We start from the raw sequence: 83,679 nt of genomic DNA, 5'->3' as shown, positions 1-83,679 counted from the left end.
CAGATGGCCGGCTGTCAGCTTTTAACGCAAAGCGCTGAAGCTGCCGGTATGGGGCACGCATTGGTCCTGATGGCAGCTGATCGCAAAGGTTGGCTGCATACGGGTTTGTTCGACGCGGTAGGCGGCAGTCCCGTAAAGCGCGCTGGCGATGGCGCACAGGCTGAAAATCATCAGGTACTTTCTGGTTTTAATGCTCATGGCACAGACCTCTGAGCGGATCTACACGGTGCTATCCAAAGCATAGGTCAACCAGGCCGAGTTGCCATTATCGGGCGACATTCAACAGGTTTATGTCGATCTAGAGACCGACGTCCCACGCGGGCTCTTCCGGGAACCTCAGCACCAGGAAATCCAACAGGCTGCGCAGCGCCGACGGCATGTGCTTGCGCGAAGCGTACACCGCATAAATGTTCATCTGCCGGGGCTCGGCCTCGGGCAGCAGGCGCACCAGTTCGCCACGCCGGATGTAATCGCCGGCCTGGTAGCTGGGCAGCATCGACACCCCGGCCCCGGCCAGCGTCACGCGCAACAAAGTGCTGGCTTCGTTGGAGGTGATGTTGCCGCTGATCGGCACCGAGACATGCTCGCCCCCCTCTTCGAAATGCCACAGGCTTTTGCCGAAATAGGAATGGGTCAGGCAGTTGTGCCCGGCCAGGTCTTCGACTTTCTGCGGGGCCGGGTGCGCCTGCAGATAGGCCTGCGAGGCACACACCACCGAGCGGCACACAGTCAGGCGTCGCGCAATGAGGTTGGGGTCCAAATCGTTGCTGGTGCGGATCGCCAGGTCGATGCGTTCATCCACCAGGTTCACCGTACGGTCGAGCATTTGCAGGTCGACCGTCACCAGCGGGTAGCGCTTGACGTACTCGGCGATAGCGTCGGCCAATTGCGCCTGGCCGAACGAGGTGCTGACACTCAGGCGCAGCAGGCCGCGGGGCGCTTCATCCGGTTCGCTGACGGCGGCTTGCATATCGCCGCACAACTCCAGCAATTGTCGACAACGTGGCAAGGTCTCCCCGCCCGCCGCCGTGAGGCTGAGCTTGCGCGTGGTGCGGTGCAGCAGGCGCGCACCGACCCAGTCTTCCAGCTCGGCCAGGTAGCGCGACACCACCGGGCGCGACAGGTCCAGATGATCGGCAGCGGCGGACTGACTGCCGAGGTCCACCACCGTGACAAACACGCGCATTGCTTGAAGACGATCCATGATTTGCCCGATTTCAGAAACAAACTATGTCCCAGCATCGCATTTTTAGTCTGGTTTTGTGCAACTAAGCTCTGTGCATCCTTTACCGATGCTGGAGCTGCCCGATGTTCTCAACCTTCAAGCGCCTGACCCTGGCGACCGCCGCCCTGGCCTTCGCCGCCCATGCGGCCGCGGCCGACCTGAGCCTGGATGTGTACAACCCCGGCGAAGCCGCGATCTTCCCGGTCAGTTCGGTGCTGGTCAGCGGCACCAAGGACGCGATCCTGGTGGACGCCCAATTCGGCAAAGGCCAGGCCGAGCAACTGGTGCAGAAGATTCGCGCCAGCGGCAAACACCTCACCACCATCTACATCAGCCATGGCGACCCGGACTACTACTTCGGCCTCGACACCCTCACGTCGGCCTTCCCCGACGCCAAGGTGCTGGCCCCGCAACCGGTGGTCGACCACATCAAGGCGACCGTGGCCGGCAAGCTTGAGTTCTGGGGCCCGAAAATGGGGGCCGACAAACCCGCCAGGACCATCGTGCCGCAGGTCCTTCAAGGCCATAGCCTGAGCCTCGAAGGCCAGCAACTGGACGTGATCGGCCTGGACGGCCCGCAGCCGGATCGCAGCTTTGTGTGGATCCCGTCGATCAAGGCCGTGGTCGGTGGCGTAGTCGTCGCTGAAAACATTCACGTGTGGATGGCCGACACCCAGAGCGCGCAGTCCCACAAGGATTGGCTGGCGACCCTGCAACGTATCGAAGCGCTGAAACCGCGCACCGTGATCCCAGGCCACTACCTGGGCACACCGTCGCTGAAATCCGCGGCCTTTACCGCCGACTACATCAAAGCCTTCGACGCCGAGACGGCCAAGGCCAAGGACTCCGCCGCCCTGATCGCGGCCATGAAAAAGCGTTACCCCACCCTCGCCGACGAAAGCTCGCTGGAACTGAGCGCCAAAGTCGCCAAGGGTGAAATGAAGTGGTGAATGGTTTTAAACCCTAACGTACTGGAGAACGTCATGAGCAAGATTGCAATCATTGGGGCCACCGGCCGTGCTGGTAGCCAACTGCTGGAAGAAGCATTGCGTCGCGGGCATAGCGTTGTGGCCATCGCACGTAACACCGACAAACTGGCGGCGCGCCCTGGCGTCACCGTCAAGCAAGTGGATGCACTGGATGCAGCCGCCCTGCAACACGCCGTGAGCGGCAGCGATGTGGTGATCAGCGCGGCGCATTTCGCCACCCTGCCCGCCAACGCCGTGATCGGGCCGGTGAAAAAAGCCGGAGTGAAACGCCTGCTGGTGGTGGGCGGTGCCGGCTCACTGCTGCTGCCGGGTGGCGGTCGAGTGATCGACAGCGAAGGTTTCCCGGCTGAGTACAAAGCCGAAGCCAGCGCAGGGGCTGCGTTTCTCGACACGCTGCGTCAGGAAAAAGAGCTGGATTGGACCTTCCTGTCGCCCTCGGCCGAATTCGTCGAAACCGAGCGCACCGGCACATTCCGTGTGGGCCAGGACGATCTGCTGGTGAGCAGTGAAGGCCGCAGCTGGATCAGCTTTGCCGACTACGCCATCGCCTTGATCGACGAAGTGGAAACACCCAAGCACTCGCGCCAACGCTTCACCGTCGGCTACTGACACCCCCATTTGTAGGGGCTCGGCTTGCCGGCGATGGCGATTTCAAGGTCGCCATCGCCGGCAAGCCGGGCTCCTACAAGGGGGATTTGGCGTTCATGACCAGCCAGTTCATCAGGGCCTCCAGCCCTGCCGAAGGTTCGGTACCCGGTGGATACACCAGGTAATACCCCATCCCCGTCGGCACCCTCAGTTCAAACGGCGTCGCCAACCGCCCTGCCTTCAAATCCTCGCCAATCAACGCACTGTCGCCAATCGCCACGCCGGAACCTTGGGACGCCACCGTCATCGCCAGGTCCAGCGTTTCAAAATGATGCCCCTGGCTCAAATTGCTCAGTCGCGTATTCGCCGCCTTCAGCCACAGCGCCCAATCGCGCTCATCCCGCGTGGGGTGCAGCAGCACCTGTTGCTGCAAGTCTGCCGGGGTGTGCAAGGCACTGAGCAATGCCGGGGTGCACACCGGGGTGAGCTGTTCATCGAACAGGTGCCGTGCCTCGGCCGACTGCTCGGCGATGGGCGCATAGATCACCGCCGCGTCGAATTGCTCACGGCGAAAGTCAACGGTGTAGGCCACGGTGGTGGTGAGTTCCACCGGCACGTCCGGGCGCTCCTTCTGCCATTGCATCAGGCGCGGCAGCAGCCAGCGCATCACACAGGTGGAGGCCTTGAGTTGCAGGGTCTGGCGGCGACTGCCGATCTGCTCCACAGCCTCGCCGATCAGGCCGAACACCTGTTGTGCGCGCAGAGACCATTCGCGGCCCTCTTCGGTCAGGCTCAAGCCCCGCGCCTGGCGCTGGAACAGCGCGTAGCCCAGATGGCTCTCCAGCCCGGCAATCTGTCGGCTCACCGCGCCCTGGGTGATGTGCAATTGCTCGGCGGCACGCGTGAAGTTGCAGCACTGGGCCGTGACCCAGAAGGTATGCAGCGCGGGCAGCGGCGGAAGGCGTTTCATAAGGGCTGAGCCATGACGTGAGGACATGGCTAGTATGACTTTTTATCGATTGTTGCCGCTACGGGCCAGCCGGTCCAATAACGCCTTACCTCAACAATAAGAGCGACATGTATGGCGACCTGCGGCGAAGTATTGGTCAACCTCCTGGAAGGCTACGGCGTGGACCAGGTGTTTGGCATCCCCGGCGTGCACACCGTGGAACTGTACCGCGGCCTGGCCCGCTCCAGCATCCGTCACGTCACCCCGCGCCACGAACAGGGCGCCGGCTTCATGGCCGACGGTTATGCGCGTACCAGCGGCAAGCCCGGCGTGTGCTTCATCATCACCGGCCCCGGCATGACCAATATCACCACCGCCATGGGCCAGGCTTATGCCGACTCGATTCCCATGCTGGTGATTTCCAGCGTGCAGTCACGCAGCCAATTGGGCGGCGGGCGCGGCAAGTTGCATGAGCTGCCGAACCAGGGCGCGATGATGGCCGGCGTGGCGGCGTTCTCCCATACCCTGATGTCAGCGGCGGAATTGCCGGCCGTGCTGGCGCGGGCGTTTGCGTTGTTCCAGGCCGGACGACCACGCCCGGTGCACATCGAAATCCCGCTGGATGTACTGGTGGAAAATGCCGATGCACTGCTGGGCAGTGAGCCGGTCAGCGTGGCCCGTGCCGGTGCGGCGCCGTCGGCGGTCAAGCAGATGAGCCAGTTGCTCGCCGCCGCCAAGCGGCCCTTGATTCTCGCCGGTGGCGGCGCCATCGACGCGGCCCCGGCACTCACGCAACTGGCCGAGGCACTCGGCGCGCCGGTGGCCCTGACCATCAACGCCAAAGGCATGCTGCCCGCCCGCCATCCGTTGCTGATCGGCTCGACCCAGACCCTGGTCGCCACCCGCGCGTTGGTCGCCGAGGCAGACGTGGTGCTGGCCATCGGCACCGAACTGGCGGAAACCGACTACGACGTCACCTTCGCCGGCGGCTTCGAGATTCCCGGAGCATTGCTGCGCATCGACATCGACCCGGACCAGACTGTGCGCAACTACCCGCCGCAGGTGGCGCTGGTGGCCGATGCACAAATCGCCGCCGAGGCGTTGTTGAGCGCGCTGAGCAACAAGCCACTGCCGCCACGCAGCAGTGCCTGGGGCGCTGACCGTGTCGCACGCCTGTGGGCCGAACTGAACCCTACCTGGGACGCCGCTACCCGTGCGCAAACCCTGTTCCTCAACACCGTCCTGGAGACATTGCCCAACGCTGTGCTGGTCGGTGATTCGACCCAACCGGTGTACAGCGGCAACCTGACCCTGAACCTCGACCAGCCGCGCCGCTGGTTCAACTCGTCCACCGGCTACGGCACCCTGGGCTACGCCCTGCCCGCCGCCATCGGCGCTTGGCTGGGGCGGGGCGACGAGCAACCGGTGGTGTGCCTGATCGGCGATGGCGGGCTGCAATTCAGCCTGCCGGAATTGGCCAGCGCCGTGGAGGCACGCACGCCGATCATCGTGCTGCTGTGGAATAACCACGGCTATGAAGAGATCAAGAAATACATGGTCAACCGCGCCATCGAGCCGGTCGGCGTGGACATCTACACCCCGGACTTCATCGGCGTGGCCAAGGCGCTGGGCTGTGCTGCCGAAAGCATCCAGGGCATCGAGCCGTTGCGCACTGCATTGCGTGCCGCCGCGGATCGTCCGGGGCCGACGCTGATTGAAATCAACCAGGGGGTGTGGATGAAGGAGGTGGCGGTATGAGCGCGGTGTTGAACGGCATCTACATCGACGGTTCGTGGCGTGCCGGTGATGACGTACTTGAGGTGATCAACCCGGCCACCGAAGCCGTCCTGGCCGAGGTCAGCGTCGGCGATGCGCACGCCGTGACCCAGGCAGTCGACGCCGCCAGCGCGGCCTTCGTCGGCTGGTCGAAAAGCACCGGTCGCGATCGCGGCGCCCTGCTGCGCAAGATCGCCCAAGGTGTGAGCGAGCAACGCGAACAGCTGATGCACCTGCAGTCGAGCAACAACGGCAAGCCGCTGTTTGAAGCCGCGATCGATGTGGACGACGTGATCGCCACCTTCGAGTATTACGCCGCGGTGGCCGAAGACATGGACGCCGGCCAGGACCGTCCGGTGGCGCTGCCCAGCGATGATTTCAGTGCACGCCTGCGCCGTGAACCGTGCGGCGTGGTGGGGCTGATCGTGCCGTGGAATTTCCCGATGGTGACCACCGCCTGGAAACTCGCCCCGGCCCTGGCGGCCGGTTGCTGCGTGGTGCTCAAGCCGTCGGAAGTCACGCCGTTGGCGGAGTTGCAATTGGCGCGGATTATCGCCGAAGCGGGCTTGCCAGCCGGGGTGTTCAACCTGGTGTGCGGCACGGGCCTGGACGTCGGCGCGCCGCTGGCGGCGGATCGTCGAGTGGCGAAGATTTCCTTCACCGGCAGTAACGCCGTCGGCGTGCAGGTAATGCAGCGCGCAGCCGAGACCATCAAAGGCGTAAGCCTGGAATTGGGCGGCAAATCTTCGTTGCTGGTACTGGCGGATGCCGACCTGGACCTGGCGGTGGAACTGGCCTGTGGCGGCGGATTTTTCAACGCCGGCCAGATGTGCTCCGCCACCAGCCGCGTACTGGTGGCTGACAGCCTGGCGGATGAATTCCTGCTGCGGCTGCAGGCACGGGCTGAAGCTATCCGCGTGGCCGACCCGTTCGCCGATGAGGTGCAGATGGGCGCGTTGATCAACCGCGTGCAGTATCAGCGGGTGCTGGGGCATATCCAGCGCGGTATCGAAGACGGCGCCCGTTTGCTCTGCGGTGGCGAGCGGCCGGCGGATCTGCCGAAGGGCTTTTTCATTCGGCCGACGGTGTTTACCGATGTGCCGTTGGACAGCGCGCTGTGGAACGAAGAGATCTTCGGACCAGTCCTGTGTGTACGTGGTTTTGCCTCTGAGGAGGAAGCTATCGCGTTGGCCAATGCCAGTGATTTCGGCCTGGTGGCGAGCGTGGTCAGCCGCGACATCGAGGCCACTGAGCGCGTGGCGAATGCGTTGCAGGCCGGGCTGGTGTGGATCAACGCGCCGCAAGTGATCTTCCCGCAAACCGCATGGGGCGGTTACAAGCAGAGCAGTATCGGCCGGGAGCTGGGGCCGTGGGGGTTGGCGGCGTTTCAGGAGATCAAGCATGTGATCAGCTCTAACTGACGGCGCAGGTCAACTGTGGGAGGGGGCTTGCCCCCGATTGCAGTGTGTCAGTCAAAGCTGTTTCAACTGAACCACCGCTATCGGGGGCAAGCCCCCTCCCACATTTTGATCAGCGCAATTTTTAGATAGCCCCTGCGACTTTCTGATTTGCCCCCCTCCTCCCACCCATGGCCTGATTCGCCCTTATTCACTCAAGGCCGTCCCATGGAAACCGTTCACACAAAACCCACCACCGCCCTGTGGCTGATGATCAGCGTGGTGCTGGTCGCTCTCAACCTGCGTCCGTCGATGGCGGCCGTGGGCCCGCTGCTGTCGTCGATTCGCAGCGATGTACCGTTGAGTTTCAGCAGCGCAGCCTTGTTGACCATGTTGCCGGTGATGGCCATGGGCGTGGCGATGTTCTTTGGCATGGGCCTGGCCAAACGCTTTGGCGAGCACCGCAGCATTGTGGTTTCACTGCTGGTGATTGGCGCGGCCACGCTGTCGCGATTGTTCCTGGATTCGGCGCTGGAGTTGATCGTCAGCGCCATCGCCGCCGGGGTGGGGATTGCGATGATCCAGGCGTTGATGCCGGCGCTGATCAAATCGCGGTTCAGCGAAAACGTCTCGCTGTTCATGGGGCTGTACGTCACCGCGATCATGGGCGGCGCGGCGCTGGCGGCGTCGTTTGCACCGTTCGTGCAGGTGCAGACTGGCAGTTGGCGTATCGGCCTGGCGATCTGGGCGTTGCTCGCCTTGCTGGCGTTGGTGTTCTGGTCTGCGCAGCGCTCGGTATTGCCGCCGCTGCCCCACGCCGGGAACGATCCTCAGGCGTCGTTTATCGGTAATGGCCGCGCCTGGTTGCTGGCGATCTTTTTCGGCCTCGGCACCGCGTCCTACACCTGCGTACTCGCCTGGCTGGCGCCTTACTATGTGGAGCAAGGCTGGAGCGAACAGAACGCCGGGTTGCTGCTGGGCTTCCTGACAGCCATGGAAGTGGTGTCCGGTTTGATCACACCTGCCATCGCCAACCGTCGGCAGGATAAACGCGCCGTGGTGGCCGTTCTGCTGGTGCTGATCATCCTCGGCTTCTGCGGCTTGATTCTCAGCCCTCAACACCTGAGCCTGCTGTGGCCTTGCCTGCTGGGCCTGGGCATCGGCGGCCTGTTCCCGATGAGCCTGATCCTGTCCCTGGACCACCTGGACAACCCGCGCCGCGCCGGTGGCCTCACTGCGTTTGTGCAAGGCATCGGCTACCTGATTGCCGGGCTGTCGCCGCTGATCGCCGGCATGATCCGCGACCAATTGGGCAGCTTCGAATGGGCTTGGTGGTCACTGACCGCGGTGATCGTGGTGATGCTGCTGATCGTCACGCGCTTCAACCCTCGGCATTACGCACGGCATATTCGCTGACGTCGTGTTGCAAACAGTATTTGTCTCACACCAAACATAGAAACGTCCTACAGCGCTTTCTAATGGTACGTTCGTTCCGTTAAGCTTTTGCCCTTGTCGCGCACTGCCTCAGTGCCAAGGCTTACCGGACGGAATGGATGCTAAACAGTAACTTGCTCAGAAAGCTCGACATGCAGGATTTGATGGTGTTTATCGCCGTCTACGACCAGAGCAGCGTTACCGAGGTGTCCGAAACGCTGTTTGTCAGCCAGTCCACCGTGAGCTACAGCCTGAAGAAGCTGCGCACCAGCTTTGAAGACGAGCTGTTCATCAACACCCGGGCGGGCATGCGGCCGACGTACAAGGCCACCACCATGTATGGCCATGTGCAGAAAATCCTCGAGAGCATCAACCTGTGCCACGCCGGTGGCCAGGCGTTCGATCCGACCCAGAAAGCCGTGACCTTCAATGTCTGCGCGCCGGAATACTTCGAACAGTTGATCCTGCCCCGCCTGTTGAAGAACTTCGACCGCGCCGACCTGCCGGTGATCGTCAATGTGCGCAAACTGGAAACCGACATCCCCGCCGATGACCTGCGTGACGGTCGCCTCGACCTGGTGATCTGCTTCGGCCCCAACTTCCATCGCGCCCACAAAGACTTCCGCACCCAGATGCTGCTGGAGGATGATCTGGTGTGCGTCTTCGACAAGCGTTCGGCACCGCGGGAGCCGGCCTTCAGCCTGCACGCCTTCGTCGAGCGGCGCCACGTGTTCCCCACGCCGTGGACCTCCGACACCAACATGATCGACGGCTGGCTGGCGCGCCAGGCCCACAAGCGTCAGGTGATCGCCCGCGCCAACAGCTACAGCGCGGCGCTGAAGATGATCACCGGCACCGACTTCATCGTCACCCTGCCGCGCCGCGTGCAAAAGCTGCTGGCGCCGGCGACGGTGTTCGGCCACTGCGAAGCGCCCAATGGTTTGCCGGGGTTCACCCTGGAGATGCAGTGGAATGAAACCAGTGAACAGGACAGTGCCAATACCTGGTTCAGGGAACAGGTGGTCAAAGTCTGTGCGGATCAGGGTTTACTCTGAAACACCGCGCGCCCTGCAGGAGCTTGCTCGCGAAAAGGCCTGGGAGCGCCGCGTCAAACCAGAAGCGCTGCGTGATCGTTGACGTTCTTCGCGAGCAAGCTCGCTCCTACAGGGGGCGGTGGGCCTTGGGTCAGCCGATGGCGACTTTGCTGTAGGACTCGCGATCCATGTCTACCAGTTGAACACTCAGTTGAACCTGCACATTCTCCGGCCAATCACCCAGGTCCTGCAGTGCCGCCAGCAGGCTTTGCGACAATTGCTGCTTGACCTGCGTTGACCGCCCACTGAGCAGCGACAGCTTCACCGCGATAAAGCCACGCGGGTTGAGGGACGTGCCGACCTGGAAGCTCTCTACCTTGACCGCACGGCTTTTGATATCGAACTCGGAAGCGAACTGCCCGGACACCATCAGCACGTTGTTGAGCCGCAACAAGACTTTCTCGATGGCGAGGCCCGTGAGGTTGGCGGTGTATTCCAGGTGCAGGTGTGGCATGGATGACTCCGAGGCTTTCGTAGGAAGATTCCTAGATATACCACGGATAAAAGCATCAGGCCTTGTTCGCCAACCCTCGATCACTCATAAACGCTTCCAGCCGCGAACGCACCCAGCGCTCGGCAGGATCGGTGTCCACATGGCTGAGCCAGACCATGGACAAATCCAGGGTCGGCGTCTCGAACGGGAACGGCTCACAGAACAGGTGGCCCGACACTGCCATGGCCTCGGCGGTGTAATCCGGCAGGCTGGCGATCAGGTCGGTGCCGGCAAGCAGGGCCGGCAACGCGCTGTATTGCGGCACCGACAGCACCACATGGCGTTTGCGGCCGATTTCCGCCAGCCACTCATCGGCAAACCCGGCCACGTTGGCGGTGTGGGACACCAGCACATGGGGGCGTGAGCAATATTCATCGAGGGTCAGCGGTGTTTCAGAGGCATCGGCGCGCAGGATGCGCGGACGGATGTGGCGCAGCAGTTTGCGCTTGGCATTCGCCGGCAGGCCACGGGTCTGGGTGATGCCGACAGTGATATCGCCGGAAGCCAACAGGTCGGGAATGCGCCAGTAGTCCACATGCTGCACCACGAACACCACCAGCGGCGCTTCCTGGCGCAAGGCTCGCAGCAACGGCGGCAGCAGGCCGAACTCGACATCATCGGACAGGCCGATGCGAAAGGTCATGGTGCTGATGGACGGGTCGAAATCGTGGGTCAGGCTCAGGGCCGACGATAATGAATCCAGGGCCGGCGACAGGTGCTGGATGATTTCCTCGGCCCGTGCCGTCGGCTCCATGCGGTGGCCGACGCGAATGAACAGCGGGTCGTTGAACAAGGTGCGCAAGCGGTTGAGGGCCGAACTGATAGTCGGCTGGCCGAGAAACAGCTTCTCCGCGACCCGTGTCACGTTACGCTCGAGCATCAGTGCTTCGAACACCACCATCAGGTTGATGTCGGCCTTGCGTAATTCATTGCGATTCATCGGCGCCTGCCCCTTTCCCCAAGACAAGCCGCAGTTTAGAAAGCGCGGGAGGCTGCGTCTATGTGCGCACTGTTCATCCCGCGGCTTTGGGACTATAAATCAGCTCTCAAAGGTCGCAGGAACACCGCCGTGCTGGTCATTCTTGCCCTGAGCCTCCTGCTCGGTGGGTGTTTGCTCTGGGCCATCAAGTTCATCGCTCACCCCACTGCCAGGACACTATTGCGCGTGTTTGTCGGGTTATGCCTGGCGGCGGTCGTGGCTTACCTGGTGCTGGCTTCCGGGTTTCCGACTTCGCTGCTGGTCTGAGTGGTGCGCGGGCAGTTTGCGGTTCAGGGGCGTGCACAAAAATAGCTGTGAGAGCGGGCTTGCTTGTGAAAGCGGTGGGTCAGTCCACGCATCAGTCGACTGCTACACCGCCATCGCGGGCAAGCCCGCTCCCACAGTTGGAACGGGTTCGCCTTGAAGTCACGGCTTCAGCGGACGTTCCTGGTCGCGCTCGGAAAGCTCCGTCCCATCATCGGGATGCTTCCAGGTCTGCGGTTTTTCTTCCTCCCGCCGCCGGGGTTGCTCGCGTTCCGGCTCATCCCGTCGTTTCTGTTGATCAGTCATTGCCACCTCCCATCCGTAAGAATTGGTCACTTCTCCAGCATAGAACAGCAAACGCATGTTTGGCTTATAGCTGATTGATAGCTAATGCACATTAATCTATCCAAATTTGTCACTTATCATTTCTAAATGTGTCAGCCACTATGCTAGGTCTTAGGCGAAACAAGCACTTCAAAAAGAACGCTGGAGACACAAAACCATGACTAGCCCTACCCGGCCCGACTCTGCCCGTTCGAAAGTTGGTGCGGTATTCCGCGTTACTTCGGGCAACTTCCTCGAACAGTTCGACTTCTTTCTGTTCGGTTTCTACGCCACCTACATCGCTGCCGCGTTCTTCCCTGCCGCTAATGAGTTTGCGTCATTAATGATGACCTTCGCCGTGTTCGGCGCAGGCTTCCTGATGCGTCCGCTGGGCGCGATTATTTTGGGTGCCTATATCGATGACGTCGGTCGCCGCAAAGGGCTGATCGTGACCCTGTCGATCATGGCCAGCGGCACGCTGCTGATCGTGCTGGTGCCCGGTTACCACACCATCGGCTTGTGGGCCCCGCTGCTGGTACTGCTGGGCCGTCTGTTGCAGGGCTTCTCGGCCGGTGCGGAATTGGGCGGTGTGTCGGTGTACCTGTCTGAAATGGCCACGCCCGGCCGCAAAGGCTTCTACACCAGCTGGCAATCGGGCAGCCAACAGATCTCCATCGTGGTCGCCGCTGCGCTGGGTTATGGCCTGAACGTGTGGATGGAACCCGCCGTGGTGGCCGATTGGGGCTGGCGCATTCCGTTTGCCATCGGCTGCGTGATCATCCCGTTCATCTTTATCCTGCGTCGCAACCTGCAGGAAACCGAAGAATTCGCCAACCGCAAGCATCGCCCGAGCATGCGCGAAGTGCTGGCGACCCTGGTGAAGAACTGGACCGTGGTCATCGGCGGCATGCTGATGGTGGCCATGACCACCACCGCGTTCTACCTGATCACCGTGTACGCGCCGACCTTCGGCAAGACCGTGCTGCAACTGAGCACTTCCGATGCCTTGCTGGTAACCCTGCTGGTGGCCGTGTCGAACTTTGTCTGGCTGCCGATCGGCGGTACGTTGAGTGACCGCTTCGGTCGCAAGCCGGTGCTGATCGCCATGACCGTGCTGACCGTGCTCACGGCTTATCCCGCGCTGTCCTACGTGGTGAATTCGCCGAGCTTCGGCCATATGCTGGAAACCCTGCTGTGGTTCTCCTTCCTCTATGGCATGTACAACGGTGCGATGATCCCGGCCCTGACCGAAATCATGCCGGTCGAAGTACGCGTGGCGGGCTTCTCGCTGGCCTACAGCCTGGCGACCGCGATCTTCGGCGGCTTCACCCCGGCGATCTCCACCTGGTTCATTCACATCACCGAAGACAAGGCGTCGCCGGCCTACTGGATGATGTTTGCCGCGCTGTGCGCCCTGTGCTCGACCCTCGCGCTGTATCGCCGCGCCAACGCTCGCGGGCAGGTGATGCAGGGGGCGGCGTGATGCAGGCTCTGTTCAAGACCCTGACGACCCTGGCCCTCGGCGCGCTGGCGCTGACGGCCCAGGCCGAAACGCTCAAGGTGATGACGTCTGGCGGCTTCACCGCCGCGTATAAATTGCTCGGCCCGCAGTACGCCAAGCAAAGCGGTGACAGCCTCGACACCCTCCTCGGTCCGTCCATGGGCAAGGCGCCGGAAGCGATTCCCAACCGCCTGGCCCGCGGCGAACACGCCGACGTGGTGATCATGGTCGGCTACGCCCTGGATGACCTGATCAAGCAGGGCAAGGTCGACCCGGCCTCCCGCGTGGAACTGGCCGACTCGCGCATCGGCCTGGTGGTGAAGGAAGGTGCGGCAACACCAGCCATCGGGACTGACGCCGAGCTGAAAGCCACGCTGAGCAAGGCCAAGTCCGTGGCGTACTCGGACAGCGCCAGCGGTGTGTACGTCGAGAAAGAGCTGTTCAAAAAGCTCGGCATGCCCGCCAAGGGCACCATGATCGAACGCCTTCCGGTGGCCGAACAGGTTGCCAAGGGTGACTACGAAGTGGGCTTGCAGCAGGTAGCGGAATTGTTGCCGGTGCCGGGTGTGACCTATGTCGGCAAGATCCCGGAAGATGTGCAGTCGGTGACGCGCTTTGCCGCTGGGATTCCGGTCAACGCCGAGCACCCGGCGCAGGCCAAGGCGCTGCTGCATTACCTGGCTTCGCCCGAGGCGCAACCCGTGGTGCAATCCACCGGCCTGGACTCGGTGTCACGCTGAGCGAAACGGCATCTCCCGCACTAACCGCTCCAACTCCAGCGCCGCCGGCGGCAATGTCCGCCCGCGGCGTTTGATCAAGCCCACATTGCGCATCACCTGCGGCTCCACCAACGGCACGCTCACCAGAATCGGGTGTTCCATGGCCGGCATCGCAATCGACGGCACCATCGCCACGCCCAACCCCGCTTCCACCAGCCCGATCATCGTGGTCACGTGGTGCGTCTCGCAGATACTCGGTTTTTTCACCCGCACGCCGCGCAAGGCCTGGTCCAGCAGGAAGCGGTTGCCGGAGGTTTTGTCCACGGTGATGTAGTCGTGCTCATAGGCCTCGGCCCAGGTCACGCTGTCGCGTTGGGCCAACGGGTGATCGCGACGACAAGCCAGTACATAGCGCTCCTGCAGCAGCAGCTCGAACTCCACTTCATCGGCCAGGCTGCCACTGAAACTCACGCCAAAATCCGCCTCGCCACTTTCCACCGCATTGCACACCTCACCGGCACTGGCATCCAGCACCCGCAGGCGAATCTTCGGGTACAGCTTGTGGAACTCAGAGATCACGTGGGGCATGAAGTAATACGCGGTCGACGGCACGCAGGCGATGGTGACATTGCCCATGCGCGTGGACGCCACATTGCTGATGCCCATCAGCGCCACGTCGAGGTCGTCGAGCATGCGTTCGACCTGTGGCAGGAACGCGCGACCGACCATGGTCAGGCTGACGCGCCGGGTCGTGCGTTCGAACAGCTTCACGTCGAGGGCGGTTTCGAGCTTTTCGATCCGCCGGCTCAGGGCCGGTTGCGAGATACGGATGGCCTCGGCGGCGCCGCGGAAACTGCCCTTGTCTACCACGGCGCGGAAGGCCTGGAGGTCGTTGAGGTCGAAGTTGATGATCACGGGAGGGAAGCCAAAGTGGTCGGGGTGGCAAGCATTATCGTATGGGAGCCGATGGGGCGCCATGCGTACCGCAACCAGACTGCCCCGATAACCCTGCTACACATAGGCTTGCAGGGCAGCCCCTTTGACAGGTGCCGGCGGATTAATGCTCCCAAGCCTGCGGACCACTGAAAAACGCCTGCGCATTACTGTCCAGCGTCTCCAGGTGATAGCCCCCTTCCTGCACGATCACACACGGCAATCCCAGCCCTCGGATACTCTCCCCCAGCCGCGCAAACCCTTCTCGCGTCACGGCGACTTTGCTCTGCGGGTCCAGTTCGTAGATATCGAAACCCAGCGACAGCACCAACACATCCGCCGAGAAGTCCTTCACCGCCGCCAGGGCCCGTTGCAGTTTTTCGAAGAACACCGCCTCGCTGGCACCGTGGGGCATCGGCAGGTTGAGGTTGAAGCCTTCACCCGCCGCACTTCCGCGCTCCTCGGCGAAGCCGGCCACACCGGGATAGAAGTTGGTCGGGTCGCCATGGATCGACACATACAGCACGTCGTCGCGATCGTAGAAAATCTCCTGGATGCCTTGCCCATGGTGCATGTCGGTGTCGAGCACGGCGACGCGCTGGAAGCCTTCGCGCAGGGTTTGCGCCGCAACGGCCGCGTTGTTGATGTAACAGAACCCACCCGCCGCCTCGTAACGGGCGTGATGACCTGGCGGTCGGCACAGCGCATAGGCGGCCGGGGCGCCGTCGAGAATAGCCTTGGCGGCCGCGACGGCGCTCTGGGCCGACCAGTAGGCCGAACGCCAGGTGAGCTCACCGACGGGGCAACTGCCATCCGCCAGGTAGCGCGCAGCCTGGGCGAGGATGCCGCGCAAGGCGTTGGGTTCACGTACAAAGATGTTGGACATGACTTCATCGCCCCAATCTTCGGGGACTTCTTTCCAGCGCTGATGGGCTTCCTGAAGGAAGGTCAGGTACGGCGCACCGTGTACGGCCAGCAATGGACCGAGGCCGAAGTCCTGCGGCTGCTGGATATCGAAGCCCAGGGTCTGTGCCGCCAGCAACAGGTTGCGGGCACGTTCGGGGACTTCCTGCGGCGTGCGCATCTGGCCACGAGAGTAGTAGCTGCGCGGATGGTGCAGGAGTTGTTCGGGGTGAAAAAACGTACGCATGAAAAATCTCCTTACTGAACCTGGCCGGCGCGTTTCAACACGGCGTTGAGCAATACATCGGTGCCCTGGCGCACGTCCTCGGGCAACACGTCTTCGGCTTCGTTGTGACTGAGCCCGCCGACGCAAGGGATGAAAATCATCGCGGTCGGGCAGTAGCGCGCCAGGTGGATGGCATCGTGGCCGGCGCCACTGACGATGCGTTGCTGGCTGTAGCCCAAGGCGTCCACCGCGGTTTGCACACAGGCAACGCACTCGCTGTCGAATGGCGTGGCAGGGCTGATCCAGTGCGGGCTGACCGTTACGCTCAGGCCACGTTGCTCAGCGATAATCTGCAATCGTTGACGCACCTGTTGCTCCATGGCGTCGATCTCGCTGTCACGGTGATGGCGCAGGTCGACGGTAAAATTCAGCAGGCCGGGAATGGTATTTCGCGACGATTTGGCGATGCTCAATTCACCGACGGTGGTCAGGCCTTCCGGGGCAAAGTCCGCTGCCAGCGTTTCCAGCGCCTGGATCATTTGCGCGGCGCCATACAACGCATCTTTACGCAGCGGCATCGGCGTCGTGCCGGCGTGGGCGGCCATGCCCTCGACACGCACGTCCAGCCAGCGAATCGCCTGGCCGCCGGTGACCACGCCGATGCTCCTGGCATTGTCCTCAAGGATCGGGCCCTGCTCGATATGCGCTTCGAAATACGCATCCACCGCGCCACCCAATGGGCGTGAACCGTTGTAGCCCGTGGCGCGCAACGCCTCGGCCACGCTGATGCCGTCGACGTCCGCCGTGGCCAGGGCCTTGTCCAGCGCCAGGGTGCCGGTGAACACCGCCGAGCCGAGCATGGCCGGGGTAAAACGGGCGCCCTCCTCGTTGGTCCATACGGCGATTTCCAACGGTTTACGTGTCTGGATACCGTGATCGTCGAGGCTGCGGATCACTTCCAGGCCCGCCAGTACACCGTAGACCCCATCAAAGCGCCCGCCTTCGGGTTGGGTGTCGAGGTGGCTGCCCATCATGACCGGCGCCGCGTCCTTATCCGTACCGGCACGCCGGGCGAACACATTGCCGATGGCATCCACGCTCAACGTCAGCCCGGCGGCTGTGCACCAGTGGCTGAACAGCGCTCGACCGGCTTGGTCTTCGGCACTCAAGGCCAGGCGGCAACTGCCGCCGCGTGCCGTGGCGCCAACCTCGGCCATGGCCATCAGGCTGGCCCACAGGCGCTCGCCATTGATCTTCAACATTACACACTCTCCATCAAACGCTATGGGCCATCTCATGACGGTGGGCGATGGCGTGGCGGCGCGACAACGCCAGTACACACACCAGCGAGACCGCCGCGATCAAGCTGTAAAACACTGCCATCGGCCACCATTGGCCTTGGTATTCATGGGCCAGCCAGGTGCCGATCAACGGCGTGAGACCACCGGCCAACGCACCGCACACCTGGTACGCCAGGGAGATCGCCGTGTAGCGCACGCGGGTTTCAAACAGGCCACTGACAAACCCGGCGATCACGGCATAGAACGAGGCCATGCACACCACCGCCAAGGCGATACCAAGGATGATCAACAGCGCCTGGCCACTGCTGACCAGCACGAACATCGGATAAGGCGAAGCCATCGCCAATACGGTCATCGCACACAGGAAGCGCGTGGCACCGACTTTCTCCGCCACCCACGCGGCCAGCGGCTGGACGCAGAACTGAATAATGGCCACGAAGAACAGACACTCCAGAATCAACGAGCGCGGCAGGCCCAGTTGCTGAGTGCTGTAGGCAATCATGAAGGTATTGGTGAAATACACGCCGGCGATGCCCAAGGTATTCGCGCCGATGCACAGCAACAGCGGGCGCCAGGCGGTTTTCAGCACTTCGATCACCGGGGCCTGGTCTTGCTTGATGGCCCGCGCTTTTTCCGCGAGGGCTTTGTCTTCGAGGAATTCAGGCGATTCATTCACTCCCAGGCGAATCGCCAGGCCGACCACCAACAGCAAGGCACTGGCGAGGAACGGCACGCGCCAGCCCCAACTGAGCAAATCTTCTTCCGGCAGACGGGTGACCGCACTGAAGGCAAGCAGCGACAGGATCAACCCCGCCGGGCTGCCCAACTGCGCGAAGGAGGCAAAGAAGTTACGCCGACCTTTCGGTGCATGCTCACCGGCCATTAACACCGCCCCGCCCCACTCGCCGCCGACGGCAATGCCTTGCACCACGCGCAGCAGGATCAGTAGCACCGGTGCCGCAGCGCCGATCTGGGCGTAGGTCGGCAACATACCAATGCACACGGTGACCACTCCCATCATCACCAGGGTGATCACCAGGGATTTCTTGCGCCCGATCCGGTCGCCGATATGCCCGAACACAATGCCACCCAACGGTCGCGCGAAGAAGCCCACGGCAAAGGTGCCGAACGCGGCCATGGTGCTGAACAGTTTGTCTTCGGAGGGGAAAAACAGTTGACCAAACACCAGCGCGGCGGCGGTGGCGTAGATGTAGAAGTCGTACCACTCGATCATGGTGCCGATAAAAGCGGCGGCCGCAGCACGGCGAGGCTGGGGCGAAGCGGAAGGCTTCATGGGGCTGGCTCCTTTGGTTATTTTTTTGGCAGGAGAAAGGTCAAACGCATGCGCTCTGAGGGCGCTTGTTAAAGAAGATTTATCGTCCCTGGGGCTATGATTAGTCAATTTTCTATTTATTATTCCGATTATAAATCCTGCTTATTATTGAGCTGCGCCATGTCCGACACCCGCCGCGATATTCATCCATTGCTCAACGACCGCCTGGATTGGAACCTGCTGCGCACCTTCCGCGTGATCGGCCAGGAGCTGAGCATCAGTCGTGCCGCTGCGCGCCTGCACCTGACTCAGCCAGCGATCAGCCAGGCGCTCAAACGCCTCGAGGAACAACTCGACTGCCAGCTCATCGCCCGTCGCGGCCCACGCTTTGTACTCACCGAAGCCGGCGAACAGATCTTCGCCATCGCCGGCGAGATGTACGGCCAGGTCTCACAGATGAGCAACGCCTTGCAAAAGCCCGGTGACGAAGTGCTCGGCAAGGTGCGTTTGCTGATGATCAGCCGCATCAATTCGGACATCTTCGATGAATTTCTCGCCGACTTTCACCGCGATCATCCCCGGGTAGACCTGGAGGTCGAGGTGATGCGCAGCTCGGACATCGTCGCCGCCCTCCTGGAAAAAACCGCGACCCTGGGCTTGAGCCTCAACCGCCGACCGCAGCCGCGCCTGGAGCAGCACCTGTTTTTGCGTCAACGCTATGCGTTTTTTTGCGGACGGCACCATCCGCTGTTCGGGCGCACCGGCTTGTCGGAGGGGGATCTGCAGTCGGAGAATTTCGTGAGTTTCACCAGCGACCAGATTGGCGGGATGCTGTCGCCCCTGACGATATTCCGGGATCAGCAGGGGTTCAGCGGGCGGATCGTGGCATCGTCCTCAAGCCTGGAAGAAGTGCGGCGGTTGGTGATTGCCGGATTCGGTCTGGGCTGTTTACCGATTCATGTCGTCGCGCAGGATGTGAAGAACGGGCTGCTGTGGCGCCTGCCGCCGGATGAAGGGATCGCGGACGTGGATATTCATCTGCTGTGGAATCGGGAGCAGAAGATGAGCCGGGCGGAGGGCGTGTTTATCGACAGCCTCGGAAGACGGTTAGCCCAGTAGGGTTTTCTCTGCGCTACGGGCCATGATTTGCAGGTCTTCGACCGGGTTCCTGCCAATCAGCATGAAGCCATGAGATACGCTGGACCAATACACGACATTCATCCCCCGCCGCTGCTCAGTCGCCAAGGTCGCCGGGCCTTTCTTGTTGGCGGTGATGCACAACGCCAATGGACCGTGGCGCGGGTCCAGATAGGTCAATTGGCCGATCAGCACACCGTCATAGTCGAGGATCTGCGCACGCCGGAACTCGGCACCAGGCAGGTCCACGGACTCAGGGGACAACGGCAAGCCCAATTGCGCGCCCACTGAACTCAGTTGCGCAAGGTGGGCGGCCTGATCGGTACTGAGATTTTCCAGGGTCTGCGGCGTATACAACGCCATGTATTGCGCCACCGAAGCGCGCCAGCCCTGGTCAGGCTCCGCGTGGGACAAGGCCATGAACAGGCGGTCGGCGGCTATGCCCGCTACCGCGAAACTGGCGGCAATGGCAAGGAAACGGCGCCGACTCAGGGCTGGAATTGCTGCCGGTGGCAAGGTGTTGAGCATCGCCTGCAGACGCTCGGTTGGCGCTTGCTCCAGAAGGCTGTCGAACGCGGCCTTGTAGGGCATATCAGCGCACTGCAATGCCTCCAGGCGCGCAGCGACCGCGGGCTGCGTGCGGACCTGCTCGGCGATCAACTGGCGTTGATCAGCGTCCAGCTCACCATCCAGATAAGCCACCAACAGCTCATCAGAGGGTAGGTGTGTGTCAGTCATCGCCGTTCTCCGCTGTTTTTTTCCGCCTGGGCTTTTGCAGGTGCCGTCTCGGCAAGCCTGGCGCGTGCAGCCGCAAGCCGGCTCATGACCGTACCCACCGGTATATGCAAAACGTCGGCAATTTCCTTGTACGAAAGCCCTTCGACATAGGCGAGAAAAACCGTTTCCCGCTGCGCCTCAGGCAGCCCGTTGACGCGTTTGATCACCTGCGCGGCCAGCACCTGGTCCTGGGCCAGGCTTTCGCCATCGAACGACAACGCCTGCTCCGCCTCCACGAAGCCCTGTCCCTGGCGAACCCGCTGCGAACGCAGCTCGTTAAGCCAGATCGAATGCATGATAGCCAGCAGCCAACGGTCCAAACGCGTGCCGGCGGCGAACTGCCCGGCACGCTCCAGCGCGCGTACGCAGGTAGCCTGCACCAGATCTTCGGCCACGTGCTTTTGCCGCGACAACACCCACCCATATCGCCATAGACGCGGCAACAGCAGGCCCAACTCGCGACGAAACTCAGCCTCTCTGTCGATGGCTGCCCCCTGCTGGCTCACGCATCGGTTTCAAGCCTGCGGGGCGGCGGCGATGGCTTCGGCCAAGTCTTCGTACTCTTCGCAGGTCGTGCTGCACAAGGCCTTGATCTTCAGCAATTGCTCTTGTGCCAAATCGACTCGGCCCTTGATCACGTAGGCCTCCCCCAAGTACTCGCGAACCTGGGCGTAGTTGGGGTCGAGCGCGACCGATTTCAGGTAATAACCGATGCCTTCATCGGTGCGCCCCAGTTTGCGCGTGGCGTAACCGCGATAATTGAGGGCCTTGGCGGTGTTCGGGTTTTGCAGGGTGTCGAGCAGGGTTAGGGCCTCGTCGTAGCGCCCGTCCTTGGCCAAGCGATAGGCGTAGTCGGTACGGTCGGCGTCCGAAGGGGCTTTGCTGGTTTGCAGCACGCATTTTCCGGTCTTGGTGTCCCAAACCTGGCCTTTGGGGCAGTTGGGCTTGGGCGGTGCTGACTCGTCACCGGATGCGTGGGCTTGACCGGCAAGTAACGCGGCAGCCAGGCACGCGCCGAAGAACCGCGCAGCACGGTAAGAGACGGAGTGTTCGTGGCGGTGACTCATGATTGTCATGCTCCGTAGCGATAGGTAGGAAACATCACTTTTGAAACACATTGCGTGAACCCGGCAGCATTCGGCGCAACGTGCTGTCGCCCATGACAAAGTGATGCCAGAGCGCAGCCATCGCATGCAGGCCTGCCAGCAGGATAATCGCCCAGGCCACAGTGTTATGCAGGCCGCCAAGGGTGCCCCGCCCGTCGTGATCGATCACAAAGGGCGCAGGAACAGGGAACAGCCCGAAAAAGGTAAAGGGTTCACCTTGAGCCCAGCGAAACAGGAAGCCCAACGCAATCTGCACCAGCAACAACAGGTACAGACAACCATGCGCCATTTTCGCCAGCAGGTTAAGCGCTGGGTGACTGTCGGCCTTCGGGCGATTGCCGCCGAACACACGCCACACAATCCGTACGACGATCAACAATGCCATGGCTATGCCAAGGGAAATATGCACCGATTGCAGGCCCTTGCGCAGCGGCGTGCCCTTCTCCAGGTTTTCCCAGATATGCGCACTGGCAAACATGAAGATCACCACGGCAGCGGTGAGCCAGTGAAAGAGGCGGGTCAGGCGGTCGTAGCGGTCGGCAGCGTGGTTCATGGGCGTTTCCTGGGTGGTCTGTGAGGTGAACACCGCAGTGCCGGAAATTATTCAGTAAGGCGCGAATAATTTATGCGCGACAGCCGTTGCAGACCGAACGCCCGGAAACGAAAAAGCCCTGCAGCGTGTTTCACTGCAGGGCTTTTCTATTTATTGGCGAAGCCTTGCCTCAGTTTCCCCGCTCTTTATTGGCTTGGGAGAGGACCGAGGCCGCGAGGGATTTCGTTTCCTGGCTGTATTTATCGCTCTGAAGCGCCTTCCCCGCTTTCTCTTCCATCTCTGCACTTGTCTGCTTATCCGTGCGGCTCTGAGCCAATGCGCAAGCCGCGAGGCTTTTGGCAATCGCTGAGGCATGGGGATTACTGAGGGTTTCAGCGGCCAGCGTTGCCATCGTGCTGGAGGTTTTTTTCGTGTTTTTACTCATGATGCAGTTCCTTTGCTGTGGGATTTCCTACCTGAAAATCGCTGAAACCAAGATAGTGAGTTACAGAAAAGGTCGCAACGCATTGCCTGTAGGCAAGGTTTGGGAAGTACGTGCGAAAGAGGCATCGGTCATGGAGTGCGGGCTAGAGCGTCGCATCGATTGCACTGATGATTACTATCGAACGGAGCGCCTGCTCGATTTTCACAACTGATTCCTATAATCGGCTCCAAATTCCCTCCCCTTCGCCTGGCTTCAGGCGACGTTCACCCTGGAACCCACCACTATGCCAAGTGCCAGCCAGGCCCCTCGCGGCCTTCCCGAACATAATCAACAGAGTGTCAAACAGCAGTGGCTGGCGATTCTCTCCGTCGCCGTAGGTGCTTTCGCCCTGGTGACCAGTGAGTTTCTCCCCGTCGGCGTACTCAACGACGTCGCCGGCGACCTCGGCATCAGCGCCGGCCACGCCGGCCTGATGGTGACCCTGCCCGGCATCATGGCCGCCCTCGCCGCGCCGTTGCTGTCTGTCAGCATCGGCGCCATGGACCGTCGCTACCTGCTGATCGGCCTGACACTGATCATGATCATCGCCAACTCGGTCGTGGCCTTCGCCAGCGACTTCAGCCTGCTGTTGTTTGGCCGCGTGCTGCTGGGTATCAGCATCGGTGGTTTCTGGGCCACGGCCATCGCCCTCAGCGGCCGCCTGGCACCCAAGGGTGTGGACGTCGCCAAGGCCACCTCGATCATCATGATGGGGGTGACGCTGGCCACCGTACTGGGCGTGCCCGTCGGCACCTGGCTCAGTGGCCTGATGGGCTGGCGCATGACGTTCCTGGTCACCGCGCTGGTGGGCGTACCGGTGCTGCTGGCGCAAATCTTCCTGCTACCCCGACTCGACCCGGAAAAGGCGATCCGCGTCAGTGACCTGCCAGCCCTGTTTATCAACCCACAAGCGCGGGTGGGCTTGATCGCTGTGTTGCTGATCGGCTTGGCACACTTCGCGGCGTACACCTATGTCGCGCCGTTCTTCAAATACAGCTCCGGTTTCGACGGGCCGACGATTGGCTCACTGTTGCTGCTCTTCGGCGTGGCCGGGGTGTTCGGTAATATCTTTGCCGGCTTCGCGGCCAACCGCAGCGTACGCCACACCTTGATGCTGGTTGCATTGATGATCGGCACCAGCACCGCGCTGTTCCCCTACTTCGCCACCGGCATGACCGGCGCAGCGATGCTGATCGGCTTGTGGGGCTTCGCCTTCGGCGCGTTCCCGGCCTGCGCCAGCATCTGGATGTTTGTGGTGGCGCCCAAGGACGTCGAACGCGGCATGCCGCTGTTTGTCGCCTTGTTCCAGGTGATTATTGCCCTGGGCTCATTCTTCGGCGGACGCATCGTCGACCAACTGGGCAGCTCGGTACTGTTGAGCCTCGCCACGGCGCTGGTGGGTGTAGGGTTCATGACCGTGCTGGTGCTGGGGCGCAAGGTGAGTAACAGCGTGGTGGCTCAGCCTGCCTGACCCGGACTGTCTCCACTAAAAAGCCTGCTGGACACTGAGTTCAGCAGGCTTTTTCAATTGAGCCGAGTCTCTGTGCCAGCGCCCGGTTAGCCCGCATCCTTGATCAGGATGAAAGAACTGAACGCCAGAAAATCACCTAAATGCTGAGTGATGATCGCAACGGTGATCGGCAGTTGAAGGGTTTGGTACTCATGCACTGCAAGGTCCAGATCGCTGTCGGCATGCACCTCCCCCCTTCGCTTGACTGCCAGATACATAGACAGCCATCAGATCAGGGAGACCCGCCAATAAATGCGCCAACACTTGTTCAAAGTTCATGCTGCGTCCTACGTGCCATCTGATGAATGACCGTAGCAGAACCCACCCGGAAATTTCTGCCTCAAACAAAAAACCCCAACAACAATTAAGTTATCGGGGTTTTTTATTTTTCAATAATGGCGGAGAGATAGGGATTCGAACCCTAGGTACCGGTGAAGGTACAACGGATTTCGAATCCGTCCCATTCGGCCACTCTGGCATCTCTCCAACGGCGCGCATCATAACAGCATGATTCGTGGATGCAAAGCGCCGAGGCGATTTTTTTCCGTGCTATCAGATGCTTGCGTCGATTAAAGCGGTACGCCGAGACGATTGGCGACTTCTTCGTAGGCTTCGATGACGTCACCGAGGCCCTGGCGGAAGCGGTCCTTGTCCATCTTCTTCTTGGTGTCCTTGTCCCACAGGCGGCAGCCGTCCGGGCTGAATTCGTCGCCCAGGACGATGGAGCCGTCGTGGAACACGCCGAATTCGAGTTTAAAGTCCACCAGCAGCAAGCCTGCGTCGTCGAACAGTTTGCTCAGTACGTCGTTGACCTTGAGGGACAGCTCCTTCATGCGAGCCAGTTGCTCAGCGGTGCCCCAGCCAAATGCCACGACGTGGGATTCGTTGATGAACGGGTCGCCCTTGGCGTCGTCCTTCAGGAACAGTTCGAAGGTGTAGGGATTGAGCTTGAGGCCCTCTTCCACGCCCAGACGCTTGACCAGGCTGCCGGCGGCGTAGTTACGCACGACACATTCAACCGGGATCATGTCGAGCTTCTTGACCAGGCACTCGTTGTCGCCCAGCAGCTTGTCGAATTGGGTCGGGATGCCGGCCGCTTCGAGCTTCTGCATGATGAAGGCGTTGAACTTGTTGTTCACCATGCCTTTGCGATCAAGTTGTTCGATGCGCTTGCCGTCGAACGCCGAGGTGTCGTTGCGAAACAGCAGGATCAGGCGGTTGGCGTCGTCGGTCTTGTACACCGACTTGGCTTTGCCGCGGTAGAGTTCTTCACGTTTTTCCATGATGGGCTCCGCTTGCTAAATGGTGGGCTAGGCGATGTGTCGCCAGTCGAGCCCTGAATCTTGATCGGCCAGTTGCAGCCAGTCCGGGTCGCACCCAAGGGTGTCGACAAAACATTGCCGGGCCAGCTGCGGCAGGTTGTTCTTGCTGCTCAGGTGGGCCAGGACCAGGTGTTGCAAGTCTTGCCAGCCCAACTCATACACCAGGTACGCCGCCTGGTGGTTGTTCAAGTGCCCCAGTTCGCCGCCCACCCGCTGCTTCAGGAAGTAGGGGTAATGACCGCGAGCCAGCAGGTCTCGGCAGTGGTTGGACTCGATCATCAAGGCATCGAGGTTCCGGTAGCCGTCCAGCACCTTGGCGCAGTACGAGCCCAGGTCGGTCAGTACGCCGAAACGCCGCTCACCGTCACTGAATACATACTGCGTCGGTTCCTGTGCATCATGCGCCACGGCAATCACATCGACGCTCAAGGCTCCGATCTGCAGCTGCTCGCCACCAGCCAGGAAACCTGCGGGTTCAATGGGTTTGCGCATCCCGCGCAAGGTACCGCGACTGAGGTACACCGGAAGATTGTAGCGCCGAGACAGCAAACCCACGCCATGCACGTGGTCGGCATGTTCGTGGGTCACCAGAATCGCGCTCAGCTGCGTGGGATGAACCCCCAGTCGCAGCAGGCGCCGCTCGGTTTCTTTCAAGGAGAAACCACAATCCACCAGCACGTACGTATCGTCGTGGGCGACCAGCGTACCGTTCCCTTGGCTACCGCTGCCGAGAACGGCAAAACGCACCGGATCAGCCCAGGTTGTCTTGAATCACGCCCAACACTTTGCGCGCTGTTTCAGCGGGCGCAACGGTATTGATGTTCTTCTCGACGGTCACCTGCACGCTTTCGCCAACCTTGCTCAGACGAACCTGGTAACGCTCGGCGCGGGTCTCGATTTCTTCCTTGGTCGGCTTGCTGCCGAACAGCTTGCCGAAGAAACCAGGCTCTTCATCTTTACGCTCGGCCTTCTCGGCCACGTTGATGTAGTACAGGCCCAGGCTGCGGTTGATGTCTTCAACACGCCAAGGACCCTGCTCCAGCGCGCGGCCGACACTGGCCCAGGCGCGGTCGAGGTCTTCACCCAGGTTCAGCACCACGTTGCCGCTGCCGTCTTCGGTGAGGCTGACGCGGCTCGGCGTGTCGTAATCACGTGCGGCGAGCAGGGAAACCGAACCGCCCTTCTCGGAGATACGGCTCATGCTGGCCAGCATCTCGTCGACCAGCGCCGAGTCGACGCCGGTATTGACCGAGCGGTTGGTGAAGTCGACATTGGCGGTGCTGCCGGCAGGACGCTCGGCGCTGACTACGTAGACTTCACTGGTATTACGCTGCACGCCTGGTTCGATGCGCACACGCACACGGGCTTCGCTGTCGGCGGCTACGCCACCGGCCTGCAGGCGCTTGGCCATGGTGGCGGACAGCTCGCTGCCCTGCTGCCATGCGGTGGTGAATTCACCGGTCTGCGGGCGCTGCTCGTCGATGCGGAAACCGTTGTCCTGGAAGAACTGCACAGCCACTGGCCAGACTTCGGCAGGTGGGCGCTGAGCCACGATCCAGCGGGAGTCGCCGCTCTTCTGCAGGCTGTAGTCGCTGGCATCCGCCACCGCCGAGATCGGCTGTGGACGGGGCACCACGTACTCACCCTTGGTGGTGTCGTCGGCGACGTTGCGCGGGATCGGCAACAACGGGTCAAGACGCTTGGCGACGTTGACACCCGGCGGCAATTCCATCGGTTTAGTGGGTTGTGCTTCCAGGTAATCGCTGCCGCGGTCACGGAAGTAGCCTTCCGGGCCCCAGATCCAACCGCAGCCACTGGTGCTGGAGATAATCAAGGCAAGTGCGGAAAGTCCGGCCAATCGCTTCATGCGTAGTGCTTCCTCAATTAAACCAGGACGCCGGACTGGCGCAGGGCCTGTCGCAGCGGTTCGTGACAGGCTTCGCTGAGACGGGTGAGCGGCAGACGGATACCGTCCGGCATCATGCCCATTTCAGTCAGTGCCCATTTCACGGGAATAGGGTTGGATTCGATAAACAGTGTCTTGTTGAGCGGCATCAGTTTCTCGTGGATCGCGCGGGCGGTCACGGCATCGCCGGCAATGGCGGCGGCGCACATTTCGCTCATGGCACGCGGGGCCACGTTGGCGGTCACGGAGATGTTGCCTTTACCGCCCAGCAGGATCAGCTCGACGGCGGTGGCGTCGTCACCGGAATACACCAGGAAATCGCTGCTCACGCCGACCAGGATGTCCTTGGCGCGCTGCAGGTCGCCGGTGGCTTCCTTGATACCGATGATGTTCGGCACGGTGGACAGGCGGATCACGGTCTCGGCCTTCATGTCGCACGCGGTACGACCCGGCACGTTATAGAGGATCTGCGGGATCTCGACGGCTTCGGCAATGGCGCGGAAATGCTGGTACAGGCCTTCCTGGGTCGGCTTGTTGTAGTACGGGGTCACCAGCAGGCAGGCGTCGGCGCCGGCCTTCTTGGCATTTTTGGTCAGCTCGATCGCTTCACGCGTCGAGTTGGCGCCCGTACCGGCGATCACGGCGATACGGCCCGCGACACGCTTGACCACGAATTCGATCACCTGGATGTGTTCTTCCACATCGAGGGTGGCCGATTCACCTGTAGTGCCGACCGCCACGATGGCATTGGTGCCTTCTTGCAGGTGGAAGTCCACCAGTTTGCCCAGGCTGTCCCAGTCGAGATGACCTTGTGCATCCATGGGTGTGACCAGTGCCACCATACTGCCCGCAATCATGCAACCGCTCCTGCCGGAAAAAGAGAGCCGTAATGGTACTGGCGCCAAGATGCTTGCACAAGCGAAGTACCGCCTGAGGAAGCGTTCTGGCGCAACTAAACGACGGGCAATGCCATCATTGGGCAAAAGCCTGCCCTGAAGCACGATGAAATCAGACCGATGACGCAATGAAAACGCCACCTCCTATCCCTTGGCGACGGTTTTCGCTACCCTTCATCCTTTGATCGATACAGCTCTTACAGTATCGACCGCTCATCGTTTTAGGAAGGCTGCATGTCCACCCCCACAGTTCGCGAACAATTCCTTGTTATCAGTGCCCTCGGCGCCAACCCCATGGAGCTGACCAACGTCCTGTGCCGCGCCAGCCATGAAAACCGCTGCGCCGTCGTGACCTCCCGCCTGACCCGCCATGGCGAGTGCAGCGCGCTGGTGCTGCAGATCTCCGGCACCTGGGATGCCCTGGCGCGCCTGGAGACCGGCCTGCCGGGCCTGGCCAAGAAACATGACTTCACCGTCAATGTGGTGCGCAGTGCTGCCCTGGAGAATCGCCCCCAGGCCCTGCCTTATGTGGCGTATGTCAGTTCGGCCTATCGCTCGGACATCGTCAACGAGCTGTGCCAGTTCTTCATCGACCACAACGTCGAGCTGGAAAACCTGACTTGCGACACCTACCAGGCCCCGCAAACCGGCGGGACCATGCTGAACGCCACGTTCACCGTGACCTTGCCGGCTGGCGTGCAGATCAGCTGGCTGCGCGACCAGTTCCTGGATTTCGCCGATGCCCTGAACCTCGACGCCTTGATCGAGCCATGGCGCCCACAGAACCCAATGTAAGGAAGTTTTCATGGCGGTAGTCATCGACAAACCCGTAGCCGATTTCGAAGCCCAGGCCACCAGCGGCCAGACCTTCAGCCTCGCAGCCCTCAAGGGCAAGCAAGTGGTGATCTACTTCTATCCGAAGGACAGCACGCCGGGCTGCACCACCGAAGGCCAGGGTTTTCGCGACCAATATGCAGCGTTCAAGGCGGCCAACACCGAAGTGTTCGGCGTGTCGCGAGACAGCGTGAAGTCCCATGAGAACTTCAAGGGCAAGCAGGAATTTCCCTTCGAGCTGATCAGCGACAAGGATGAAGCAGTTTGCCAGCTGTTTGATGTGATCAAGTTGAAGAAGCTGTACGGCAAGGAATACCTGGGCGTGGACCGCAGCACTTTCCTGATCGACAGCGAAGGTGTGCTGCGCCAGGAATGGCGCGGTGTGAAAGTGCCGGGCCATGTGGATGCCGTTCTGGCGGCGGCGCAGGCGTTGAACAAGGCTTGATCGCTGCGGCGACCTTTGGATTGTCATCGCCGGCAAGCCGGCTCCTGCATTTGTAACGCATCCCCTTGTAGGAGCCGGCTTGCCGGCGATGACGCCCTCAACCCCACCGCAACGTTCAAAGCAACGGCGCAACCACCGGTTCCTGCCGCGGCCACGCATCCAGCACCGCCTTGAACAGCGTCGCCAGCGGGATCGCGAAGAACACACCCCAGAATCCCCACAGCCCGCCAAACAGCAGCACCGCGCAGATGATCGCCACCGGATGCAGGTTGACCGCCTCCGAGAACAGCAGCGGCACCAGCACGTTGCCATCCAGGGTCTGGATGATCCCGTATACCGCCATCAGGTAGATGAACTGGTCGCTCCACCCCCACTGGAACAACGCGATCAAGGTCACGGGCACGGTCACCACCACGGCGCCGACATAGGGCACCACCACCGAAATACCCACCAGCAAAGCCAGCAAGGCTGCGTAGTTCAGGTCCAGGGCGATAAAGGCGATATAGGTCACGCCCCCACAGATAATGATCTCGATGACTTTGCCACGGATGTAGTTGGCGATCTGCCGGTTCATCTCTTCGGCCACGCGTGTGATCAGCGCCCGCTCGCGCGGCAGATAGCCACGCACCCAACGACCGATCATGGCGCGGTCCTTGAGGAAGAAGAAGACCAGGATCGGCACCAGCACCAGGTAGATCATGATGTTGACCAGCAGCGGCAGGCTGGACAGGGAAAAGGTCAGCGCCCACTGGCCGAACTTTCCGATCTCGCCGCGCGCCACTTCGATGGCTTGCAGCACCTGCTCGTCCGACACAAGGTGCGGATAACGCTCAGGCAACAGCAGCAACAGCGACTGCCACTTGGCAAGCATGCCCGGCAACTCATTGAACAGCGTGATCAGTTGGTGCCATAGCAATGGCAATACCACCACGATAAACAGCACCAACAGGCCCATGAACAAGGCAAATACCAGCCCTACCGCGGCCCCGCCCGGCAAGCGCAAGCGTTCCAGCGTGGTCACCAGACCCTGCATCAGATAAGCCAGCACCATCCCCGCCAACACCGGCGCCAGCATGCCGCCCAAGGTGAGCACGGCCGTAAAGGCCAGAAACAGCAGGACCGCCAGCACCACGGCCTCCTCATCGGAGAAGTAGCGCTGAATCCAGTCTCGTAACACTTTGAACATCAATCAACCTCGGGTGGTGGGGCAAACGGTTCAGGCCTTGCGCAACCAGTAACGGTACACACCGGCGGCGTCTTCTTCATGCAACAGGGTGTGGCCGGCCAGCTTGGCAAACGTGCGAAAATCACGCTGGGAGCCCGCATCCGTGGCGATAACCTTGAGCACTGCGCCACTGGCCAAACGATTGAGTTCCAGCTTGGCCTTGAGCAAGGGCAACGGGCAGTTGAGGCCGCTGGCATCGAGTTCGGCATCAAAGGCTACAGCGTCGGTCATGGTTTTACTCCGGACACGCATTTGGGTTGCTTAGAATATCTGGTCCGAAGCTCAGTGTCCGGCTACAGTAAGCTCTTTGTCGAAAGGCTTTGTGCATGACTTTTTTGCGCCCTACCCTGCTGACGCTGGCTTGCCTGCTGGCCTCCCCAGGCTTCGCTGACGACCTGCCGTCACTTGGCGACGCCAGTTCTGCCATTGTCTCGCCACAACAGGAATACCAGCTGGGCCGCGCGTGGCTGGCCTACCTGCGGGGGCAGGTCTCGCAACTCAACGATCCGCAGCTCAAGGACTACGTCGAAACCAGTGTGTACAAACTGGTGGAGACCAGCCAGGTCAACGACCGGCGCCTGGAGTTCATCCTGATCAACAGCCCGCAACTGAACGCCTTTGCCGCGCCCGGCGGTATCGTCGGCGTCAACGGTGGCCTGTTCCTCAATGCCCAGACCGAAGGGGAATATGCCTCGGTACTGGCGCACGAATTGGCGCACTTGTCCCAACGCCACTTCGCCCGTGGCGTTGAAGCGCAACAGCGCATGCAGATACCGATGATGGCCGCCCTGCTGGGCGGCATCATTGCAGCCGCCGCCGGCGCAGGCGATGCCGGCATTGCCGCCATTGCCGGCACCCAGGCCGCCGCGATCCAGGAGCAACGCCGGTTCTCACGCCAGAACGAACAGGAAGCAGACCGTATCGGCATCCTCAATCTGGAAAAAGCCGGCTACGACCCGCGTTCCATGCCGACCATGTTCGAACGCCTGATGCGCCAGTACCGCTTCGATGCCAAGCCACCGGAATTCCTGTTGACGCACCCGGTCACCGAATCGCGGATCGCCGATACCCGCAACCGAGCAGAACAAGCCAAGCCCGGCGGCAAGGAAGACAGCCTGCGCTATCAACTGATTCGCGCACGCGTGCAACTGCAATACGAAGACACCTCAGGCCTCGCCGCCAAGCGCTTCCAGGCGCAGCTCGACGAGAATCCGAAGAACGATGTGGCGCGCTATGGACTGGCTATCGCCCAGATCAAAGGCTCTCAGTTCAAACAGGCACGCGACAACCTGGCGCCGCTGCTGGCTAAAGCGCCCAACGACATCACCTACAACCTGGCCCAGATCCAGTTGGACATCGACAACAGCCGCCTGCCGGATGCCCAGCAGCGCACGGATCGGATGCTGACCCAATACCCGGGCAACTATCCGCTGAATCAGGTGCGTGTGGATCTGCTGCTCAAGCAGAACCGCACGGCGGATGCGGAAAAGGCGCTGGACAGCCTGCTCAAGTCTCGCCCGGATGACCCGGACGTCTGGTACCAGGTCGCCGAGACGCGCGGCTTATCCGGCAACATCATCGGCCTGCATCAGGCCCGCGCCGAGTACTTTGCGCTGGTGGGTGACTTCCAGCAGGCCATCCAGCAATTGGATTTCGCCAAGCGTCGCGCTGGCAACAACTTCCCGCTGTCTTCACGTATCGATGCGCGCCAGCGTGAGCTGATCGAACAGGAACGCCTGGTCAAAGGGATGATGAGCTAAACCCCTTTGTCCACAAAAAAGCCCCGCCTTCGTTAAACGAAGGCGGGGCTTTTTGTTTTACCGACTTACTCAGCCAGTTTGAAGGTGATGAAGCTCGCACGCCCTTGACGCAGCACACGCATCGACACCGAGCGGTTCTTCGGCAACGCCTTGGCGATGTCGGTGAATTGCTTGGTGGTATCGATCGCCTGGTTGTTCAGGTGGGTAATAACGTCACCCGGCTGCAAGCCGATCAGAGAGGCAGGGCCGTCCTGTACTTCCTTGATCACGACGCCGCTCTTGAGGTCGAAGGTCTTCTTCTGCTCATCGGTCAGCTCGGCCACGGCGATACCCAGGCGATTGCTGCTGCGCTCGGCACCAGGCTTGGCGTTGCCCAGGGCATCCAGTGTCGCGCCTTCTTCAGGGATTGCGCCCACCGTCAGCTCAACAGTCTGGCGCTTGCCTTCACGGATCACTTCCAGCTTGGCCTTGCTGCCAGCCTTGAGTGCGCCCACCAGATGCGGCAGGTCGGCCGACATGATGATCGGCTGGCCGTTCATGCTCAGGATCACGTCACCCACTTGCAAGCCACCTTTGGCAGCCGGGCCGTCGTCCTGGATTTGCGCGACCAGGGCACCAGCCGGCTTGTCGAGGCCGAAGGATTCAGCCAGGTCTTTGTTCACTTCCTGGATCACCACGCCCAACCAGCCGCGGCTGACCTTGCCGCCGCTTTTCAGTTGGTTGGAAACATCCATGGCCACGTCGATCGGGATGGCGAACGAAACGCCCATGAAGCCACCGGAACGGGTGTAGATCTGGGAGTTGATACCGACTACTTCGCCCGCCAGGTTGAACAGCGGACCACCGGAGTTACCCGGATTGATCGGCACGTCGGTCTGGATGAACGGTACGTAGTTTTCGTTCGGCAGGCTGCGGCCAATGGCGCTGACGATGCCTTGGGTAACGGTGTGGTCAAAACCAAACGGCGAACCAATGGCGACTACCCATTGCCCGGCTTTCAGGTCCTGGGATTTGCCCAACTTGAGCACAGGCAGGTCTTTACCTTCGATCTTCAGCAACGCCACGTCGGAGCGTGGGTCGGTGCCCACCAGCTTGGCTTTCAGCTCACTGCGATCGGCCAGGCGCACGAGGATCTCATCGGCGTCGGCAATCACATGATTGTTGGTGAGGATATAGCCATCCGGCGAGATGATGAAGCCAGAGCCCAGGGACTGAGCCTCACGCTGACCACCACCGCCACCACGGGGAGCGCGTTGTTGCGGCATGCCGCGCTCGAAGAACTCACGCAGCATCGGCGGCAGGCCTTCCAGGTCTGGCATCTGCTGGTTGGAGACTTTGCGATCCGGCAGTTTTTGCGTGGTACTGATGTTCACCACGGCAGGCGAGGCCTGCTCAACCAATTGGGTGAAGTCAGGCAGCTCCGCTGCTTGCGCAGGTAAGGCCTGGCCCAGCACCAACACCGTGGCGACTATGGATAGGTAAGACTTCAAACGTGGTATCGACATACAGCTCCCGTTACGACGAGCAGGGTTGAGCGACAGGGTTCAAGAAACGCCGGAAACTGCGACCGACATCTTTGTTCCGCGAACAAAACAAGGCCAGAGCCGACAAGCCCTGACCTATAAAAAACATGAGAGTTTTTTGCAAGTGAAAATACTGATCCAGACATTTCATGCTCTCGGCAGCCAACCTGGCATGCAAATACAGTGAAACGTCAGGATGAACATAGGATTAACGACTCACGGCTGGGTGGCTGGCTTTTTTTCACCGCGCACCGACAACGCGATACGTTCTGCGGTGCCGATCGGAATCTCACCCACCACCGTCACCATCATCTCGCCGTCCACCGTGTTGAGGCGCCGGGATACCGCAACCGTTGGGCCAAGCTGAGTACGGGTTTCGGTGACGCTCGCATCACTGATCGGCTCAAGGAACACCGAGAAACGTGCCAGGCCATCTTCATACATCAGGCTGTCGACTGTCGCTTTGGTCTGGGTGTCCCTGCGGGCGCTGGTATTGGTCAGCTGAAAGCCCGGCGGCAGCCATTCCATATGCCACGTCTCGGTAGACTGCACTTCTGGCGCTTTGCTATTGGTGGCGGCAATAGGCGTGCATTCACTGCTGGGCTGTAGATCGCGATCATCAGGTATCTGCGAAGTATCCAACCGTGTGAACTGGAAACGCTCCAGCAATTGCCCTTGATCGTTCAGCAGCAGGGATTTGAGCGGCAGCGCGGTCTCTCGATCCAGATGCAGCTCAAAACCATAACGGTACTGGTCGCGCGGCGTGATCGATACGATGACGGCATTTCTACCGGCCACGCGCGATTTGCCGATGACGGCCAGTTCGTAGAATTGATTGAGTTTTTGCGGATCAAGCGCACGTGATGGTGCATCACGCGAATTGCCAAGGCCTGCGACGAGGGTGCCGCTGACACATTGCGTCCGGCCATCCAGCCGCACGACTTCCTGGGCAGAACCATCAAGCTGCAAGAGCCGCTCACGGACCTGACCATCCTGGACACGATGCCAGATATCATGGGTGGAAAAACTGCCGTTACGTTCATAGACGAACGTACCTTGAAAGCTTTGCTGCTGCTCTGCACGCCCAAGTCGAGTCAGCCAGTCTTGGGCTTCATCGGCATGGGCGGGGAGTGCAAACCAACCACTGAGCAAAAGCGTAAGGAGCGGTATGGCTCGCATAGAGCTCCTTACGGATTAGCGGTTTTCCAGGCTTGCCGCACGAGCGTATGGCAGAGCGCTTTCAGTGCCTTTCAGGGCCGATTCCTGTGCGTGTTGGCGCAGGTAGCCTGGAAGACGCTGGTCTTGCCAGCCGGATTGCCCTTGCAACACACCGTTGGCCATAGGGCCGGTGGTGTCAGAGCTTTCCTTGTAGCCGGCCAATACCGCAGGGCCTTTTACTTGTGGACCAGCCATGACCGGCTGCTGAGTCTGTTGAGCCAGTTCGGCACCAGCGATTTCGTCCTGGTTGTACAGGCGAACACCGGCCAACACTGCAACGGTCACCGAGGCAGCGACAGCCAGACGGCCCAGGCTACGCCATGGACCACGAGCAGCTTTTGCCGGAACGGCTTCATCAGCCAGCGCAGCAGAAACGGCCGCAGCAATATCCAGACGAGGGATTAGAAGATCCTTGTGCATCACCGCCCGAGCGACTTGGTAACGAGACCAGGTATCACGGGTTTCGGCATCGTCAAATGCGTTGAGCACTCGACGAAGTTCCAGTTCATCCGCTTCGTTATCCATCACTGCGGACAGCGATTCCTGCAGGGCATCACGACTCATGGCGGTTCCTCTCTTGGCTGTCGCCGCTGTCTTTAGTTTTCTTGCAACAACGGTTGCAAGGCTTTATCGATGGCTTCCCGGGCCCGGAAAATCCGTGACCTTACAGTCCCCACCGGACACTGCATGACGCTCGCAATGTCTTCGTAACTCAGACCATCGAATTCACGTAAAGTTAACGCCGTACGTAAATCTTCTGGCAGCTGTTGAATTGTGCGATGAACGGTGCCTTCGATCTCGTCGCGCAGCAATGCACGCTCCGGCGACTCGAGATCTTTGAGGCCGTGATCACCATCGTAAAATTCTGCATCTTCCGAACTAACATCACTATCTGGTGGGCGGCGTCCGCGAGACACCAGATAGTTCTTCGCCGTGTTGATGGCGATGCGGTACAACCACGTGTAGAACGCACTGTCACCGCGAAAGTTACCAAGTGCACGATAAGCCTTGATAAAGGCTTCCTGTGCAACGTCCTGCGCTTCATGGGTGTCGTGCACAAACCGCACGATCAACCCGAGAATTTTGTGCTGGTATTTCAGCACTAGCAGATCAAAAGCTCGCTTGTCGCCGCGTTGAACGCGCTCGACCAGCTGCTGATCCTCTTCCTGGGTTAGCATGAACACTCCTCGTTGTGCTTGAAGGAGGCTTGCATAACTAAACGATCAGGCTTGCAAACATAGACTCGGTCTTTTCGCAAAAGTTCTCCCCCTCCAAGCAAGTTTCCGGCACGCACTGATTTGGCACACACGAAAAACGCAGTACGGCCAACGCCGACTGCGCGAATAATCTTGTCGCCGGTTTTCTGACGCGTCCAATGCTCCCGACGGGCCAATAAACTCAACGTTTTCCCAGCTTTCGGGCAACCTGCTATTGAGTCGGGGCTTATGCAAAAAGTTCCGTTTCAATAACCCGTCGATTTTACCCAAGCCGTGCACCGTAATCTCACATTGCCACGAATGCCCGGCTATTGTGCCGCTCCACCCCTCTATATACTAGTAGCCCGTGTGACCCTTTGATTCGCCGATCCAGGCGTCCTGTTAGCGCCACCTCTTCGGATCGCTTTTTGCGGAATCCTTCCAATGAGCCAACAGTTTCAACACGATGTCCTGGTGATCGGTAGCGGCGCGGCCGGATTGAGCCTTGCGCTGACCCTCCCCAGCCACCTGCGCATTGCGGTACTGAGCAAAGGCGATCTGGCCAATGGCTCGACGTTCTGGGCCCAGGGCGGTGTCGCTGCCGTGCTGGACGACACCGACACGGTGCAATCCCACGTCGAAGACACCCTCAACGCCGGTGGCGGCCTGTGCAATGAAGAGGCGGTGCGCTTCACCGTCGAGCACAGCCGCGAGGCGATCCAGTGGCTGATCGACCAGGGCGTGCCGTTCACCCGTGACGAACACGCAGGCAGCGATGATGGCGGTTTCGAGTTCCACCTGACTCGCGAAGGCGGCCACAGTCACCGTCGTATCATCCACGCCGCCGACGCCACCGGCGCCGCGATCTTCAAGACGCTACTCGAACAAGCCCGTCAACGCCCCAACATCGAACTGCTGGAGCAACGCGTCGCCGTCGACCTGATCACCGAAAAACGCCTGGGCCTCGACGGCGAGCGCTGCCTTGGCGCCTACGTACTCAACCGTGGCAGCGGCGAAGTCGACACCTACGGTGCGCGCTTCACCATCCTCGCCTCCGGTGGCGCGGCCAAGGTTTACCTCTACACCAGCAACCCCGACGGCGCCTGTGGTGACGGCATCGCCATGGCCTGGCGTTCCGGCTGCCGGGTGGCGAACCTGGAGTTCAACCAGTTCCACCCCACCTGCCTGTACCACCCTCAGGCCAAGAGTTTCCTGATCACCGAAGCCCTGCGTGGCGAAGGCGCCCACCTGAAGCTGCCCAACGGCGAACGCTTCATGCAGCGCTTCGACCCACGCGCCGAACTGGCCCCACGCGATATCGTCGCCCGCGCCATCGACCATGAAATGAAGCGCCTGGGCATCGATTGCGTCTATCTGGACATCAGCCACAAGCCCGAAGCCTTCATCAAGACCCACTTCCCCACCGTCTACGAGCGCTGCCTGGCGTTCAACATCGACATCACCAAAGGCCCGATCCCGGTGGTACCCGCAGCGCACTACACCTGCGGCGGCGTGATGGTCGACCAGCATGGCCGCACCGACGTCCCGGGCCTGTATGCGATTGGCGAAACCAGCTTTACCGGCCTGCACGGCGCCAACCGCATGGCCAGCAACTCGCTGCTCGAATGCTTCGTCTATGCGCGCTCTGCGGCGGCGCACATTCTCGAAAAACTGCCACGCACGCCCGTGCCCGCCGCCCTGCCCCGCTGGGATGCGAGCCAGGTCACCGATTCGGACGAAGACGTGATCATCGCGCACAACTGGGACGAACTGCGCCGCTTCATGTGGGACTACGTAGGGATCGTGCGCACCAACAAGCGCCTGCAACGCGCGCAACATCGCGTACGGCTGCTGCTGGATGAGATCGACGAGTTCTACAGCAACTACAAAGTCAGCCGCGACCTGATCGAGTTGCGCAACCTGGCGCAGGTGGCCGAGCTGATGATCCGTTCGGCGATGGAGCGCAAGGAAAGCCGTGGCCTGCACTACACCCTCGACTACCCGCAGATGCTGCCCGAGGCCCGCGACACTATTCTGGTGCCAACCACCTACGGCGGCTGAACTTCAGGCGTACCCGCAGGCGCCGATGCACATCGGCGACCTGCGAATCCCTGGGCACACACACCGAACGCACCCGCCATTCGCCCTGCACCCGATAACGCAGCACGACAATCAACGGCAGGGCGAGACTATCGGGACGCAACTGCACGCTGTGCCAGCCTTGTTCGGCATTGAATAACTGCCAGCCATCCGCGTCGCGACGCAGGCCACTAATCGACGAACGGTGAGTCAACAGGACAGAACGCGGCAAAACCCAAGCGGCGTGCGCCAGGCACAGCAACAGGCCAAGGTTTGAATAAGGCAAATCCATCAATAACAGCGCACCCAGCGCAAACAGCTGGGCAAGGAGATACGCCGCCAGCAACAGCCGTGAGGCCTGCCAGCGGCATTCGAAGCTATTACTTGGGCTGGACACGATCCAGGATCATCCGAACCATGCGCTGAAGCTCCGGATCTTCAGATTCGGCGCGCTCCATGAACCAGCCGAACATGTCCTGATCCTCGCAAGTCAGCAACCTGACGTAGAGGTCGCGATCCACCTGATTGAGCGTCGCGTACACTTCTTTGGTGAAAGGCACCAACAACACATCCAACTCCAGCATGCCACGACGGCTGTGCCAGTAGAGGCGATTGATTTCTACTTCTTCGACCATGGAGCGCTCCTCAAATAGGCGGCAAGTATACAGGCCCGACGACACCGGAACAGTCGGCTTTGGTCGCCCCCTACGGAAACTATCCATTTGCCGGGCGCCCCTCTATGATGCACTCATGACTTTTTGACCTGCGATGACCCATGGCTGACTCTGCTTTCTTCTGCTCCCTGTCCCACGAAGGCGTTCTCGCCGTCCGCGGCGCCGACGCTGCCAAATTCCTTCAGGGCCAACTGACCTGCAACCTCAACTACCTGAGCGACACCCAGGCGAGCCTTGGCGCGCGCTGCACGCAAAAAGGGCGCATGCAATCGAGCTTTCGCATCCTGCTGCAAGGTGACGGCGTGTTGCTGGCCATGGCCACCGAGTTGCTGGAGCCACAACTGGCAGACTTGAAGAAGTACGCCGTGTTCTCCAAATCCAAACTCACCGACGAGAGCGCCGCCTGGGTGCGTTTCGGCCTGGTGAATGCGGACGAGGCCCTGACCCGCCTTGGCCTGCAACTATCGGCCGACACCGACAGCGTCGCCCGCACCGATGCCTTGATCGCCGTTCGCGTTTCCCCTGGCCGCGCCGAACTCTGGGCGCCTGCCGAGCAAGGCGACACTCTACGCAGCCAACTGGCCGAGCATCTGCAACAAGCCGGCCTGAATGAATGGCTGCTGGGTCAGATCCGCGCCGGCATTGGCCAGGTCATGCCGCAGACGCGTGAACTGTTCATCCCACAGATGCTCAACCTGCAGGCCGTGGGCGGCGTGAGCTTCAAGAAAGGCTGCTACACCGGCCAGGAAATCGTCGCGCGCATGCAGTACCTGGGCAAACTCAAACGCCGCCTGTATCGCTTGAGCCTCGATGCGCCTGAAATGCCCGAACCAGGCACTCCGCTGTTTTCACCCAGCCACAACAGCGCGATCGGTGAAGTGGTCATGGCCGCAAAAGCTGACCAGACCGTTGAACTTCTGGCCGTGCTGCAAGCCGAAGCTGCCGATAGTGGCGATGTGCGCTTAGGCACACTCGAAGGCCCCGGTTTGCAACTGCTCGACCTGCCTTACACGCTCGACCGCGATCGAGAGATCCAGCGTTAATCGCCGTACCTTTTTGCAACACCCTAGAGAGCATGAATGAACAAGCTGGCGGAAAAAGTCCAACAGGCTTTGGTAACGGCCATCGATAATGATGACCTGGTTCTGCCGACATTGCCGGAAGTGGCCCTGAACATTCGTCAGGCCGCCGAAGACCCGGAAATCAGCATCAGCCACTTGAGCAAAGTGATCGGTCGCGACACCGCGCTGTCGGCGCGCCTGATCAAAGTGGTCAACAGCCCGTTGTTGCGTGCGACCCAGGAAGTCACCGACCTGCACACTGCCATCACCCGGCTGGGCACCAATTACAGCAGCAACCTGGCGATCGGCCTGGTGATGGAGCAGATCTTCCACGCACGCTCCGACGTGGTCGAACAAAAGATGCGTGAAGTATGGCGCCGCAGCCTGGAAGTCGCGGGCGTGAGTTACGCCCTGTGCCGCAGCCACAGCCAGCTCAAGCCGGACCAGGCAGCCCTCGGCGGGCTGGTGCACCAGATCGGCGTGCTGCCGATCCTGACGTATGCCGAAGACCATTACGAACTGCTGTCGGACCCGGTCAGCCTCAACCATGTCATCGAGAGCATTCACCCGTTACTGGGCGACAAACTGCTGGGTGGCTGGGACTTCCCTGAAATGCTGGCGAAACTGCCCGGCCGCTATCTGGACCTGGAGCGCGACTCGCCCAGCCTCGACTACATCGACCTGGTGCAGGTCGCTGTGCTGTATTGCCATCGCGGTACCGATCACCCATTGGCGAACATTCCGGTCTCCACACTGCCAGCGATCAAGAAACTGCGGGTCGACCCCTACAGCGACGCCTTGCGCGCCGAGTTGGATGAAGCCCGTTCGATGTTCTACTGATCAACCGGCGATAAAGCTCACCCGCACTTTCAGCCCGGCCTGCTCGCCATCGTGCAGGCTGATCTGTGCCAGGTGCGCCCGGCAGATTTCGCCGACAATCGCCAACCCCAGCCCCGACCCCATGCCCTGCTGACTGCGCCGGTAAAAGCGCTCGAACACCCGGTCCCGCTCGTCCAGTGGGATGCCTGGGCCATCATCTTCCACTTCCAGTACCGCCGGCGCCGTCACTCGCAGGATCACATTGCCGCCCGGTGGCGTGTGCGCCAGGGCGTTGTCCACCAGGTTGCTCAATAGCTCGTTCAACAAGGTGGGCTCGCCGCGCAGCCACACCGGCTCGTCGGCTTCCAATGCCAGCGCCACGCCGCGTGCGTGAGCCAGCGGCGCCATGGCCATACCCAACTCACGGGCCAATTGGCTGAGGTCGAGTAGCTGCGCGCCGCCCTCGGCAATTGCGCGGGCGCCATTCTCGATGCGGGCCAATGACAACAATTGATTGGCCAGGTGAGTCAGGCGGTCAGTGCCCTGAGCCGCGGTTTCCAGGGTGCTGCGCCACGTGGCGGGGTCTTCGGCGCGCAAACCCAGTTCCAGCCGCGCCTTGAGTGCCGCCAGCGGCGTGCGCAGTTCATGGGCCGCATCGGCAATAAATTGCGCCTGGCGTTCGAACTGGCCGCGCAAGCGTTCGGTGAAATGGTTGAGGGAACGCACCAACGGGCCAAACTCGTGCTGCACTTCCACCAAGGGCAATGGCCGCAGGTCGTCAGGCTGGCGTTCTTCCACCGCCGTGCGCAGGCGCTCCAGTGGGCGCAACGCTGCACTCACGGCAAACCACACCAGCAGCAACGCGCCGACGGCGAGCATGCCCAGGCGCAGCAACGTATCGGCCATCAGGCTGCGGGCCATGCTCACGCGCGCCTCGTCGGTTTCGGCGACGCGAATTTCCGCCATGCCGTTCATGTTCGGTTCCGAGACAGCCTTGAGCAGGCTCACCACACGCACCTGCTGGCCCTGGTACACGGCGTCGTAGAAGCGCGCCAGCGCCGGATAGTCATCGGTGCGCGGCGTACCGGGCGGCGGGCCGGGAAGGTTTTCGTAGCCGGAAATCAGCTTCTGGTCGATGTCATTGACCTGGTAATAAATGCGTCCGGCACTGTCGTAGGCAAAGGTGTCCAGCGCCACATAGGGCACATTGGCGCTCAGGGTGCCGTCCACCTGGGTCAAGCCGGCAGCGATGGTACGCGCCGAAGCCAGCAGCGTGCGGTCATAGGCGGTGTCCGCAGCTTCGCGACCATTCCAGTAGGCGCTCATGCCGCTGGCAAACATCAGCAGCACCAGCAACAGCGCCAGGTTCCACAACAGGCGCCAGCGCAGGCTGCTGGGCTTATGCATCGCGGGCTTCCAGCAGATAGCCGAGGCCGCGGAAGGTCACGATGGCGATGGGCTGGCCGTCGAGTTTCTTGCGCAGGCGGTGCACGTAGATTTCGATAGCATCGGGGCTGGCTTCTTCGTCCAGGCCGAACACCTGGGAGGCCAGTTGCTCCTTGCTCATCACCCGGCCAGGGCGGGCGATCAGCGCTTCAAGCACTGCTTGCTCACGGGAAGTGAGCGTCATCAACTCGCCGCCCACGGTAAAACGCCGGGTATCGAGGTCGTAGACCAACACGCCGCAGGTCTGCTGGCGCTCGCCGCCCAACACGCTGCGGCGCAGCAACGCTTTGACCCGCGCCTCCAATTCCGTCAACTCGAACGGTTTGGCGAGGTAGTCGTCCGCCCCCAGGTTCAGGCCGTGTACGCGATCTTTCACATCACTGCGCGCCGTCAGCATCAGTACCGGCAGATTTTTCCCACGGGCCCGCAGGCGCGCCAGCACCTCGAAACCATCCATGCGCGGCAGCCCCACATCGAGAATCGCCGCCGCGTACTCCTCGCTGCTCAAGGCCAGGTCCGCCGCCACGCCATCGTGCAGCACGTCAACGGTCAAACCCGTGCTCTTGAGCGCCTGGGCGACACTTTCGGCGAGTTGCAGATGGTCTTCAACCAGCAAGACACGCATGGATTTCTACCTCAGTCAGGGGTGGTTGGTACCACGCTTTGCCGGGCAGTTTACAGGCGCCGCCTGCCCTGTGAAGCCTGAAAACATTGAAAGGCAACTGAAAGGTTAGTGAAAGCTTCGCCCTTTAGCATCCAGTCACGGTGGTCTATGCCCACCGAGCTGCCTGAACCGCAGCACCCGAAAAACGCCTCGAAGCGTTTTCGCCAAAATAAGAACAATAACGGAGTACACAACGATGCTGTCGACACAGCCCCAGGCCTCCTCGCCTGTTCGTTTTTCTCGCCTGACCCAGACCGCCCTCGCCAGTGCTGCTACCCTTGCCGGCTTTTCGCCGCTAAGCCAGGCTGCCTTCTTCGAAGACAGTAGCGCGACCCTGGAAACCCGCAACATGTACTTCAACCGCGACTTCCGCGACGGCACCAGCGCCCAGCAATCCAAGCGCGACGAATGGGCCCAGGGCTTCATGCTCAACCTGCAATCGGGCTACACCGACGGCACCGTCGGCTTCGGCGTGGATGCGCTGGGCATGCTCGGGGTCAAGCTCGATTCCAGCCCCGACCGCACCGGCACCGGCCTGCTGCCCACCCATGACGATGGCCGCGCCGCTGACGAGTACTCCAAGCTGGGCCTGACCGGCAAGGTGAAGATCTCGGCCACCGAGCTGAAAATCGGCGCGCTGATCCCCGAACTGCCGATCCTCAAGCCCAACGATGGCCGCATCCTGCCGCAGACCTTCAACGGCGGCTTGATCACCTCCAAGGAATTCAAGAACCTGGTGTTCACCGGTGGTCGCCTGGACAAGGCCAAGGACCGCGACGACAGCAACTACGAAGACATCGCCCTCAACAACAAGAACAGCCGCTTCCTCAGCGGCGCCACCGGCAAGCACTTCAACTTCGGCGGCGTTGATTACAAGTTTGCCGACAAAATCACCGGCAGCTACCACTTCGCCCAACTCGACGACGTCTACAGCCAACACTTCCTCGGCCTGGTCGCCGCACGCCCGATGGGCCCCGGGACCTTCGCCACCGACCTGCGCCTGGCCATCAGCGATGACGCCGGCGCAGCCCGCGGCGGCAAGATCGACAACACCTCCCTCAACGGCCTCTTCAGCTATGCCCTCAACGGCCATAAGCTCAGTGCCGGTTACCAGCACATGTCCGGCGACAGCGCGTTCCCGTATGTGGAGGGCAGCGACCCGTACCTGGTCAACTTCGTGCAGATCAACGACTTCGCCGGCGCCGAAGAGCGCTCCTGGCAGGCGCGCTACGACTACGACTTCGCCAAGCTGGGGATTCCCGGCCTGAGCTTCATGAGCCGTTACCTCTCGGGTGACTACATCAAGCTCAAGAACGGCGAGACCGGCAAGGAGTGGGAGCGCAACAGCGAGATCAAGTACGTGGTGCAAAGCGGCACCTTCAAGGATGTGGCCGTGCGCCTGCGTAACGCCACCTACCGCTCCAACTATTCAGCCCGTGATGCGGACGAAATGCGCCTGCTGGTGAGCTACAGCGTCGCGCTCTGGTAAGTAGTGCCTGGTAAGCCACTCATAACAACAATGACGGAGAAACCCATGACCCCTTCACTGCGTAAATTGGCCCTCGCCGCCGGCTGCATGCTGTTCGCCGGCCAACTGTTGGCCGCCGACGAACCCAAGCGCCCGGAATGCATCGCCCCGGCCTCGCCTGGCGGTGGTTTTGACCTGACCTGCAAACTGGCGCAAAGCGCGCTGGTCAACGAAAAGCTGCTGAGCAAGCCAATGCGCGTGACCTACATGCCTGGCGGCGTAGGCGCGGTGGCCTACAACGCGGTAGTGGCCCAGCGCCCCGCCGACGCCGGCACCCTGGTCGCCTGGTCCAGCGGTTCGCTGTTGAATTTGGCCCAGGGCAAGTTCGGTCGCTTCGATGAAAGCGCCGTGCGCTGGTTGGCAGCGGTCGGCACCAGCTACGGGGCTATCGCGGTGAAAGCCGATTCGCCCTACAAAAGCCTCGACGATCTCGTCAAAGCCCTGAAGAAAGATCCGGGCAGCGTCGTGATCGGCTCCGGCGGCACCGTCGGCAGCCAGGACTGGATGCAAACCGCCCTGATCGCCAAGGCCGCCGGGATCAACCCACGCGAACTGCGTTACGTGGCGCTCGAAGGCGGCGGTGAAATTGCCACTGCCCTGCTTGGTGGCCATATCCAGGTGGGCAGTACCGACATCTCCGACTCCATGCCGCACATCCTGAGCGGCGACATGCGCCTGCTGGCGGTGTTCTCCGAGCAGCGCCTGGACGAGCCGGAAATGAAGAATATTCCGACCGCCAAGGAGCAAGGCTACGACATCGTCTGGCCGGTGGTGCGCGGTTTCTACCTCGGGCCAAAAGTCAGCGATGCCGACTACGCCTGGTGGAAAGACGCCTTCGACAAACTGCTGGCTTCCGACGAGTTCGCCAAGCTGCGTGACCAGCGCGAGTTGTTCCCGTTCGCCATGACGGGCCCGGAGCTGGACACCTACGTGAAGAAACAGGTGGCTGACTACAAAGTGCTGGCCAAAGAGTTCGGCCTGATCCAGTAATCGCCCCTCTTTTGTGCGGCCACGCCCTTTAGCCAAGCGGCGTGGTCCAGGAGTTTCACATGCTCTTACAACGCATTTTCGCCGCCGTGCTGCTGCTGGCCTGCGCCGGCCTGGCGCTGATGGCCTGGCCCTATCAAGCGTCGTTTTCCTACGAGCCGGTGGGGCCTCGGGCCTACCCGCTGCTGATGCTCGGGCTGATGAGCCTGGCATTGATCTACATGTTGTTTCGCCCACAGCCGACCAAACACACTGAAGAAGAACCCGCGCTGGACCGCGAAACCCTGATCAAGATCGGCGTGTGTGTCGCGCTGTTGATCGTGTTCGCCGGTACCTTCGAACCCCTGGGGTTCATCCTCAGCAGCATGCTGATCGGCATCCCGATGGCGCGCCTGTATGGCGGCCGCTGGTTGCCCAGCGTGGTGATCGTCAGCCTGATGGCGATTGGTCTTTATCTGCTGTTCGATAAAGCCATGGATGTGCCGCTGCCCCTCGGCCTGCTCGACGTTCTGGAGAACTGATATGGATACTTTCGGCTACTTGGGCCAGGGCTTCGGCGTTGCACTGTCCCCCTACAACCTGGTGACCGCACTGTGCGGCACCCTGATCGGCACGGTGGTCGGCCTGTTGCCGGGCCTGGGCCCGATCAACGGCGTGGCGCTGTTGATCCCCATCGCCTTCGCCCTGGGCCTGCCGCCGGAATCGGCGCTGATCCTGCTGGCGGCCGTGTACCTGGGCTGTGAATACGGCGGGCGCATCAGCTCGATCCTGCTGAACATTCCGGGCGAAGCCTCCACCGTCATGACCACCCTCGACGGCTACCCGATGGCCCGCAAAGGCCTGGCTGGCGTGGCACTGTCGTTGTCGGCATGGAGCTCGTTCATCGGCGCGTTTATCGCCACCTGCGGCATGGTGCTGTTTGCGCCGTTGCTGGCCAAATGGGCGATTGCCTTCGGTCCGGCGGAATATTTCGTACTGATGGTGTTCGCGATTGTCTGCCTCGGCGGCATGGCCGGTGACAAACCGCTGAAGACGTTTGTAGCGGCGTTGATCGGTTTGTTCCTCTCCGCGGTGGGCATCGACGCCAACAGCGGTGTGTACCGTTTTACCGGCGATAACATCCACCTCACCGACGGCATCCAGTTTGTGGTGTTGGTGCTGGGCCTGTTCTCCATCAGCGAGATCCTGTTGCTGCTGGAAAAAACCCATCGTGGCCAGGAAGCCGTGAAGGCCACCGGACGGATGATGTTCAACCTCAAGGAAGCTGGCGCGGTCTTCGTCGTCAACATCCGCTGCGGTTTGCTCGGTTTCATCATGGGCGTATTGCCAGGTGCCGGTGCGACGCTGGCTTCTGCCGTTGCCTACATGACCGAAAAACGCCTGGCCGGTGCCAGCGGTAAATTCGGCCAGGGCGACATGCGCGGCCTCGCGGCGCCGGAAACGGCCATCGGCGCGTCCGCCTGCGGCGCCCTGGTGCCCATGCTGACCCTCGGCGTACCGGGTTCGGGCACCACGGCGGTGATGATCGGCGCGCTGTCGCTGTACAACATCACCCCGGGCCCGCTGCTGTTCCAACAGCAACCGGACATCGTCTGGGGCCTGATCGCCTCGTTGTTCATCGCCAACATCATGCTGGTGATCCTCAACATCCCGATGATCCGCATCTTCACGCGCATCCTGGCCGTGCCGAACTGGGCGCTGGTGCCGGTGATCGCGATCATCACTGCGATCGGGGTGTACGCGGTGCACGCCACCACTTTCGACCTGTTCCTGATGGTCGGTATCGGCATCTTCGGCTACATCCTGCGCAAGCTAGACTTCCCACTGTCGCCGGTGCTGCTGGGCTTTATCCTCGGTGGCTTGATGGAACAGAACCTGCGCCGTGCACTGTCGATCTCCAACGGTGCGCTGGAGATCCTGTGGTCGAGCCCGATCACTTTTGGCGTGTGGGTACTGACCGCGATCATGCTGTTTGTGCCGCTGCTGCGCATCTACCGCAAACGTGCCCTGCAGCGTCGTGCCGTGGCCGATGTCTGAGGTCACCTTTAAACATTGGTGGGGAACACCGCTGGTCGGCCTGGCCGGCGGTTACCTGGCCAGCCTGGTCGGCTGGCCTTTGCCGTACATGGTCGGCTCGTTGCTGGCGATCATCCTGGTGCGTTGCCTTACGCCGTGGCAGTTGGCGGAGATTCCCGGCGGGCGCAAATGCGGCCAATGGGTGGTGGGCATCGGCATCGGCCTGCACTTCACCCCGGTGGTGATCGAACAGGTGCTGAGCCACTTCGGCCTGATCTTCTTCGGTGCGCTGGTCACCAGCCTGTCGAGCGTTGTCGGCGTGTGGCTGATGCGACGCAGCGGTGAAGACCGCGCCACCGCGTTTTTCTCGAGCATGCCGGGTGGTTCCGGTGAGATGGTCAACCTCGGCGCGCGCAATGGCGCGGTGTTGAGCCGTGTCGCGGCGGGGCAGAGCCTGCGCGTACTGGTGGTGGTGCTGTGTGTGCCGGCGATCTTCAAATACTTGCTCGAAGGCGGCACACCGCAGTTTCATCCGGCGCCGGTGAGTTGGCCGTGGCTGCTGGCGCTGTTTCCGCTGGGCGCCGTGGTCGCCTGGGGTTGGCAACGCTTGCGCCAGCCGAACCCGTGGTTATTCGGGCCGTTGCTGGTGAGTGCGACTGCCAGCGTGGTCTGGGACCTGCATATCGGCCTGCCCGATGGCGGCAGCCAGATTGGCCAGTGGTTGATCGGCAGTGGCTTGGGTTGCCACTTCAACCGACAGTTCTTTCGTCGGGCGCCGTCGTTCATGGGGCGTACCTTGATCGGCACGGCGTTGACCATGGCGCTGGCGACGTTGGCGGCCGTGGGGCTGAGTGCGTTGACACATCTGGACCTGCGCTCGTTGACCCTGGGCATGATGCCCGGTGGTATTGCAGAGATGAGCCTGACCGCCGAGACCCTGCAACTGTCGGTGCCGTTGGTGACGGCCATGCAGGTGATGCGCTTGTTGTTTGTGCTGTTTCTGGCGGAGCCATTGTTCAGGCATTGGAATCGCCCGTCTTAACTCTTCTGCGATGGCACGTTCCGAACCCGTCATTACCGTTTGTCGGCACTGTCAAATTTCACAGCTATCGCCACGCTGCCGCCTGGCTTTGAATGAAATCCGGACCTCCTCGCGTATGCGATGAACCACGTTTCTATCTCAATCAGGGATCACGAGCATGACAACCGTTGCCGGTACGCCAATCACAACCAACTGCGACATTCCCAAACCGCAGGATGAAGATGTCTACGAATTCGACCTCAGCCAACCCGAGCAAGTACCCCGTGTCGCGTTCGCAGATTTATCGTTAAATATACCCGGCCTCAGGGAGCCCTACATTGGTTACCATGGCGGGATCAATAAAGCAGCGAAAAATCTCAACCCTGAAAAAGGTCTCTTGTGTATTCTGAATCCATACTTGGATATGGCAGAAATGATTTCGTCGAACTATTCTTCGGAAATGCTATTGAATCGGCTGCCTTTACGACAATTTCTGATACCCAAGCTTCAGCGGGGTTATCGACTTCCTTGTATGTATCAACCGCATGGCTCGAATACGGTCCCGTCTCCCCCTGTTTTTTCAGGGTCACGCGCGCTGGCGGAGGCACAGCGGAGACGGATAAATTCAGCTTCTTTGTTGACGATATTGAACCTGCCGGGCCAAACCCAGACACTGGAACTTATCACGACTATATGACTGCACCGCAATTGGAGCAACACATCATCGACAATGGCGTGCAGCCAGAAGATGCTCAGATGGGCGTCAAGATACAAATCCCCAAGTACCCAAACAGACCAGGTTTGAATCCGCTTTATAATTGGGCCGCACGAGATACAATTTGGCTGACACTCAACGGCCATGCCATTAAGCACGTAGTAACAGAAGGCGAAGCGACAGGTACGGGCCCAATCACCATCACCGCCTACAGCAGCACATGGAACACGGTCGGCTACGGCGATGTAATCATTCAATATTATGTGATAGACGAAGCTGGGAATAAAACAGTTGCCCCCTCTCTGCTGACAATTGTCGAGTCTTTTGTCGGCAATCCAAATCCTCTTTTAGCTGCACCTTTCATCGCTGAAGTTGACGATGAGGGGAAGGTAGATGTTCACCTACTGGACGGTGAAGATGCGACCATCGTTATTAATGTCCCTGGCAACGGCTATCTAAAATCTGATGAAATAAAAGTACTCGCAGTGGGATATACCGCTGCAGGAACCCCTGTTGAAGAGGAATATACCGGCACCGTCAGTTCAGTCTTTATTAATTTGCATATTAATTTGTCTTTCAAGTATTTAGAAAAGCTGGTCGGCGGCAGCCTGCGTATTCGCTTCGAACGTATACGCGCAGGCGTCACACCTAATCGTCGTTCGAAGGTCAATGTATATGAAGTCATTGGCGACTCGATCCCGGTCGAGCTTCCTCCTGCGAGAATTCTTCAGGCACCGGACGGCAATATACCGGTAGACTCTGCATCGATTACCATCTGGATCGATCACTATACCGGACAAGCCCCGTTCGACGCAGTGACAGTGATTTTAATCGGAACCCACGCCAATGGAGCCGGTTACTATCGAGAAGTAGGGCCGCGACCCGCCGGAACAGGCAACATTATCTTTAACCTCGCAAACGGTCCCGACGGCGACATGCCCGTCTTGAAGGGGGCACACTGGACGTTCGTTACACAGTCACGAATGAGGCCGGAACTCGTCCGTCTCAAGTTGCCAACTTTGATGTAGGCGAACTTGTCCCTTCATTGCCTGTCGTTGAAATTGACGAGGCCCCGCCACCAGATTATGTATTTAATCCATCCGTGAGCCTTTTTGGTGCAACCGTTCTTGTCAAGCGCAACTCGGCTTTCACTCTAGGCAGTATCGTTACATTGCATTTTGAAGGTTCTGCAGCGGGTGGCAGTACCATTAAATCTTTCCCCATTACCAACATCTGGGTGGGGAGAGACCTATACTTCGATATCGAACGTACTTTCGTGGTAGCAAACCTCGACAAATCAGCCAGGATTTATTACACACTGACCAAGCCAAATGAACGTACGCGTATTTCACACGCAGTGGATATGCGAGTTGGGGCGCCACTGAATCTTCCTGTGCCGGAAATATTGGAGTCGACCATTGTAGTGCCAGGCCAAAGTGCGACGATGAATCCTGCTCATGTGCTAAATCCACCCGTATTTACGTATCGCGTGCGTTATTCCATGCTCAACAGCGACCTGATTCAACCCCATTTTACAGGCAAGCCAGGTTTGGGAACGCCGACTATTACGCCGAAGAATGGAAACGCGGCGGCTGGTTTTGTTGACTTTGAGATACGCAATTCAGCGGCCGCCGCCAACTTGGAAACACACGTCACCGTACAATACATGGTAACTCGGGGAGGTGCGACGAGACCGTCAGACCCATTGGACCTGGAAATACAAGCACTCCCTAACTCTGTCACGAATGTGGTTTCGATACCGCAGGCCACAGGTGGCGAATTTGACACGCATAAAGATAACAGTGTACAGATATTGGATTATCCATTCATGCTCAAGGGACAAGCCGTGTGGGTCAACTTGGACGGCGAACATGATATTGAACTGCGCAGTGGTGCTCCTGTGAGCACACCAGAGGCAAATGCCAAGAAAATCAATGAGCCTGTACCATTGTCATATCAATTAACCCTCAGCCATGGCACATTCCTGGATGCCAAAACATACGTATCACTCGACGGCACCAATCTCAAAAGCTCGGCAACAGCGCTTAATTTCCCGCGTTATACAGTCAAGAGAGAAACAGGAGTGGTGAAAACCATTCCGGTTGGTACACAACCTTATCATATTGAATTCAGCCTTGATGGTTCCTTGGCTTATGTTACCAATTACGGTAGCAATACGGTATCCGTCATCAATACTTCAACCTACCTCGTGGTTGCCACTATCACAGGTTTTTCCCAGCCCTATCGGCTTAAAATGCACCCTGATGGCACGCGCCTATTCGTAGGCAACTTGGCTGCGAAGACCTTGTCGGTGGTCAATACAGCAACCAACACGATCGTTTCAACAATATCTGGCTTTAATCGTATATACGGAATTACTTTTAATGCCGACGGAACATTACTTTATGTTTCGTGCAACTACGATGCATTCGTATACATTCATAATGCTACGACCTATGCACGCATAAATAGCTTGAAAGTCATCTACCCCACCGGTTTGGAATTCAACCCAGAAGGAACCAGGCTTTATGCTGCAGCTCAAAGCACTGTAACCATCATCAACCCATCAGGAAACGGGAGTATCATCGGAAACATTTCAGGGACGAACTATCCGACCGATCTTAAGTTCAGCCCGCACAACTTTGTCAAACCGAAGGCTTATATCACCAACCGCGGCCTCAACAATGTTACAAAAACAGTGCTGGTGCTGGACTCAACCACCAACACCATTACTAAAGTTTTGACTGGGTTTGTAGAACCTAAAGGAATTGCCATGAACCCAGTCACCGAAAGAGTTTACATCTCTGATCGAGCCGGTGGAAAAGTCTCATTCATTGACAGTACCAACGATACAATCATTCAAAATATTGATAACTTAAGCGAGCCCGAAGGAATGGCTGTTACACCTGACGGTGCTAAACTTTGGGTAACGGAAGTACTTGCTAATCGTATTGCCATAGTCGCGCTCTAAACAGCAATAACTTGGAACGTTAAACCTTTCCAAGATCCCCCAAAAAAACTGCCTTGAACTGAACATTCAGGGCAGTTTTACATAAACACAGCACTATGAACTTCTCAGCGCCGCTGCTTAGAAATCATACCGCACCCCCACATTCACCCCCCATGGCTGGTCAACGCTCTTGCCCATGCTGCGCTCCACATCCGCATGCACCTTCCAGTTCTTCGACACGGCCATGGCCAGACCAGCTGCCATTTCAACCCGGGTGCCCGATAGGTCGTTGTTGAAGCTGTTGCCGTTCACCGACACCTTGTTGCTCTGGTTGAACTCATGGGCTACCGCCGTGCGCAAGTACGGTTGCAACACACTGCCGCCATCCAATTGGATATCACGCCCGGCAGTCACACCGGCCTTGCCCACCACCGAAGCGGTACGCGCGCCCTTGGCTTGCAGGCCGTTATCCAGCTCGTAGCTCTGGCGCTGGATGATCGCCGTGGCCAATTGGCCGTAAGGTTCCACGAAGAAGCCGTCGTCCAGCTTGATGTGGCGGCCCACTTCGGCCGAGGCGGTTACCGCATTCTGCGTGTAGTTGCCCTTGGCTTTCTTGCCGTCACTCATTGCCACGTTGGACTCGTTGTGCAAGCGGTTGAACTTGAGCACTCCATCGAAGTAGAAGCCGCTCTCAGCGTCCAGCCAAGTGGCGTAACCACCGGCGTAGTAGCTGTTGACGGTGGCTTTGCTGCCACGGCTCAAGTCCAGGTCGGAAGTGCTGTGACCGGCCAGGAAACCGGCCAACCATTGGCCGTCACCGCCGGACAGTGGCACGTCGGCACCTAGGGTGAAGCCGCGCTGGGTCTGGTTGTAGTGCACTTCCTTGTCGCTGTTGTTCACTTCGAACTTGTTGCCATAGGCACGGCTCCACAGCCCGGCCGATTTACCGTCGCTGTGACGCAACTCACCCATGCGAGTGCGCAGGTTGGTCATCTCACCGTAGAGCACGCTCGGCGCCGCGTTGGCCAAGGCCAGTACGGAGTTGGTGCTCGGGCTGATCACCTTGCTGCCCGGGTCCAGCAGCCAGTCCTTGCTGTCGTTGTCATCGATCAGGCTGTAGGAGTAGGTACCCACATCCACACGATCACCCACCAGGCTGAACTTGGCGCCACCGTCTTCGGTGTGCACCACGTGCAGGCGGTCGGCGCTCAACGGGTCCGCACCGCTGCTGGCGATCAACAACTTGTGGTCACCCGAAGAAGTACCCGTAACGTTGAGGAAGTCGCCAGTCAAAGTGGCGAAGTCCACGCTCATGTTGAACGTGCCGTTGCCCGACAGGTTTTCCACGTCCAGTTGGTAGAACACGCCCGGGTCACCGAACTTGACGTGACCGCCGCTCAGGAACAGGTCGCCCACTTGCTGGTTGTCGACCATCACCCAGGTGGCGTCGCTGTTGATTGCCAGCGTGTCGACGTTCTCCAGGCGGCCGGTGAGGATCGAGCCGTTGCTCAGGCCAACGCTGGCGCTACCGCCGTTGTTGATCACGTCGCCGTTCATGATAGCGCGGTCGAGGTTCAGGTCCAGGGCGCTATCGGTACCCACTTGGATGTTGCCGGTCAGTTCGCTGTTGTTGACGCGCATGTTGGCGTTGCCGCCGGTTTTCAACTCAAGCAGGTTGCCGTTGCTGCCTATCAGGGTAGAACCGTTATTGACATCAATTTCAGCAGTGATCGGTGTATCGACCACAATGGCAGAACCTGCCAGCCCCTCGACACGTGTACCTTCCAAGCGCAGTTCCGGCGAGTTGGGTACGGTGCTGTGTTCCCGGGTCATGCGGATGCCGTCGGTAGCACCGGTGATTTGACTATTGAAGGCATTGGCCGCGCCACCGCGCAGGATCAACCCAGCCTGGGAATCGCCCACCAGTTTCGAGTCATAGAGGTTCAAGGTGCTGTAGGAGGTTACATTGGCACCATAAGTCGCGCCACGGATTTCACTGTTATTGCTGACCTCTGCGAAGGAACCCGTGACCGTCGACGGATTGCGTACCACGTCCAGACCGCCCGCACGGGTGCTGGTGATAAGGGTATTGTTGATGTGTGCAGTGCTGTTGGTCAGTATCACTGCGGTGGTGGTGGCAGTGGATGAAACCCGTGCGCCTGTCAGGTTTACCGTCGAGTCAACCGACTGAATGTCGCGCACTGTCGCACCGCTATGAACATTCAGCGTGGAATTGTTTTTCAGCCGAAAGTTATCAACGTACGTTACTGGATAGACATCTTTGGTCGTTCCGTCCAGTTCTTCCAGTGCCAGGGTTTGCGCGCTTAGGAAACACAGGGGGGCAACAGCGACAAGCTTGATCGCTGCCGATAATTTGGAGAATTTAAAGTCAGAAGAGTCAATCGTGTGCATTGCCAGTGAACCTCAGAAAAAGTACCAGTTCGAACCCGGAGGCCATATCGACCGGCCTTCCGTTTTCCACGGCGCAAAGACTAAGGATTGGAATTCCCTTTTTATGTAGGACTTTCCTTATGAGGAAGTCGTCTAGCTTCAACACAACCCTGGCGTTGGTTAAGCAAGCCGCAATAAAAAACCCTGTGACCCCACAAAGAGGCCAACAGGGTTATGCATGGATCACAGCGACCCGAGCGCTCGCGTCGAATCTGGCACACAGGTGCCCAGTGGTGGGTAAGCACCACGGAAATCCCATTGCACCTGAACTTCATCCGAGGTACCGCGATCCGTTGTGTCAGGGCGATAGATACTCCAGCGCACACCTACCCAACCACGACCGCCGGTACCGGTAAAGTCCCTGAACCACAACCCCAGCAAGAGGTTGATGGTGAAGCCATCCGCGATGTCGTTGAACGATATCTCTCTAGGCGTCGTTTCCATGGTATCTAACGGGGTAGTTTTATCGGCAAATGCGTACCTGGCCGCATGCACAACGACGAGGTCACCGATTTGAAGAGCTGCGTCGTCCTTGATGAAAATAGGGACTGCCACCCAAGGCGCCGGGACTAGCGGAGGCGTCAAGCGGTCGAAGCATCCAAGCCTGCCTGCTGTATTGAGTACCGAGAACACCGGATCTGCAAGCCCCGACAAGCTGTAGAGTTCAACCTTGACGCTCTGGTCGGGAGAGTGCTTGTAGTTGATTGCATCGCGAACCTTGTAATAACAAGGTATGGCATCGCCGTTGCCATACATTTCGATAATGTCCCAACCAATCTCCAACTCAACCTCGAAATCGGGAGCTTCACTACCGGTGACGTTATAAGTGTCAGCCAGCGTCCCGCCCATAATGCCGTAGTAAACATCAATAAAAATGCCGCCGGTTAGCCCTGAAGGAATAATGAACGTCGCCGTGGCCGGGAAACCACGGTCAAGTTCTACCAAATGGTTCTCATGACCTTCATTGCCTCTGACCGTCGGTGGATCATAGGCGGGGTCAACGGGGCCTGGGCCAGGGTTATCCGTATCACCGGGCTCATCTATATTCACCGCAACGGTGATCGTTGGCGAGGGGATAGTCCCTAGCCCGTCACGGCTGATAGTGCAGTGGACATCGGCGTCGTACATGTCCCCATGGGATCTGATCACATCGAACGTAGCCGTGCCATCAAACGGAAAGATAGGGAACACACCTACAGGTTTCTCGTAGATCAAGGTGCCATGCCAGAACATGCGAACAATATCAGTCGAGAGCCAGTCGACAATATTCCCCAAGCGTACCGTTACACCATTACGCGCCTCTTCCTTATCGATCAAAGGCGCCTCCAATACTTCAAAGTCTTCCAACATTGGTTCGTTCGCGGTGGCGACTGTCACAGTCCGGGTAAAAGACGTCTGCGTATTGTTACCTCCACGATCAGTCACATGGTAGGTAATCTCCCGATCGCCCGAGCCGTCTGCCAGGACAGTCGCGGCTGTAAAAATAACTTCAGCGCTGCCTGTCAATGGAAAAACACCCGTGATACCGGTTACATCCTTACGCCCAAAAAATGCCCGCCAGGTGTCTCCCGGGCGGTTGTCTGCCATTCGTTGGATTTGACACACCAAGCCGGGTTTGCCATCCAGATAATCCGGTGTCACTGGCCCCGACAGATCGGTTGGCAGGGTAATGGCAGCCGGCTGGTTATTGAGGTTGGGGTCGAGTGTGTCGACAAAACCAAGGGTGATCTCAGAGGGAGCTACATTGCCATTGGCGTGATGGATCGTATAGGTGATCTCCTTTTCACCATGGGTTTGCAGCGCGGCGTGCGGTTGAACAGTGTGAACAAAAGGATCAGGTGGCGCTGGATCGTCGCCACTATATTCATAGAAGCCAATCAATCGACCGTTCGCACGATAAAGAAGGGTGTCGATTTCCCCCGCATCTGCAAGTGGAAACCAGCGTGGATGGGAAAGAGTCAAACCGCTGGCCTGGACAGCGCGGGGTATGAGATTGGGTTGACCGTCTGCCGATTGCTCAGAGTCGGAGGGATCTACTGGCAAGTTAGGGAGTGCGTTGACAAGCGTGGGAGGAGGCGCATCGGCTAAAACCCTATGCGTCCCTGCGCGCGGTTTACGGGTAGCTTTTGCTTTTGCAGGCAACTTTTCGTTCGCCTGCGTTGCTGGCATTTTGGCCTTCGACTGCGGTGTTTTTTTTGACATGATCCAAAGCTCCTTGCATGGGTGAAAGGATCTGGATCCGGACGACGGCATTTCACCCACGGATCGGCGACCCAGTTAGTCGCAATGTCACTTTTCATCATCCGATATCAGTGCAACCTGATAGCGGCTGGTTCATTAAACAGCGGCCTGAGTGAGTGCGTAACTGTCAAGATTCACAGTTAGACAAAGCTCAACAAGTAGGTAGCTTTGCACTCAACGACTAGAACACGGTGAAACGCCTTTTCATTTCCTGCACGCCGTTAACGAGCCTTTATAAGCCCGAACATTTCTATGCAAACGGTTTGCAACGGCCTGCCCATACCTCAGGAAGGGCCTTATGCCCTTCCCTTTCGCATGCTGACTCAAACAGGTTCAATACAAGGCGGCAGGCCGTTTGGACGAATCAACGTGACCAACACCAGGCTACGATTCGACTCGCCTAACACCACTCCACAACGAACCACCTGATAACTGGTGGTGGCGGAACCGTAGATTGGCTTGTGGGGGTAGTCGTCAGGTTTAACCAACCCAGGGAGCAAGACATGGGGGTTGAATGGCACGGTGAATGGGTAACCGTTTTGTACCCAATTCAGGTTCAAGGGCGGCGAATCCCATTCCCCCTCAGAACCGCTGATCACATGGCTGGAATTGCCATTGGGGCTGGCATACCCGTCCCAGCGCAATCGCAGAACATCACCTACCTCCAGGCGCGTATCGTCGCCAGGGACCAATACCTGAACACCGAAGGACGGATGAGGTGTGAGCGTACACCCAATAAATCCGGAGTCCGGCCCTGGACCGTAGTTCACATCCGGGTATCGAGTGGACTTCAACCCCAGGATAGGTGAGATCGCCACGTTGACGACTTTGTTATTCGATCGCTGGCGGTTCACACCATTGAACGTGCGGTAAAAGAGGTTGACCCGCGCATTGCCAATCGGATCAATGAGTGCCCAGGGAATTTGGAACGCAATCACGGCTCCCGGGTTTTCGCCGACAGCCACAGGGTGAGTCGCCACCGGCACGGGGTTGTCATTCCAGATCAGCTCAAGTAAATCGCCCACGTCGAAGCCGACACCCAGCACCAGCTCCACATTGGCGGGCTGATCGCGGTCGAGGATGGTCAACACATCATCGCCCGACACACCTTTCACCGTTGGACGCAGAAGCAGGGGGTTGATGTAGTTGGGGTTATCCGGGTTGAGTTCGCCGGCTGCGGTGAGGTTTACCGGCACGAACCTGACCACGGAAGGCCGGGCGGCAGCGGCTCCGCGCTGCCAGGTGTAACTGGCCGGGATGCTCCCGCCTGCCAGTTCGAAGTCGCCGTGGGCCAAGACTGGCCACGGGATTGGCACACGAATTGGCCAGACCTGAAACGGCCCTACGATGATTTGTGGAAGGGGTATCAGGTTCCAGGAAGGTGTCACCACATCGTTTTCCAATGCGCCGACGATTTCGAGGATGTTCATGTAGACACCGCCAATTTCACGAGCATCTTCCAAATCAATCCGCCCGTTCGCGCCCGTGCCGAACGCTTGTGGTACTTCCGGTGCAGGAAAACTAATCGGCGAGGGCGTAAGGGCATTCAGTACCACAGCCGTACGCGACGCAGGCCCCTCCCATCCAGCGCGATTAATCAGGTGGTACTGAGCCGAATACTCTCGGTTACTGAGCAACGAGCGAAACGTTTCGCCTTCAAATGCCAGCTCTATAGGTGCACCGTCTTTATGAGCCTGGGTGATTTCCACCGATGCCACGATCTCGTCGCTGCGTGAATGTGGGCGCCGGAGCGCTGGTAGCAACGTCAACTTGCCCAAAGCGCGATCCTCCAGGCGCATATCGGGCCATCGAGGCACAATTGCCACGACTTGATCATCGTGGTCGACCAAGTACTCATCAGTGACGCCGTTATTTTGAATATCAGTGTCAAACATCAACCTGTTCGGTTGTACCCCTTGATTTGGGGCGAGTTTGATCAAGTTTATCTGGATTGGAAATGACGGATCCGCCGGGTTGCCGGGGACCAGCTCAACGATGTACTGCAAACTGTGCGGGCCGGGCGCCGCCAGCAGCTTTTCGGGTATGGCGCCGGCCACACTCGGTAGGTCGCTTGCATCGTAGGGCGCAGTCAACTCCTTCACATCACCAACCAGCTCACCGTCCCACAACCAGGTAACTGTGCTCACCTCACCTGGATCAAGAAGATTCCACCCCGGCCAAATCGATTGGACCTCCACTACCAAAGGGGCGAGTTGGTCCAACCGGTGTATCGTGTAAGCCACTTCATCTGCCAGCAATGGCAGCGCCGCAGGCACCCAGGGCTGGTCCAGCATTCGGGGGATCGGGGTCGAGGGGTTGTACTTGGGCATGTCCACTCTCCTTGGGCAATCAATCAATGACCAGCCATTGACTACCGACGGGAAAGCACCCTATCGACTAGGCCAGGTAGATCATTTAATGCGCAAGTACGCCCTCCGGATACTGTCGGAAATAACAGGTAGGCACACAGATCAGACCAGCGGCAACCGCCACTCAATGGGCGCCTCACCATTCTGCTCTAGAAACTTGTTGGTCCGGCTAAAGTGCCCGCAACCCAAAAACCCGCGATACGCCGACAACGGCGACGGATGCACTGAGGTCAGTACCAGGTGCTTGGTGGCATCGATCAGTTTCTGCTTGCCCTGGGCATGGGCGCCCCACAGCAGGAACACCAGGTGCGGCTGATGCGCGCTGACCACTTCGATAATCCGATCCGTAAAGAACTGCCAGCCCTTGCCCGCATGCGCGTTGGCGTTGGCACGCTCTACCGTCATGGTGGTGTTGAGCATCAGCACGCCCTGATCGGCCCAGCTTTGCAGGTAGCCGTGGTTGGGGATGTCGATGTTCAGGTCGCGCTTGAGCTCTTTGTAGATATTGACCAGCGACGGCGGCGCCGGCACGCCCGGTTGCACCGAGAAGCACAGGCCGTGGGCCTGGCCGGGGCCGTGGTACGGGTCCTGGCCGAGGATCACGACTTTCACCTTGTCCAGCGGCGTTGAGTTGAGCGCGTTGAAAATCAGCGGGCCGGGCGGGTAGATTTCTTTGCCGGCGGCGTGTTCCTGGCGCAGGAACTCGCGTAACTGGGCCATGTACGGCAGCTCGAACTGATCCCGCAGGGCGTGTTTCCAGCTGGGTTCGAGTTTGATACGGTCGTCTTCGGTCATGGTTGAATGGTCTTGTAAAAAAGAATGAGGCGAACCCTAGGAAAGCCGACCCCGCTTGTCAATTGATCTGACACACCACCGACACTTTCCTGCGAAGCGATCATACTCGTCCTTCACCTTCTCGATTGAGGTCACGATGAACCTGCACTTCGAAGAGCTGACCGGCAGCGACGGTGCCCGCATCGGCATCGCCAGCCTCGACGCTGAAAAGTCCCTCAATGCCCTTTCCCTGCCGATGATCCTCGCGTTGGGCGAACGCCTGGACATGTGGGCCAAGGACCCGAACATCGTCTGCGTGCTGTTGCGCGGCAACGGCCCCAAGGCATTTTGCGCCGGTGGCGAAGTGCGCAGCCTGGCGCAGGCCTGCCGCGAACAGCCCGGTGGGGTGCCGGCGCTGGCGGCACAGTTTTTTGCGGCGGAATATCGCCTGGATTATCGCTTGCACACCTACCCGAAACCGGTGATTTGCTGGGGCCACGGCTACGTGCTAGGCGGCGGCATGGGCCTGTTGCAAAGTGCGGCGGTGCGTATTGTCACGCCGAGCAGCCGGTTGGCCATGCCGGAGATCAGCATCGGCCTCTACCCGGACGTCGGTGCCAGTTGGTTCCTGTCGCGCCTGCCGGGCAAGCTCGGGTTGTTCCTCGGCCTGACCGGTGCGCATATCAACGGTCGTGACGCGTTGGACCTGGGCTTGGCCGACCGCTTCCTGCGCGAAGACCAGCAGGACGAACTGCTCGATGGCCTGCTGCAACTGAACTGGCAGGAACAGACCTCGATGCAGCTCAACAGCCTGCTCAAGGCGCTGGCCCAGGAAGCCGTCGAGCAGCAACCGGAGGCGCAATGGTTGCCACGTCGGGCACAGATCGACGAATGGCTGGATGTGGGCGATGTGCGGTGTGCCTGGCGCGCCTTGAGCCTGCTGAGTGAGCATGCCGATCCACTGTTCAGTCGTGCCGGCAAGACGCTCAGCGAAGGCTGCCCGTTGACCGCGCACCTGGTATGGGAACAGATCCAGCGCGGCCGGCATCTGTCCCTGGCGCAAGTGTTCCAGATGGAATATACCCTGAGCCTCAACTGCTGCCGTCACCCGGAATTCAGCGAAGGGGTGCGCGCGCGGCTGATCGACAAAGACCAGACGCCGCATTGGCATTGGCCGGATATCAACGCGATTCCGGATGCGGTGGTGCAGGCGCATTTCAATAAGGCATGGGAAGGTCGCCATCCCTTGGCCGATCTTTCCGATTATTGATTAGCTGCGCCCATAAAAAAGCGGCGCTTCATGCGCCGCTTGGCAATGCAGACGTATCAACGGTGACCGCCGCGGCCACCTCCATGGTCGGAACCGCGGCCGTGCCCACCATTCCCCCATCGGTTACCGCCGCCCCAGCCTTGGTTCGGGTAAGGCCGGTAACCCGCACGCGGTCCGTAATAGCGCGGTGCTGGCTGGTAATAACGCGGCGCCGAATAATAGCGCGGTTGTGGCGCGTAATAGCGCGGTGCAGGGTAGTAGTCACGCCGATACTGGTACGCCGTACCACCACCGTAGTAATACACCGGCGCCGGTGACGTGTAGACCTCGGATCGATAGTAACTCTGGCCTCCGTCGTAATAGGGCACACACGCGCAAAGGGTCAGACCGAGTAAAACGATGAGCAGCAGTCGTCGATACATGGCGGCCTCCTGGACCGCGGAAGAGCACCTCCAGCGACGCGGGAGGGCGGCATTCAGCTTTCACTGAATGACGAAATATCTGACATCAAAAACGGAATCTGGTGCGTTTTTGCAACAGCTTGATACATCTGCGCAAACGTCTTCGATCACGTAATTTATCGAGGTCGCACCTGGCCACGCCGTTTAACCAACAGACCAGCAAGTTCCAGCGCTCAGTAGCCTGGGCAGGGTCGGCCCTGTATCGTACAAGGCACACGGGACTCTCCGGAACCTTGCCCGATCCTGCACGAACCTGCCCATGACCACGCCAACCCTTTGCCCTGCCTGCGGCGCCCGCAACGACTGCTCCCTGGCTGACCCACGTACGGTCGACCAGGCGTGCTGGTGCTACAGCGTCACCATCGACCCGGCTGTGCTCCAGGCCCTGCCCGACGAATTGCGCAACAAGGCTTGCCTGTGCCCGCGTTGCGCCCGGGTCGATGAGCAACTGCGCGGGGTCGAGCCGACGTAATGCGGGTTGATCGTTTCCTCAGTAACCTGCCGCGTTTCAATCGCAAGCAAGTGCGCCTGTTGCTGGTTGAGCGGCGTGTGTCGGTCGATGGTGTGACCGTCAGCGATCCCCATCATGACGTGCGGGAATTCAGCCGCGTATGCGTTGACGATGACGTGCTGCAGGCAGGCAAACCAGCGCGCTACTTCATGCTGCACAAACCCCAGGGTTGCGTGAGCGCCACGGCGGATCCGCAGCACCCGACTGTGCTGGATTTAATGGAGGAGCCGGGCAAGGACGAATTGCACATTGCCGGTCGCCTGGACTTCAATACCACGGGTCTGATGCTGATCACCAACGACGGCCAATGGTCGCGACGCCTGACGCAGCCGCAGACCAAACTGCCTAAGGTCTACCTTGTGGAGACCGAGCAGGACATCGGCGCAGAGTACGCCGCAACGTTCGCACGGGGCCTGTATTTCGCGTTCGAGGACCTGACCACCCAACCCGCCGAGTTGGTGTTGCTGGGGCCGAGAACCGCACGGTTGAGCATCGTCGAAGGACGCTATCATCAGGTGAAGCGCATGTTCGGGCATTTTGATAACAAGGTGATCGGCCTGCATCGCGAGCGCATGGGGCCCTTGGTGCTGGATCCAGCCCTCGCACCCGGTGAGTATCGAGCGTTGACCGATGACGAAATCCGAATGGTCTGACGACCGTTCGGCCGGTGATGGCAAAAAACCGCTTCATCGCCTTGCGGCGTGCCCGCTCTGCTGCTTGAATCAGGACCACCAGTTTAAATATGACTGGCGAGTCGCCTATAACCTCCAAGAAACACATTGCCCCGCCCGCGCTTGATCTACGGGCCCTTCAGGCAAACAGCCCGCCATAACAACAGCCGTCGGCCAGCCGTCATCGGATCGACATGGGCCTCTCTTTCCAGGCGTATGCCTACCTGTCACAAAGCTCGTGCAGAGTGATCTGCGCGCCCTACCCGCTTGCCAGGAGTCTTACGACATGAGGCCAGAAATCGCTGTGTTGGATATACAGGGTCAATATCGGGTTTACACGGAGTTCTATCGCGCGGACGCTGCTGCAAAGACCATCATCCTGGTCAACGGCTCCATGGCCACCACGGCATCCTTCGCCCAGACCGTGAAAAGCCTGTACCCGCAATTCAACGTGGTTTTATACGATCAGCCCTACGCGGGCCGTTCCAAAATCCACAACCGCCATGAGCAGATGCTGACGAAGGAAGTCGAAGGCCAGATCCTGTTGGAACTCATCGACCACTTCGCCGCCGAACACGTGCTGTCCTTTTCCTGGGGCGGTGCCGCAGCCCTGGTCGCCCTCGCCCACCGCCCTCGTCGCGTGGAAAAAGCAGTGATCAGCTCGTTCTCCCCAGTGATCAACGCACCGATGCGCGACTACCTGGAACGCGGCGTTTACTACCTGGGCAACCTCGACCGCGACCGCGTCGGCCACCTGGTCAACAGCACCATCGGCAAACATCTGCCGTCGCTGTTCAAGCGTTTCAACTACCGACACGTGAGCAGCCTGGCCGAACATGAATATGGGCAGATGCACTTTCACATCAGCCACGTGCTGAACAGTGATCGCCTGTGCTACCTCAAGGCCGCCAAGCAGATCGACATTCCGGTGCTGTTCCTGAACGGCGAATGGGACGAGTACACCAGTGCCCAGGATGCCAAGCTGTTTGGCCAGCACGTGGCCAACAGCAGCTTCAGTACCATCCAGGCTACCGGGCATTTCCTGGACATGGAGCACAAGGCGGCATGCCGGGACAGTCGGGACGCGGTGGTGGGCTTCTTGAAACCGCAGCGCCAGGTCAGCCGATTGCGTTATCACCATGGCCAGACGCAGCATGCGTTTGCAATCTGAGGCGTGGGAGCTGGCTTGCCTGCGATAGCATCACTGAAGTGTGACGGCCACACCGAGGTGTCCATATCGCAGGCAAGCCAGCGCCAACACCCACATTTTTGAAGAAAAACTTCAAATCCCGATGAACATCTGGTACAAAGTCAGCCGCTCTGAGCGGGTATAGTTTAATGGTAGAACAGTAGCTTCCCAAGCTTCCGACGAGGGTTCGATTCCCTCTACCCGCTCCACTCAAATTCGCGCTCCCCGTCAGGTTGTTCTTTGGCGGGGATGCACAAAAAAACCGGTCCTTTGAGGCCGGTTTTTTTATGGCTGCGATTTGAGGCCCCTGTCATTCGCGCCGAGAAAACCTGTACAAACTAATATTTTTGTACAACTATAATCCCAAAGCGCTGACGCACGATCACGGAGCCGAGCAATGATACGTCTACTGGTTTCATTGTTACTGGTACTGAGCTTGAGCAGTTGCGCCAACGTAGGCGTCGAGCACTACGCAGGCCAGCAGCCGCAGTTGGACCTGGAGCGGTTCTTCAGCAAGCCCGTCAAGGCCTGGGGGATTTTCCAGAAGCGCTCGGGCGAAGTGGCCAAGCGCTTTGAAGTGAATATCGCCAGCCGACGCGAAGGTAACGCGTTGATCCTCGACGAACGCTTCCTGTACAGCGATGGCACGCGGCAACAGCGGGTGTGGACGCTGACACCCGATGGCCCGGGGCGCTGGCGCGGTCGGGCGGGTGATGTGGTCGGCGAGGCCATTGGCGAAGTGGCGGGTAACGCACTGCGTTGGCGCTACCGACTCAACCTGCCGGTAGACGGTTCGGTCTACGAGGTGAGCTTTGATGACTGGATGTACCTGATGGACGAAGACACCCTGATCAACCGCTCCAGCATGACCAAGTTCGGCGTCGAATGGGGCCAGGTCACGCTGTTTTTTCGTCGCCAGTGAATGACCCACAACGGGGGTGAATCATGAATCTGCACAGGCTGACTGAACTGGCAGTAAAAGGAGAAATTCGCGAGCTGCAGCTGCTGTCGCTGGAGGGTGGCTTCTACATCGCGCGTGTCAGGCTGGATCATGTGGAAATGACGTTGCTGGGCGATGACAACCAGCCGCTGCGCATCCGCTCCACCACGCATTTACGCGACCTGTTGCAACGGGTTCCGCCGTTTCCCTGCGTACTGATGCAACAGTGCGTACACGATGAAATGTGCGGAGTTCGGGAAGGCCCCATTGGCGCATTGCGGATTCCGTTTACGCTGGATTCATCCGTTTAAGGCTGTGCATGTTTCGGCTGCAAGGCTGCCAGTACATGGCCAGGATCATTAACCTCGGATCCAACAACATAACGGAGGAAAGACCTGAGCTTACGGTACGAAAAGAGGCAATCAATCCTCCCTCTGCGTCCCCCGCTGCACCACCCACGCCAACGGCAGCGTCACCCACAACACCCCCGCCAGCACCATCACCGCCACTGGCACGCCCAACGTATCCCCCACGCCACCGAACACCACGGGCGCCAGCGCCCCGCCACCAATCGTGCCGGTGTAGAACACGGCAAACGCCTGTTCGCGTTTCTCGGCTCCCGCCAGGTCAGGCACGGCGCCGTACAACACCGACGACGTGCCATTGAGCACCAGCCCCAGCAGCGGCAACATCACCATCAGCCCGGTCAGCGGCAAATACACCGCAGCGACGATCAACAAGGCAGTACTGCTTTCCGTCAGCCACACCGTCCTCATCATGCCGACGCGCGCGCCCAGGTAGCCGCACAATAACTTGCCGAACGCGCCACCGATAAACAGCAGGGTCAGGGCCAGGCCAATACCGGCGGTGCCCGCGCCCTTGGCTTGCAGCAGAAACGGCAGGAAGGTGAGAAAACCCATGCGCACGGCGCTGTCGAGGGTACCGGTGAGGATCAGTGCGCGCAGCCCCGCGGCGGAGCCGATGCCGATAGGCGAGTTGGTTTTTTTGCGCGTCGCCGAGGCATGCGACTGGCTGGGAATCAACCACCACAACAGCCCCGCCGCAGCCAGCCCCAACAATCCCAGGAACGTGGCACTGGCGCGCCAACTGATGACCGTGAGCAACAGGCCGACCAGACCGGGAACCAGGGTTTTGCCGATGTCGCCGGAGAAGTTGTACTGGGACAAGGCCTGCTTGATGCCGCCACTGTCCTCGTAGGCATCGCTGATCATCGAGGAGGCCAGCGGGTGTTGCGTGCTGGCGCCCAAGCCGCCCAGCAACAGCGCCAGCAGTAACATCATCAGTCCAGTGGCTTGCCCCACCACTAGATAAGCCGCACCGGCGAGCGCGGTTCCGCCTACCAGCATCGGTACACGGCCCCAGCGTTTCGCGGCGCGGCTGGCCATGAGCTGGAACACCGCCATCATCCCTGAATAGGCCCCGCGCAACAGTCCGACCTGGGCGTAGGACAGGGCGAACTGTGACTGCCAGATCGGCAGCAACACGTAGATGACGTCGGTAAGGCCATCATGCACGGCATGGGCGCTACAGCCGGCGATCAGTGTGCGGCGACGGGTTGATAATGCGGGAGCGGGCACGGCGACGGTGTCGTTCATGGTGTCGGGATCAGTTCAGGTTTAAGGGGTTTCCAGCCGGTCAAGGCAATCAGCAAAGTCACTATCTGGAAGGCCATAATCAGTGCCACGCACCCGGCCCAGCCCCAGCGCTCCCAGATCAACGCCGGAACAATCGCACCGCAACTGCCGCCCAGGTAATAGCACGTGAGGTACACGCCCACGGCACCGGTTTTGTTGTCGCCGGCGGTAGCGGCAGTGAAGGCGTTGGCCGCCGCCTGGGCGAGGAACACGCCAGTGGAACTGAGGGCCAGGCCCACCACGATGCACCACAACGAGGGCACCAGCGTCAGCGCTGAGCCGCTGATGCCGAGCAGCGCGGCAACGCTGAGCAGTTCGGCGTGAGGCCGGGACTTGCTGAGGCGACCGGCGATGGGGATCACGATCAGCGCCAGCAGGAACACCATGTAAAGCGTGCCCAATGCTGCAGACCCCAGGTTGAATGGCGGTAATCCAAGGTACAAGCCAGCGTAGGTAAACGCCGCGACCTGGGAGAACAACACACAAAAACCTACAGCGTAGGCCGCCAGCAAGGGCTTGCGAAAAACCGCCGACAGCGCGGTTTGGGCCGTCACCGAGCGCGCACGACTGACCGGCAACAGGAACTGGATAAACCCGCCCACCATCAGGCTGAGCACCGCCAGCAATTCAAAGGCTTCGCGCCAGCCTACGTATTCGGTCATCACCCCCGTGACAAAGCGCCCGGCAAACCCACCCAGCACGGTGCCCGCCACATACAGGCTGGTGACTTCCGTCACCGTGCCGCCACTCCAGCGGCCGCCGATATAGGCCACGCTGGTGGCAAACACCACCGGGATCAACATCCCTTCGACAAACCGCCATACCAGCACTTCGGCGAAGCTGTCGGCATAGGCCGTCATCAGCGCCGGCACCGCCAGCAGCAAGGCCGCCACGCTGATCACCGTGCGTTGCTCGAAACGCCCGGTCAGCCGGCTGACAAACGGCGCAGTGATCGCCACGGCCAGCGTCGTCACGGTGATGCTCCACCCCGCCGTCTTGGCGCTGATATGAAACTGCGCGGCAAAAGTCTGGAGAATGCTCTGGGTGGCATACAGGTTGAGAAACGCCGCGCAGCCACACAGGAACAGGGCAAGGCGGGCACAATGCAGGCGCGGTTTCATGAAACCTCTCGTTTTATTTTGTGAGGTCTTTATAGAATGGCCGGCGGGTCCTGAACCAATACCGATTTCGGACCGATCAATACCCAAGGATCAGGATGCTCGACCTACGCAAGCTGCGTTACTTTCTGACCGTCGCCGAAGAACTGCACTTCGGCCGCGCGGCCATTCGCCTGCACCTGGCGCAGCCGCCGCTGACGCGGCAGATCTCGGCGCTCGAGACTGAGTTGGGCTTCAAGCTGTTTGACCGCACCAGCCGCACCGTCACCCTCACCGCCCAAGGCCGGTCATTCCTGCCCTACGCTCGCGGCGTGCTGGAGCAGGTGGAATTGGCGCAGGTGATCGCCGGGAAGCTGGCGGCAGGCACCGCCGGGCAGCTTGCGTTGGGATATGTCAGTTCGATCGCGCTGTCAGATCTATTCAGCCAGGCGATCCAGGCGTTTGCCCAGCGCTTTCCCGACGTGCAGTTGACCCTGGTGGAATGCGCCTCCGGCAGCCTGGGCGCGCAAGTTGCGGACGGGCGGCTGGATATCGGGCTAAGTCGACTGCTGCCAAAGGGCGAAGAGGTGCATGCGCTGTCCCTGGGCGAAGAGCGCTTGGTGGCCGCCGTTTCCAGCGACAGCCCGCTGGCCAATCAGCCCAGCGTCAACCTGGCGCAGCTCAGTGCCTACCCGTTGATTCTGTTTCCAGCCGATTATGGCTCGGGGCTCAACCAGTCCATCGAACAGCTCTACCGCCACCACGGCCAGCCATTACGCCCAGGGCCGACTGGGCGGCAGATCACATCGATCATTGCGCTGGTGGCGGCCGGGCAAGGGGTGGCGTTGGTGCCGGCGTGTACGCAGAGCCTGATGAATAAAGGCGTGACGTACCGGCCGTTGGTGGAGGGGGATGCGTGCGCGCAGTTGTTGGTGCTGACCCGGACTGAAACAAAAAGTGTGCTGGTTGATGAGTTTCTCGCCGTCATTGCACAGATCGATGAATAGGTACTGCACCACCCGGAAGAAAAAAGCCGTTCCGGGTTCCTGGCGTCGGCAGCGCTGAAAGTGCTTCAGCAGGAACATTGATTAAGCCTATCCCTACAGGAATAAGAATATTCGCCTATCACTATGGGATACGCCTTCCCCAAAAACAGGACAACCCAGAATGCTCCCGCGCGGACAAAAAACGTCGAGGCCGGTCTTTAGAAAAGTCGTGGGGCTGGTGCTGATCATTCCACTGCTGGCCCCACTGATACCCTTGCCCCCCGTAGGTCTCGGACGCCTTGTATCAATAGCGACCGTTGCCGGGTCCATCTATGGCGCGTGGTACGCAAGGCAGCATGCCAGTCGAGGTCTGACAATCGGCGCGACCATCATCGCTCTACTCAACCTTGGCTCACTGGTCGCATTGTCGACGCCCTCGATAGTCTGGTTTATCTTCCAGGTCTCCTGGGTCTATGGGTCGGGCAATTGGATTCACTGGCGTTTTTAGCCGCGTGGAACTCCATCGCAAGAAACAGGGTTCCCCCACGGTTTACAACACGGACAGTGACGCCATACAGCGTCAAGGATCAGGCCCATGCCCTACGAATACAAACTCATGCCCTCCCCCGTCGGCCAACTCACGCTGGTTGCGCGCAACGGCAAACTCGGCGCCATCCTGTGGGAAACCGAGCGCGCCAACCGCGTGCGCCTGGGTGAGTTGCGAGAGGCGAATGACAGCCCGGTGCTGCTGGAAACCGAACGCCAGTTGCAGGAATACTTCGCCGGTACCCGCCACCAGTTCGAGCTGGAACTGGACTTCTCCGGCACCGACTTCCAGAAGCGAGTCTGGCAGGCATTGCTGACGATTCCTTTCGGCGAGACCCGCAGCTACAGCCAGATCGCACAGCAGATCGGTAACCCGAAAGCGGTACGCGCGGTGGGCGCTGCCAATGGGCGTAACCCGATTTCGATCATTGCGCCGTGCCATCGGGTAATCGGCGCATCGGGCGGGTTGACCGGGTTTGCCGGGGGGCTGGAAGCCAAGCAGTATTTGCTCGCGCTGGAGGGCACGGGCCAGGCGGAATTGGCCTTTTGAAGTAGCCGACGACGAAAACGTACACCGTTGTTCATTCAGCTAAATGTAAAAAGAAATTTCAAAGATTCCCTGCGGTCCATTATTTCATTACCCCCCTTCCAAAGGAAAAACGGTCATGAAATTCTCCGCAGTCTCCCAATCCCTGTCCCGTTGGGCAGGCAGCCCGCGCACGTTCTACGCGGCGGTGGCGTTGATCCTGGCGTGGAGCCTGAGCGGGCCGTATTTCCACTACAACGACACCTGGCAACTGATCATCAATACCTCGACCACCATCATCACGTTCCTGATGGTGTTCCTGATCCAGAACACGCAGAACCGCGACAACGACATCCTGCATATCAAAATCGATGAGCTGCTGCGCGTGTCCAAGGATGCGCAAAATGCCGTGTTGAGCCTAGACGGGCTGGACCGTAAAGAACTGGAGAAACTGCGCAAGGAATACCGCAGCATCGGCGCGACGGGCAGCGTCAGCCTCAACAGCAGTTGCGGCGAGCATGCCGACGATGCGGCGCAGATCAGAACCGATTTGAACCAGGCATGAAAAAACGGCGGTTGGAGAAGCTCCAACCGCCGTTTTTTTCAGCTCAAGTGACGGACTCAACCGTCGCCTTGATGACCTTTGCCGTAAGTCGATGCCAATGCGCGGGCTTTCTGCAGACGCTCTTCCAACTTGGGCAGCGTCTCATCCACCAGGGCTTTTATTTCCGGCACATCCGACGCTGCACCTTCCTGCTTGAACAGGGCGATGGCATCTTCGTTTTCCTTCACCTGTTGCGCGGTGTAGGCCGCATCAAAAGAGTCGCCGTCCTTGAGTTCGGGCATCAGGGTCTCGGCTTTGTCGACGATCTTCTCACGCGGCGCCACAGGCAGGTCGAGCTTCTTGGCGATGGCCGCCAGATGCTGGTTGGCCAGGGTGCGCTCGTTGATCACCTCGATGGTGTAGTCCTTGATTTCCTGGGACGAGGTCTTGGCGTGGGCCATGCGACTGGTTTCGATATCGGCCATGCCTTTGGCCGAAGCCTGCTCGATGAATTCAGCAGGCGACTGGGCGAAAGCATTGCTGGCGCCGAGGCCCAGCAGCATCGCGAAACTGGCGGTGCGTAACCGGATAGCCATGCGGCTCATGATGGGTTCCTCCAGGGTAAAAATAGGTGCGGGGGAACACACCCCGCCCTCAATTCGAATTTTCAGGGCGGCAAAGGTTTAGAAAAAACTCGCCAGTGCGACGAACGGTCGTCATCGAATCAGGCGGGTTTGCTGCCAAACAAGCCCGGCAACGCATGCGCCAGAGCGTTGATGGCGAAACCGATGAACATCACGCCACAGAGTCTGGTGATCAGGATTTCATGGCGCTGGTACACCGTGCGCACCCGCTGTGCGCCGACCACGCCGATCAGGATCGCGTAGGCCAGCAGCCCGCCGACGAAGCTCAGGAAGATCAGCGAAGGCAGCATCGACCAGGTCAGCAACTCGGCACGGCTGGACAGCAACGCCGTGAATGTCGCCACAGCCACCGGGTACGCCTTGGGGTTGGTCAGACCGAACAAGATGCCATGCCAGAACGGATGCCGTGCCGCGCCCTGAGGCGCATCGCTGCTGCGACGCTGGGTGCGAATCGCGCGCCAGCCGAGCCAGAACAGGTACAGGCCACTGAGCACGCCGAGCACATCAAACGCACTGCTGCCCACTTCCCGCGCACCCACGATGGCGATCAGAGCCGTCGAGCACCACACCACATCCCCCAGCAGGTGCCCGCACAGGAACCCCGCGCCGGCACGCCGGCCACGGGCAGCGCCAATGCCAAACACGGCCAACACGCCTGGGCCGGGCGTAATACCGTAGATAAAGCCTGAAGCAAGGACGGCGAGCAGCAAGGATGGGGTCATGGGCGCGACTCAGAAGAAGGTTGAACGGTGAAGGGATTCTGCACGTTCCCGTGCTACGGGTAAAACTTCATTCCGGCATAAGGCTTGGCGCGACACGCTTGCAGCCGTGAGGCCAGGTCGCCGACATGGGCTTCGAGCTTGTGACCATCAGGGTCGAGAAAATAGAACGAGGCACCTTCACTGCGGTTGTCGCGCCATTCTTCTACCTGCGCCGCTCGCAGGCGCTCTACGAACCTGGTGAAGTCAGCCGCAGCCACGGTAAACGCGTAATGGGAGTAATCGGCGGCCGGCTTCGAGTCGCGCAGCGGATCGAGCGATAAGCACAACCAAAGGCCCGGCAGTGAGAGATAGGCGCCGGCATGCCAGGTGGCGTCGAGGTGAAGTTGCAGCAGCTCATGGTAGAAGCGGATGCTGCGCGGCAAGTCGGTGACGGCCAGGGTCAGGTGGTTGAAGCCTGAGAGCATGGATACTCCTTTCACAATCGGAGCGCCCCCTGACGAACGGGGGAAACCAGGGACGCGGTGACAATGTAGTATGTTGCACTACATGTCACTACAACGAGGTCGTCATGTCTGTCATGTCCCTACGTATACCGGAGGATATCGCCGATACGCTTGCCAGTCTCGCCAAGGCCACCGGGCGCAGCAAATCCTTTCTGGTGGTTGACGCATTACGCGAATACCTCACGCGCGAAGCCTGGCAAATTGAGGAAATTCAAAAAGCACTGAAAGAAGCGGATGCGGGCGATTTCGCTACCGCTGCCGAGGTAAAAGCTGTCGCTGACAAATGGCGCATTAATGCAGGTTGAGTGGCTGAGGGCAGCCCTCAGGAACCTTGACGATGAAGCCGCTTATATTGCTGAAGAAAATCCAAAAGCTGCCCACGAATTTGTCCAGGCAATCTTGACTGGGCTCCAACAGATTGCTGAATTTCCAGCGATGGGAAAAGAGGGACGCGTGCCAGGGACTCGCGAATGGGTCGTGCCTAGATGGCCCTACATTGTCCCGTATCGCATCCGAGAGGGCCGATTGCAAGTCATGCGGATCTTCCATACCCGGCGCCAGCCACCCGCATCCTGGTGATGAAGGCTCAGATTTGTAACACCCCCTGCACCTGCCTAACCAACCACTGCAACCCCGAATCCCCACCCCGCCGTGCATGCCACGCCAGTTCGAACGCAAACGACGGAATATGAAAGGGCGGTGGTACCGCCAGCAAATGCGCGTGATCAATCTCCAGCAAGCCTCGGGAAGACACGGTCAGGATCAAGTTCGTGCCGCGGATCAACTGCGGCGCCACGCCCCAGTGCGGCAGGCTGATCGCCACATGCCGACGCTCGCGAATCGCTGTCAGCGCCCGCTCGATTTCCGGCGTGCCGCTGCCGCGCATTTCCAGCAATACATGGGGACGTGACAGGTAGGTGGGCAGATCCAGTGTGCCGCTTGCCGCAAGGCTGTCGCGGTCGACCAGGCAGGTGTAGTGCTCTTCGAACAATGGCGTAGTCCGCAGTTCGGCGGGCAGGTCGGGGAACACGCCAGCCGCCAAGTCGAGATCGCCATTGAGCACGCCATCCACCATGCCCTCACGGCTGGCCTGGATGATTTGCAGGTCGATACCCGGTGCCTCACTGCGCAGCGTACGCACCAGGTTGGGTAGGAAAATCGCCGCACTGTAGTCAGACATCGCCACACGAAACCTGCGCTTGGCCGATTCAGGATCAAAGCGATTCGGCGCCAGCAGGGCCTGCACCTGGGCCAGGGCCTCAGCCAATGGCGCTGCCAACTCCAGCGCGCGAGCCGTCGGCACCAGGCTACCGCCCTGACGCACCAGCAGCGGGTCACCCAGCAGATCGCGCAAACGCGCCAGCGCATGGCTGACCGCAGGTTGGCTCAAGTGCAAACGCTCAGCGGCACGGGTGACGTGTTGCTCGCTGAGCAAGGCGTCGAGGATCACCAGCAGGTTGAGGTCGATGCGGCGCAGATCATTCATCAGCTGCATGCTCGGCATGAGAACTTGGAATTTAAATTTGCGTGACGAATAGCCTAGAGTCCAGCAAAACCTCTGGGAGATTCGACATGACAACGCTGCATTGGGTGGGCTTATTGGCGCTGGCGGTCATCGCCGGGGCGGTGGTGCCGTTTCAAAGTGCGATCAACGCCAACCTCGGGCGCGGCCTCGGCCATCCGCTGTGGGCCACGCTGGCGTCGTTGCTGGTGAGTATCATCGTGTTACTGCCGGTGATTGTGGCGATGCGCTTGCCGTTGCCAAGCCTGGCGTTTATCAGCAAGGCACCGTTGTGGATGTGGGCCGGCGGCGCGTTTGGCGTGTGCTTTATTTCCCTGGCGTTGATGCTGTTGCCCAAGCTCGGCGCCTCGGGGTTTATCGCGCTGGCCATGGCCGGACAGATTCTGGCGTCGCTGGTGCTGGATCACTTTGGCCTGTTCGGTCTGGTGGAGCGCCAACTGACAACGCCCCGTGTGCTGGGGGCGTTGTTGTTGATCGGCGGCGTGGTGTTGATTCAGTTCAGCGCCACACCCGCCCGTGCATTGGCCACTGCAGGCTGATCAGCCCTTGTCGAGGGTACGCAGTTTCTGCGGCAATCCCCACAACAGCAGCGCCGCCGCCAGCAGCGCGCACAGGCCGATCACATACAGCGCCGGGGTGGTGCTGCCGGTGAGGTCCTTGATGCGCCCTACCATCACCGGGCTCTGGGTGCCGGCGCTGCGAATCAATTGCGGCGCCCAGAAGTTGAGGCCGTAGGACGCCACCTGAATCAGGAAGTAGATGAAACCGAGCATCAGGAAACCAGGGATGCGGATCGCTGACAGCAGCGAGCCCCCGTGCTGGTTCGGCTCATGCTTGGCGATGCGGCTGACCAGCAAGGTCTTCTCCGCCGGCGTCAGCCACTGGGCGTCTTCTATCGGTGCTCATGGTTTCTCTCCAGCGGGCTGCTCACTGGCGCCCGATTGTTTTTGTTATCTGGTGCGGGGGCTACAGCGTGGCGATGTAGGCCGGCGGCGGATGCAGGTCGCCATTGCGCCCGGCCTTGGCCAACTGGCCGGGCAATTCGTGGCCCAGCAGGGCCGGCAAGCGGCGAGACATGTGCAGCAAATGCGGCAGGTCGATGCCAGTGTGGATCCCGACCTCTTCGCACAGGTTGACCAGATCTTCGGTGCAGATATTGCCCGACGCCCCCGGTGCAAACGGGCAGCCTCCCAACCCGCCGAGCGCCGCGTCAAAGCGACGGGCGCCGGCCTCATAGGCGGCCAGCACATTGCACAAGCCCAGGCCGCGGGTGTTGTGGAAATGCAGGGTCAGGTCACGGGCGGATACGTGCTGCAACACGCGCTTGACCAGGCGCTCAACCTGACGCGGATTGGCCATGCCGGTGGTGTCGGCCAGACTGATGCCCTGGATGCCCAGTTCTAGATAAGCGTCAACGAACTGCAGCACGCGGTCTTCATCAATCTTGCCTTCGAACGGGCAACCGAAGGTGGTGGCGATGCTGCCGTTGAGCCTCACCGGGTAATCGCGGGCAAAACTGACGATGTCATCAAATGCCGCCAACGACGCTTCGCAACGCATGCGCATATTGGCCAGGTTGTGGGTCTGGCTGGCAGACATCACCAGGTTCAGCTCATCGGCGCGGGACGCGATGGCACGCTGCGCGCCCTTGAGGTTGGGGATCAGCGCCACATAGATCACACCCGGCTTGCGCTCGATGCCCTGGAACACCTGCTCGCCATCACGCAATGCCGGGATGGCCTTGGGCGAGACGAACGAACCGGCTTCGATCCGCGAAAAACCGGCCTGGGAAAGCTGATCGATCAAGGCGATCTTGTCGGCCGTTTCGACCCAGGTCGGCTCGATTTGCAAGCCATCGCGCGGGGACACTTCCTGCACGATCAGCGGGTCTGAATAGTCAGTGATCATTGCACCACTCCCAAGGTTTTCAGGCGTTGGATATCGGCGCCAGCCAGCCCCAGGCTGCCGAGAATTTCGTCGGTGTGCTGGCCCAGGGACGGGCCTTGCCAGTTCACGCCGCCAGGGGTTTCCGAGAGTTTGGGCACGATGCCAGGCATCTTCACCGACACACCGCCAGGCAACTCGGCATTGAGCAACATGTCACGCGCCTGGTAGTGCGGGTCGTCGACGATATCCGCGACAGAATAGATGCGGCCGGCGGGTACTTCCGCGGTTTCAAGCGCGCTGAGCACCTGGTCGATGGGCAGGCGGCTGGTCCAGTGGGTGATCGCCGCGTCAAGCAAACCGCTCTTGGCGGCGCGCCCATCGTTGTGGGCAAACTCGGGCGCTTCGGCCAGGTCGGCGCGGCCGATGGTGTGCATCAGGCGCTTGTAGATCGGGTCGCTGTTGCCGGCGATCACCACATAGGCACCGTCGGCCGTCAGGTAGGTGTTGGAGGGCGCAATGCCCGGCAAGGCGCCGCCGCTGCGTTCGCGCACATGGCCGAGCATGTCGTATTCCGGCACCAGGCTTTCCATCAGGTTGAACACGCTTTCGGCCAGCGACACATCGACGATCTGCCCATCGCCCTGCCCGGTCTTGACCCGCAGCAGCGACATCAGCGCGCCAATCACGCCGTGCAGCGAGGCCAGGGAGTCCCCCAGGCTTACGCCGACCCGCGCCGGTGGCGAGTCCGGGTTGCCGGTGGTGTAGCGGATGCCGCCCATGGCCTCGCCGATGGCACCGAAGCCAGGGCGGTCGCGATAGGGGCCGGTCTGGCCATAGCCAGAGATGCGTACCAGCGTCAGCTTGGGGTTGAGGGCGTGCAGCACGTCCCAGCCGAGGCCGAGCTTTTCCAGGCCACCGGGGCGCAGGTTTTCGATCAGCACATCGGCGTCGCCGAGCAATTGCTTGATCAGGTCCACGCCTTCGGATGACTTGAGGTCCAGCGCCAGCGACTTCTTGTTGCGCGATTGCAGGTACCACCACAGCGACGTGCCTTCGTGCAGCTTTCGCCATTTGCGAAGCGGGTCGCCCTGGCCCATGGCTTCGATCTTGATCACCTCGGCGCCAAACTCGGCCATCAGCCGGGCGGCGAACGGCGCGGCAATCAGCGTGCCGATCTCGATCACCTTGATACCGCTCAAGGGAGCCGTCATGGGGTGTACCTCTTGTTCTTGGAATGTGACGCCAAGACTAGAGGCCCGGTGCAAAGGAAATCCAACCGTCAGTTGGCAAGAAGCGTTCGCCAAACGCGAACGCTGTAGTGAGCGGGCTTGCCCCGCGCTGGGTGGCGAAGCCGCCCTAATCGGTCCGCTGCGGCGTGTCAGGTTAACTGGGTGCGTTTGGTTTTGGGGCGGCTTCGCCACCAGCGCGGGGCGAGCCCGCTCACTACACATTGTGCTCTGTAGTGCGCTTACACCGGCATCCTGCGCAGATATTCGAACAGTAACCGGCTCACGGGTGACAACTGCGCCTCGTCGCGCACCACCAGGATCAGGCTGCGATCCGACCAATCGTCCGTCAGCGGTACGGCATGCAAACCCAGCGCGCGGCCAAATAACTCATAGGCCTTTTGTGGCAGGATCCCAATGCCCATGTTGGCCTGGACCATCCGGCACATCGCGTCGAACCCCGGCACATGAATGCGCAGGCGCAGCATCCTGCCCGCCTCGCGCGCGGCGGCGTGGGTGCGCATGTTGATGGAGCTGGCGGCGTGCAGGCCGACGTAATCGCTGTCCAGGGTGTCGGCAAACGCCAGGGCTCTGCGTGCAGCCAACGGGTGATCCGCGGGCATCAGCACCACCAGTTTGTCGTGTCGATAGGTCACGCTGGGCAGGCCTTTCGTGTCGGTGTCGCTGGAGCAGATCCCGAGGTCCGCCACCCCATCCAGCACGCCCTGCACCACGCCCTTGCTGGGGCGTTCTTCGAGGTCGGTCTTCACTTCCGGGTGCAGTTCGGAAAAGTCCCGCAGGTCTTCCGGAAGAAACTGAATGATCGCCGACAGATTGGCCAGCATCCGCACATAACCGCGCACGCCATGGCTGTGTTCGCCCAGCTCCAGGCCCATCTTCTCGACGTTGAACAGCATCTGCCGCGCATGGTGCAGCAGGGTTTCACCGGCCGCCGTCAGGTCCATGCCCTTGGCCCGCCGCACGAACAGGCTGACGCCCAGCACCTGCTCCAACTCCATCAGGCGCTTGCTGGCGGCCGACACGGCAATGGCTTCACGGTTGGCCGCGCGGGTCAGCGTGCCTTCCTCAAATACCGCGACGAACAGCTGCAGCGTGATCAGGTCCAGCCGCCGTACCAGGCTCTTGTGCAACATCAGCGACGCTCGCTGGCCAGCCGGTTGATCTCGGCCTGCTCCACCACCGGCTGCGGCGCGCCGTGGCTGGCCGCCTGCAACATCGCCCGGCCCACCGTCTCGGTACTCACCACCCAGCCCGGTTTCAGCCGCCGCACAAACGACAACAGGGGGCCAAGCACCGAGTAGAAGGATTGGTAAAGCGGCGTCTTCGACCGCACGCCATGCAATGGCTGGATCACCCCCGGCCGAAACAGATACACCGCCTTGAACGGCAGGCGCAGCAAGGCGTTCTCGGTCTTGCCCTTGACCCTCGCCCACATCGACTTGCCCGCCTCGGAACTGTCTGTACCGGCGCCGGACACATAGATAAAGGTCATCTGAGGATTGAGCCGCGCCAAAGTGCTGGCGGCGACCAGGGTGAGGTCGTAGGTGAGGTGGGTGTACCGGGTTTCATTCATGCCCGCCGATGAAACGCCGAGGCAGAAGAAGCACGCATCGAAGCCTTGCAGCAGGTTTTCCAGGGGTTGGAAATCCAGCATGTCGCTGTGCAGCACCTGGTGCAGCTTGCCGTGTTCCTGGGTCAGGGGCGTGCGACCGACGGCGACCACTTCCTGCACGTCGGCGGCCAGCAGGCACTCACGCAGCACGCCCTGGCCGACCATGCCGGTGGCGCCGAATAACAGAACTCTCATGGGTTGGTTCCTTGGTTACAAACGATTAGCCGCACGTTAGAGACAAACACACTAGCAGCTTGTAGCTTACCGCTGAAAAAGGAAAAGCCTGCCTTTGAACAATACCACCACCCTCGCCCTGGCCTGCAGCGCCGCCTTCCTCGCCCAAGTCGGCATCAGCAGCTACCTGCCCGCCGTCCCCGCCATCGCCCGCGCCCTCCCCGCCGCTGAAGACCACGTCGCGCTGGCCCTGGCGATCTACCTCGTCGGCATGGCTTTGCCGATGCTGCTATGGGGCAGCCTGGGCGAACGTTTTGGGCGTAAGCCTGTGCTGTTGACGGCGCTCGCAGTGTACGCCGTGGCGAGTGCAGCGATCCCCTCGGCGTTCAGCATTGAAGCGTTCCTGGCATTGCGGCTGGTACAAGGGCTGGGCGCGGGCGGTGTTTCGGTGATGGCGCGGGTGTTGGTGCGTGACAGCTTCAGCGGTGCATTGCTGGCAAAAGGGTTGTCGTGGCTGGGCATGACTTTCGTGATCGCTTTGGGCATCGGTCAATTCGTTGGGTCGTTGTTGCAGGTGGTCTTCGGCTGGGAGGCGATCTTCTACGGGTTGGCGATTGGCGCGCTCGGGTTGATGCTGGTATTGCAACGGGTGACGTTCCCCGCGCTGGTGAAGGCCGACGCGCCTCTATCCGCCTGGCGCATCTACGCCACGATCGTGCGACATCCGCCGTTTCTGCACGCAGCCTTGGCCGGTGGCCTGGGTTATGGGGTGATCATCGCCTTCAACACCTGTGCACCGTTGATTCTGCAAGGGCGTTTCGAGTGGAGCGCGGCGCAATATGGCTGGCTGGGTTGGCCGATCAGCGCGGCGTATCTGGCGGGGGCATTGATGGTCAACCGCTTCGTGGCTCGCACGGGGCGGGTAAACATGATGGGCTGGGGCGTGGCACTGGTTCTGACGGGAACGGCCGTGATGCTGCTGGGCAGTGTGCTTGCTGGCGGAATCGCTGTCTTGCTGTGGCTGCCTTACTGCGTGGCGGTGCTGGGGCAATCGATGAGTTACCCGATCAGTTTGTCCCTGGCCAACGATGCCTCACCGATAAGCGGCTCCTACGCCATGGCGTTGAGCGGTTTTATGCATCAGTTGATGGCCGCGTTGATCGGCGGCGTGGCGAGCCTGCTGGTGAGTCAGCAGGCTTGGCCGTTGGCGGTTTTGTGTGTGGCATTGGCGGGCGCCGCATCGGTGTGCGTCGCCCGCTGCCGCGCCGATCAGAACGCGCTGCGAAAGATCTCCTCGATCTGACGCTGATCCGCCCGCCGTGGGTTGGTCAGCCCACAGGCATCCTTCAGCGCGTTGGTCGCGAGCAAGGGGATGTCCTGCAACTTGGCGCCCAGCTCGCGCAGTCCGGCCGGGATCTCGACATCATGGGCCAGGCTGCGAATCGCGGCGATGGCGGCCTGGGCGCCCTCTTCGTCGGTGATGCCCTTGATGTCCGCGCCCAACGCTCGGCCTACATCGCTCAGGCGTTTGGCGCTGACGCTGGCGTTGAAGCTTTGCACATGAGGCAGCAACACCGCGTTGCACACGCCGTGGGGCAGGTCGTAGAAACCGCCCAGTTGGTGGGCCATGGCGTGCACAAAACCCAGGGACGCATTGTTGAACGCCATGCCGGCGAGGAACTGCGCGTAGGCCATGTTTTCCCGTGCGGCCTTGTCGCTGCCGTCGCGGACCGCCAGTCGCAGGTTGGCGCTGATCAGTTCGATGGCCTTGATGGCGCAGGCGTCGGTGATCGGTGTGGCGGCGGTCGAAACGTAAGCTTCGATGGCGTGGGTCAGCGCATCCATGCCGGTGGCGGCGGTGAGCCCCTTGGGCATGCCAACCATCAGCGCCGGGTCGTTGACCGACAGCAGCGGCGTGACGTTGCGGTCGACGATGGCCATTTTCACGTGACGGCTTTCGTCGGTGATGATGCAGAAGCGGGTCATCTCGCTGGCGGTGCCGGCGGTGGTATTGATGGCCACCAGCGGCAGTTGCGGCTTGCTCGACTGGTCGACGCCTTCGTAGTCGCCGATGTGCCCGCCGTTGGTGGCGCACAGGGCGATGCCCTTGGCGCAGTCATGGGGCGAACCGCCGCCCAGGGACACAACGAAATCGCAGGCGCTCTGCTGCAGCAGCGCCAGGCCTTTCTCGACGTTTTCCACATTGGGGTTGGGCTTGGCGCCGTCGTAGATCACCGAATCGATGTCCTGCATCGCCAGTTTCTCGGCGATCATGCTCGCGACGCCCGCCTTGGCCAGGCCGACGTCGGTGACGATCAGCGCCTTGCGAAAGCCATAGTTGCGGATGGCGGTCATCGCTTCGTCGAGGCAGTCGGTGCCCATGATGTTGACGGCGGGAATAAAGAAGGTGCTGCTCATGGTCAATCCTCAGAGGCTTTATGCCTACAGCATCAACCTGCGCCAGCCGCCGTATCTTGATCAGGATCAACGCCAACCCGTGATAAAGTCACCGTCCAGCCGATTTCGAGTAGACCCGCCGCAATGAAGGATTTCCAGGATATTGACGCCCACCTTGAAGACTGGAGCGCCCTGCGCGCTGCCCACGACTTCAGCGGGATTCTGATCGGCAACGGCGCAAGCCGCACGATTTGGGAAGACTTTGCCTACGACTCGCTGTTCGAAAACGCCCGCACCGTTGAAGAAAAACCCCTGAGCCAATCCGAGCTCAGCGTGTTCGACGCCTTGCAAACCCGTAGCTTCGAGCAGGCACTGGGCGCGCTGAAGACCACCAGCCGGGTCAACAAGGCCCTGGCGGTCAGCTCGGCGGCACCGCGCAATCGCTACTACGCGATCAAGGAAGCGTTGATCAATACCATCCACGCCGTGCACATTCCGTGGCGCCTGGTGCAACCGTCGACGCTGGCGACGATCAACAGCGAGCTGGCGAATTACTCCACGGTGTTCACCACCAATTACGACCTGCTCAACTACTGGGCGATCCTGCATGCGCCCGGCATCGACGATCTGTTCCGCAGCGCCGACGCCAGCTTCGACCTGCGCAACACCCGCACCGATGCCACGCGCATTTTGTACCTGCACGGCGGCCTGCACCTGGTGCGCAACCTCGACGGTACCGCGCGCAAACTGCCCACCACCGACAGCACGTTGCTCAGCAGTTTCGCGATCAACAACACCATCAAGACCCTCGACGACGTGCCGCTGTTTGTCAGCGAGGGCGCGGTTGCAGAGAAGCTCAAGACCATCCGCAGTTCGGATTATCTGTCGTTCTGTTATGAGCAGTTGCTGAGTCATGAAGGTGCGCTGTGCATCTTTGGCCATGACCTGGGGACGCAGGATCAGCACTTGGTGGACGCGATTCGCCAAGCCAATGTGACGACGCTAGCGATCTCGGTGTCGGGGCGCAGCGATGGGTTTATTCGTCAGCAGAAGCGGCGGTATTCGGAGTTGTTTGAGGGAGCTGGGGTGGCGCTGAAGTTCTTCGCGGCGCGTACGCACCCATTGGGCAATCCAGCGCTGTCAGTGCCTGTCGAACGCTGATCCCCCGAATAACCCATTACCTGTAGGAGTCCGGCTTGCCGGCGATAGCGTTTCTGCGGACGCCATCGCCGGCAAGCCGGGCTCCTACAGAGGATTGCGTCAATCTTCCGAGCTGTGCACCACAACCAGCAATTGCGCCTGCACCGGCCCCACCGAGCGCAACCGATGAGGCTTCTGCGCATTGAAGTGCAGCGCATCGCCGCGCTCCAGAATCACGCGCTCATTCATGAAGTCCACTTCCACCGCCCCTTCATGCACGAACAGAAACTCTTCCCCCAGGTGCTCCTTGAAAGTCTTGTCGGTGAACTCCGCCGGCGGGTAGATGATGAACGGCAGCAAGCTGCGTTCACTGACCTGATGGGCCAGCACCGCGTAACCCGGTGAGGTGTCGGGCCGCTCGTGGCTGCGCACCAGGCTGTAGCTGTCGAGGCTGACGCTGTCTTCACTGAACAACTCTTCGACCTTCACGTTCAGCGCCTTGGCCAGTTTCAGCGCGGCGGCAATCGACGGCGTGTTGAGCCCGCGCTCCACCTTGGACAGGTAACTCTTGGTCATCCCGGACTTTTCGGCCAGGGCTTCCAAGGTGACGCCAAGTTTTTTTCTCAATAATTTCAAACGGATAGACATGCGCTGCGATTAATCCATGCAGTAAGCGATGAGCTGTGCTTGCCAATGACACAAAGTGTCATATAGCATCTTTAGTGTCATTTGCGTTCACCCAACGACCTTGCGAGCAGCGGGAGAGCAGCAAACCCGACGTCCATTGAACCACCCAAAGGACACCGATATGGCCAAGACATTAGCACTCCCGAAAGACCAACTGGTCAAGCAAGCACTGGTCCAGATGCAAAACACCCTGGCGGATAATACGTGGACCGACCGGCAAAGGCTGGCGCTGACCTGTCGCATCCTGTTCGAAAATGGCCACGACTCCGGCCTGGCCGGGCAGATCACCGCGCGCGGGCCGGAACAAGGCACCTATTACACGCAGCAACTGGGCCTGGGTTTTGATGAGATCACCGCCAGCAACCTGTTGCTGGTGAACGAGGATCTCGAAGTACTGGAGGGCCACGGCATCCCCAACCCAGCCAACCGTTTCCATAGCTGGGTGTACCGTGGGCGGCCGGATGTGAATTGCATCATCCACACGCACCCCACGCACATCGCTGCACTGTCGATGCTGGAAGTACCGTTGCAGGTGTCGCATATGGACCTCTGCCCGCTCTACGAAGACTGCGCATTCCTGGAGGCCTGGCCGGGTGTGCCGGTGGGCAATGAGGAAGGCGAAATCATCACCACCGCACTGGGTGACAAACGCGCCATCCTGCTCTCGCACCACGGCCAGTTGTCTACCGGGGCGAGCATCGAGGAAGCCTGCGT

86 protein-coding genes, 2 tRNA genes and 3 pseudogenes (1 of these 91 running past the window's edge) are annotated in these 83,679 nt (G+C 60.3%); 43 read left to right on the top strand and 48 right to left on the bottom strand.

Translation table 11 applies throughout. From position 1 onward, the window contains the following. The coding region (locus tag BM70_RS33455; RefSeq protein ID WP_218187289.1) for a hypothetical protein at positions 1-213 on the top strand (213 nt) is incomplete at its 5' end. An 85-nt stretch (positions 214-298) separates the two neighbouring features. Here BM70_RS33455 and BM70_RS0107520 read toward each other — a convergent pair. Next, positions 299-1,204, bottom strand: a complete 906-nt coding sequence (locus BM70_RS0107520) for a LysR family transcriptional regulator (protein ID WP_025855428.1) — start codon at positions 1,202-1,204, stop codon at positions 299-301. A 104-nt stretch (positions 1,205-1,308) separates the two neighbouring features. On the opposite strand from BM70_RS0107520, the gene BM70_RS0107515 reads away from it, so the two are divergent. Beyond that, positions 1,309-2,175 carry an MBL fold metallo-hydrolase gene (locus BM70_RS0107515; protein WP_025855427.1) on the top strand — a complete coding sequence of 289 codons (867 nt, stop codon included), beginning with the start codon at positions 1,309-1,311 and terminating at the stop codon, positions 2,173-2,175. A gap of 33 nt (positions 2,176-2,208) precedes the next feature. Continuing rightward, the gene (locus tag BM70_RS0107510; RefSeq protein WP_025855426.1) at positions 2,209-2,823 is read left to right on the top strand and encodes an NAD(P)-dependent oxidoreductase; all 615 of its coding nucleotides are present in this window, start codon (positions 2,209-2,211) and stop codon (positions 2,821-2,823) included. 73 nt (positions 2,824-2,896) lie between these two features. Here BM70_RS0107510 and BM70_RS0107505 read toward each other — a convergent pair whose 3' ends face one another. Beyond that, positions 2,897-3,772 carry a LysR substrate-binding domain-containing protein gene (locus BM70_RS0107505; protein ID WP_025855425.1) on the bottom strand — a complete coding sequence of 292 codons (876 nt, stop codon included), beginning with the start codon at positions 3,770-3,772 and terminating at the stop codon, positions 2,897-2,899. A gap of 111 nt (positions 3,773-3,883) precedes the next feature. On the opposite strand from BM70_RS0107505, the gene BM70_RS0107500 reads away from it, so the two are divergent. From BM70_RS0107500 to BM70_RS0107485, 4 genes are all read left to right on the top strand, one after another. After that, entirely contained in the window at positions 3,884-5,509 is a 1,626-nt protein-coding gene (locus tag BM70_RS0107500) for a 5-guanidino-2-oxopentanoate decarboxylase (RefSeq protein ID WP_025855424.1), read from the top strand. Then, on the top strand, positions 5,506-6,948 hold the full coding sequence (locus tag BM70_RS0107495; protein ID WP_025855423.1) for an aldehyde dehydrogenase family protein: 1,443 nt from the start codon (positions 5,506-5,508) through the stop codon (positions 6,946-6,948). The genes BM70_RS0107500 and BM70_RS0107495 overlap by 4 nt, the downstream gene beginning before the upstream one ends. A gap of 204 nt (positions 6,949-7,152) precedes the next feature. Continuing rightward, positions 7,153-8,340 carry a cyanate transporter gene (locus tag BM70_RS0107490; protein ID WP_025855422.1) on the top strand — a complete coding sequence of 396 codons (1,188 nt, stop codon included), beginning with the start codon at positions 7,153-7,155 and terminating at the stop codon, positions 8,338-8,340. Between the two features lie 137 nt (positions 8,341-8,477). Beyond that, complete coding sequence (locus BM70_RS0107485) at positions 8,478-9,413, top strand: LysR family transcriptional regulator (protein WP_025855421.1); 936 nt, start codon at positions 8,478-8,480, stop codon at positions 9,411-9,413. Positions 9,414-9,543: 130 nt separating this feature from the next. On the opposite strand, the gene BM70_RS0107480 is transcribed toward BM70_RS0107485, so the two are convergent. Both BM70_RS0107480 and BM70_RS0107475 read right to left on the bottom strand, forming a co-directional pair. Beyond that, positions 9,544-9,906: a 5-carboxymethyl-2-hydroxymuconate Delta-isomerase gene (locus BM70_RS0107480; protein ID WP_025855420.1), complete on the bottom strand. Its 363-nt coding sequence runs from the start codon at positions 9,904-9,906 to the stop codon at positions 9,544-9,546. A gap of 55 nt (positions 9,907-9,961) precedes the next feature. Then, positions 9,962-10,885 carry a LysR substrate-binding domain-containing protein gene (locus BM70_RS0107475; RefSeq protein WP_025855419.1) on the bottom strand — a complete coding sequence of 308 codons (924 nt, stop codon included), beginning with the start codon at positions 10,883-10,885 and terminating at the stop codon, positions 9,962-9,964. 129 nt (positions 10,886-11,014) lie between these two features. Here BM70_RS0107475 and BM70_RS33310 point away from each other — a divergent pair, with 129 nt between their 5' ends. Next, on the top strand, positions 11,015-11,191 hold the full coding sequence (locus tag BM70_RS33310) for a hypothetical protein (protein ID WP_177326536.1): 177 nt from the start codon (positions 11,015-11,017) through the stop codon (positions 11,189-11,191). 159 nt (positions 11,192-11,350) lie between these two features. On the opposite strand, the gene BM70_RS33305 is transcribed toward BM70_RS33310, so the two are convergent. Beyond that, positions 11,351-11,494, bottom strand: a complete 144-nt coding sequence (locus BM70_RS33305) for a hypothetical protein (RefSeq protein ID WP_177326535.1) — start codon at positions 11,492-11,494, stop codon at positions 11,351-11,353. Between the two features lie 196 nt (positions 11,495-11,690). Between BM70_RS33305 and BM70_RS0107465 the strand changes: the two genes are divergently transcribed. Beyond that, positions 11,691-12,995, top strand: coding sequence for an MFS transporter (locus tag BM70_RS0107465; RefSeq protein WP_025855418.1), 1,305 nt, complete (start codon positions 11,691-11,693; stop codon positions 12,993-12,995). Further along, the gene (locus tag BM70_RS0107460) at positions 12,995-13,753 is read left to right on the top strand and encodes a substrate-binding domain-containing protein (protein ID WP_025855417.1); all 759 of its coding nucleotides are present in this window, start codon (positions 12,995-12,997) and stop codon (positions 13,751-13,753) included. Before BM70_RS0107465 ends, BM70_RS0107460 begins: the two co-directional genes overlap by 1 nt. Here BM70_RS0107460 and BM70_RS0107455 read toward each other — a convergent pair. The 4 genes from BM70_RS0107455 to BM70_RS0107440 all read right to left on the bottom strand — a co-directional run bounded on the left by BM70_RS0107455 (position 13,745) and on the right by BM70_RS0107440 (position 18,389). Next, complete coding sequence (locus tag BM70_RS0107455; RefSeq protein ID WP_025855416.1) at positions 13,745-14,647, bottom strand: LysR family transcriptional regulator; 903 nt, start codon at positions 14,645-14,647, stop codon at positions 13,745-13,747. The two genes, BM70_RS0107460 and BM70_RS0107455, sit on opposite strands and share 9 nt — an antisense overlap. 142 nt (positions 14,648-14,789) lie before the next feature. Beyond that, on the bottom strand, positions 14,790-15,815 hold the full coding sequence (locus BM70_RS0107450; protein WP_025855415.1) for a histone deacetylase family protein: 1,026 nt from the start codon (positions 15,813-15,815) through the stop codon (positions 14,790-14,792). Positions 15,816-15,826: 11 nt separating this feature from the next. Next, positions 15,827-17,056, bottom strand: coding sequence for a Zn-dependent hydrolase (locus tag BM70_RS0107445; protein ID WP_025855414.1), 1,230 nt, complete (start codon positions 17,054-17,056; stop codon positions 15,827-15,829). Positions 17,057-17,069: 13 nt separating this feature from the next. Next, entirely contained in the window at positions 17,070-18,389 is a 1,320-nt protein-coding gene (locus BM70_RS0107440) for an MFS transporter (RefSeq protein ID WP_025855413.1), read from the bottom strand. 159 nt (positions 18,390-18,548) lie between these two features. Between BM70_RS0107440 and BM70_RS0107435 the strand changes: the two genes are divergently transcribed. Next, on the top strand, positions 18,549-19,487 hold the full coding sequence (locus BM70_RS0107435) for a LysR family transcriptional regulator (RefSeq protein WP_025855412.1): 939 nt from the start codon (positions 18,549-18,551) through the stop codon (positions 19,485-19,487). Here BM70_RS0107435 and BM70_RS0107430 read toward each other — a convergent pair. From BM70_RS0107430 to BM70_RS0107410, 5 genes are all read right to left on the bottom strand, one after another. Next, positions 19,476-20,243: an anti-sigma factor gene (locus BM70_RS0107430; RefSeq protein ID WP_025855411.1), complete on the bottom strand. Its 768-nt coding sequence runs from the start codon at positions 20,241-20,243 to the stop codon at positions 19,476-19,478. The genes BM70_RS0107435 and BM70_RS0107430 overlap by 12 nt on opposite strands. Next, the gene (locus tag BM70_RS0107425) at positions 20,240-20,737 is read right to left on the bottom strand and encodes an RNA polymerase sigma factor (RefSeq protein ID WP_025855410.1); all 498 of its coding nucleotides are present in this window, start codon (positions 20,735-20,737) and stop codon (positions 20,240-20,242) included. Before BM70_RS0107425 ends, BM70_RS0107430 begins: the two co-directional genes overlap by 4 nt. A gap of 60 nt (positions 20,738-20,797) precedes the next feature. Then, positions 20,798-21,349 (bottom strand): tetratricopeptide repeat protein, encoded by a 552-nt coding sequence (locus BM70_RS0107420; protein WP_025855409.1) that lies wholly within the window; start codon positions 21,347-21,349, stop codon positions 20,798-20,800. Between the two features lie 34 nt (positions 21,350-21,383). Then, a complete protein-coding gene (locus tag BM70_RS0107415; RefSeq protein WP_025855408.1) occupies positions 21,384-21,941 on the bottom strand; it encodes a cytochrome b in 558 nt (185 codons plus the stop codon). A gap of 169 nt (positions 21,942-22,110) precedes the next feature. Beyond that, entirely contained in the window at positions 22,111-22,365 is a 255-nt protein-coding gene (locus tag BM70_RS0107410) for a hypothetical protein (protein ID WP_025855407.1), read from the bottom strand. Here BM70_RS0107410 and BM70_RS0107405 point away from each other — a divergent pair. Together BM70_RS0107405 and BM70_RS0107400 are read left to right on the top strand one after the other, a co-directional pair. Next, a complete protein-coding gene (locus tag BM70_RS0107405; protein WP_025855406.1) occupies positions 22,364-22,576 on the top strand; it encodes a hypothetical protein in 213 nt (70 codons plus the stop codon). The two genes, BM70_RS0107410 and BM70_RS0107405, sit on opposite strands and share 2 nt — an antisense overlap. 72 nt (positions 22,577-22,648) lie before the next feature. Further along, the gene (locus BM70_RS0107400; protein ID WP_025855405.1) at positions 22,649-23,875 is read left to right on the top strand and encodes an MFS transporter; all 1,227 of its coding nucleotides are present in this window, start codon (positions 22,649-22,651) and stop codon (positions 23,873-23,875) included. Between the two features lie 86 nt (positions 23,876-23,961). On the opposite strand, the pseudogene BM70_RS33300 reads toward BM70_RS0107400, so the two are convergent. From BM70_RS33300 to dapA, 6 genes and pseudogenes are all read right to left on the bottom strand, one after another. Then, positions 23,962-24,081 (bottom strand): annotated as a pseudogene (locus BM70_RS33300) (toxin-antitoxin antitoxin component); the annotation flags it as partial. 229 nt (positions 24,082-24,310) lie between these two features. Next, a tRNA-Ser gene (locus BM70_RS0107390) sits at positions 24,311-24,400 on the bottom strand. A gap of 83 nt (positions 24,401-24,483) precedes the next feature. Then, complete coding sequence (gene purC, locus BM70_RS0107385; RefSeq protein WP_010212191.1) at positions 24,484-25,197, bottom strand: phosphoribosylaminoimidazolesuccinocarboxamide synthase; 714 nt, start codon at positions 25,195-25,197, stop codon at positions 24,484-24,486. Positions 25,198-25,224: 27 nt separating this feature from the next. Then, entirely contained in the window at positions 25,225-25,983 is a 759-nt protein-coding gene (locus BM70_RS0107380) for an MBL fold metallo-hydrolase (RefSeq protein WP_025855404.1), read from the bottom strand. Positions 25,984-25,987: 4 nt separating this feature from the next. Beyond that, positions 25,988-27,103: an outer membrane protein assembly factor BamC gene (gene bamC, locus BM70_RS0107375; protein WP_012722775.1), complete on the bottom strand. Its 1,116-nt coding sequence runs from the start codon at positions 27,101-27,103 to the stop codon at positions 25,988-25,990. 17 nt (positions 27,104-27,120) lie between these two features. Continuing rightward, positions 27,121-27,999 carry a 4-hydroxy-tetrahydrodipicolinate synthase gene (gene dapA / locus BM70_RS0107370; RefSeq protein WP_025855403.1) on the bottom strand — a complete coding sequence of 293 codons (879 nt, stop codon included), beginning with the start codon at positions 27,997-27,999 and terminating at the stop codon, positions 27,121-27,123. 273 nt (positions 28,000-28,272) lie between these two features. Between dapA and BM70_RS0107365 the strand changes: the two genes are divergently transcribed. Further along, positions 28,273-28,833, top strand: a complete 561-nt coding sequence (locus BM70_RS0107365) for a glycine cleavage system protein R (RefSeq protein WP_003172487.1) — start codon at positions 28,273-28,275, stop codon at positions 28,831-28,833. A gap of 10 nt (positions 28,834-28,843) precedes the next feature. Further along, a complete protein-coding gene (locus BM70_RS0107360; RefSeq protein WP_025855402.1) occupies positions 28,844-29,317 on the top strand; it encodes a peroxiredoxin in 474 nt (157 codons plus the stop codon). A gap of 115 nt (positions 29,318-29,432) precedes the next feature. On the opposite strand, the gene BM70_RS0107355 is transcribed toward BM70_RS0107360, so the two are convergent. Then, the gene (locus BM70_RS0107355; RefSeq protein WP_012722771.1) at positions 29,433-30,503 is read right to left on the bottom strand and encodes an AI-2E family transporter; all 1,071 of its coding nucleotides are present in this window, start codon (positions 30,501-30,503) and stop codon (positions 29,433-29,435) included. Positions 30,504-30,533: 30 nt separating this feature from the next. Continuing rightward, the gene (locus BM70_RS0107350; RefSeq protein ID WP_010212198.1) at positions 30,534-30,773 is read right to left on the bottom strand and encodes a sulfurtransferase TusA family protein; all 240 of its coding nucleotides are present in this window, start codon (positions 30,771-30,773) and stop codon (positions 30,534-30,536) included. Positions 30,774-30,868: 95 nt separating this feature from the next. Between BM70_RS0107350 and BM70_RS0107345 the strand changes: the two genes are divergently transcribed. After that, complete coding sequence (locus BM70_RS0107345) at positions 30,869-32,302, top strand: M48 family metalloprotease (RefSeq protein ID WP_025855401.1); 1,434 nt, start codon at positions 30,869-30,871, stop codon at positions 32,300-32,302. A 65-nt stretch (positions 32,303-32,367) separates the two neighbouring features. Here BM70_RS0107345 and BM70_RS0107340 read toward each other — a convergent pair whose 3' ends face one another. The 4 genes from BM70_RS0107340 to rpoE form a co-directional block, all read right to left on the bottom strand. Further along, positions 32,368-33,807 carry a DegQ family serine endoprotease gene (locus BM70_RS0107340; protein WP_025855400.1) on the bottom strand — a complete coding sequence of 480 codons (1,440 nt, stop codon included), beginning with the start codon at positions 33,805-33,807 and terminating at the stop codon, positions 32,368-32,370. Between the two features lie 234 nt (positions 33,808-34,041). Beyond that, positions 34,042-35,004: a MucB/RseB C-terminal domain-containing protein gene (locus tag BM70_RS0107335; RefSeq protein WP_025855399.1), complete on the bottom strand. Its 963-nt coding sequence runs from the start codon at positions 35,002-35,004 to the stop codon at positions 34,042-34,044. A 15-nt stretch (positions 35,005-35,019) separates the two neighbouring features. Then, positions 35,020-35,607 carry a sigma-E factor negative regulatory protein gene (locus tag BM70_RS0107330; RefSeq protein ID WP_003172479.1) on the bottom strand — a complete coding sequence of 196 codons (588 nt, stop codon included), beginning with the start codon at positions 35,605-35,607 and terminating at the stop codon, positions 35,020-35,022. A 32-nt stretch (positions 35,608-35,639) separates the two neighbouring features. Beyond that, positions 35,640-36,221, bottom strand: a complete 582-nt coding sequence (gene rpoE, locus BM70_RS0107325; RefSeq protein ID WP_003172477.1) for an RNA polymerase sigma factor RpoE — start codon at positions 36,219-36,221, stop codon at positions 35,640-35,642. 462 nt (positions 36,222-36,683) lie between these two features. Here rpoE and nadB point away from each other — a divergent pair, with 462 nt between their 5' ends. Further along, positions 36,684-38,300: an L-aspartate oxidase gene (gene nadB / locus BM70_RS0107320; protein WP_025855398.1), complete on the top strand. Its 1,617-nt coding sequence runs from the start codon at positions 36,684-36,686 to the stop codon at positions 38,298-38,300. Here the strand turns inward: nadB and BM70_RS0107315 are convergent. Further along, on the bottom strand, positions 38,269-38,715 hold the full coding sequence (locus BM70_RS0107315; RefSeq protein ID WP_025855397.1) for a protein YgfX: 447 nt from the start codon (positions 38,713-38,715) through the stop codon (positions 38,269-38,271). The genes nadB and BM70_RS0107315 overlap by 32 nt on opposite strands. Then, positions 38,699-38,953 carry a succinate dehydrogenase assembly factor 2 gene (locus BM70_RS0107310; RefSeq protein WP_012722757.1) on the bottom strand — a complete coding sequence of 85 codons (255 nt, stop codon included), beginning with the start codon at positions 38,951-38,953 and terminating at the stop codon, positions 38,699-38,701. The genes BM70_RS0107315 and BM70_RS0107310 overlap by 17 nt, the downstream gene beginning before the upstream one ends. A 140-nt stretch (positions 38,954-39,093) precedes the next feature. On the opposite strand from BM70_RS0107310, the gene BM70_RS0107305 reads away from it, so the two are divergent. Together BM70_RS0107305 and BM70_RS0107300 are read left to right on the top strand one after the other, a co-directional pair. Continuing rightward, positions 39,094-40,035, top strand: a complete 942-nt coding sequence (locus BM70_RS0107305; protein WP_025855396.1) for a folate-binding protein YgfZ — start codon at positions 39,094-39,096, stop codon at positions 40,033-40,035. A 36-nt stretch (positions 40,036-40,071) separates the two neighbouring features. Continuing rightward, complete coding sequence (locus BM70_RS0107300) at positions 40,072-40,893, top strand: HDOD domain-containing protein (protein WP_025855395.1); 822 nt, start codon at positions 40,072-40,074, stop codon at positions 40,891-40,893. Here BM70_RS0107300 and BM70_RS0107295 read toward each other — a convergent pair whose 3' ends face one another. Together BM70_RS0107295 and BM70_RS0107290 are read right to left on the bottom strand one after the other, a co-directional pair. After that, positions 40,894-42,279, bottom strand: coding sequence for a sensor histidine kinase (locus BM70_RS0107295; RefSeq protein WP_025855394.1), 1,386 nt, complete (start codon positions 42,277-42,279; stop codon positions 40,894-40,896). Continuing rightward, positions 42,272-42,943, bottom strand: coding sequence for a response regulator (locus BM70_RS0107290; protein ID WP_017736361.1), 672 nt, complete (start codon positions 42,941-42,943; stop codon positions 42,272-42,274). The genes BM70_RS0107295 and BM70_RS0107290 overlap by 8 nt, the downstream gene beginning before the upstream one ends. Before the next feature lie 235 nt (positions 42,944-43,178). Here BM70_RS0107290 and BM70_RS0107285 point away from each other — a divergent pair, with 235 nt between their 5' ends. The 7 genes from BM70_RS0107285 (at position 43,179) to BM70_RS32200 (ending at position 52,220) form a co-directional block, all read left to right on the top strand. Further along, positions 43,179-44,471 carry an OprD family porin gene (locus tag BM70_RS0107285; protein WP_025855393.1) on the top strand — a complete coding sequence of 431 codons (1,293 nt, stop codon included), beginning with the start codon at positions 43,179-43,181 and terminating at the stop codon, positions 44,469-44,471. A 45-nt stretch (positions 44,472-44,516) separates the two neighbouring features. After that, a complete protein-coding gene (locus BM70_RS0107280) occupies positions 44,517-45,500 on the top strand; it encodes a tripartite tricarboxylate transporter substrate binding protein (RefSeq protein ID WP_025855392.1) in 984 nt (327 codons plus the stop codon). Between the two features lie 59 nt (positions 45,501-45,559). Next, a complete protein-coding gene (locus BM70_RS0107275) occupies positions 45,560-46,018 on the top strand; it encodes a tripartite tricarboxylate transporter TctB family protein (RefSeq protein WP_025855391.1) in 459 nt (152 codons plus the stop codon). A gap of 1 nt (position 46,019) precedes the next feature. Beyond that, the gene (locus BM70_RS0107270) at positions 46,020-47,534 is read left to right on the top strand and encodes a tripartite tricarboxylate transporter permease (protein WP_025855390.1); all 1,515 of its coding nucleotides are present in this window, start codon (positions 46,020-46,022) and stop codon (positions 47,532-47,534) included. Then, positions 47,527-48,555: an AbrB family transcriptional regulator gene (locus BM70_RS0107265; protein WP_025855389.1), complete on the top strand. Its 1,029-nt coding sequence runs from the start codon at positions 47,527-47,529 to the stop codon at positions 48,553-48,555. The genes BM70_RS0107270 and BM70_RS0107265 overlap by 8 nt, the downstream gene beginning before the upstream one ends. Positions 48,556-48,933: 378 nt before the next feature. Continuing rightward, positions 48,934-50,277 (top strand): hypothetical protein, encoded by a 1,344-nt coding sequence (locus BM70_RS0107260; RefSeq protein WP_155952136.1) that lies wholly within the window; start codon positions 48,934-48,936, stop codon positions 50,275-50,277. A gap of 17 nt (positions 50,278-50,294) precedes the next feature. After that, a complete protein-coding gene (locus BM70_RS32200; RefSeq protein ID WP_155952135.1) occupies positions 50,295-52,220 on the top strand; it encodes a YncE family protein in 1,926 nt (641 codons plus the stop codon). A gap of 117 nt (positions 52,221-52,337) precedes the next feature. On the opposite strand, the gene BM70_RS0107250 is transcribed toward BM70_RS32200, so the two are convergent. The 4 genes from BM70_RS0107250 to ung all read right to left on the bottom strand — a co-directional run bounded on the left by BM70_RS0107250 (position 52,338) and on the right by ung (position 60,055). Next, entirely contained in the window at positions 52,338-54,611 is a 2,274-nt protein-coding gene (locus BM70_RS0107250) for an autotransporter outer membrane beta-barrel domain-containing protein (RefSeq protein WP_025855387.1), read from the bottom strand. Positions 54,612-54,833: 222 nt separating this feature from the next. Beyond that, positions 54,834-56,852, bottom strand: coding sequence for a hypothetical protein (locus BM70_RS0107245; RefSeq protein ID WP_025855386.1), 2,019 nt, complete (start codon positions 56,850-56,852; stop codon positions 54,834-54,836). Positions 56,853-57,214: 362 nt separating this feature from the next. Next, positions 57,215-59,221 (bottom strand): hypothetical protein, encoded by a 2,007-nt coding sequence (locus BM70_RS0107240; protein ID WP_025855385.1) that lies wholly within the window; start codon positions 59,219-59,221, stop codon positions 57,215-57,217. 141 nt (positions 59,222-59,362) lie between these two features. After that, positions 59,363-60,055: a uracil-DNA glycosylase gene (gene ung, locus BM70_RS0107235; RefSeq protein ID WP_025855384.1), complete on the bottom strand. Its 693-nt coding sequence runs from the start codon at positions 60,053-60,055 to the stop codon at positions 59,363-59,365. A 136-nt stretch (positions 60,056-60,191) separates the two neighbouring features. Here ung and BM70_RS0107230 point away from each other — a divergent pair, with 136 nt between their 5' ends. Further along, positions 60,192-61,304, top strand: coding sequence for an enoyl-CoA hydratase/isomerase family protein (locus BM70_RS0107230; RefSeq protein ID WP_025855383.1), 1,113 nt, complete (start codon positions 60,192-60,194; stop codon positions 61,302-61,304). A gap of 56 nt (positions 61,305-61,360) precedes the next feature. Here BM70_RS0107230 and BM70_RS32195 read toward each other — a convergent pair whose 3' ends face one another. After that, on the bottom strand, positions 61,361-61,726 hold the full coding sequence (locus BM70_RS32195) for a hypothetical protein (protein ID WP_081782042.1): 366 nt from the start codon (positions 61,724-61,726) through the stop codon (positions 61,361-61,363). 298 nt (positions 61,727-62,024) lie between these two features. Here BM70_RS32195 and BM70_RS0107225 point away from each other — a divergent pair, with 298 nt between their 5' ends. The 6 genes from BM70_RS0107225 to BM70_RS0107200 all read left to right on the top strand — a co-directional run bounded on the left by BM70_RS0107225 (position 62,025) and on the right by BM70_RS0107200 (position 65,387). Continuing rightward, the gene (locus tag BM70_RS0107225; RefSeq protein WP_025855382.1) at positions 62,025-62,237 is read left to right on the top strand and encodes a cysteine-rich CWC family protein; all 213 of its coding nucleotides are present in this window, start codon (positions 62,025-62,027) and stop codon (positions 62,235-62,237) included. Next, the gene (locus BM70_RS0107220; RefSeq protein WP_025855381.1) at positions 62,237-62,929 is read left to right on the top strand and encodes a pseudouridine synthase; all 693 of its coding nucleotides are present in this window, start codon (positions 62,237-62,239) and stop codon (positions 62,927-62,929) included. The genes BM70_RS0107225 and BM70_RS0107220 overlap by 1 nt, the downstream gene beginning before the upstream one ends. Positions 62,930-63,233: 304 nt before the next feature. Further along, complete coding sequence (locus tag BM70_RS0107215) at positions 63,234-64,118, top strand: alpha/beta fold hydrolase (protein WP_025855380.1); 885 nt, start codon at positions 63,234-63,236, stop codon at positions 64,116-64,118. Positions 64,119-64,271: 153 nt separating this feature from the next. After that, positions 64,272-64,345: transfer RNA gene (locus BM70_RS0107210), tRNA-Gly, on the top strand. A 188-nt stretch (positions 64,346-64,533) separates the two neighbouring features. Next, positions 64,534-65,058 (top strand): DUF3833 domain-containing protein, encoded by a 525-nt coding sequence (locus BM70_RS0107205; protein ID WP_025855379.1) that lies wholly within the window; start codon positions 64,534-64,536, stop codon positions 65,056-65,058. 23 nt (positions 65,059-65,081) lie between these two features. Then, positions 65,082-65,387, top strand: coding sequence for a DUF6482 family protein (locus BM70_RS0107200; RefSeq protein WP_025855378.1), 306 nt, complete (start codon positions 65,082-65,084; stop codon positions 65,385-65,387). Between the two features lie 111 nt (positions 65,388-65,498). Here BM70_RS0107200 and BM70_RS0107195 read toward each other — a convergent pair whose 3' ends face one another. Both BM70_RS0107195 and BM70_RS0107190 read right to left on the bottom strand, forming a co-directional pair. After that, positions 65,499-66,692: an MFS transporter gene (locus tag BM70_RS0107195; RefSeq protein WP_025855377.1), complete on the bottom strand. Its 1,194-nt coding sequence runs from the start codon at positions 66,690-66,692 to the stop codon at positions 65,499-65,501. Beyond that, positions 66,689-67,852: an MFS transporter gene (locus BM70_RS0107190; RefSeq protein ID WP_025855376.1), complete on the bottom strand. Its 1,164-nt coding sequence runs from the start codon at positions 67,850-67,852 to the stop codon at positions 66,689-66,691. Before BM70_RS0107190 ends, BM70_RS0107195 begins: the two co-directional genes overlap by 4 nt. 95 nt (positions 67,853-67,947) lie before the next feature. On the opposite strand from BM70_RS0107190, the gene BM70_RS0107185 reads away from it, so the two are divergent. The 4 genes and pseudogenes from BM70_RS0107185 (at position 67,948) to BM70_RS0107170 (ending at position 70,451) form a co-directional block, all read left to right on the top strand. Continuing rightward, positions 67,948-68,835 carry a LysR family transcriptional regulator gene (locus BM70_RS0107185; protein ID WP_025855375.1) on the top strand — a complete coding sequence of 296 codons (888 nt, stop codon included), beginning with the start codon at positions 67,948-67,950 and terminating at the stop codon, positions 68,833-68,835. Then, positions 68,836-68,916: pseudogene (locus BM70_RS33905) on the top strand (type II toxin-antitoxin system HicB family antitoxin); the annotation flags it as partial. A 493-nt stretch (positions 68,917-69,409) separates the two neighbouring features. Next, on the top strand, positions 69,410-69,910 hold the full coding sequence (locus BM70_RS0107175; RefSeq protein ID WP_025855373.1) for a methylated-DNA--[protein]-cysteine S-methyltransferase: 501 nt from the start codon (positions 69,410-69,412) through the stop codon (positions 69,908-69,910). 115 nt (positions 69,911-70,025) lie between these two features. Further along, positions 70,026-70,451, top strand: a complete 426-nt coding sequence (locus tag BM70_RS0107170; RefSeq protein ID WP_025855372.1) for a low affinity iron permease family protein — start codon at positions 70,026-70,028, stop codon at positions 70,449-70,451. 56 nt (positions 70,452-70,507) lie between these two features. On the opposite strand, the gene BM70_RS0107165 is transcribed toward BM70_RS0107170, so the two are convergent. The 3 genes from BM70_RS0107165 to fos all read right to left on the bottom strand — a co-directional run bounded on the left by BM70_RS0107165 (position 70,508) and on the right by fos (position 72,260). Continuing rightward, positions 70,508-71,035: a DUF4142 domain-containing protein gene (locus BM70_RS0107165; RefSeq protein WP_016975135.1), complete on the bottom strand. Its 528-nt coding sequence runs from the start codon at positions 71,033-71,035 to the stop codon at positions 70,508-70,510. 119 nt (positions 71,036-71,154) lie between these two features. Next, positions 71,155-71,796 carry a LysE family translocator gene (locus tag BM70_RS0107160; RefSeq protein WP_025855371.1) on the bottom strand — a complete coding sequence of 214 codons (642 nt, stop codon included), beginning with the start codon at positions 71,794-71,796 and terminating at the stop codon, positions 71,155-71,157. Positions 71,797-71,849: 53 nt separating this feature from the next. Beyond that, entirely contained in the window at positions 71,850-72,260 is a 411-nt protein-coding gene (gene fos, locus BM70_RS0107155; RefSeq protein WP_025855370.1) for a fosfomycin resistance glutathione transferase, read from the bottom strand. Between the two features lie 104 nt (positions 72,261-72,364). Here fos and BM70_RS0107150 point away from each other — a divergent pair, with 104 nt between their 5' ends. Together BM70_RS0107150 and BM70_RS0107145 are read left to right on the top strand one after the other, a co-directional pair. Beyond that, complete coding sequence (locus BM70_RS0107150; RefSeq protein WP_025855369.1) at positions 72,365-72,604, top strand: CopG family ribbon-helix-helix protein; 240 nt, start codon at positions 72,365-72,367, stop codon at positions 72,602-72,604. Further along, on the top strand, positions 72,594-72,878 hold the full coding sequence (locus BM70_RS0107145; RefSeq protein WP_025855368.1) for a type II toxin-antitoxin system RelE/ParE family toxin: 285 nt from the start codon (positions 72,594-72,596) through the stop codon (positions 72,876-72,878). The genes BM70_RS0107150 and BM70_RS0107145 overlap by 11 nt, the downstream gene beginning before the upstream one ends. A gap of 7 nt (positions 72,879-72,885) precedes the next feature. Here the strand turns inward: BM70_RS0107145 and BM70_RS0107140 are convergent, their stop codons facing one another. Beyond that, positions 72,886-73,803, bottom strand: a complete 918-nt coding sequence (locus BM70_RS0107140; RefSeq protein WP_025855367.1) for a LysR family transcriptional regulator — start codon at positions 73,801-73,803, stop codon at positions 72,886-72,888. A gap of 68 nt (positions 73,804-73,871) precedes the next feature. Here BM70_RS0107140 and BM70_RS0107135 point away from each other — a divergent pair, with 68 nt between their 5' ends. Continuing rightward, positions 73,872-74,360, top strand: a complete 489-nt coding sequence (locus tag BM70_RS0107135) for a DMT family transporter (protein ID WP_025855366.1) — start codon at positions 73,872-73,874, stop codon at positions 74,358-74,360. Here the strand turns inward: BM70_RS0107135 and BM70_RS0107130 are convergent. From BM70_RS0107130 to BM70_RS0107110, 5 genes and pseudogenes are all read right to left on the bottom strand, one after another. Beyond that, positions 74,361-74,717 (bottom strand): annotated as a pseudogene (locus BM70_RS0107130) (hypothetical protein); the annotation flags it as partial. A gap of 70 nt (positions 74,718-74,787) precedes the next feature. Beyond that, complete coding sequence (locus tag BM70_RS0107125) at positions 74,788-75,729, bottom strand: hydroxymethylglutaryl-CoA lyase (RefSeq protein ID WP_025855364.1); 942 nt, start codon at positions 75,727-75,729, stop codon at positions 74,788-74,790. After that, entirely contained in the window at positions 75,726-76,919 is a 1,194-nt protein-coding gene (locus tag BM70_RS0107120; RefSeq protein WP_025855363.1) for a CaiB/BaiF CoA-transferase family protein, read from the bottom strand. Before BM70_RS0107120 ends, BM70_RS0107125 begins: the two co-directional genes overlap by 4 nt. Before the next feature lie 257 nt (positions 76,920-77,176). Further along, positions 77,177-78,088 carry a LysR substrate-binding domain-containing protein gene (locus tag BM70_RS0107115; RefSeq protein ID WP_025855362.1) on the bottom strand — a complete coding sequence of 304 codons (912 nt, stop codon included), beginning with the start codon at positions 78,086-78,088 and terminating at the stop codon, positions 77,177-77,179. Continuing rightward, entirely contained in the window at positions 78,088-78,762 is a 675-nt protein-coding gene (locus BM70_RS0107110) for an NAD(P)H-binding protein (RefSeq protein ID WP_025855361.1), read from the bottom strand. The genes BM70_RS0107115 and BM70_RS0107110 overlap by 1 nt, the downstream gene beginning before the upstream one ends. 94 nt (positions 78,763-78,856) lie before the next feature. Between BM70_RS0107110 and BM70_RS0107105 the strand changes: the two genes are divergently transcribed. Then, complete coding sequence (locus tag BM70_RS0107105) at positions 78,857-80,044, top strand: MFS transporter (protein WP_025855360.1); 1,188 nt, start codon at positions 78,857-78,859, stop codon at positions 80,042-80,044. Here the strand turns inward: BM70_RS0107105 and yiaY are convergent. After that, complete coding sequence (gene yiaY / locus BM70_RS0107100; RefSeq protein WP_025855359.1) at positions 80,011-81,159, bottom strand: L-threonine dehydrogenase; 1,149 nt, start codon at positions 81,157-81,159, stop codon at positions 80,011-80,013. The two genes, BM70_RS0107105 and yiaY, sit on opposite strands and share 34 nt — an antisense overlap. Before the next feature lie 123 nt (positions 81,160-81,282). Between yiaY and BM70_RS0107095 the strand changes: the two genes are divergently transcribed. Further along, on the top strand, positions 81,283-82,299 hold the full coding sequence (locus BM70_RS0107095) for a DUF4917 family protein (RefSeq protein WP_025855358.1): 1,017 nt from the start codon (positions 81,283-81,285) through the stop codon (positions 82,297-82,299). Between the two features lie 99 nt (positions 82,300-82,398). Here BM70_RS0107095 and BM70_RS0107090 read toward each other — a convergent pair whose 3' ends face one another. Next, complete coding sequence (locus BM70_RS0107090) at positions 82,399-82,926, bottom strand: helix-turn-helix domain-containing protein (RefSeq protein ID WP_025855357.1); 528 nt, start codon at positions 82,924-82,926, stop codon at positions 82,399-82,401. Between the two features lie 160 nt (positions 82,927-83,086). Between BM70_RS0107090 and BM70_RS0107085 the strand changes: the two genes are divergently transcribed. Beyond that, a protein-coding gene (locus BM70_RS0107085; RefSeq protein ID WP_025855356.1) for an aldolase crosses the window boundary here: on the top strand, positions 83,087-83,679 show its 5' portion. The gene runs 190 nt beyond the window's last position; the window shows 593 of its 783 coding nt (coding positions 1-593); the start codon lies at positions 83,087-83,089; its stop codon lies beyond the right edge, outside the window.

It is taken from the genome of Pseudomonas sp. CHM02 (assembly GCF_000612585.1).
Classification (GTDB): domain Bacteria; phylum Pseudomonadota; class Gammaproteobacteria; order Pseudomonadales; family Pseudomonadaceae; genus Aquipseudomonas.
The sequence above is the reverse complement of the archived record's forward strand: the minus strand, read 5'-3'. Positions and strand labels throughout refer to the sequence as shown.

Excerpts from the sequence above, each read along its gene's own strand:
- BM70_RS0107500 (WP_025855424.1), top strand. The coding sequence starts at position 3,884 with ATGGCGACCTGCGGCGAAGTATTGGTCAACCTCCTGGAAGGCTACGGC.
- BM70_RS0107220 (WP_025855381.1), top strand. The coding sequence starts at position 62,237 with ATGCGGGTTGATCGTTTCCTCAGTAACCTGCCGCGTTTCAATCGCAAG.
- BM70_RS0107410 (WP_025855407.1), bottom strand. The coding sequence starts at position 22,365 with ATGAGTAAAAACACGAAAAAAACCTCCAGCACGATGGCAACGCTGGCC.
- BM70_RS0107275 (WP_025855391.1), top strand. The coding sequence starts at position 45,560 with ATGCTCTTACAACGCATTTTCGCCGCCGTGCTGCTGCTGGCCTGCGCC.
- BM70_RS0107145 (WP_025855368.1), top strand. The coding sequence starts at position 72,594 with ATGCAGGTTGAGTGGCTGAGGGCAGCCCTCAGGAACCTTGACGATGAA.
- BM70_RS0107360 (WP_025855402.1), top strand. The coding sequence starts at position 28,844 with ATGGCGGTAGTCATCGACAAACCCGTAGCCGATTTCGAAGCCCAGGCC.
- BM70_RS0107465 (WP_025855418.1), top strand. The coding sequence starts at position 11,691 with ATGACTAGCCCTACCCGGCCCGACTCTGCCCGTTCGAAAGTTGGTGCG.
- BM70_RS0107340 (WP_025855400.1), bottom strand. The coding sequence starts at position 33,807 with ATGTCGATACCACGTTTGAAGTCTTACCTATCCATAGTCGCCACGGTG.
- BM70_RS0107125 (WP_025855364.1), bottom strand. The coding sequence starts at position 75,729 with ATGATCACTGACTATTCAGACCCGCTGATCGTGCAGGAAGTGTCCCCG.
- BM70_RS0107335 (WP_025855399.1), bottom strand. The coding sequence starts at position 35,004 with ATGCGAGCCATACCGCTCCTTACGCTTTTGCTCAGTGGTTGGTTTGCA.
- bamC (WP_012722775.1), bottom strand. The coding sequence starts at position 27,103 with ATGAAGCGATTGGCCGGACTTTCCGCACTTGCCTTGATTATCTCCAGC.
- BM70_RS0107345 (WP_025855401.1), top strand. The coding sequence starts at position 30,869 with ATGACTTTTTTGCGCCCTACCCTGCTGACGCTGGCTTGCCTGCTGGCC.
- BM70_RS0107090 (WP_025855357.1), bottom strand. The coding sequence starts at position 82,926 with ATGTCTATCCGTTTGAAATTATTGAGAAAAAAACTTGGCGTCACCTTG.
- BM70_RS0107295 (WP_025855394.1), bottom strand. The coding sequence starts at position 42,279 with ATGCATAAGCCCAGCAGCCTGCGCTGGCGCCTGTTGTGGAACCTGGCG.
- fos (WP_025855370.1), bottom strand. The coding sequence starts at position 72,260 with ATGCTCTCAGGCTTCAACCACCTGACCCTGGCCGTCACCGACTTGCCG.
- BM70_RS0107110 (WP_025855361.1), bottom strand. The coding sequence starts at position 78,762 with ATGAGAGTTCTGTTATTCGGCGCCACCGGCATGGTCGGCCAGGGCGTG.
- BM70_RS0107350 (WP_010212198.1), bottom strand. The coding sequence starts at position 30,773 with ATGACCGACGCTGTAGCCTTTGATGCCGAACTCGATGCCAGCGGCCTC.
- BM70_RS0107405 (WP_025855406.1), top strand. The coding sequence starts at position 22,364 with ATGATGCAGTTCCTTTGCTGTGGGATTTCCTACCTGAAAATCGCTGAA.
- BM70_RS0107485 (WP_025855421.1), top strand. The coding sequence starts at position 8,478 with ATGCTAAACAGTAACTTGCTCAGAAAGCTCGACATGCAGGATTTGATG.
- BM70_RS0107095 (WP_025855358.1), top strand. The coding sequence starts at position 81,283 with ATGAAGGATTTCCAGGATATTGACGCCCACCTTGAAGACTGGAGCGCC.
- BM70_RS0107300 (WP_025855395.1), top strand. The coding sequence starts at position 40,072 with ATGAACAAGCTGGCGGAAAAAGTCCAACAGGCTTTGGTAACGGCCATC.
- ung (WP_025855384.1), bottom strand. The coding sequence starts at position 60,055 with ATGACCGAAGACGACCGTATCAAACTCGAACCCAGCTGGAAACACGCC.
- BM70_RS0107440 (WP_025855413.1), bottom strand. The coding sequence starts at position 18,389 with ATGAAGCCTTCCGCTTCGCCCCAGCCTCGCCGTGCTGCGGCCGCCGCT.
- BM70_RS0107430 (WP_025855411.1), bottom strand. The coding sequence starts at position 20,243 with ATGACTGACACACACCTACCCTCTGATGAGCTGTTGGTGGCTTATCTG.
- BM70_RS0107435 (WP_025855412.1), top strand. The coding sequence starts at position 18,549 with ATGTCCGACACCCGCCGCGATATTCATCCATTGCTCAACGACCGCCTG.
- BM70_RS0107505 (WP_025855425.1), bottom strand. The coding sequence starts at position 3,772 with ATGAAACGCCTTCCGCCGCTGCCCGCGCTGCATACCTTCTGGGTCACG.
- BM70_RS0107330 (WP_003172479.1), bottom strand. The coding sequence starts at position 35,607 with ATGAGTCGTGATGCCCTGCAGGAATCGCTGTCCGCAGTGATGGATAAC.
- BM70_RS0107190 (WP_025855376.1), bottom strand. The coding sequence starts at position 67,852 with ATGAAACCGCGCCTGCATTGTGCCCGCCTTGCCCTGTTCCTGTGTGGC.
- BM70_RS0107480 (WP_025855420.1), bottom strand. The coding sequence starts at position 9,906 with ATGCCACACCTGCACCTGGAATACACCGCCAACCTCACGGGCCTCGCC.
- BM70_RS0107160 (WP_025855371.1), bottom strand. The coding sequence starts at position 71,796 with ATGACCCCATCCTTGCTGCTCGCCGTCCTTGCTTCAGGCTTTATCTAC.
- BM70_RS0107225 (WP_025855382.1), top strand. The coding sequence starts at position 62,025 with ATGACCACGCCAACCCTTTGCCCTGCCTGCGGCGCCCGCAACGACTGC.
- BM70_RS33305 (WP_177326535.1), bottom strand. The coding sequence starts at position 11,494 with ATGACTGATCAACAGAAACGACGGGATGAGCCGGAACGCGAGCAACCC.
- BM70_RS0107365 (WP_003172487.1), top strand. The coding sequence starts at position 28,273 with ATGTCCACCCCCACAGTTCGCGAACAATTCCTTGTTATCAGTGCCCTC.
- BM70_RS0107265 (WP_025855389.1), top strand. The coding sequence starts at position 47,527 with ATGTCTGAGGTCACCTTTAAACATTGGTGGGGAACACCGCTGGTCGGC.
- BM70_RS0107310 (WP_012722757.1), bottom strand. The coding sequence starts at position 38,953 with ATGGTCGAAGAAGTAGAAATCAATCGCCTCTACTGGCACAGCCGTCGT.
- BM70_RS0107120 (WP_025855363.1), bottom strand. The coding sequence starts at position 76,919 with ATGACGGCTCCCTTGAGCGGTATCAAGGTGATCGAGATCGGCACGCTG.
- BM70_RS0107355 (WP_012722771.1), bottom strand. The coding sequence starts at position 30,503 with ATGTTCAAAGTGTTACGAGACTGGATTCAGCGCTACTTCTCCGATGAG.
- BM70_RS0107520 (WP_025855428.1), bottom strand. The coding sequence starts at position 1,204 with ATGGATCGTCTTCAAGCAATGCGCGTGTTTGTCACGGTGGTGGACCTC.
- BM70_RS0107240 (WP_025855385.1), bottom strand. The coding sequence starts at position 59,221 with ATGCCCAAGTACAACCCCTCGACCCCGATCCCCCGAATGCTGGACCAG.
- BM70_RS0107165 (WP_016975135.1), bottom strand. The coding sequence starts at position 71,035 with ATGAGCCGCATGGCTATCCGGTTACGCACCGCCAGTTTCGCGATGCTG.
- BM70_RS0107245 (WP_025855386.1), bottom strand. The coding sequence starts at position 56,852 with ATGTCAAAAAAAACACCGCAGTCGAAGGCCAAAATGCCAGCAACGCAG.
- BM70_RS0107135 (WP_025855366.1), top strand. The coding sequence starts at position 73,872 with ATGACAACGCTGCATTGGGTGGGCTTATTGGCGCTGGCGGTCATCGCC.
- BM70_RS0107420 (WP_025855409.1), bottom strand. The coding sequence starts at position 21,349 with ATGAGTCACCGCCACGAACACTCCGTCTCTTACCGTGCTGCGCGGTTC.
- BM70_RS0107115 (WP_025855362.1), bottom strand. The coding sequence starts at position 78,088 with ATGTTGCACAAGAGCCTGGTACGGCGGCTGGACCTGATCACGCTGCAG.
- BM70_RS0107285 (WP_025855393.1), top strand. The coding sequence starts at position 43,179 with ATGCTGTCGACACAGCCCCAGGCCTCCTCGCCTGTTCGTTTTTCTCGC.
- BM70_RS32195 (WP_081782042.1), bottom strand. The coding sequence starts at position 61,726 with ATGTATCGACGACTGCTGCTCATCGTTTTACTCGGTCTGACCCTTTGC.
- rpoE (WP_003172477.1), bottom strand. The coding sequence starts at position 36,221 with ATGCTAACCCAGGAAGAGGATCAGCAGCTGGTCGAGCGCGTTCAACGC.
- BM70_RS0107195 (WP_025855377.1), bottom strand. The coding sequence starts at position 66,692 with ATGAACGACACCGTCGCCGTGCCCGCTCCCGCATTATCAACCCGTCGC.
- BM70_RS0107185 (WP_025855375.1), top strand. The coding sequence starts at position 67,948 with ATGCTCGACCTACGCAAGCTGCGTTACTTTCTGACCGTCGCCGAAGAA.
- BM70_RS0107450 (WP_025855415.1), bottom strand. The coding sequence starts at position 15,815 with ATGCGTACGTTTTTTCACCCCGAACAACTCCTGCACCATCCGCGCAGC.
- BM70_RS0107140 (WP_025855367.1), bottom strand. The coding sequence starts at position 73,803 with ATGCCGAGCATGCAGCTGATGAATGATCTGCGCCGCATCGACCTCAAC.
- BM70_RS0107250 (WP_025855387.1), bottom strand. The coding sequence starts at position 54,611 with ATGCACACGATTGACTCTTCTGACTTTAAATTCTCCAAATTATCGGCA.
- BM70_RS0107515 (WP_025855427.1), top strand. The coding sequence starts at position 1,309 with ATGTTCTCAACCTTCAAGCGCCTGACCCTGGCGACCGCCGCCCTGGCC.
- purC (WP_010212191.1), bottom strand. The coding sequence starts at position 25,197 with ATGGAAAAACGTGAAGAACTCTACCGCGGCAAAGCCAAGTCGGTGTAC.
- BM70_RS0107270 (WP_025855390.1), top strand. The coding sequence starts at position 46,020 with ATGGATACTTTCGGCTACTTGGGCCAGGGCTTCGGCGTTGCACTGTCC.
- BM70_RS0107150 (WP_025855369.1), top strand. The coding sequence starts at position 72,365 with ATGTCTGTCATGTCCCTACGTATACCGGAGGATATCGCCGATACGCTT.
- BM70_RS0107175 (WP_025855373.1), top strand. The coding sequence starts at position 69,410 with ATGCCCTACGAATACAAACTCATGCCCTCCCCCGTCGGCCAACTCACG.
- BM70_RS0107230 (WP_025855383.1), top strand. The coding sequence starts at position 60,192 with ATGAACCTGCACTTCGAAGAGCTGACCGGCAGCGACGGTGCCCGCATC.
- BM70_RS0107400 (WP_025855405.1), top strand. The coding sequence starts at position 22,649 with ATGCCAAGTGCCAGCCAGGCCCCTCGCGGCCTTCCCGAACATAATCAA.
- BM70_RS0107170 (WP_025855372.1), top strand. The coding sequence starts at position 70,026 with ATGAAATTCTCCGCAGTCTCCCAATCCCTGTCCCGTTGGGCAGGCAGC.
- BM70_RS0107280 (WP_025855392.1), top strand. The coding sequence starts at position 44,517 with ATGACCCCTTCACTGCGTAAATTGGCCCTCGCCGCCGGCTGCATGCTG.
- dapA (WP_025855403.1), bottom strand. The coding sequence starts at position 27,999 with ATGATTGCGGGCAGTATGGTGGCACTGGTCACACCCATGGATGCACAA.
- BM70_RS0107415 (WP_025855408.1), bottom strand. The coding sequence starts at position 21,941 with ATGAACCACGCTGCCGACCGCTACGACCGCCTGACCCGCCTCTTTCAC.
- BM70_RS0107445 (WP_025855414.1), bottom strand. The coding sequence starts at position 17,056 with ATGTTGAAGATCAATGGCGAGCGCCTGTGGGCCAGCCTGATGGCCATG.
- BM70_RS0107200 (WP_025855378.1), top strand. The coding sequence starts at position 65,082 with ATGAATCTGCACAGGCTGACTGAACTGGCAGTAAAAGGAGAAATTCGC.
- BM70_RS0107205 (WP_025855379.1), top strand. The coding sequence starts at position 64,534 with ATGATACGTCTACTGGTTTCATTGTTACTGGTACTGAGCTTGAGCAGT.
- BM70_RS0107460 (WP_025855417.1), top strand. The coding sequence starts at position 12,995 with ATGCAGGCTCTGTTCAAGACCCTGACGACCCTGGCCCTCGGCGCGCTG.
- nadB (WP_025855398.1), top strand. The coding sequence starts at position 36,684 with ATGAGCCAACAGTTTCAACACGATGTCCTGGTGATCGGTAGCGGCGCG.
- BM70_RS0107490 (WP_025855422.1), top strand. The coding sequence starts at position 7,153 with ATGGAAACCGTTCACACAAAACCCACCACCGCCCTGTGGCTGATGATC.
- BM70_RS0107305 (WP_025855396.1), top strand. The coding sequence starts at position 39,094 with ATGGCTGACTCTGCTTTCTTCTGCTCCCTGTCCCACGAAGGCGTTCTC.
- BM70_RS0107495 (WP_025855423.1), top strand. The coding sequence starts at position 5,506 with ATGAGCGCGGTGTTGAACGGCATCTACATCGACGGTTCGTGGCGTGCC.
- yiaY (WP_025855359.1), bottom strand. The coding sequence starts at position 81,159 with ATGAGCAGCACCTTCTTTATTCCCGCCGTCAACATCATGGGCACCGAC.
- BM70_RS0107215 (WP_025855380.1), top strand. The coding sequence starts at position 63,234 with ATGAGGCCAGAAATCGCTGTGTTGGATATACAGGGTCAATATCGGGTT.
- BM70_RS0107475 (WP_025855419.1), bottom strand. The coding sequence starts at position 10,885 with ATGAATCGCAATGAATTACGCAAGGCCGACATCAACCTGATGGTGGTG.
- BM70_RS0107290 (WP_017736361.1), bottom strand. The coding sequence starts at position 42,943 with ATGCGTGTCTTGCTGGTTGAAGACCATCTGCAACTCGCCGAAAGTGTC.
- BM70_RS0107510 (WP_025855426.1), top strand. The coding sequence starts at position 2,209 with ATGAGCAAGATTGCAATCATTGGGGCCACCGGCCGTGCTGGTAGCCAA.